The 115343-nt window shown below is 70.4% G+C and carries 93 protein-coding genes and 5 tRNA genes; 51 read left to right on the plus strand and 47 right to left on the minus strand.

The genetic code is table 11. From position 1 onward, the window contains the following. The first annotated feature begins 79 nt into the window (after positions 1-79). Both OG587_RS04700 and OG587_RS04705 read left to right on the plus strand, forming a co-directional pair. Positions 80-400 carry a PadR family transcriptional regulator gene (locus tag OG587_RS04700; protein ID WP_329087201.1) on the plus strand — a complete coding sequence of 107 codons (321 nt, stop codon included), beginning with the start codon at positions 80-82 and terminating at the stop codon, positions 398-400. Continuing rightward, entirely contained in the window at positions 397-1317 is a 921-nt protein-coding gene (locus tag OG587_RS04705; protein ID WP_329087203.1) for a hypothetical protein, read from the plus strand. The genes OG587_RS04700 and OG587_RS04705 overlap by 4 nt, the downstream gene beginning before the upstream one ends. Positions 1318-1477: 160 nt before the next feature. Here the strand turns inward: OG587_RS04705 and OG587_RS04710 are convergent, their stop codons facing one another. Then, positions 1478-3127: a PAS domain-containing sensor histidine kinase gene (locus tag OG587_RS04710; RefSeq protein WP_329087205.1), complete on the minus strand. Its 1650-nt coding sequence runs from the start codon at positions 3125-3127 to the stop codon at positions 1478-1480. A gap of 503 nt (positions 3128-3630) precedes the next feature. Next, the gene (locus OG587_RS04715; RefSeq protein ID WP_329087207.1) at positions 3631-4986 is read right to left on the minus strand and encodes a ricin-type beta-trefoil lectin domain protein; all 1356 of its coding nucleotides are present in this window, start codon (positions 4984-4986) and stop codon (positions 3631-3633) included. 866 nt (positions 4987-5852) lie between these two features. Between OG587_RS04715 and OG587_RS04720 the strand changes: the two genes are divergently transcribed. From OG587_RS04720 to OG587_RS04730, 3 genes are all read left to right on the plus strand, one after another. Beyond that, positions 5853-6554 carry an HAD family hydrolase gene (locus OG587_RS04720; RefSeq protein WP_329087209.1) on the plus strand — a complete coding sequence of 234 codons (702 nt, stop codon included), beginning with the start codon at positions 5853-5855 and terminating at the stop codon, positions 6552-6554. Positions 6555-6911: 357 nt separating this feature from the next. Next, complete coding sequence (locus OG587_RS04725) at positions 6912-7136, plus strand: type II toxin-antitoxin system VapB family antitoxin (protein ID WP_329087211.1); 225 nt, start codon at positions 6912-6914, stop codon at positions 7134-7136. Then, positions 7133-7534, plus strand: a complete 402-nt coding sequence (locus OG587_RS04730) for a PIN domain nuclease (RefSeq protein WP_329087213.1) — start codon at positions 7133-7135, stop codon at positions 7532-7534. The genes OG587_RS04725 and OG587_RS04730 overlap by 4 nt, the downstream gene beginning before the upstream one ends. A 332-nt stretch (positions 7535-7866) precedes the next feature. Here the strand turns inward: OG587_RS04730 and OG587_RS04735 are convergent, their stop codons facing one another. The 8 genes from OG587_RS04735 to OG587_RS04770 form a co-directional block, all read right to left on the minus strand. Continuing rightward, the gene (locus OG587_RS04735; protein ID WP_329087216.1) at positions 7867-8211 is read right to left on the minus strand and encodes a hypothetical protein; all 345 of its coding nucleotides are present in this window, start codon (positions 8209-8211) and stop codon (positions 7867-7869) included. 101 nt (positions 8212-8312) lie between these two features. Then, positions 8313-8375, minus strand: a tRNA-Phe gene (locus OG587_RS04740). A gap of 141 nt (positions 8376-8516) precedes the next feature. After that, entirely contained in the window at positions 8517-8981 is a 465-nt protein-coding gene (locus tag OG587_RS04745; protein WP_329087218.1) for a hypothetical protein, read from the minus strand. A gap of 9 nt (positions 8982-8990) precedes the next feature. Then, positions 8991-9533, minus strand: coding sequence for a signal peptidase I (lepB, locus tag OG587_RS04750; protein ID WP_329087220.1), 543 nt, complete (start codon positions 9531-9533; stop codon positions 8991-8993). 257 nt (positions 9534-9790) lie between these two features. Next, positions 9791-9864 (minus strand) — tRNA-Phe (locus tag OG587_RS04755). 28 nt (positions 9865-9892) lie between these two features. Next, positions 9893-9967, minus strand: a tRNA-Asp gene (locus OG587_RS04760). Between the two features lie 103 nt (positions 9968-10070). After that, a tRNA-Glu gene (locus tag OG587_RS04765) sits at positions 10071-10143 on the minus strand. A 92-nt stretch (positions 10144-10235) separates the two neighbouring features. Continuing rightward, positions 10236-11738: a metallophosphoesterase family protein gene (locus tag OG587_RS04770; protein ID WP_329087222.1), complete on the minus strand. Its 1503-nt coding sequence runs from the start codon at positions 11736-11738 to the stop codon at positions 10236-10238. Between the two features lie 34 nt (positions 11739-11772). On the opposite strand from OG587_RS04770, the gene OG587_RS04775 reads away from it, so the two are divergent. Then, positions 11773-12123, plus strand: coding sequence for a metallopeptidase family protein (locus tag OG587_RS04775; protein WP_329093733.1), 351 nt, complete (start codon positions 11773-11775; stop codon positions 12121-12123). 168 nt (positions 12124-12291) lie between these two features. Next, entirely contained in the window at positions 12292-13587 is a 1296-nt protein-coding gene (locus OG587_RS04780) for an MFS transporter (protein ID WP_329087224.1), read from the plus strand. A gap of 1 nt (position 13588) precedes the next feature. Here OG587_RS04780 and OG587_RS04785 read toward each other — a convergent pair whose 3' ends face one another. Beyond that, positions 13589-14026, minus strand: coding sequence for a PspC domain-containing protein (locus OG587_RS04785; RefSeq protein ID WP_329087226.1), 438 nt, complete (start codon positions 14024-14026; stop codon positions 13589-13591). 153 nt (positions 14027-14179) lie between these two features. Here OG587_RS04785 and OG587_RS04790 point away from each other — a divergent pair, with 153 nt between their 5' ends. After that, positions 14180-15337: an acyl-CoA dehydrogenase family protein gene (locus tag OG587_RS04790; RefSeq protein WP_329087228.1), complete on the plus strand. Its 1158-nt coding sequence runs from the start codon at positions 14180-14182 to the stop codon at positions 15335-15337. Between the two features lie 89 nt (positions 15338-15426). Here the strand turns inward: OG587_RS04790 and OG587_RS04795 are convergent, their stop codons facing one another. Continuing rightward, positions 15427-16050, minus strand: coding sequence for a 3'-5' exonuclease (locus tag OG587_RS04795; protein WP_329087230.1), 624 nt, complete (start codon positions 16048-16050; stop codon positions 15427-15429). Between the two features lie 116 nt (positions 16051-16166). Between OG587_RS04795 and OG587_RS04800 the strand changes: the two genes are divergently transcribed. Beyond that, positions 16167-16242: transfer RNA gene (locus tag OG587_RS04800), tRNA-Lys, on the plus strand. A 244-nt stretch (positions 16243-16486) separates the two neighbouring features. On the opposite strand, the gene OG587_RS04805 is transcribed toward OG587_RS04800, so the two are convergent. Further along, complete coding sequence (locus OG587_RS04805) at positions 16487-16750, minus strand: hypothetical protein (RefSeq protein WP_329087232.1); 264 nt, start codon at positions 16748-16750, stop codon at positions 16487-16489. Positions 16751-16907: 157 nt separating this feature from the next. On the opposite strand from OG587_RS04805, the gene OG587_RS04810 reads away from it, so the two are divergent. After that, a complete protein-coding gene (locus tag OG587_RS04810; protein WP_329087233.1) occupies positions 16908-18419 on the plus strand; it encodes a S1 family peptidase in 1512 nt (503 codons plus the stop codon). A gap of 180 nt (positions 18420-18599) precedes the next feature. On the opposite strand, the gene OG587_RS04815 is transcribed toward OG587_RS04810, so the two are convergent. Further along, a complete protein-coding gene (locus tag OG587_RS04815; RefSeq protein WP_329087235.1) occupies positions 18600-18806 on the minus strand; it encodes a hypothetical protein in 207 nt (68 codons plus the stop codon). Positions 18807-19783: 977 nt separating this feature from the next. Between OG587_RS04815 and OG587_RS04820 the strand changes: the two genes are divergently transcribed. Next, entirely contained in the window at positions 19784-20323 is a 540-nt protein-coding gene (locus OG587_RS04820; protein WP_329087236.1) for a dihydrofolate reductase family protein, read from the plus strand. Between the two features lie 180 nt (positions 20324-20503). Here OG587_RS04820 and OG587_RS04825 read toward each other — a convergent pair whose 3' ends face one another. Then, positions 20504-23596 (minus strand): AfsR/SARP family transcriptional regulator, encoded by a 3093-nt coding sequence (locus tag OG587_RS04825; protein WP_329087238.1) that lies wholly within the window; start codon positions 23594-23596, stop codon positions 20504-20506. 249 nt (positions 23597-23845) lie between these two features. Then, the gene (locus tag OG587_RS04830; RefSeq protein ID WP_329087240.1) at positions 23846-24100 is read right to left on the minus strand and encodes a hypothetical protein; all 255 of its coding nucleotides are present in this window, start codon (positions 24098-24100) and stop codon (positions 23846-23848) included. 332 nt (positions 24101-24432) lie between these two features. On the opposite strand from OG587_RS04830, the gene OG587_RS04835 reads away from it, so the two are divergent. The 11 genes from OG587_RS04835 (at position 24433) to OG587_RS04885 (ending at position 43110) form a co-directional block, all read left to right on the plus strand. Continuing rightward, positions 24433-24771 carry a hydroxyisourate hydrolase gene (locus OG587_RS04835; RefSeq protein WP_329087242.1) on the plus strand — a complete coding sequence of 113 codons (339 nt, stop codon included), beginning with the start codon at positions 24433-24435 and terminating at the stop codon, positions 24769-24771. Positions 24772-24987: 216 nt separating this feature from the next. Next, positions 24988-26769 carry a 2-isopropylmalate synthase gene (locus tag OG587_RS04840; RefSeq protein ID WP_329087244.1) on the plus strand — a complete coding sequence of 594 codons (1782 nt, stop codon included), beginning with the start codon at positions 24988-24990 and terminating at the stop codon, positions 26767-26769. Positions 26770-26801: 32 nt separating this feature from the next. Next, positions 26802-29552, plus strand: a complete 2751-nt coding sequence (locus tag OG587_RS04845; protein WP_329087246.1) for a helix-turn-helix transcriptional regulator — start codon at positions 26802-26804, stop codon at positions 29550-29552. 456 nt (positions 29553-30008) lie between these two features. Beyond that, positions 30009-30992, plus strand: a complete 984-nt coding sequence (locus OG587_RS04850; protein ID WP_329087249.1) for a DUF1702 family protein — start codon at positions 30009-30011, stop codon at positions 30990-30992. Between the two features lie 174 nt (positions 30993-31166). Then, positions 31167-32123 (plus strand): DUF1702 family protein, encoded by a 957-nt coding sequence (locus OG587_RS04855; RefSeq protein WP_329087251.1) that lies wholly within the window; start codon positions 31167-31169, stop codon positions 32121-32123. Next, positions 32120-34078 (plus strand): CRTAC1 family protein, encoded by a 1959-nt coding sequence (locus OG587_RS04860; protein WP_329087253.1) that lies wholly within the window; start codon positions 32120-32122, stop codon positions 34076-34078. The genes OG587_RS04855 and OG587_RS04860 overlap by 4 nt, the downstream gene beginning before the upstream one ends. 46 nt (positions 34079-34124) lie before the next feature. Further along, positions 34125-35054: an enediyne biosynthesis protein gene (locus OG587_RS04865; protein WP_329087255.1), complete on the plus strand. Its 930-nt coding sequence runs from the start codon at positions 34125-34127 to the stop codon at positions 35052-35054. Then, a complete protein-coding gene (locus tag OG587_RS04870; protein WP_329087257.1) occupies positions 35051-40726 on the plus strand; it encodes a type I polyketide synthase in 5676 nt (1891 codons plus the stop codon). Before OG587_RS04865 ends, OG587_RS04870 begins: the two co-directional genes overlap by 4 nt. 3 nt (positions 40727-40729) lie before the next feature. After that, positions 40730-41158 carry an acyl-CoA thioesterase gene (locus OG587_RS04875; protein WP_329087258.1) on the plus strand — a complete coding sequence of 143 codons (429 nt, stop codon included), beginning with the start codon at positions 40730-40732 and terminating at the stop codon, positions 41156-41158. Between the two features lie 21 nt (positions 41159-41179). After that, positions 41180-41719: a flavin reductase family protein gene (locus OG587_RS04880; protein WP_329087259.1), complete on the plus strand. Its 540-nt coding sequence runs from the start codon at positions 41180-41182 to the stop codon at positions 41717-41719. Further along, the gene (locus OG587_RS04885) at positions 41716-43110 is read left to right on the plus strand and encodes a cytochrome P450 (protein ID WP_329087261.1); all 1395 of its coding nucleotides are present in this window, start codon (positions 41716-41718) and stop codon (positions 43108-43110) included. The genes OG587_RS04880 and OG587_RS04885 overlap by 4 nt, the downstream gene beginning before the upstream one ends. Positions 43111-43276: 166 nt before the next feature. On the opposite strand, the gene OG587_RS04890 is transcribed toward OG587_RS04885, so the two are convergent. Continuing rightward, positions 43277-44089, minus strand: a complete 813-nt coding sequence (locus tag OG587_RS04890; RefSeq protein WP_329087263.1) for an AraC family transcriptional regulator — start codon at positions 44087-44089, stop codon at positions 43277-43279. Between the two features lie 279 nt (positions 44090-44368). On the opposite strand from OG587_RS04890, the gene OG587_RS47040 reads away from it, so the two are divergent. The 8 genes from OG587_RS47040 (at position 44369) to OG587_RS04930 (ending at position 51856) form a co-directional block, all read left to right on the plus strand. Further along, a complete protein-coding gene (locus tag OG587_RS47040; protein ID WP_443075466.1) occupies positions 44369-45247 on the plus strand; it encodes a pentapeptide repeat-containing protein in 879 nt (292 codons plus the stop codon). Between the two features lie 128 nt (positions 45248-45375). Next, a complete protein-coding gene (locus tag OG587_RS04900) occupies positions 45376-45939 on the plus strand; it encodes a SigE family RNA polymerase sigma factor (protein WP_329093735.1) in 564 nt (187 codons plus the stop codon). Beyond that, positions 45915-46466 carry a DUF5987 family protein gene (locus OG587_RS04905; protein WP_329087267.1) on the plus strand — a complete coding sequence of 184 codons (552 nt, stop codon included), beginning with the start codon at positions 45915-45917 and terminating at the stop codon, positions 46464-46466. The genes OG587_RS04900 and OG587_RS04905 overlap by 25 nt, the downstream gene beginning before the upstream one ends. Next, positions 46463-48115, plus strand: coding sequence for a GMC family oxidoreductase (locus OG587_RS04910; RefSeq protein WP_329087268.1), 1653 nt, complete (start codon positions 46463-46465; stop codon positions 48113-48115). The genes OG587_RS04905 and OG587_RS04910 overlap by 4 nt, the downstream gene beginning before the upstream one ends. Positions 48116-48127: 12 nt before the next feature. Then, on the plus strand, positions 48128-49207 hold the full coding sequence (locus tag OG587_RS04915) for a carboxymuconolactone decarboxylase family protein (RefSeq protein WP_329087270.1): 1080 nt from the start codon (positions 48128-48130) through the stop codon (positions 49205-49207). Beyond that, entirely contained in the window at positions 49194-49997 is an 804-nt protein-coding gene (locus OG587_RS04920) for a TIGR03084 family metal-binding protein (protein ID WP_329087272.1), read from the plus strand. Before OG587_RS04915 ends, OG587_RS04920 begins: the two co-directional genes overlap by 14 nt. 372 nt (positions 49998-50369) lie before the next feature. Continuing rightward, positions 50370-51125: a 4'-phosphopantetheinyl transferase family protein gene (locus OG587_RS04925; protein ID WP_329087273.1), complete on the plus strand. Its 756-nt coding sequence runs from the start codon at positions 50370-50372 to the stop codon at positions 51123-51125. A gap of 5 nt (positions 51126-51130) precedes the next feature. Next, positions 51131-51856 carry an alpha/beta fold hydrolase gene (locus OG587_RS04930; RefSeq protein WP_329087275.1) on the plus strand — a complete coding sequence of 242 codons (726 nt, stop codon included), beginning with the start codon at positions 51131-51133 and terminating at the stop codon, positions 51854-51856. On the opposite strand, the gene OG587_RS04935 is transcribed toward OG587_RS04930, so the two are convergent. Further along, positions 51784-52284 (minus strand): hypothetical protein, encoded by a 501-nt coding sequence (locus OG587_RS04935; protein WP_329087277.1) that lies wholly within the window; start codon positions 52282-52284, stop codon positions 51784-51786. The genes OG587_RS04930 and OG587_RS04935 overlap by 73 nt on opposite strands. After that, positions 52284-52838, minus strand: a complete 555-nt coding sequence (locus tag OG587_RS04940) for a hypothetical protein (protein WP_329087279.1) — start codon at positions 52836-52838, stop codon at positions 52284-52286. The genes OG587_RS04935 and OG587_RS04940 overlap by 1 nt, the downstream gene beginning before the upstream one ends. A 730-nt stretch (positions 52839-53568) precedes the next feature. Between OG587_RS04940 and OG587_RS04945 the strand changes: the two genes are divergently transcribed. Further along, positions 53569-54810 carry a class I SAM-dependent methyltransferase gene (locus tag OG587_RS04945; RefSeq protein ID WP_329087281.1) on the plus strand — a complete coding sequence of 414 codons (1242 nt, stop codon included), beginning with the start codon at positions 53569-53571 and terminating at the stop codon, positions 54808-54810. A 97-nt stretch (positions 54811-54907) separates the two neighbouring features. Beyond that, complete coding sequence (locus OG587_RS04950) at positions 54908-55897, plus strand: Gfo/Idh/MocA family protein (RefSeq protein WP_329087283.1); 990 nt, start codon at positions 54908-54910, stop codon at positions 55895-55897. A gap of 159 nt (positions 55898-56056) precedes the next feature. On the opposite strand, the gene OG587_RS04955 is transcribed toward OG587_RS04950, so the two are convergent. From OG587_RS04955 to OG587_RS04965, 3 genes are all read right to left on the minus strand, one after another. Continuing rightward, entirely contained in the window at positions 56057-57253 is a 1197-nt protein-coding gene (locus OG587_RS04955; RefSeq protein WP_329087285.1) for a DegT/DnrJ/EryC1/StrS aminotransferase family protein, read from the minus strand. 124 nt (positions 57254-57377) lie between these two features. Then, positions 57378-57947, minus strand: a complete 570-nt coding sequence (locus tag OG587_RS04960) for an NUDIX hydrolase (protein ID WP_329087287.1) — start codon at positions 57945-57947, stop codon at positions 57378-57380. 107 nt (positions 57948-58054) lie between these two features. Next, positions 58055-59404, minus strand: coding sequence for a nucleotide sugar dehydrogenase (locus OG587_RS04965; protein ID WP_329087289.1), 1350 nt, complete (start codon positions 59402-59404; stop codon positions 58055-58057). 188 nt (positions 59405-59592) lie between these two features. On the opposite strand from OG587_RS04965, the gene OG587_RS04970 reads away from it, so the two are divergent. The 3 genes from OG587_RS04970 to OG587_RS04980 all read left to right on the plus strand — a co-directional run bounded on the left by OG587_RS04970 (position 59593) and on the right by OG587_RS04980 (position 64171). Beyond that, positions 59593-60999 carry an NDP-hexose 2,3-dehydratase family protein gene (locus OG587_RS04970; protein WP_329087291.1) on the plus strand — a complete coding sequence of 469 codons (1407 nt, stop codon included), beginning with the start codon at positions 59593-59595 and terminating at the stop codon, positions 60997-60999. A 194-nt stretch (positions 61000-61193) separates the two neighbouring features. Further along, a complete protein-coding gene (locus tag OG587_RS04975; protein WP_329087293.1) occupies positions 61194-62549 on the plus strand; it encodes a nucleotide disphospho-sugar-binding domain-containing protein in 1356 nt (451 codons plus the stop codon). A gap of 188 nt (positions 62550-62737) precedes the next feature. Then, the gene (locus OG587_RS04980) at positions 62738-64171 is read left to right on the plus strand and encodes an extracellular solute-binding protein (protein ID WP_329087295.1); all 1434 of its coding nucleotides are present in this window, start codon (positions 62738-62740) and stop codon (positions 64169-64171) included. Positions 64172-64303: 132 nt separating this feature from the next. On the opposite strand, the gene OG587_RS04985 is transcribed toward OG587_RS04980, so the two are convergent. The 4 genes from OG587_RS04985 to OG587_RS05000 all read right to left on the minus strand — a co-directional run bounded on the left by OG587_RS04985 (position 64304) and on the right by OG587_RS05000 (position 69618). Further along, positions 64304-65545 (minus strand): cytochrome P450 family protein, encoded by a 1242-nt coding sequence (locus tag OG587_RS04985; RefSeq protein WP_329087297.1) that lies wholly within the window; start codon positions 65543-65545, stop codon positions 64304-64306. A gap of 15 nt (positions 65546-65560) precedes the next feature. Then, positions 65561-66919 (minus strand): condensation domain-containing protein, encoded by a 1359-nt coding sequence (locus OG587_RS04990; RefSeq protein ID WP_329087299.1) that lies wholly within the window; start codon positions 66917-66919, stop codon positions 65561-65563. Positions 66920-66982: 63 nt separating this feature from the next. Continuing rightward, positions 66983-68380 (minus strand): FAD-dependent oxidoreductase, encoded by a 1398-nt coding sequence (locus tag OG587_RS04995; RefSeq protein WP_329087301.1) that lies wholly within the window; start codon positions 68378-68380, stop codon positions 66983-66985. A gap of 23 nt (positions 68381-68403) precedes the next feature. Then, positions 68404-69618, minus strand: coding sequence for an acyl-CoA dehydrogenase family protein (locus tag OG587_RS05000; RefSeq protein WP_329087303.1), 1215 nt, complete (start codon positions 69616-69618; stop codon positions 68404-68406). A 448-nt stretch (positions 69619-70066) separates the two neighbouring features. Here OG587_RS05000 and OG587_RS05005 point away from each other — a divergent pair, with 448 nt between their 5' ends. After that, positions 70067-72268 carry a molybdopterin-dependent oxidoreductase gene (locus OG587_RS05005; RefSeq protein ID WP_329087305.1) on the plus strand — a complete coding sequence of 734 codons (2202 nt, stop codon included), beginning with the start codon at positions 70067-70069 and terminating at the stop codon, positions 72266-72268. A 289-nt stretch (positions 72269-72557) separates the two neighbouring features. On the opposite strand, the gene OG587_RS05010 is transcribed toward OG587_RS05005, so the two are convergent. Further along, on the minus strand, positions 72558-73394 hold the full coding sequence (locus OG587_RS05010) for an SAM-dependent methyltransferase (protein ID WP_329087307.1): 837 nt from the start codon (positions 73392-73394) through the stop codon (positions 72558-72560). 555 nt (positions 73395-73949) lie between these two features. Between OG587_RS05010 and OG587_RS05015 the strand changes: the two genes are divergently transcribed. Then, positions 73950-75575 carry an MFS transporter gene (locus OG587_RS05015; protein ID WP_329087310.1) on the plus strand — a complete coding sequence of 542 codons (1626 nt, stop codon included), beginning with the start codon at positions 73950-73952 and terminating at the stop codon, positions 75573-75575. 1189 nt (positions 75576-76764) lie between these two features. Here OG587_RS05015 and OG587_RS05020 read toward each other — a convergent pair. The 10 genes from OG587_RS05020 to OG587_RS05065 form a co-directional block, all read right to left on the minus strand. Continuing rightward, entirely contained in the window at positions 76765-77220 is a 456-nt protein-coding gene (locus OG587_RS05020; protein ID WP_329087312.1) for an SRPBCC family protein, read from the minus strand. Between the two features lie 267 nt (positions 77221-77487). Continuing rightward, positions 77488-78240 (minus strand): DUF2306 domain-containing protein, encoded by a 753-nt coding sequence (locus tag OG587_RS05025; RefSeq protein WP_329087313.1) that lies wholly within the window; start codon positions 78238-78240, stop codon positions 77488-77490. A 256-nt stretch (positions 78241-78496) separates the two neighbouring features. Then, positions 78497-79240 carry a class I SAM-dependent DNA methyltransferase gene (locus OG587_RS05030; RefSeq protein ID WP_329087315.1) on the minus strand — a complete coding sequence of 248 codons (744 nt, stop codon included), beginning with the start codon at positions 79238-79240 and terminating at the stop codon, positions 78497-78499. 201 nt (positions 79241-79441) lie between these two features. Continuing rightward, positions 79442-80758 carry a nucleotide disphospho-sugar-binding domain-containing protein gene (locus OG587_RS05035; RefSeq protein ID WP_329087317.1) on the minus strand — a complete coding sequence of 439 codons (1317 nt, stop codon included), beginning with the start codon at positions 80756-80758 and terminating at the stop codon, positions 79442-79444. 84 nt (positions 80759-80842) lie between these two features. Continuing rightward, complete coding sequence (gene rfbA, locus OG587_RS05040) at positions 80843-81715, minus strand: glucose-1-phosphate thymidylyltransferase RfbA (protein ID WP_329093738.1); 873 nt, start codon at positions 81713-81715, stop codon at positions 80843-80845. A gap of 241 nt (positions 81716-81956) precedes the next feature. Continuing rightward, on the minus strand, positions 81957-82793 hold the full coding sequence (locus OG587_RS05045) for a phytanoyl-CoA dioxygenase family protein (protein ID WP_329087319.1): 837 nt from the start codon (positions 82791-82793) through the stop codon (positions 81957-81959). Positions 82794-82822: 29 nt separating this feature from the next. Next, the gene (locus OG587_RS05050; protein ID WP_329087321.1) at positions 82823-83095 is read right to left on the minus strand and encodes a phosphopantetheine-binding protein; all 273 of its coding nucleotides are present in this window, start codon (positions 83093-83095) and stop codon (positions 82823-82825) included. A 181-nt stretch (positions 83096-83276) separates the two neighbouring features. Further along, positions 83277-84860: a tyrosine 2,3-aminomutase gene (gene cmdF / locus OG587_RS05055; protein ID WP_329087323.1), complete on the minus strand. Its 1584-nt coding sequence runs from the start codon at positions 84858-84860 to the stop codon at positions 83277-83279. Then, positions 84841-86502: an AMP-binding protein gene (locus OG587_RS05060; RefSeq protein WP_329087326.1), complete on the minus strand. Its 1662-nt coding sequence runs from the start codon at positions 86500-86502 to the stop codon at positions 84841-84843. The genes cmdF and OG587_RS05060 overlap by 20 nt, the downstream gene beginning before the upstream one ends. A 281-nt stretch (positions 86503-86783) precedes the next feature. Next, the gene (locus OG587_RS05065) at positions 86784-88343 is read right to left on the minus strand and encodes a class I SAM-dependent methyltransferase (RefSeq protein WP_329087327.1); all 1560 of its coding nucleotides are present in this window, start codon (positions 88341-88343) and stop codon (positions 86784-86786) included. A 136-nt stretch (positions 88344-88479) separates the two neighbouring features. Here OG587_RS05065 and OG587_RS05070 point away from each other — a divergent pair, with 136 nt between their 5' ends. Beyond that, a complete protein-coding gene (locus OG587_RS05070) occupies positions 88480-89304 on the plus strand; it encodes a class I SAM-dependent methyltransferase (protein ID WP_329087329.1) in 825 nt (274 codons plus the stop codon). A 209-nt stretch (positions 89305-89513) separates the two neighbouring features. Here the strand turns inward: OG587_RS05070 and OG587_RS05075 are convergent, their stop codons facing one another. After that, on the minus strand, positions 89514-90899 hold the full coding sequence (locus OG587_RS05075) for an FAD-binding oxidoreductase (protein WP_329087331.1): 1386 nt from the start codon (positions 90897-90899) through the stop codon (positions 89514-89516). Between the two features lie 751 nt (positions 90900-91650). Here OG587_RS05075 and OG587_RS05080 point away from each other — a divergent pair. Further along, a complete protein-coding gene (locus tag OG587_RS05080) occupies positions 91651-92514 on the plus strand; it encodes an S-methyl-5'-thioadenosine phosphorylase (protein WP_329087333.1) in 864 nt (287 codons plus the stop codon). 32 nt (positions 92515-92546) lie between these two features. Here the strand turns inward: OG587_RS05080 and OG587_RS05085 are convergent, their stop codons facing one another. From OG587_RS05085 to OG587_RS05095, 3 genes are all read right to left on the minus strand, one after another. Further along, positions 92547-94115, minus strand: coding sequence for a 4-hydroxyphenylacetate 3-hydroxylase family protein (locus OG587_RS05085; protein WP_329087335.1), 1569 nt, complete (start codon positions 94113-94115; stop codon positions 92547-92549). Between the two features lie 101 nt (positions 94116-94216). Next, positions 94217-94627, minus strand: coding sequence for an SgcJ/EcaC family oxidoreductase (locus tag OG587_RS05090; protein ID WP_329087337.1), 411 nt, complete (start codon positions 94625-94627; stop codon positions 94217-94219). A 197-nt stretch (positions 94628-94824) separates the two neighbouring features. Further along, positions 94825-95580, minus strand: a complete 756-nt coding sequence (locus OG587_RS05095) for an SDR family NAD(P)-dependent oxidoreductase (RefSeq protein WP_329087339.1) — start codon at positions 95578-95580, stop codon at positions 94825-94827. A 348-nt stretch (positions 95581-95928) separates the two neighbouring features. On the opposite strand from OG587_RS05095, the gene OG587_RS05100 reads away from it, so the two are divergent. The 5 genes from OG587_RS05100 to OG587_RS05120 all read left to right on the plus strand — a co-directional run bounded on the left by OG587_RS05100 (position 95929) and on the right by OG587_RS05120 (position 102098). Beyond that, positions 95929-97305 carry an FAD-binding oxidoreductase gene (locus OG587_RS05100; RefSeq protein WP_329093740.1) on the plus strand — a complete coding sequence of 459 codons (1377 nt, stop codon included), beginning with the start codon at positions 95929-95931 and terminating at the stop codon, positions 97303-97305. A 155-nt stretch (positions 97306-97460) separates the two neighbouring features. Continuing rightward, positions 97461-98597 (plus strand): acyl-CoA dehydrogenase family protein, encoded by a 1137-nt coding sequence (locus OG587_RS05105; protein ID WP_329087341.1) that lies wholly within the window; start codon positions 97461-97463, stop codon positions 98595-98597. A 381-nt stretch (positions 98598-98978) separates the two neighbouring features. After that, positions 98979-99515, plus strand: a complete 537-nt coding sequence (locus OG587_RS05110) for an NUDIX hydrolase family protein (RefSeq protein ID WP_329087343.1) — start codon at positions 98979-98981, stop codon at positions 99513-99515. A gap of 427 nt (positions 99516-99942) precedes the next feature. Beyond that, positions 99943-101667, plus strand: coding sequence for an MFS transporter (locus tag OG587_RS05115; RefSeq protein WP_329087344.1), 1725 nt, complete (start codon positions 99943-99945; stop codon positions 101665-101667). After that, positions 101664-102098, plus strand: a complete 435-nt coding sequence (locus tag OG587_RS05120; protein ID WP_329087346.1) for a MarR family winged helix-turn-helix transcriptional regulator — start codon at positions 101664-101666, stop codon at positions 102096-102098. Before OG587_RS05115 ends, OG587_RS05120 begins: the two co-directional genes overlap by 4 nt. A 48-nt stretch (positions 102099-102146) precedes the next feature. Here OG587_RS05120 and OG587_RS05125 read toward each other — a convergent pair whose 3' ends face one another. From OG587_RS05125 to OG587_RS05135, 3 genes are all read right to left on the minus strand, one after another. Beyond that, complete coding sequence (locus OG587_RS05125) at positions 102147-102536, minus strand: hypothetical protein (RefSeq protein ID WP_329087348.1); 390 nt, start codon at positions 102534-102536, stop codon at positions 102147-102149. Positions 102537-103127: 591 nt separating this feature from the next. Next, positions 103128-103658 carry a nuclear transport factor 2 family protein gene (locus tag OG587_RS05130; RefSeq protein WP_329087351.1) on the minus strand — a complete coding sequence of 177 codons (531 nt, stop codon included), beginning with the start codon at positions 103656-103658 and terminating at the stop codon, positions 103128-103130. 18 nt (positions 103659-103676) lie between these two features. Continuing rightward, positions 103677-104603 (minus strand): SDR family NAD(P)-dependent oxidoreductase, encoded by a 927-nt coding sequence (locus tag OG587_RS05135; RefSeq protein ID WP_329087353.1) that lies wholly within the window; start codon positions 104601-104603, stop codon positions 103677-103679. 249 nt (positions 104604-104852) lie between these two features. On the opposite strand from OG587_RS05135, the gene OG587_RS05140 reads away from it, so the two are divergent. The 3 genes from OG587_RS05140 to OG587_RS05150 all read left to right on the plus strand — a co-directional run bounded on the left by OG587_RS05140 (position 104853) and on the right by OG587_RS05150 (position 107844). Next, on the plus strand, positions 104853-105761 hold the full coding sequence (locus OG587_RS05140) for a LysR family transcriptional regulator (protein WP_329087355.1): 909 nt from the start codon (positions 104853-104855) through the stop codon (positions 105759-105761). Between the two features lie 221 nt (positions 105762-105982). Then, the gene (locus tag OG587_RS05145; RefSeq protein WP_329087357.1) at positions 105983-106732 is read left to right on the plus strand and encodes a sugar phosphate isomerase/epimerase family protein; all 750 of its coding nucleotides are present in this window, start codon (positions 105983-105985) and stop codon (positions 106730-106732) included. Between the two features lie 5 nt (positions 106733-106737). Beyond that, on the plus strand, positions 106738-107844 hold the full coding sequence (locus OG587_RS05150) for a Gfo/Idh/MocA family protein (protein WP_329087359.1): 1107 nt from the start codon (positions 106738-106740) through the stop codon (positions 107842-107844). Between the two features lie 188 nt (positions 107845-108032). On the opposite strand, the gene OG587_RS05155 is transcribed toward OG587_RS05150, so the two are convergent. The 3 genes from OG587_RS05155 to OG587_RS05165 form a co-directional block, all read right to left on the minus strand. After that, positions 108033-109088: a Gfo/Idh/MocA family protein gene (locus tag OG587_RS05155; RefSeq protein ID WP_329087360.1), complete on the minus strand. Its 1056-nt coding sequence runs from the start codon at positions 109086-109088 to the stop codon at positions 108033-108035. A gap of 61 nt (positions 109089-109149) precedes the next feature. Further along, positions 109150-110364 carry a Gfo/Idh/MocA family protein gene (locus tag OG587_RS05160; RefSeq protein WP_329087362.1) on the minus strand — a complete coding sequence of 405 codons (1215 nt, stop codon included), beginning with the start codon at positions 110362-110364 and terminating at the stop codon, positions 109150-109152. A 12-nt stretch (positions 110365-110376) separates the two neighbouring features. Next, positions 110377-111600 carry a zinc-binding dehydrogenase gene (locus OG587_RS05165; RefSeq protein WP_329087365.1) on the minus strand — a complete coding sequence of 408 codons (1224 nt, stop codon included), beginning with the start codon at positions 111598-111600 and terminating at the stop codon, positions 110377-110379. A gap of 200 nt (positions 111601-111800) precedes the next feature. On the opposite strand from OG587_RS05165, the gene OG587_RS05170 reads away from it, so the two are divergent. The 4 genes from OG587_RS05170 (at position 111801) to OG587_RS05185 (ending at position 115262) form a co-directional block, all read left to right on the plus strand. Continuing rightward, positions 111801-112754 carry a sugar phosphate isomerase/epimerase family protein gene (locus OG587_RS05170; RefSeq protein ID WP_329087367.1) on the plus strand — a complete coding sequence of 318 codons (954 nt, stop codon included), beginning with the start codon at positions 111801-111803 and terminating at the stop codon, positions 112752-112754. Positions 112755-112872: 118 nt separating this feature from the next. After that, on the plus strand, positions 112873-113601 hold the full coding sequence (locus OG587_RS05175; protein ID WP_329087369.1) for an orotidine 5'-phosphate decarboxylase / HUMPS family protein: 729 nt from the start codon (positions 112873-112875) through the stop codon (positions 113599-113601). Beyond that, complete coding sequence (locus OG587_RS05180) at positions 113598-114224, plus strand: VOC family protein (RefSeq protein ID WP_329087371.1); 627 nt, start codon at positions 113598-113600, stop codon at positions 114222-114224. Before OG587_RS05175 ends, OG587_RS05180 begins: the two co-directional genes overlap by 4 nt. Positions 114225-114254: 30 nt before the next feature. Then, complete coding sequence (locus tag OG587_RS05185) at positions 114255-115262, plus strand: sugar phosphate isomerase/epimerase family protein (protein WP_329087373.1); 1008 nt, start codon at positions 114255-114257, stop codon at positions 115260-115262. The last annotated feature ends 81 nt before the right edge of the window (positions 115263-115343 follow it).

A 115343-nucleotide genomic window follows, 5' to 3' on the forward strand; every position in this document is an offset into this window, starting at 1 on the left:
TCCGGCGCCTTCGCGATGTCAACGGCTGTCGAACGTAGCGAGCTACCCATACTTCGACGGCCGATATATAGTGCCGCTCATGGTCAAGATGACAGAGGCGACCTACTTCATCCTCGTCGCGTTGCTACAAGAGCCGCTGCACGGCTACGGGATCATCAAACGTGCGCATGAGCAGTCCTCCGGTGAGGTGCGGTTGCCCGTCGGCACGCTGTACAGCGCCCTTGACCGACTTTCGGAAACGGGATGGGTGAAGGTGGAACGCGAAGAGATCGTCAACGGGCGCCCACGACGCTACTATCGGATCACCGATGAGGGCGTGACCGCAGTCCGCGCGGAGGCGGTACGACTCCAGCGGGCCGCCTTCCTCGTCACCAGGCAGATCCCGGTGATGGGCGCATGAACCACTCCGCTTCTCTCGAACAACGCTACCGCCGTCTCCTGCGCGCCTATCCCAAGGCCTACCGTGAACAGCACGGTGAAGAACTGATCAGCACGCTGATGGAGGCGGCCGATCCGCAGGCGCGCCGACCGGCGCCTCGGGAGATGCTCTCCCTCCTCGTCGGCGGTTTCGCCGTTCGCGTACGCAGCGCCAGGCCGGTAGGTGTGCCCTGGTGGGCGGATGGGCTGCATCTGGGCGTGGTCGCTGTGATGACGATCACCTTCGCCACGAAGATTCCTGTCCTGTTCCACCTCATCTACCCAGCGTGGATTGCACTGGCGATCATGCTGACGCTGGCGATCGTTCGTGGCTGGACACGCGTGGCGCTGCTCCTGGCCTTGGTCGCCGCGATGCAGGTCAGCCGACCCATGATCCTTGGATCCAGCGCGAACTGGATCCCGTTCTTCGGGCCGGCTTACGGCGACATCTCGCCGGTCGTACCCTATTGGCTGGTCGTGGCGGGCTTGGCCGTGCTCGCCGTGCGGCCGGGAACGACGATGCGTGCGAGGTCCGAGGGGGACACCGGCGTTCGGTGGTGGGGCCGTACGATGCCCGCGCGATCATCGTTGTGGCTGCTCGTGCCCGTGTTCTGCTGGCCCCTGCGGTTAGTTGAGTACAGCTTCCATGATCTTTCCAACTGGGCGCTGTTTCAGGCGAGCCTGGAGATACCGATCCTGGTGGTCGTGCTCTGCGCCACAGTGGCGGCCAGGGACGGCCGGTGGGCGCTCGCTGCCGCCGTCTACCTTGTCCCCGGCCTGGTCTACTTCGGAGAGAACCTGGCCGACCACGGCAGGCGCGGATTCGCCTACTGGGGGCTGCTCACCATGCTCGTCGCAGCGTCGCTGGTGGCGGCTCGCCGTACCCGGGCGAGAGCCTAGCGGTGTGAACTGAGCAAGTTCAACGCCCAAGGGGTCCGGCTGTTCATCACCCGGACCCGTACCGAATGCCAGTGCTGCAAACATGGCTGGGACGCCTCCCGGGAGACCCCCGTCTGCTGCGCGCTCAAGGACGGCGAGTGCTGCGACGGTTCCGCGAAGGCTACGGACGCCTGTCCGTCAGCGGAAGCCGGAGGACGAACCGGGCACCACACAGCGAGTTTTCGATCGTGAGGGTCCCGCTGTGGGCGCGGACGATGTCGCGCGAGATGGCCAGGCCGAGCCCGCTGCCTCCCGGCTCCCTCCGCCGGCCCTCGTCCAGGCGGACGAAGCGCTCGAAGACGTGCTCTCGGTCCTGCGGCGCGATTCCAGCACCGTCGTCGCACACGGTGACGACAACCGAGCCCTCCACTCGTCCCACGGTGACCTCGACCCTTTTGTCCGCGTGCCGCCGGGCGTTGACCAGGAGGTTGTCGATGACCCGGATCAGCTGGATCCGGTTGCCCAGAACGTTCACATCCCGGCCCGCGTCGACGTGGACCGGCACGCCCCCCACCATGGCCGCCACCTCCTTCACCACCAGCGCGCCGACGTCGATCGGTTCGTACGCGACCGGCCCTCCGGCACGGAGCCGAGCCGACACCAACAGATCGTTGACGATCGTCTCCAGCCGATCGGTGACCGCCAGCGCCTTCCTGATGGTCTCGTGCGGGTCGATGTCGGCGGGGTAGAGCACCGCCTCCTCAAGCCGGATGCGGAGACCGGCAAGCGGCGTTCTGAGCTCGTGAGAGGTGGAGGAGGCGAACCGACGTTGCTCCTCGAACATGTCCGCGTTGTCCACAGCGAGCCCGGCCCGGCTGGCAATGTCGTCGATAAGGGATAGATCGGCTGAGTCGTATACCAGGGAGGTCTCGTAACGGGCCAGGGTGAGCGCCCCCAGCACCCGGCGCGGCGTACGCAGCGGCGCGACGATGACCGAATGGGCACCCAACTCCTCGTACGGCCGCCGCTGTACGCTGCCCTCCTCCTGGTCAATTCGCTCAGCCAGATCCTCAGGGCCGAACAGCACCGCGGGGCCGCCGCGCAGCACCCGCGCCATCGGCGCCTGGGAGGTCTCCGGAAACGCCGGAAGCGGTCCCTCCCACTGCTTGCACTCGACACCGTCCCGGCCCTGCTTGACCACGACCGCCACCCTGTCCACCCCGTCGCCGCTGGGGCCGAGCAGGTCGATCATCGCCCAGTCGGCCAGCCGGGGCACCACCAGACGAGACAGCCGCCGCAGCGCCTCATCCACCTTCAGGGTGGAGGCCAGCACGATACTGGTCTCGGCCATCAGCGACAACCGGTCGGTCAGCTTCTCCAGTACCGCGAGGGCGGCCGCCTGCTCGTGCTCCACGGCCTTGTGCCGCGACAGGTCGTAGAACAGGACCACCGAGCCCATGTGCTTCCCCCCGCCCAATGGAAGCGGGGCCGCCATCACACCCACCGGGACCAGGCCTCCGGATCCGCGAGTGAACCACGCCTCCTCGCTGCGGACGTACACCCCCTCGGAAAACGCGGCCAGAATCTGGCAGTCCTCGCGGGGGATCGAGCTACCGTCGGCGTTTCGGTGCAGCAGGTCGTGAGGGTCGACCCCGATCAACTGCCGTGCGGGACGATCGAGCAGCCTCTCGGCATACGGATTGACCAGGAGGATCTTCCCCATGTGGTCGACCACGTACAGACCCACGCGCAGACCCTGGAACAAGGCTTTGACGAGTTCCTCGCTGAACCCATACCCCGCCCAGTACTCCAGGCCGTCACTGGCTGTCACGGCGGTCCCCCCTTACCTACCACCTGTCCGACCCGCCCGAACGTCGAACAGTCACTTAAGGGTATGTATCTCGAAAGAGACTGCTGTGTGCGTGGGGGAGATCCTTCGTAGATCGTTTTCGACCTACGAGGCGCATCCCCAATACATCGAGCCGTACGGCGCACGTGGTTCGTTTCTGCTCGGCCAGGGCGGCGCAGTCGACGAGGGGCGGAGGACGGGTTCGCAGAGGTGTACAGCGCCGCGGCAGGCGATGATCGGGGTGATCCCAGCGCTCGGATCTGCTTACGGTACGTGTCGTGGTCGTAGGCGCGGTCGGCGTAGATCGTGTCGGAACGTTGCCGGCTCCGCCGGCAAGACATCGACCTGGAGACGGGAACGCCGGAGGTGATCCAGCCCCTCCAACGGGTCGGAGGCCGCGCCCAGTCTGCAGGGGGAAGCTCATAAGCGCGTCGGGTCCAGGCAAAGTCGCCTGGACCCGACGTCTGCCATCGGCTAGTAGGTGGTCATGCCCTGGTCCATCTCTGGGTGGCCTGGCCGTTGCACGTGGCGACGGTCACGGTGGAGCTGTTGCCGGTGCCGGTGACGTTGAGGCAGAGGTTGTTGGCGCCGCTGGTCACGGTGCCGTTGGAGTTGAAGGTCCACTGCTGGTTGCTGTTGGTGTGGCAGTCCCACAGTTGCACGCGGGTGCCGGAGCCGGCGTTCGTGGGGGCGTCCAGGCACTTGCTGAGGAGCTGGAGTCTGCCGGAGCCGTAGCTGAAGAGCTGGTTGGCGTTGGTGTGGCAGTCGTAGATCTGCAACTGGGTGCCGTTGGCGTTGGCGCTGTTGGGGGAGTCGACACAGCGCCCGGCGCCCTCGTTACGCAGGCGGAAGCTGGTCGTGGGGGTCGGGGTGACCGTCGGGGTGACGGTTGGGGTGGGCGTCGGGGTGGGCGTGGAGGTGCTCTGGAACTGGGAGATGAACTTCCACACCTCTCCCTTGGTCCAGGTTTGGGCGCCGTTCTCGGTGTAGGTCCCGTCCACCGGGGCGGGCGTGTGACCGTTGTCGTACGCGGCCCAGACGACGGGGTATCCGGCCTGGCACCCCGAGTAGGCGGTGACGACGTGCGTCCGGCTGCCCGAGGCCGGTTCAGGCGGGTTCTGGGTGGTACAGCCGTTGTTGCGGACGAACCTGTCCCGCAGCGTCCGTCCTTGCGAGATGTTGAGGACGCTGTCGGTGATGCCGTGCAGTCCCATGTAGGCGATGGGCTGGGTGCCGCCGCTGCATCCGCTGAGCTGCGCGCCGGCGAACACCGCGACCGCACGGAAGACCGTCGCGCGGCTGCACGCGAGGGAGAAGCTCATGCCGCCGCCGTAGCTGAACCCCATGGCGAAACGCAGTGAGGGGTCGACGCAGAGATCCGCTTCTACCCGCCGCATGATGTCGTCGAAGAGGGTGACGTCCTCGCCGTTGGAGTTGGCCCAGCCGTTGTTGAGGCCCTGCGGCGAGATGAAGATCGCGGTGTTGTTCGACAGCTGCCGCTGTCCGTAGTAGGACCAGGAGGCCCCGCTGCTTCCACCGGAGTCGACGTCGTTCATGGTGCCGTTCAGCCAGTGGATGCCGAAGATCAGACGATAGGGGTTGTTGTTGTAGTTCGCGGGAATTCGCAGAATGAAGCTGCGATTCTTTCCGCTGGACTGAATGGTGTGTGTTCCGCTGCTCAGCGTCGGGTTCTTTCCACATCCTGCGGTTCCCGCGAGCGCGGCGACGGTGGACGCCGAGGCTCCTGTGCTGCTGCCGCTGCTCATCGCCACGTACCCCGTCACCAGGACGACAGCCGCCGCGAGCGCCACGGTCCTGAGGATGGACCTATGCTTCAACATTTGCGATTCCCTCTGGCTGCAGGGACCGGGCCGACGATAAAGACATGTTCTGCGTTCCTCTCCATCAGTGGCATCGAATGCCCGGAGCTGCGAAACCGGAATCGAGATGTGAGCGCTAACATTTATCAGGAACTATCGATATGCCGCTTGCGCGCTGCACGGGGTGTAATGCAAGGGAGCAAATACGACCTGATTGCGGATGTCAAGCAACTTGCTTCGCAGCCCCGGACGCCGGGCCCGCGGGGCGTGCCCCTGCGCGTGCTGGCCAGGGGAAGGTCCGTGCCCACTCCCGGCGCACAGGATGAAACTTTCGTGGTGAATAGGTCGATCGCGCCAGGCGGAGGGCGGTGGCTCCCAACTATGATCATGGGATGCCGCCGTCACGTGCGTTACGCCCCGCCCAGAAGTTTCGGCATAATTCCGATACTTTCGGCCAGAATCGACCAACCCCGGGTCACGCGGGTCGGGGACTGCCGGGCCTGGAGCTGATCCGAAAATCGGTGATTTAAACGACGACTCATTTGGTGAGTCGGCGGCAGCAAATTAGCGCAGCCCGAGCGCGCATCATGTTGCATGCGAATCTACGTGTCAAATCTTGCACGCGGCAGTGAAGAGGCCTCGATCCAGCGATCGACGCTGCTGTCACCTCGATCGTGATCATCGCGTGGCTTGCTCTCTCCAGAAAACAGCCGCGGTAACGACCAGCTGAAGCGTGACGTGCATGGCAGGCATCTGGCTTCGTGTTGATACCTTCCACCATCAGGAAGAAAACCCGGTTCGTACGGCGCCGTACCAGGACGGCTGCGACGTCATGGCCAGGAGGTTCCCGCTTGCCCGCCACGCGAGTACGTCCCCATGTCGCGCGAGTGTTGGAACGCACCCGCGCCATGGTGTTCGTTTTCGACAGCGTCATCTGCGACCTGTTCGCCGGTGTGGACACGTCGGCGGTCACCGACGACATCCGAGCGCGCCTCCCACCCCCAAGTCCTTCGACGCTGTCAGCCGGTGCCGCCTTCCTCATGGCCACCAACCCGCTGCGGATGGTGGCCTACACCCACGAGGTCAGCGCCGCCCACGGCGACGAGGCGGAGGACATCCTGCGCGCGGCCGAGACGTCCGCGGCCATGACGGCCGTTCCCGCACCCGGGGTCCGCCAAGTTCTGCTGGCCTGCCAGGCCAGCGGCAGAAACGTTGCCGTGGTGGGCAGCCACTACTCCGCCACCATCGAGTCCTACCTGGACCGGCACGAACTGCGGCAGTTGGCAGGACCGATCATCGGGTATCGGCACCACCGTCCTTCGGGCAGACCGATGGGAACCGCCCTCGTACGCCGGGCGAGAAAGGCACTGGCCATGAACCCCGCCGAATGCACCGTGGTCGGCGCCTCCGCCCAAACGATGATGATCGCGGCGGACATCGGCACCCAGGCGATCGGCGTTGCCGGCCTGCGCGAAAGCCGCAAACACCTGGCCGGCATCAACGGCTCGGTCGTCGTCCCATCCCTGCCCCACTTGGCCGACGCCCTCGCCATGGTCCCCATCGGTGGAGGCATCACATCCCCCATGTAGCGTGACCGCCTCCAACGTCACCGTGAGAAGCGGCCTACCCGTATGAGATCACCTGTACGGGACCACCGAACGAACGCCTCAACACGACGGGAGCACTTCATTACGAGTGGGGGGCAGATGCCTCGTCAGCAATGTCCCGACCCGATCAGACGGTAGATACGGGCTGGTGAAGTGTGATCGCGTAAGGCGGTGTTGCTGTACACCACCTCCGTGGACGCAACCCCCCGGCAACCGACGGCCCCCGACCTCATGGCAAGAACCTGATCCTCCTTTTCGCGCATTCAGGTTGCGAACAGCGTCTCCAGATCAACATCGTTGATATACTAATCTCAGTTCGTATATACAGGTGGGGGCATCATGACCAAGACCCTGATCGATCTCGATGACGAGGCCCTAGCCGAGGCCGCGAAGTTGCTCGGCACCTCGTCCAAGAAAGACACGGTCAACGCCGCTCTGCGAGAGATCATCGATCGACGCAAGCGGGCAGCGGCCGTGGCTCGCATGCGCGAGATGGTGGCTGAAGGTGAGATCGACTTCTCAGCCATCGACAAGGGTGACAGCGCACACCAGGCCGTGGCGTGACAGAGCTCTATCTCATAGATACCAGCGCCCTGGTCCGCTTCTACCGCGGCCAGGTCGGGACAGAATGGGACCAGACGGTCTCTGCCGGGCTCGTAGGTATCTGCGAGCCGGTCAGGCAGGAGTATCTCCGAGCTGTCGGCGGCCGACCAGCCTTCTACGAAGCCAGCAATCTGCTCCAGGAGACCTTCCCGTACTATGCCATCCCCGAATCGGCCTGGGACGAGACGAGCGGGTTGCAGCGCGATCTCGCCGACAAGGGGTGGCACCAGAGCGCCTCTCCGATCGATCTCCTCATGGCGGTGACGGCTCGTCATCACAAGCTCACCGTGCTGCATGCCGACGCCGACTTCGACACCATCTCCCGCCTGACCGGACAACCGGCGCGCTGGATCAGCTGACGCGCCGACAGAAGATCTCAGGGGTTCTTGAGCACGTCTTGTCCGGCCAGGCCGGTCGGCTTAGGAAGAAAACCGGGTCAGATCCTCGAAATGCCAGCCCCTGTTAATTAACTTAAAGCAATGACATGAACACTTAGAGCCATAATTGGCAGTGGGGGGTGGGCAATAGTGTCGATGCGCCCTGGGGATCGAACCGGCGCCACTGCTTCACTCAAGCACCCATTGGCAGTTGCCGAGGCGGTCGGAACGGGGCAGGCCTACTCGCCAGCGATGGCCATCGTCACGATCGTCCCGTCTCGCCCTACTTCATAAAAAAAGGACTCGTTCGCCCCCTATCTCATTGAAATCTGATGGAGAGGGCGCAGGTCCACCCGTTCACGGCCGAGCGGCGAGGGCCGCCAGTCGATGATCTCGCCCATCCAGAACTCCGCGAGCGGATTCCCGGCCGCATCAAGCATCCGGAGCGCACCCGACCCCAGCGGATTCCTCAGGCGGTGGCGCTTGGACCCGCCGAGGTAGTCACGCATCCGCGGGGAGGGAAGGCACCCCAGAATTTCGACGGTCCCAAGTTCGTCGTCCTCCGGCACCTCGACGAAGACGCCTTCGGCATCAAGACAGGAGCCACAGATTTGCTCATCTGCGTCAATCAGCAGGAATTTCGGCTGGACATCATCCACGTGTCTCACGCTCGCCGGTAATCGGATGACGTTGCTGTCACCGTAGATCAAAAAAGCCCCGAACGATAATCACTCGGGGTGTTTGTGCTGCTCAGTTGTTGTGGTCAGGGGCGGGGTCGAACCGCCGACCTTCCGCTTTTCAGGCGGAGCGGTCACCCTGCTCCTCTCGTCGAACACGAGGTCAGAAGGCTGTTGACGGTTGCCGACGTGTGCTCGCGGTGGCCGATGTTGTCGTCACCGTTGTCGTCAGTCCCACCTTCCGTAGCCGGTGGTGGAGGCTCGAAGCGTTCAAAGACTCCGCGGTGTCAACACCACCAGCTCAGGCCAGCTGCGGAAGTGCTCACGAGTACTTCGTAGTCATCGCCGTACTCCTCCCCCGCCGCATCCACAAACTGCACCGAGAGTTCGACCTTCCTTCCTTCGACGGACTTGGTGAAGCAGTACACCCCTTCACCGTCATCCTCCGGAGGGAGCGTCCACCCATTTTTGAGCGCGATGTCTCGGTAGAAGGGCAGCACGTCGGCTCGCGGGCCCGAGGGGCGGTAGGTCTGCCGGACGGTCGTGATCCGATCGTCCTCCTCGCAAGAGCTGTCGCGTCCCTGCTGCGGTATCGCGCTTGCCGGATGGACATCGAGGATGCCGAGAGAGTCGACGAGCCGGTCATCGCCGGCATCGCACCCATAGTTCAGCACGAAGAAAGCGACGGGAACGAACAGAGCACCGCCCCACACAGCGGCGGCCACGAGCACCGCGATCGTCGAACGCTTCATGAGCGGGTTCTACTTCGCGGTGCTGACGTCGATGACTCCGATGACGTTGGACACAGGGACGGTGCCGTCACCCCCCGTGCGATGGTGGTTACGCGAGTCAAGAGAGACATCGCGATTGTCGCCTTGGACCCAGATACGCCCCTCCGGGACGACTATCGGCTCGAAGGTGAGATGCGAAGCCCGCTCGTTGGTCACATATGGTTCATCCACCGGCTTGCCGTCAATGACCATCCGATGCCGCGGGTCGCAGCAACTGACCGTGTTCCCTGGAACGCCGATGATTCGCTTGATCATGTAGCCTCCACTTCCGCCCCACGACTTCGGGGGCAGAAAGGCGATGACGTCACCCGTCTTGGGTACGTACGTCCCGTCGGTCACCGTGCCGGTTACCACGTCGCCCTTCTTGAGCGTAGGCATCATCGCCTCGCTCGATTCGCGGTAGGACTCTCTTCCGATCGCCTTGGAAATCAATGGCTCAGGTATGACCGAGCACGCGGAAACCCCCGCGACCACAAACGAGATGATCAGTACATATAACCCACGAAACACCATCGCAGCATTATCCGGGCTGGACATCACTCCGATGACTCGCGTCTCATTACGATCTTGTAGCGGGATGTCTGAGCTTGTTCCGCTTCGGCGAACGCCCTTGGTGTGGTGGTCAGGCGGCCTGGGCGGCCTTGTAGATGTCGGGGCTAACGTAGCCGAAGCCAACCTCGACCTGGAACGTCGGAACCCGTCGTCGTCAAACACAACAAAAAGCGCCCCGGCCTTGATTGGCTCGGGGCGTTTGTGCTGCTCAGTTGCTGTGGTCAGGGGCGGGGTCGAACCGCCGACCTTCCGCTTTTCAGGCGGACGCTCGTACCAACTGAGCTACCTGACCTCGGTGGTGGATCGAACACCTACCAGAGCGGTCCTGACGGGACTTGAACCCGCGACCTCCACCTTGACAGGGTGGCGAGCACTCCAAACTGCTCTACAGGACCTTGCTTCCGGGGCTTTTGTCCCGGTCGTTCTTGCCTCGCTTAGCCTACCAGTTTTCCGGAGGTCTTCGACCTGCCGTTTCCCTGGCGAGTCTTCACTCGGCCGTGCCCCCAACGGGATTCGAACCCGTGTCGCCGCCTTGAAAGGGCGGTGTCCTAGGCCACTAGACGATGGGGGCTCAAGACTCTCGTCTCGTTCCGTTGCCGTCTTCCGCTGGAGACCTCTGAAGCATAGGGGACTTTTGCCCCCGATGCCAAAGCGGTTTGCGGCTTACGGCGTCGGTGTGACGGTGACAGACGCCGTTGGAGACGGGTCGATCGTCGGCACAGGAGAAATTGTACGGCCAGGGTCGGTCTCCACGTGACGCTGGATCTGAACCGACTGCTCGCCGAGCCCTCCCAGGGTGATGTCGTCCCAGGCCCGCAGGCGGTGCGTGTCGGCGTCGAAGTACAGAACGGAGGCGGCGACGGGGGTGGGCTCGTCGTGTTCCAGGGCCCGGAGACCGGCTCCGCCGGTGGATCCCTGGACCAGGAGGCGGGTGCCTGAGGGCAGCAGCTCGGTGGATCGCTCGTGGGAGTGACCGGTGAGGACCATCGGGACCGCGCCGGAGAATCCCTTGGCGATCGTCGGGTCGTGGACGGCGACCAGGTCGACCTGCTTGGGCAGCCTCGCCAGCTCGGCGGCGCGCGAGCGGCCGAGGGCGTCGAGCGATTCGAGGTTGGAGTCGACGGAGACGGACTTGTCCGGGGTGAACCGGGGGTCGCCCATGCCGTAGATGCGCAGCCCCGCGACGGTCTTGGCCTGGCCGTCGAGGACGACGGCGTTCTTCTGCCTGGCCACGGCCCGCTGGGTGGTCATGGAGTCGTGGTTGCCCCTGACGAAGACGTACGGGACGCCGAAGGTGCCGATCTCCTCGGTGAACCTGTCCTCGGGGCCCGTGCCGTGGTCGGTCAGGTCGCCGGTGTCGATGATCGCGTCGATCTTGAACTGGGTGGTGACCGAGCGGATGAGGTTCCAGGCGATGGGGCTGAGGTGGATGTCGGAGACGTGCAGCACCCGGATCGAGGTGGGGTCGGCGTCGTAGACCGGCAGGGCGGAGACGACGTCGTAGAGCTGGGAGACGTTGTTGACGAGCTTGGCGAGCTGGATTCGGTAGGACTCGAACCTGGTCACGATCGACTCGGCGTCGCCGACGAGGGACGGCGCGCCGGCCAGCAGGCCGGTGTACTTGGGTTCCACCACGGAGTCGGGCCGGAAGGTCAGGGCGATGGCGGCTCCCGTACCGGCGATCGCGACGGCGACGCCCAGCAGGCCCGCCAGGGCCGGTCCCGGCCGGCGGAAGACGATCAGGGACGTGACCAGGGCGCCCGCCAGGCCGCAGAGCACGGCGCGCAGGACCAGCGTCCTGACGCCGACCCCCAGCTCCTCCTCGAGGAGGGCGGGGAGCCGGTCGGCGGAGAACCGCGGGTCGTCCAGGAATCCGCGGGCCCGGTCGGGGTTGATGTTCTCCAGGGTCACCCTGAGGCTGACAGGGGCGTCGTGGGTGTCGAACAGAAGTGTGCCGAAAGGGTGAGCGTCGACGACGGTCTCCCCGGCCCACGAGGGCTCCGCCGACATGCCGAGCTCCACCGGGCCGACGTTGGATCGTACGGCCCCGCCGAGCATGATGCCGAGCCACGCACCGGCCAGGGCGACCGCGGCGACGGTCGCGCCGCGGGCGATGCGCCCGGTGACGAGACGACGGGCACCCTGGGTCCAATCAGCGAATTTCATGCGCCTCCACCTCTACCCGGGGTCACGGGGCAGAATGACGGGTGTGATCGAGATCTCGCGGGAGAAGTTCGAGGAACTCGTGGCCGAGGCTCTGGACACCATTCCCCCCGAGCTGACGAAAGTCATGGACAACGTGGTGCTCGTCGTCGTCGACGACCCACCCGAACCGGATCTTCTAGGTCTCTACACGGGTATTCCGCTCACCGAGCGGGGCGAGTGGTACGCAGGAGTGCTACCCGACCGGATCGAGATCTACCGCAAGCCGATCTGCTCGATGTGTGAGACCGAGGAGCAGGTCATCGAAGAGGTGCAGATAACTGTCATCCATGAGATCGCCCACCATTTCGGTATCGATGATGACCGGTTGCACGAGCTGGGCTGGTAAGTAACCCCGCGCAGCACGTCAAAGGCCTTCTTTCCGGAATGTCGCGGCTTATCATTACAGTTTGCATGCGCTTGATTGCTTTCGGTTGCGCGTCGGCCCTGCAGCAGGCACCGTAGGTTACACAGTGAACACCCACAGTCAGTGTGCCTGCGAGCTCAGCGGAGTCCTATGGCGGCGACAAAGTCCGGCCGACTACCCGGGCGGCACCGCCGTCCGGCGGAACGCCAAGCGACCTACGGCGAGGTCATCGCCATCGGGGAGTTCCGCGCGCTCTGGCTCGGCCAGGGGCTTTCCCTCCTCGGCGACCAGCTCTCACGAGTGGCGCTGTCCGTCCTGGTCTTCGAGCGGACGGACTCGCCCCTGGCGACGGCCTCGGTCTATGCCCTGACCTACCTGCCGCCGATCATCGGCGGACCGCTCCTCGCGGGACTCGCCGACCGCTACGCCCGCCGGCGCATCATGATCGCCTGTGACCTGCTCCGGGCCGCTTTGGTCGCGCTCATGGCGGTTCCCGGCGTCTCGTTCGCCATGCTGTGCGTGCTGGTCTTCTGCGTGGTGCTGCTCAGCGCGCCGTTCTCCGCGGCGCGGGCGGCCCTGCTGCCGGATCTGCTCAAGGGCGACCGCTATGTGGCGGGCTCGGCCCTGCAGAACATGACCAACCAGGGCGCGCAGATGCTCGGCTTCGCCCTCGGCGGTTTCCTGATCATGGGAATGGGGCCGTACCGCGCGCTGGCGCTGGACTCGGCGACCTTCCTGGCCTCCGCGCTCATCATCGTCTCGGGGGTACGGCGGCGTCCCGCCCCCGTCCCCGCCGACGAGGACCGGCCATCGATGTGGACGATGACCCGCACCGGCGCCAGGCTGGTCTTCGGCGACCCCCGGCTGCGTACGCTGGTGCTCTTCGCCTGGCTCTGTGGCTTCTACGTGCTGCCCGAGGGGATCGCGACCCCCTACGCCGCCGAGCTGACCGGGGATCCCCAGCGGCTCTCGCTGGTCACCGGCCTGCTGATGGGCGCCATGCCCACCGGTACGGTCGTCGGCGCGTTCCTGTACAGCCGCTATGTCAGCCCATCGAACCGGTTGCGGTCGATGGGCTGGATGGCGATGCTGACCTGCGCGCCGCTGATCCTGTGCGCCGCGCAGCCACCGCTTCCTGTGGTGCTGCTGTTGTGGTTCGTCTCAGGCCTGGGCGGGGCCTACCAGCTCGCGGCCAACGCCGCGTTCGTGCAGTGCGTCCCCGCCGAGCAGCGGGGACAGGCCTTCGGCCTGGTCCAGTCGGGCCTGCTGGCCTCCCAGGGCGTCGGCATCCTGGTCGGCGGGGCCGCGGCCGACCATCTCGGCCCCGAACTGGTGGTGGCGATGGCCGGCGCGACCGGGCTCGTCGTGGCGGCCGCGCTGGCCGCGCTGTGGAGGAGTTCCCGCAGGGAGATCATCGAGAGGGTTCGCGCGGAGGCGACCTCCTGACTCACGCCTGGGGGCGGGTGTCGTCGTCCTGTCGCGGCACCGTGCCGTACGGGGCCTGGGGGGCGACGGGCGGGAAGGGGGTCTGGTGGGTGGGGTACTCCGGGGCCGGCCCGTGCGGCGCGCGGTGCTGGTTGGTGGCCTTGGCCCAGCCCTGCTCGGCCTTGGCCCTGGCGTCCACCCAGATCGGGTTGTCCTTGTTCTTGTCGATCACGTCCTGCAGGACCGACCTGTCCTTGCTCTCGTCGGGCAGGAGCACCCAGCCGATCGCGTAGACCGCCACCCCGAGGCCACCGAAGAAGGTGGCGACGGCGAGGGCCGCGCGGATGATGTTGGGGTCCACCCCGATGTAGCGTCCGAGGCCGGAGGCCACACCCGCGATGATGCGCCCGTCCCTGGTCCGCTGGAGCTTCTTGACGCCGGTGAAGTCGTTTGCGTTCATGTCCTCAGACTGCCCGAGGGCGGGCCTTCCTCACATCGGGATTCCCCCTGGCGCGACCCTGACCTGTACCCCTCCCACGGCCGTACGCGACCCTGACCTCCGTCCCACCCGCACCGGTAATACCCTGACAGGGCCGAAGAGAGAGGGAATCTCATGGACGATCTTCTGCGCGTCGACGACACGCTCGGAGCGGAGCAGCGCCTCATCCGCGACACCGTACGGGGATTCGTCGCGGACCGGATCCTCCCCCACATCGGCGACTGGTTCGAGGAGGCCGCCTTCCCCGCCCGCGAGCTCGCCCCGGCCCTCGGCTCGCTCGGCGTGCTGGGCATGCATCTGGAGGGGTACGGCTGCGCGGGCCTCGACGCCGTCTCGTACGGCGTGGCCTGCCGCGAGCTGGAGGCGGGGGACTCCGGGCTGCGGTCGTTCGTGTCCGTGCAGGGCTCGCTCGCGATGTTCCCGATCTGGAAGTACGGCTCCGCGGAGCAGAAGGACGAGTGGCTCCCCCGGATGGCCGCGGGCGAGGCGATCGGCTGCTTCGGCCTGACCGAGCCCGACCAGGGCTCCGATCCCTCGGGCATGCGCACCCACGCCAAGCAGGACCTCTCGGGCGACTGGATCCTCAACGGCTCCAAGATGTGGATCACCAACGGCTCCGTCGCCGACGTCGCCGTGGTCTGGGCGCAGACCGAGGACGGCGTCCGCGGCTTCGTGGTGCCCACGGACACCCCGGGCTTCAGCGCCCCGGAGATCCACCGGAAGATGTCCCTGCGGGCCTCGGTGACCTCGTCGCTGTACTTCGACGACGTCCGCCTGCCCGCGTCCGCCGTGCTGCCGGAGGTGCGTGGCCTGAAGGGCCCGCTGTCGTGCCTGTCCGAGGCTCGTTTCGGCATCGTGTGGGGCGTGGTGGGCGCCGCCCGCGCCTGCCTGGAGTCGGCCGTCGACTACTCCACCTCCCGCGTCCAGTTCGGCAGGCCGATCGGCGGTTTCCAGCTGACCCAGGAGAAACTCGCCTGGATGTACGTCGGCGTGGGGCAGTCACAGCTCACCGCCCTCCACCTGGGCCGCCTCAAGGACGCGGGAACCCTCACCCCGCACCAGGTCAGCTTCGGCAAGCTCGCCAACGTCCGCGCCGCCCTGGACATCGCCCGCCAGGCGCGCTCCATCCTGGGGGGCAACGGCATCACGCTGGAGTATCCGGTGATCCGGCACATGAACAACCTGGAGAGCGTCCTGACCTACGAGGGGACCGAGGAGATCCACACGCTCGTGCTCGGCGAGGCCCTGACCGGTATCCCCGCCTACCGCTGACCCGCTCCGAGGCTCATCGCCGGCGGGGGTGCCGCCGGTTCCGCTCATATCGGCGGCCGGAGTCTGGAAAAACTGACCCGCTCCGGGGCTCATCGCCGGCGGGGGTGCCGCTGGGGCAGCCCGCAGGGACGCCACTCGGGGGCCTGGGCCGCCCGGCCGAGCTCCTCCTCCCAGGAGACGCCCGTACGGAGGTAGGAGCGGAACAGCTCGGCACTGGCGCGGGCGTCGGCCAGCGCGGCGTGGGCCCCGAGGAGCGGGATGCCGGCGCGCTCGCAGCACGCGGCGAGCGTCCATCTGCCGTCGGGGATGAAGGTGGGCGCCAGCCGCTGCGTGCACAGGGTCTCGGTCACCCACTCGCTGCCGGGAAGGCTCCGCAGGAAGCGCAGGTCGAAGGAGGCGTTGTGCGCCACCAGGACCCGGCCGGCGACCCGCCGCCAGATCTCGTCCAGGAGTTCCTCGATCACCGGCGCGCTCTGGACCATCGCGTTGGTGATCCCGTGGACGTGGACGGCCCCGGTGCCGCGCCGGGGGTTGACCAGCGAATGCCACTCGTCCACGGTCTCGCCCCGGGCGTCCAGCGAGACGAGCGCGATCTCGCAGATCCGGTCTCCCCTCGACGGCGAGAAACCTGTGGTCTCCACGTCGACCACGACATACCCTGGGCGCGTGGAGACATGGGAGGTAAGGGCGGGCTCAAGCCCCGAGCTCGTCATGCCTGCCACTCTAGGAGCCGCTCCCGCCCCCCACCGGGTGTTCCGCAAACAGATGACCATGAATGGGCCTGGCGACGGACGTTAGTGGACACTATCCTCGGTACGCTGTCACCTGCGGGGCGTTAGCTCAATGGTTAGAGCTGCGGACTTTTAATCCGTAGGTTCTGGGTTCGAGTCCCAGGCGCCCTACCACTCCCGACCAGGAACTTAGGCCCTGACCTGGGCTTTTGTCCTTGTCGGTCTTTCCCGGCATATGCAGCTGGCTGCAGCCCACTGCCGGTGGTCCCGGAACATACGCGGAATGGGACCACCGGCGTTTGCCCAGGTCAGCACGAGCGTTCCGGAAGCTCGCGGAACGATTCCGGGGGCAGCGGAGCCCACACGACGAAGGAACCCAAGGATGCCCGGGGTCCTTCGTGTCCTGCCGTCAGGGATGTCACGTCGTGAGTCGCTTGTTGGCCACCTCGTGCCGGCCGTCGATGCACCTGGCGTAGACCTTGAGAAGCACGTCCGCCCCGTGCCCCGCCCGCTCCGCCATTTCCGGCGGGTGGACTCCGGCGTTGAGCCAGAGGGAGACCGCCGCGTGCCGCAGGTCGTACGGCCGACGCGCCGGCGGTGAAACGACCTGATCCGGGGTGAAGGCGTAAGTGGAGTCGGCCCGGTTTGGTGAACACCCGTTGTTGTTCGTAGGGTGCGCCAACAGATCGGTGGGAAATCAGCGCCTGCGTGGCGCGCGGCTTCTGCAGCCTTGAACGGTGTCGGCTGATTTAAGTTGGTGTTGCCCGCATCACATGATCAACCAGTGATATGGGGCGTTCTCCCCTCATGCTTTGAAAGCCGAGGTCGAGGAGGGACCCATGTCTCGCAGACACGCCGTTACCACGGGATACGTCCTAGCAATCATCGCACTCACCCTGGCCGTGGTCCCAGCCGGCGCCGAACGCCAGACGGTGAGCCCCACCGCCGCAGTGACCACCTTGGCCGCGCTGAAACCGCCGCCGGGCATGCTGGCGGCACTCCAGCGCGACCTGGGTCTCACTGCGGCGCAAGCCCAGACCCGCCTGCTCAACGAGGCCCGCATGACACCGGTCGTGCCGCGACTTCAGAGAGCGCTCGGTGCCCGTTTCGGCGGCGCCTGGTTCAGGGGAACCACCGCGCAGAACCTGGTGGTGGCCACCACCAGCACCGCTGACATTCCCCAGATCCTCGCCGCGGGCGCCAAGGCCGAGGTCGTCACCTGGCCACTGGCCCACCTCGCCTCGATCAAGAAGAAGCTCGACCAGGCTCTGCCCATGCGGCCGATAGTGGCCAGCGTGCGCTACGTCGATGCGAAGACCAACAGGGTCGTCGTCCTCGCCCCGAAACCCGAGGCGGCCGAGACCCTCGTCGAGGGTGCTGGGGTGGATAAGGCCGTGGTGGTCGTGCTGCCGTCCAACGAGCAGCCCCGGCCCCTGTATGACCTGGTGGGCGGGCAGACCTACTACGTCGGTGACACCACCCGCTGCTCGATCGGCTTCCCCGTGTTCAAAGGTACCCAGAACGGTTTCATCACCGCCGGCCACTGCGGCAAGCCGGGCCAGACCACCACCGGCTTCAACCGGATCGCCCAAGGCGTCTTCCAGGCATCTGCCTTCCCGACCAGCGACTACGCCTGGGTCGCCGTCAACGCCAACTGGACGTCGAAGCCGGCGGTGGACAACGGCGAGGGCGGCACCGTGCCCGTCGTCAGTGCCAAAGTGGCCGTCGAGGGCGCCTCGGTCTGCCGGTCCGGTTCCACCACCGACTGGCACTGCGGCCTCATCCAGCAGCGCGATGCCAGCATCACCTATCCCCAGGGCAACGTCTTCGGGCTGACCCGCACCAACGCCTGCGCCGAATCCGGCGATTCGGGCGGCGCCTTCATCTCCGTCGACCAGGCCCAGGGGATCGCCTCCGGCGGCTCGGGCGACTGCAGCTTGGGCGGCACCACCTACTTCCAGCCGATCGGTCCGGTCCTCACCGCTTACGGCTTGTCCCTGCAAACCACCGCGGGCAATCCCCCCGCTGTGAGCACGGGTACCTGCACCGGCTACCAGAGGGAGTCCACCGGCATCCTGGCCAGCGGTCAGACCGCCGCCCAGACGCCCGCCCTGGGCTATCAGTCGATCGCCAGAGGCACCCATTCCGGCTGTCTGGAGACCAATCCGGGCGCCGACTTCGATCTATACCTGCAAAAGCGGACCGGCTCGACCTGGCGCAACGTCGCCGCCGCTGAGGGCGTGAATCCCCTTGAGCAACTCGCCTACACCGGCCCGGCCGGCCTCTACCGCTACCAGGTGGTCTCCTCCAGCGGCTTCGGCCCCTACACCTTGGGGTTCAACGCACCGTAACTCAGCTCAGCCCCCGCCTCCGTCACCGCGGGTACGGAGGCGGGGCAATTTGTCGATCTGAGATTCCCCCGTGGCTCGCCCGTTCCGCCACCTCCGGCGCGTGGACTCCGGCGTTGAGCCACGGTGAGACCGCCGCGTGCCGCAGGTCGTACGGCCCGCGGCACGCGGCGGTGAGCGATCTCATGTCTGACGACGGGCGTAGTGGAGGCAGAAGCGCAGGGTGTATGCGGCGCACAGGGCGTAGCAGACCATGGCCGCGGCACGAACGTCGAGAGCGGCGGCGACGATCGCCAGTACGAAGAAGGACACCGCCGTGATCGCGTAGGCCTGCCAGAAGCTCGTGGGACCGGGTCGCCGACCGCGACCGGGGGAAGGTAGTAGCGACATCCCTCCATAATGCGTGATCAACCCGACTCCCGCGATCATGAGGCCCTGGACTTTTGATCCGTAGGTTCGGGGCCCAGGCGCCCTATCCCAATGCCCCGGGCAGATTTCCCATTTTCCATGATCGGGAAGGCCGTCCGGTCACGGTTGCGACCGGGCCGTCGTCGGCGGCCGTCCCACCGCGCCCGCTCCGTCCGGCCCGCCGCGCCGGGGCCGCGCCGGGGCCGCACCGCCGCCCGCAGGTCGCTCCGCCACCGGCCCAGCCGTTTTTCACGGCCCCTTCGAGGTGCCTCGCGGGTGACGTCGGCCGCTCCGCTCCGCGGTCGAGGAATCGGGCGCCGAGCGCGTGGTCCGCGGCGTCCATCGCCGTGCCGCGAAATCTCTTTCCCGGCGCGGGAGCCCTTCTCGTCCTCACCGAAGCGGGGCTCACCTATGGCGTCGAGTGCGTCCCGGACAGCCTGGAGACCAGGTTCTGCCCGGCCGCGTCCGCCGCTCGATAAGACGCGTGCACGTGATAACTGCATGGAATAGTATGACTGTCCCCGAGTGTCCATGTTTTTCATTTCCTGACCGTTTCTGGATCGCCTTGGGGACTCCGCGAGTGCCGGGCAGTCAGCCGGGCGGGTCAAGTCGCGTGTCGGGGCTCTCCGAGAACACCGGCGAACCGGCGGAAAGCGGAGCGGGCCGCCGGGGGATCCGGCCTCACGACTTCGGGATTCGCGCCGGATAACCGCCTGTCAGTGCCGCGACCTGCGCGAATGAATCGCCGGCACCCGTGGTGCCCAATCGTCCGCCCGCCGTTCGACCGCGCCTTGACGCCCGCGCCACGAAGCGGGTTCGGGACGCTCGGCACATTCTCCGCCCGGATAGGGGAAGAGGGTGTCAAAAGCCGCGTGAAGTGTCCAGGAAATTTATTACCCTGAGCACGGGACGAGTGGACACTCGCCGCAATGGACCCACCGAAATGAAGGGCAGGATGAATGCGAAAGATCATCGAGTCGACGTTCGTGACGCTGGATGGAGTTATCGGGTCGCCGGAGAAGTGGGGCTCACCGTACTGGGACAAGGAGCACGCGGCGTACGGTGAGTCCCTCTTCGCCTCTTCCGACGCCCTCCTGCTGGGTCGCGTGACCTACGAGGCGTTCGCGCAGGTCTGGCCGAAGATGGAGGAGGCCGGGGACGAGGACGCCGGCCGGATGAACGCCCTTCCCAAGTACGTCGCCTCCACCACCCTGAAGGAGGCCACCTGGAACGCCACGATCATCGAGGGTGACGTCGCCCAGGGGATCACGAAGCTGAAGGAGCAGCCCGGTCAGAACATCCTGAAGTACGGGACCGGCGAGCTCGACCGGCTGCTTCTTGAGCACAAGCTTGTGGACGAGTACCACTTCTGGATGTTCCCCGTCCTCGCCGGAAGCGGCCAGCGGATCTTCGACGGGATCGACACGACCCACCTGGGGCTGGTGAAGTCCACCACCTTCGCCTCGGGCATCATCGTGCTCGTCTACGAACCGAAGTAGCGTTCGCGCACGGCGCCGCTGACCGCACCCGCGCCGCGACGAGGCCGGTCGTCCGTCACGGCGGTGCCCGATCAGGCCCCTTCGCCTCCACCCGCGTGTCGCCCGGCCACGGGCGGCACGTACCGGTCGGTCCCCCCGCGTGGTCCGGGGGCGCCGAGCCGGAGCGGGTGGCCCGCCCCGTCATCCGGCACCTCGGGAGAGCGGGGCACGGGCGTGTCCGCCGATCGACTCCAGGTGCTTGCGCAGCGACCGCCCCGCCCAGTCGTCCACCTCGTCGGCGAGCTCGTGCACGCGCGCCAGCGCCCGGTCCGCCGCCGAGTCGTCGCCGAGTGCCTGCAGGACCTCGCTCAGCATGATGAGCGTCTGCGCCTCGGAGAGCGGGACGCGCACCTGCCGGAACAGCGTGACGGCCTTGCGCAGGCGGCCGACGGCGTCGCCGAACTGCTCCGTCACGATGGCCAGCTCGCCCAGTCCCGACAGGGCGTGGGCCTCGGCGAGCCGGTGCTGCGAGCTCTCGGCCGTGGTGAGCGCACGCCGCAGCAGGGACTCGGCCTCGGCCGACTTGCCGCGCCGCAGCTGGGCGATGCCCAGGCCGTGCAGGGCGAACGACTCGCCGATGCCGTCGCCCATCTCCTCGACGAGGGTCAGCGCCTCCTCGAAGGCGCCCGCGGCGAGGGCGAACTCCTCCGCCTGCAGGTGCACGCGTCCCATCCGGTGCAGGACCTGGGAGATCACCCGCCTGCTGCCGCCGCTCTTGCCTCGGACCAGCGCCTCGGCCAGCATGATCTTGGCGTCGTCGATGTCGCCGCACTCGGCGCGGACCGCGGCGAGGTTGTCCAGCGTGTGCGCGGCCGAGATCTGGTCGCCTATCTCGACGAAGATGGCCAGCGCCTGCCTCAGGTGGCCGGCGGCGGCTTCGAGCTGGCCGTTCATGCGTTCGAGGAAGGCCAGGTTGCGCCGGGAGCGGGCGACCTGGAGCACGTCGCCGGTCTTCTCGAAGAGGGGAAGGGCGGCCATGTAGTCGCGTCGCGCGTCGTCGAAGCGCTGCTCGGTCTGGGCCAGCGCGCCCCGCACGCACAGCATCTCGGCCTGGCCGCGCTCGTCGCCGCCGTTGCGTGCGGCCTCCAGCGCTATCTCGTTGGTCTCGCGCCAGTCGTCCAGGTACACGCGGAGCTCGAAGAACGCCTCCGCGTTCATCGCCATGCGCCAGCACAGCTCCGCGAACCCCGCCTGCGCCGCCTGGCGGATGCCGGCCAGCAGGACGGGGCGTTCCCGTTCGAACCAGGCGATCGGCTCGGCGACCAGCCGTTCGACCAGTTCGGCCGGGAGCGGCGACTTGATCTCGGACAGCAGGTGGGGTCCGCCGGGCGGGCCGTACTCGCGGTTGCGCGCCGCCTGGGTCAGGCAGTGCAGCGAGCGCAGCACGCGGGCGAGTGCGGCGGTGCGCTCGGCGGGCGGTTCCTCCTCGGCCAGGCGCTCACGGGCGTACACGCGGATGAGGTCGTGGAAGCGGTACTGCACGCCGACGTTCCTGCCGGTGCCCACGACCTCGACGAGCTGGGCGTCGGCCAGGTCGTCGAGGAGGTCCTGCGCGTCGGCGAGCGGCTGGTCCAGCAGGGCGGTGCCGGTCCAGGCGGAGAAGATGTGCGAGTGGAGTATCGCCAGGCGGCGGAACAGGCAGCGGGCCTGCTCGCTGATGCCCTCGTACGTGAGCGCGAGGCTGGCCCTGATGCCCATGCCTCCGTGTTTGAGCTCGTCGAGCCTGCGGGCCTCGTCGGCGAGCCGGTCCACCAGCTGTTCCACGGTCCAGTGGGGGCGCGCGGCCAGGCGCGCTCCCGCGATGCGCAGGGCCAGCGGGAGGTAGCAGCACAGCTCGGCGAGCGCGGCGGCGGACTCCGGCTCGGACCGTACGCGTTCGGCGCCGGCGATGCGGGAGAGCATCTCGATCGACTGGGCGGAGTCGAAGAGATCGACGTCGACGGTGGTCGCGCCGGCCAGGCCGCCCAGGCGCCCTCGGCTGGTGGCGATGACGGCGGAGGTCGGGTTGCCCGGCAGGAGCGGCAGCACCTGGCTCTCGGAGGCCGCGTCGTCGAGGACGATCAGCACCCTGCGGTCGGCCAGCAGCATGCGGTACATCTCCGCCCGCTCGGCCAGGGTCTCCGGCAGCGCCGTTCCCGATACGCCGAAGGCCCGCAGGAAACGGTCGAGCACCTGCATGGGGTTCACCGGGCGGGAGACGCCGCCGTGCAGGTCGGCGTAGAGCTGCCCGTCGGGGAAGTGGGAGGCGATGCTGTGCGCGGCGTGGACGGCGACGGTGGTCTTGCCGATGCCCGCCCGGCCGGCGACGGTGACGATGGGTACGGCGAAGCGGCCCGCTCCGTCCAGCGGTACGGTCAGCCGCCGCCTGATGACGTCGATCTGCTCCTGGCGGCCGATGAAGTCGGCGATGTCGGCGGGGAGCATGCCCGGCACCGACGGCGCGCGGGCGCGTGACTCGACCGGCACCTCCGCGGGCGGCGGGTGCGGGTCGAGGAGTTCCTCGGAGGTGAGGATCGCGGCTTCGAGCTGCTGCAGCCGCTCGTTGGGCTCGATCCCCAGCTCTTCGACGATGAGCTGCCGCGCGTCGCGGTACGCCTGGAGCGCCTCCGCCTGCCGGCCCGAGCGGTACAGCGCCAGCATGAGCTGCCCGATGAGCCCTTCGCGCAGCGGGTGTTCCCGTACCAGCCTGACCAGCTCGCCGACCAGCTCGTGGTGGCGGCCGAGGTCGAGTTCGAGCTGGACGCAGTCCTCGTTCGCGGTGATCCGCTGCTCGGCGGCCCAGCTCGCGAGGGACCGCACGAGCCTGCTCTCGATGCCCTCGAGGGCGGGGCCGCGCCACAGGGCGAGGGCGTCGCGGTAGTGCTGGATGGCCTCCTGGTAGCAGCGGCCGTTCCTGGCCTTGCGCGCCCGGCTCACCAGGCTCTCGAAGCGGCGCGCGTCGATCGCGTCGGCCGGGACGCGCAACACGTAGCCCTGCCGGGTCGTGACGATCATCTCGGGGTGGCCGTGCGCGCTGAACAGACGTCGCAGCGCGGAGATGCATATCTGTACCTGTGCCCGGGACGTGGCGGGCGGGTCGTCGTCGTAGATCGCCTCCACGAGGCGGTCCAGCGTGACCGAGTGATTGGCATTCAGGATCAGGACGGCGAGGACGATCTGCTGCCGCGATCCGCCGAGATCGAGTTGTCGTCCACTCGCGGTGACCTCAAGTGCGCCCAGTACACGAAACTCCACAAGCATCTCCTCGCAGAAATCATTGCCCGTGGTCAAGAATCTCTCTTCTGATAGGCAGCTCTGATAGGCAGCGTTCGGGGCGTGAATGCCATGGTGAAGGCCGGGATTTGCGCTGACCCCCTGCGGCGTTCTGTCTAGTTTGATGACGTTCTGTCGCGGTTCATATGGAGACTACATCGCCAGTGGATCACTGACCAGATTCCGATCGGCCGGGTGTCGTGAGACGTGTGAGCCGTCAGTTCACAGCAGTCAGCTCCAGGGAAAGTCCGCGAGGTGCGCGGGGGGCGCGAGGGACACGTGAGACCCCCAGGGGAAGTCGCCCTGATATCCCCAGGGGAAGTCGTGGACGGCGAGCGGGGCCGGCTGCCGCGCACTCTGCGCGACGGTGGTCGCGTGGGCGGCGGAAGGCAGGGTGGCGGCGACGCACACGCCCAGGACCGCGCTGAGTGCAATGGTGATGGAGATACGGATGTGAGCCGTCTTACGGATGAGGCTGGCGTTCATTCGATCTACCTCCGTGTGGGCGTCGGCGGCTTTGTTTTGCCCGCTCGCCAAGGATGCTCACACGGTGCGCAATTGACCTAGTATCGCGATTCTTTTCGTCCACCATCAGCGCACGTCAAACACCGCGCACCCGGACCTCGCCAACGGCCGGAAAGGCCGGGAATAGCGGCTGTCGGGCCCCTATCAGGCGGCGGTAGCAGGCCGATAGCGGGCCGAAGGCCCATAGATAGAAAAGAGCGGGAGGCTGACGTACAAGCCCGGGTGACACGAGCGAGGGGCATGGTCACCCGGGTGGCCACGCCCCTGCAGACGATCGTGTCAGGTGAGGTGAGATGGGTATCGCGGTACAGGCACAGGACACCGTTTACGGCCGGGGGGCTGCCAGCCTCCACGTACGCCTCGAACACACCGACGACGGACGATGGACGCTCGACGCCGAGGCGCAGACCGACCATGACGGAGCGGTGAACCAGTGGTGCGACCGCAAGCTCGACCGCGGGATGTACCGGATCGTATTCGGCACCGACCCCTATTTCGTCGGCCTCGGGCTGAGAGCCGCCTATCCCGAAATAGTTGTCACGTTCCGCGTACTCGACGAGACCGCCGTGGGCAACATCCTCGTGCTCCTCTCGCCGCACTCGTTCTCCGCCTATTTCGGTTCGCTCAGTTAGAGGCTCCGCGCGCCTGTTCCGGCTCGCTCGACCGGGGGTCCCGCGCGCCGAGCTCGGCCCGCTCGACCAGAGGGCCGGCGTGCCTGGCTCGGCCCGCTCGACCAGGGGTTCGGCGTGCCAGGTTCGGCCCGCTCGACCAGGGGTCCCGCGCGCCGAGCTCGGCTCGCCCAACCAGAGGTCCCGCGCGCAGACAAGTGCAGACAAGTGAGGTCCGCCATGAAGATCAGCCGCTATCCGGCCTTTCCTCTGGTGCCGCTCGACGACCGCCGATGGCCGGGTGCCACTGTCGGCGCGCCACCGCGCTGGTTGTCCACGGACCTGCGCGACGGCAACCAGTCCATGCCCAGGCCGATGGATCTCGATCGCAAGCTGGTGTTCTTCGACCTGCTGGTCGCCATGGGCTACAAGGAGATCGAGATCGGCTTCCCGGCCGCCAGCCGGGACGACCACGACTTCGTCCGGCTCCTCATCGAACGGGAGCGCATCCCCGACGACGTGTGCGTCTCGGTGCTGACACAGGCCCGCGACGAGCTGATCGAGCGGACGGTGGCGAGCCTGCGCGGCGCGCCCCGGGCCCTGCTGCACCTCTACAGCGCGACCTCGCCCGTCATGCGCCGGCTGGTGTTCGGGATGGACCGCGACGAGTGCAGGAACCTGGCCGTCCGCGGCGCCCGCCTGGTCGTCGAGCACGCCGGCAGGCTGCTGGACGGCTGTGACCTGCGCTTCCAGTACTCCCCCGAGCACTTCCAGGACACCGAGCCCGACTTCTCCCTGGAGCTCTGCGAGGCCGTCATGGACGTCTGGCAGCCGGGGCCCGACCGGCCGATCATCCTGAACCTCCCCACCACGGTCGAGCGCTCGACGCCCAACGTCTTCGCCGACCAGATCGAGTGGATGCACCGCAACCTGTCCCGCCGGCAGCACCTGTGCCTGTCGGTGCACCCGCACAACGACCGCGGCACCGGGGTGGCGGCGGCGGAGCTGGCGGTGCTGGCGGGCGCCGAGCGGATCGAGGGCTGCCTGTTCGGCAACGGGGAGCGGGCGGGCAACGTCTGCCTGGTCACGCTGGGACTGAACCTGGCCGCCCAGGGCATCGACCCCGGCATCGACTTCACCGACCTCGACCGGGTCCGCCGCGTCGTCGAGGAGTGCACCGGGCTGCCGGTCCCGCCACGGCATCCCTACGGGGGCGACCTGGTCTTCACCGCGTTCTCCGGGGGCCACCAGGACGCGATCAAGAAGGCGTTCGACGCCATGGACCGGGAGGCGGCCCGCACCGGGACCGACCACGCGCTGCTGCCGTGGGAGGTGCCGTACCTGCCGGTGGACCCGCACGACATCGGGCGGACCTACGAGGCGGTGGTGCGGGTCACCAGCCAGTCGGGCAAGGCGGGCCCGGCCTACCTGCTGAGCAGCCGGTACGGGTTCGACCTGCCCAGGGGGCTGCAGATCGAGTTCGCCCAGGCCGTCCAGGCGCTGACCGAGGGCGGCCGGGGGGAGATCGCGCCGGAGCGGATCAGGGAGGTGTTCGAGGAGGAGTACCTCCGCCGCGCCGCGCCGCCCTTCGACGTGCCGGGCGCGGTGGTCACGCTCCACATCGACGGCCACGCTCACGACGACGGGCCGGGCTGGACGCGGGCGGTCGCCGCGCTGCGGGCGGCCTTCCACCGCGGTGACGTCCGGATCCGGGTGGTGCACCACGTCGACGAGGCGGCGCGGGCGCCCGGCGGCCGGGTGGCCGTCTACGCGGAGTGCGAGCTGAACGGCGGCGACGGCGACGGCGACGGCGACGGCGACGGCACAGTCTGGGGAGTCGGGGTGGAGGACGACGTCGCCGGCGCCGCGCTGGCGGCCGTCGGCTCGGCCGTGGCCAGGGCCGCCGCGCGTGGGTCCGCCGCCGCGCTCCCCGCGGGAGGCGGGACGCCGCCCGGCCACGGGCGGGAGCCGGAGACCGACAGCGCGACGATAGGTGGCGAATACCGCCCCGGCCTAGCGTGAGTGCCACACGGTCACCGATCAGGAGAACGACCATGGCCCTCATCGAACGGCAGAAGGAGACCTCCTGTCTCGAGTCGCTCGTCGCCAACGCCATCCTCGGCCGGGGAAGGGTCGCGCTGGTCGGCGGACCGGTCGGGACGGGGAAGAGCGCGCTGCTGCGCACCCTTTCCGAGCAGGCCGTCGAGCTGGGCGCGCTGTCGGTGACCGCCACCGGGTCGCGGGCGGAGCGGCATCTGCAACTCGGCGTGCTGCGCCAGCTCATCCAGGACGCCCCGCTGGCGCAGGAGGAGCGCGACACGCTGGAGGAGGGCGTGCGGGCCGCGACGGCCGTGCGCGCCGGTGCCGAGCCGATCGACGCGCAGGTCGTGCACTCGCTGGTCACGGTGCTGCTGCGGCTGTCCGAGCGCTATCCGCTGGTGATCGTGGTCGATGACGTGCACCACGCCGACCGGACCTCGCTGCTGTGCCTGTCCTACCTGGCGCGGCGGGTCCGCAACGCCCGCGTCGTGGCCGTGTTCGCGCACGACGACCGGTACGACACCGACGACCACTTCGAGACGGACCTGCTCCGCCTGCCGCACTGCCGCCGCCTGCGGCTCGCGCCGCTGTCGCGCAAGGGCGTGGCGGCGCTGGTGGCCGCGCAGGTGGGGCTCGGGGCGGCCGAGCGTTTCGCCGAGGACTGGTACGCGATCAGCGGCGGCAACCCGCTGCTCGCCGGTGAGCTGGCCGCGGACTACCGGCAGTTCCTGCGCAACGCGGAGGAGCCTCCCCGCGAGGTCGTCATCGGCGACCGGTTCGTGCGGGCGGTCCAGGAGAGCCTCCGGCGCGGCTACCCGCGGACGATGCGGGTGGCGCACGGCCTGGCCGTCCTCGGCGGGCCCGACGGGCTTGAGGAGATGCTGGAGCTCCCGGCCGTGGACGTCAGCAGGGAGCTGATCACGATCGGCGCGGCGGGGCTGCTGACCGCGGGCGGGTACCGGCACGAGGCCGTGCGGTCGGCCGTCCTGGCCGGGATGGACCTGCCGGAGCGCAGGGAGCTGTACCGCCGCGCGGCCGAGCTGGCCTACGCCAGGGGCATGTCGCCCCGGGTGGTGGCCGACTGGCTCCTGCAGGCCACCAAGGTGGAGGCGCCCTGGGTGGTGCCCACGCTGGAGGAGGCCGCGCGGACCGCGCTGCGCAGGGGCGAGGTCGAGTCGGCGGTGGCCTATCTCAAGATGGCCTGGCGCGAGTGCGCGGACGAGCGGCGCCGTACGAAGATCATGACGATGCTCGTGCGGGCGGAGTGGCGGATCAACCCCGCCGCCTCCACCGGGCACCTGGACCAGCTCACCGAGGCCATGCGGCGGGGCAGCCTGGGCGGCACCGACGCGGTCGTGCTGGCACGGGCGCTGCTGTGGCACGGCCGCTTCGGGGACGCCCGCGACGTGCTGGAGCGGCTCAACCGGGAGGCCTCCGACCACGAGACGATCGCCGAGCTGGTCGTGGCCCAGCTCTGGCTCCGCGTCACCCACCCGCCGCTGATGGCCCACGCCGGGAACCGGCCCAGGGAGCACATCCTGGCCTCCATGGTGTCGGTCGCGGTCAGCAGGCGGCTGGAGGCCACGCTCGCGCTGGCGGAGGTGCTCACGCGGGGGCCGCGCGAGCCCAGCCTCGACGCCGTCGAGCGCATCCTGGAGAACGCCAGGCTCGACGAGATGTCCCTGGACGTGGTGGAGAACTCCCTGCTGGCCCTCACGTACGCGGGGCGGTGCGAGCGGGCGGCCCCGCTGTGCGACGTGTTCAGCGCCGAGGCGTCGACCCGGCGGGCGCCCAGCCGGCTGGCCCGGCTGGCGGCCATCCGCGCGGAGATCGCGATCCGGCAGGGCGACATGCCCGCCGCCGAGCAGCACGCCCGCGTCGCCCTCGACACGATCCCGATGAGCAGCTGGGGCGTGGCCATCGGCGGCCCGCTGGCCAGCCTGATCATCGCGCTGACCGCGATGGGACGGCACGAGGCCGTGCGCGAGCCGCTGGACCGGCCGGTGGACGAGGCGATGTTCCAGACCCGGTACGGCCTGCACTACCTCTACGCGCGAGGCCGCCACCACATGGCCGAGGAGTCGTTCGCACTGGCGATGCACGACTTCCTGCGCTGCGGCGAGCTGATGGCCGCCTGGGGTCTGGACAACCCGGCGCTGATCCCGTGGCAGGCCGACGCCGGGGAGGCGTGCCTGCGGATGGGCCGGATCAAGGAGGCCAGGCAGCTCATCGTGGCCCATCTGGACGCCTGCGGCCCGGACGCGTACCGGGGGCGGGGTATCGGCATGCGGCTGAAGGCCGCCATCTCCGACCCGGCGCGCCGCCCGGCGCTGCTGCGCCAGGCCACCGAGTTCCTGCAGCTCGCCGGGGACAAGTACGAGCTGGCCAGGGCGCTGTTCGACCTCGTCGAGGCCTACGACGCGGTGGGCGAGTACCGGCGGGCCAGGACGGTCGCGGGCCGGGCGCAGGCGGCGGCCTGGGAGTGCAGGGCCGAGCCCATGGCCGGCGTGCTGAGCCGGGCCACGAACGCCGAGGCCATGCCCGTGCCGCTGTCCGGCGAGCTGCTCGGCGTGCTGAGCGGCGCCGAGCGCCGGGTGGCGGCGCTGGCGGCGGCGGGCTACGCCAACCGCGAGATCGCGGCCAAGCTCTACATCACGATCAGCACGGTCGAGCAGCACCTGACCCGCACGTACCGGAAGCTGAACATCAGCCGGCGCGCCGACCTGCCGCTGGTGCTGGAGTTCGACGACCAGGCGGAGTCGTGATCGGGCATGCACGGAGTTGCGCGGGCCCACGAGCGCGGGCGAGGGTCGGAGCATGGAACTCGTCGTGGTCCGGGGGCGCGCGACCGCGGAGGAGCCGGAGGCGATCGCCGCGGCGATCGTCCGGCGGGTGACCCGGCCGGAGAGGCGCGCGCCGTCGGCCTGGTCTGATCCGTCCGGTCACGTCCACGGGCCGCTCCCGCACGATCACGACGACCGGCGGCCGGGATCGCCCGGTCATCACACCGGTCGGCGGGCGGAATCGCCCGATCACGTCCACGGGCCGCTCCCGCACGATCACGACGACCGGCGGCCGGGATCGCCCGGTCATCACACCGGTCGGCGGGCGGAATCGCCCGATCACGTCCGCGAGCCGCTCCCGCACGATCGCGACGACCGGCGGCCGGGCGGCCGGGCGGTCCGGTCCTCGTCATCAGCCTGGTCTTGAGCGGAGTTCGGATGTCCACAGCTCTCGGTTCCCTTCGCCGGCTCGTGCTGGCACCGTCCCTGGCCGACGTGACGTTCGCCGGGCGCGGTTTCCCGACGGCCCCGTCCGCGCTGACCGAACGACTGGAGGCGATCCCGCAGGCCGTGGTGTGCGGCTTCGAGTGGGGGATCGACGCCCGCGACCAGTGGGAGGTCGAGCGCAGGCTGGCCCTGGTGGACACCGAGCTGCGGGGCTTCGCCTACGAGGGCGCGACGATGGCCTTCACCGTGCTCGACGCCATGGCCGGCGGGCGCGGGCGCCGCACCCGCGAGCTGCTCATGGGGCCCGGCCAGCCACACATCTTCCTGGCCTACATCGGCATCGGCTTCGCCATGGCCCGCCTGCCCAGGCCGCTGTGGAAGAAGGTGCTGCCCGACCTGGGCGGCACGCCCTACCACCCCACGATGAGCTGGCTCGCGGTGGACGGGTACGGCTTCGACCTGGCCTACTTCCACACCCCGCGCTGGGTCGGCGAGCAGCGCGTGCCCGCGGCCTACCCGTGGCAGGGGGACGCGGGCTACTTCCCTCGGGCGGTCGACCAGGGCGTCGGGCGGGCGCTGTGGTTCATCCACGGCGGCCGGGTGGCCGACGTGTCGGCGGCGGTGCGGGCGTTCGCCGCGCACCGGCAGGCGGACCTGTGGAGCGGCGTCGGGCTGGCCGCGACGTTCGCCGGGGGCGGTGAGGGCGGCGCGGCCGCCGCGCTGCGCGAGGAGGCCGGGGAGCACCGCGCCGAGCTGGCCCAGGGCTCGGTCTTCGCCACGAAGGCGCGGCACTACTCGGGGTTCGTCCCGGCGCACTCCGAGGCCGCGGGGACGGCGCTCACCGGGTTGTCCGTGGCGGGCGCGGTGGCGCTCGCCGACGGCACCGCGGTCGAGCCCGGCGTTTCCGGGCCGGTTCCCGCGTATGAGATCTGGCGGGGGCGGGTGCGCGCCCATTTCGCCGTAGAGGTGAATTAGTCCCACCACCCACCACACCCCCAAAGGCACCTGTATTTCGCTTTGCCCTGCCCAAAAAGGGCCTCCCAGCTGAGCAAAGCCGAAGTTGTTGAGTAACCGCGTGACATGCGTGAATAAGACAAGAATTGTTGGCTATCAGCGGCGGAGGCTGATTTGTCTAGCGCGTTGCGGTTATTGAGGCGCAGAATTCTCGTGCCGGACATAGGGGAGACGAAACTCAAGAAGCGCGGCTTCCGGGAGAAGGACGCGGCGTCCGCCCAGCTGCTGGAGACGGTCGGCGAGTACTTCCTCACCGGTTACGCCCACGCCCTGGAGTCGCGTACTCCGGCCGAGGCCGAGAAGCGGCTGGAGGAGGTCCCCGCGAGGTTCCGCGGCTTCGCCTACGAGGGCGCGGGCATGGGCTTCGCCGTCCTGGACGGCATGACCTTCAGCGGCCTGCGCCGGGTGAAGGCCTTCCTGCGGGGACGCGGCGGCCGCCACAACTACATGGTCTACGTGGGAGTCGGCTGGGCGATGGCCCGGCTGCCCCGCTTCCTGTGGCCGAAGAGCGAGTCGCTCGACCCGCTGCTGCTGTGGCTGGTCCACGACGGGTACGGCTTCCACCAGGCGTACTTCCACACCGAGCGGTACGTGCATCAGCAGGCCCGCGAGACCCGCTTCTCCTGGCCCGCGGGCCAGGACGCCTACGCCGCCCGCGCCGTCGACCAGGGCGTCGGCCGGGCCCTGTGGTTCGTCGGCGGCACCGACGTGGATCAGGTCGTCCAGCTGGTCGAGCGGTTCCCCGAGGCGCGCCGCGCCGACCTCTACGGCGGCGTCGGCCTGGCCGCCACCTACGCGGGCGGCGCCGACGAGTCCGAGCTGCGGGAGCTGTGCGACCGCGCCGGCGCCCACCGTCCCCAGCTCGCCCAGGGCAGCGCCTTCGGGGCCGAGGCCAGGATCCGCGCCGGCCTGCTCTTCCCGCACACCGAGTCGGCCGCCCAGGTGCTCTGCGACACCACGGCGGAGCGCGCGGCCGAGATCAGCCGCGAGACCCGTCCCACCGGGACGGAACCCGGCCCGTCGCCCGCCTACGAGGTGTGGCGGCGCCGGATCGCCGACGCGTTCGTCTTCCATGGAGGTGTTGCCTCGTGACCACGGTAGCCGCATGGCTGCGCAGGCAGACGGCTGGAGTCGTCGCCCTCGTGCTGGTGATCACCATGTTCGTGGTGAGCCGCCCGACGTTCGCCTCCGAGGCGAACAGGACGGAGCTGGCCCGCTCGTACGGCTTCACGCCGATGAGCATCGCGCTGCCGGGCGGGAGCCCGCAGCAGACCGTACGCAAGGTGAACCGGGCCTTCAAGCACATCGACGCGTGGATCTCCTCGGTGGGCGCCGCGATCGCGATGAACGACCTGGACGGCAACGGCAGGGACGACGACCTGGTCGTCGTCGACCCCCGCACCGACCAGGTGATCGTCACCCCGGTGCCGGGCGGGCCGGCGCGGTACGAGCCGTTCGCGCTGACCTACGGCGCGCTGCCGGTGCGGGAGGCCATGGCGCCCATGGGGGCGGTCCCCGGCGACTACGACGACGACGGCCGCGTCGACCTGCTCGTCTACTGGTGGGGCCGCACGCCCACCCTGCACCTGCAGCGCCCGGCCGCGGCCCGGCTGGACGCCGCGGCGTTCGAGGCGAGCGAGCTCGTGCCCAACCCGGGCGGCTCCTCCTACTCGGGAGAGCGGTGGAACAGCAACGCGGCGACCGTCGCCGACTTCGACGGTGACGGCAGGCAGGACATCTTCGTCGGCAACTACTTCCCCGACGGCAGCCCGATCCTCGACCACCGCGTCGACGGCGGCGTGGAGATGAACGACTCGCTGTCGAAGGCGGTCAACGGCGGCCGGAACTACTTCTTCCGCGGGACCGGCGGGGGCGCGTTCACCAGGATCGACAACGTGCTGCCCGGCGAGATCTCCACGGGCTGGGAGCTCGGCGCGACCTCGGTGGACCTCGACGGGGACGCGCTGCCGGAGCTGCTGCTGAACAACGACTTCGGGGCCGACCACCTGCTCTACAACACCTCGTCGCCCGGGAAGATCGAATTCTCGCGCGTCGGCGGGGTCCGCGGCGCCGACGTCCCGAAGTCCAAGACGCTCGGCGACGACTCCTTCAAGGGCATGGGGTCGGACGCGGGCGACTTCAACCACGACGGCATCTACGACTTCTTCGTCAGCAACATCACCACGCCCTACGGCATCCAGGAGAGCAACTTCCACTTCCTGTCCACCGCCAGGGACCGCGCCGAGCTGCGGGCCAAGCTGCGCGACGGCGAGGCGCCCTGGAAGGACATGAGCGCCGAGCTGCGCACCGCCTGGTCCGGGTGGGGCTGGGACCCCAAGATCGAGGACTTCGACAACAACGGCGAGCTGGAGATCGTCCAGGCGATCGGGTTCATCAAGGGCGACGTCAACCGCTGGCCGACGCTGCAGGAGCTGGCGGCCTCCAACGACGGCGTGACCAGCAACCCCAAGTCCTGGCCCAACGTCACCGAGGGCGGCGACATCGCGGGCAGCCAGCCGCTCGCCTTCTTCTCCAAGGGGCCCGACGGGCGCTACGCCAACCTTTCGGAGCAGCTCGGCCTGGACGCGCCCATACCCACGCGCGGCATCGCGACCGGTGACGCCAACGGCGACGGCCTGATCGACTTCGCGGTGGCCCGCCAGTTCGACGCGCCGATCTTCTACCTGAACACCAGCACGTCGCCCGGCTCCTTCCTGGGGCTGCGGCTCGTCCACGACACACCCGCCGCCACCTCGACCACAGCCGCCACCGGACCGCTGCCCGCCGCCGGGTCGCCGGTGATCGGCGCGCAGGTGACGGTGACCACCCCCGCCGGGCGTAGCTACATCGGCCGGGTGGACGGCGGCAGCGGCCACTCGGGCAAGCGCGCGCACGCCGTCCACATCGGCCTCGGCCAGAACGTGACCGGTCCCCTGCGGGTGCAGGTGAGCTGGCGCGACCGGACCGGACAGCAGCGGCGGCAGGATCTCCAGCTCACCCCCGGCTGGCACACGCTCCAGCTCGGCTCCCAAGCGAAGGAGAAGTGACGACATGGCTCCCAAAGCACCTAATCCGCCACGTCACGATCCAAAGGTGATCACGGCGCTGCGCAGGTTCGCCATCTCGATCACCGTGTTCAACCTCCTCGGCTACACCCTGTTCGGGTTCGAGCAGCCGTGGTCCTGGCCGTTCGTGGCGCTGGCCACCGGTTACACCACGGAGATCGTCCTGGAGCTGATCGGGGCCCGCGCGGAGGGCCGCGCGCCCCGGTTCCTGGGGAACGGCCCGCGCGGGATGATCGAGTTCCTCTTCCCCGCCCACATCACCTCCCTCGCCCTGAACATGCTGATCTACGTCAACGACCAGGTCCTGGTCATGATGTTCGGCGTCGTCGTGTCCGTGGGTGCCAAATGGGTGCTCAGGGCGCCCGTACGCGGCCGGCTGCGGCACTTCATGAACCCGTCCAACTTCGGGATCACGGTGATCCTGCTGCTGTTCCCCTGGGCCAGCATCGCGCCGCCGTACCACTTCACCGAGCATGTCACCAACCCGATCGACTGGATCATCCCGGCCGTCATCATCCTCGGCGGCAGCATGATCAACGGCATGCTGACCGGCCGGATGTGGCTCATCGCCGGCTGGGTGGGGGTCTTCGCCCTGCAGGCGGTGTTCCGCGGGATCTTCATCGACGACATCTCGATCCTCGGCGGCCTGGCCATGATGACCGGGGTGGCGTTCGTCCTGTTCACCAACTACATGATCACCGACCCGGGCACGACCCCTTCCAAACCGCTGTCGCAGGTCGCCTTCGGCGGCGGCGTGGCCCTGACGTACGGCCTGCTCATGGGGATGAACATCCCCTACGGCATCTTCTTCGCCACCGCGATCGTCTGCCTGATCCGCGGCGGCTTCCTCTGGTCGCTGCACCTCGTGGCCAAAGCGCGCGAGATCGACGCCGCCAAGGTCAGCGCCGCGGCCGACGAGGCGCTCAAGTCCGCCCAGCAAGAGGTCGCGAAGGCATGACGAAGATAGCGATTGTCGGTATGGCCTGCCGGTACCCGGAGGCCACCTCACCTCGCGAGCTGTGGGAGAACGCCGTCGCGGGCCGCCGGGCCTTCCGCCGCCTGCCCGACGAGCGCATGCGGCTGGAGGACTACTGGGACCCCGACCCGGCCGCTCCCGACCGCTTCTACACACGGACCGCCGCGGTCATCGAGGGCTACGTCTTCGACCGGCTGGCCCACAGGATCCCGGGCAGCACCTACCGGTCCACCGACCTGACCCACTGGCTCGCCCTGGACATCGCCGGGCTCGCCCTGACCGACGCCGGGTTCCCCGACGGGGACGGGCTGCCGCGGGAGCGCACCGGCGTCATCGTGGGCAACACCCTCACCGGCGAGTTCACCCGGGCGAACGCGTTGCGGCTGCGCTGGCCGTACGTGCGGCGCACGCTCGCGGCGGCGCTCGGGGAGGAAGGCTGGGACGACGACCGGCTGTCGGAGTTCCTGGCCGGCTACGAGGACTCCTACAAGAGCGCCTTCCCCCCGGTGGACGAGGACACCCTCGCCGGCGGGCTGGCCAACACGATCGCCGGGCGCATCTGCAACCACTTCGACCTCAACGGCGGCGGCTACATCGTGGACGGGGCCTGCTCCTCGTCGCTGCTGTCGGTGGTGACGGCCGGCAAGGCGCTCACCGACCACGACCTGGACGTGGCGATCGCCGGCGGGGTGGACCTGTCCATCGACCCGTTCGAGGTGATCGGCTTCGCCAAGACCGGGGCGCTGGCCAAGAGCGACTTCCGGCTGTACGACCGGCACTCCAACGGCTTCTGGCCCGGCGAGGGCTGCGGCATCGTGGTGCTGATGCGCGAGTCCGACGCGCTGGCCGCCGGTCGCCGGATCTACGCCACCATCCCCGGGTGGGGCGTCTCCTCCGACGGCAGGGGCAGCATCACCCGGCCGGAGGTCGGCGGCTACCTGCTCGCCCTGCGCCGCGCCTACGAGCGGGCCGGGTTCGGCATCGACACCGTGGCGCTCTTCGAGGGCCACGGCACGGGCACGGCGCTCGGCGACGCGACCGAGCTGACCGCCCTGTCGCGGGCCAGGGCGGAGGCCGACCCCGCCGCGCCGCCCGCCGCCGTCACCTCGGTCAAGGGCATGATCGGCCATACCAAGGCGGCGGCCGGCGTGGCCGGCCTCATCAAGGCGGCCATGGCCGTGCACGAGCAGGTGCTGCCGCCCACGATCGGCTGCGTCGAGCCGCACCAGGTGCTCACGGAGGAGCCCGCGGCGCTGCGGGCGCTGCGGGTGGCCGAGCCGTGGCCCGAGGGGGCCGAGCTGCGGGCGGGCGTGACCGCCATGGGCTTCGGCGGCATCAACACCCACGTCGTGGTCGAGGGCGCCGGGCCGCGGCGGCGGATGTCCAGCCGGACCAGGCTGCTCGCGGCGTCGTACCAGGACGCCGAGCTGCTGCTGATCGACGGCGCCTCGTGGGGCGAGGTGCGGGAGCTGGTGGCCGAGCTGGCCGGCTTCGTGCCGAGGCTCTCGTACGGGCAGCTCGCCGACCTGGCCGCCACGCTGCGCGGGCGGCTGCGCGGGCTGCCGTACCGCGCGGCGGCCGTCGTGTCCTCGCCGGACGACGCCGAGCTCCGGCTCACGCGCCTGCTCACGGCGCTGGAGTCGGAGGAGGGCCGGCTCCCCGGCCACGACGGCAGGCTGTTCCTGGGGCACGCCGCCGCCCAGCCCAGGATCGGCTACCTCTTCCCCGGCCAGGGGTCGGGGCGCGGGACCGGCGGCGGCGCGCTGCGCCGGCGCCTCGCCGACGTCGCCGAGGTCTACGCCACGGCGAACCTGCCGGCCACCGGGGACATGGTGGCCACCTCGGTCGCCCAGCCGCGCATCGTCACCGGCTCCGTGGCGGGGCTGCGGGCGCTGTCGCTGCTCGGTGTCGAGGCGGACGTGGCGGTCGGGCACAGTTTGGGGGAGATCTCGGCCCTGCACTGGGCGGGCGCGCTGGACGAGGCCGCGCTCCTGCGCGTGGCCGCCAAGCGGGGCCTGTCCATGGAGGAGCACAGCGCCTCGGGCACCATGGCCGGAGTCCGCGCCGCGCCCGACGTCGTACTGGAGCTGATCGGCGACCTGCCCGTGGTGATCGCCGGGTACAACGCGCCGAACCAGACCGTCGTCGCCGGGCCCGTCGAGGCCGTCGAGGAACTCGGGCGCGCGGCCATCCTGGCCGGGCTGGGCTGGACCCGGCTGAACGTCTCGCACGCCTTCCACTCGCCGCTGGTGGCCCCCGCGGCCACCGCCCTCGCCGATTACCTGCGGGAGGAGCGGTTCGGCCCGGTCGGGCGGCGCGTGGTCTCCACCGTCACGGGGACGGCGCTCGCGCCCGACACCGACATCGCCGCGCTGCTGCACCGGCAGATCACCGCCCCCGTGCTGTTCACCCAGGCCATGGAGGCGGTCGCCAAGGACGTGAACCTGCTCGTCGAGGTGGGTCCCGGGCGGGTGCTCGGCAGGCTGGCGGCGGAGCTGACCGACGTGCCGGCCGTCTCGCTGGACACCGACGACGAGTCGCTGGCGAGCCTCCTGGGCGTGGCCGGCGCCGCCCACGTGGCGGGTGTGCCGATCGCGCACGAGGAGCTGTTCCACGGCCGGCTGGTCCGGCCGCTGGAGATCGGCGCGGAGTTCTCCTTCTTCGCCAGCCCGGCCGAGCAGGCCCCGCAGGTGCGGATCAAGGACAGGGCCGCGGTGGTCCCCGCCGACCGGCCCGCGTCCCCCGAGCGTCCCGCGTCCCCCGAGGGGCAGGCCGGGCAGCCGGGCGAGTCCACCGTCGAGCTGCTGCGCCGCCTGGCCGCGGAACGTGCCGAGCTGCCACTGGAGATGGTGACCGAGGACAGCAAGCCGCTGGACGAGCTGCACCTCAGCTCGGTCACCGTGATGCACATCATCGACCAGGCCATCCAGCGGCTCGGCGTGCTGGCCGGGCAGGCGCCGGCCAACGTGGCCACCGCGAACCTGCGCGAGCTGGGCGAGGCGCTGGACCGGCTCGCCGCCGAGCCGCGCGGCCAGGTGACGCGCGGCGTGGCGGGAGCCGCGCCCTGGGTGCGCGCGTTCGCCGTGGACCTGGACGAGTTGCCCCGGCCCAGGCGCGCGGACCAGGAGCGGGCCGGGCGGTGGGAGGTGTACGCGCCCGCCGGGTCCGGCCTCGCCGAACCGCTCCGCGAGGCACTCGAACGGGAACGGATCGGATCCGGTGTCCTGGTCTGCCTGCCCCCGGAATGCCCGGCGGACGACCTGGAGCAGGCGCTGCTCGGCGCCAAGGCCGCTTTGGCGCAGGGGCCGGGTACCCGGTTCGTGCTGGTCCAGCACGGGCGGGGCGCGGCCGGCCTGGCCAAGACGCTCCACCTGGAGTCCGGGCTGCGCACCACCGTCGCGCACGTGCCCGACGTCCCCGAGGCGGCCGGCTGGGTGGCGGCGGAGGCGGCGGCCACCGCCGACTTCGCCGAGGTCCACTACGACGCGGGCGGCGTGCGGCGGGTGCCCACGCTGCGGGTGCTGCCGGTGCGGCCCGCCCGGGAGGAGGAGCCGCTGTCCGGCTCCGACGTCCTGCTGGTCACCGGGGGCGGCAAGGGCATCACGGCCGAGTGCGCCATGGTGACGGCGGGCGCGGCCAAGCTGGCCGTCCTCGGCCGCTCCGACCCGGCCGACGACCCGGAGCTCGCCGCCAACCTGCGGCGGATGGCCGACGCGGGACTCACCGTCCACTACGCCAGGGCCGACGTCACCGACGCCGACCAGGTGCGGCGGGCGGTGTCCGAGGCCGAGCGGGCGCTGGGGCCGGTCACGGCGGTGCTGCACGGTGCCGGGCGCAACGAGCCCGAGGGCATCGCCGGGCTCGACATGGCCGCCTTCCGCCGTACGTTCGCACCGAAGATCGACGGCCTGCGGAACGTGCTGGCGGCCGTGGAACCGGGACGGCTGCGGCTGCTGGTGACATTCGGCAGCATCATCGGCCGGGCCGGACTGCACGGCGAGGCGCACTACGCCACCGCCAACGAGTGGCTGGCCGACCTGACCCGCGAGGTCGGCGAGCGGCACCCCGGCTGCCGGAGCGTCTGCGTGGAGTGGTCGGTCTGGTCCGAGGTCGGCATGGGCGAGCGGCTGTCGGTCGTGGACCGGCTGGCCGACCAGGGCATCGCGCCGATCCCCGCGGCCGAGGGGGTGGAGATCATGCGCCGCCTGGTGCGCGACCCCGACACCCCGGGCGTCGTGGTCGTCAGCGGGCGCACCGAGGGCATCCACACCGTACGCCGCGACCTGCCTGAGCTGCCGCTGCTCCGTTTCGTCGGCAGGCCGCTGATCCGCTACCACGGCGTGGAGCTGGTCAGCGAGGTCGAGGTGCACGCCGGGACCGACCTGTACCTGGCCGACCACCTGCTGGACGGCAACCTGCTCTTCCCCGCCGTGTTCGGCATGGAGGCGATGGCCCAGGTGGCCCGAGCCGTCACCGGCCGCGGCGAGACGCCGGTCATCGAACGGGCCGAGTTCGTGCGGCCGATCATCGTGCCGCCCGACGGGAGCACCGGGCTGCGGATCGCGGCGACCGTCACCGGCGACGACACGGTGGCGGTGGCCATCCGCAGCCAGGAGACCGGCTTCGACGTCGACCACTTCACGGCCGTGCTGAACCTGGCCGGCGAGCCCGTGCCCGGCGGTCCGCCCGAGCAGGGCGACGGCGACGTGCCACCGGTGGCGCTCGACCCGGCCACCCAGATGTACGGCGAGATGCTCTTCCAGGGCAGGCGCTTCCACCGGCTGCGCCGCTACCACCGGGCGGCCGCCCGCGACGTGGAGGCCGACCTCGGGGTGGTGGAGGAAGGCGACTGGTTCGCCGGCTTCCTGCCCGGGGAACTGCTGCTGGGCGACCCCGGCATGCGCGACGCGCTGATGCACGGCAACCAGGTGTGCGTACCGGACGCCACGCTGCTGCCGACCGGTGTCGAACGTGTCCACCCCGGCGGCCCCGCGCTGGCCGGCGCGGGCGAGGTGCGCTACCGCGCCACCGAACGCGGCAGGGACGGCGACGCCTACGTCTACGACATCGCGGTGCGCACCGCGGACGGCGAGGTCGTCGAACGCTGGGACGGGCTGCGCCTGCAGGCGGTACGCAAGATGGGCGGGCACGGGCCGTGGTGGCCGCCGCTGCTCGGCCCGTACCTGGAGCGGACGCTGGAGGACCTGACGGGCGCCCGGGTCGCGGTCGTCGTCGAGCCGGGGGACGGCCGGGAGGAGACGGCCCTGCGCCGCCTGGGTACGGAACACGCGGCCCGGCACATGAGCGCCGGGGTGGCGGGGCTGACGCTCTGCGTCGCCGCCGACGGCACCGTGGGCTGCTCGATCGTGCCGGTCTCGGCCCGGCCGCCCGGACCGCAGGACGCGCTCACCGAGGCGATCGCCGCGCGGGCCGAGGAGAACCCGTCCACCTCCACCGCCAGGATCCAGGCGGCCGTCGCCTGCGCCCGGCGTGCCGGGGTCGTCGCGGAGGAGCCGCCGACGCTCCTGCGGGCCGCGACGGACGGCTGGGTGGTCCTGTCCGCGGCCGGGCTGCCGGTGGCCACCCTGGCCACCACCGTGCGCGGCGTCCAGGGCCCCGTGGTCGTCGCGATCCTCACCGAAGGAAGGGCATAGCCCATGAGCAAGTACTACGAGTATCTCCACACGGTGGGCTTCGAGGAAACCTCGATCATGGGGAACATCTACTACGTCAACTACCTGCGCTGGCAGGGACGCTGCCGGGAGATGTTCCTCAAGGAGCGGGCCCGCGACGTGCTCACCGACCTGCAGGAGGGCCTCAAGCTGTTCACCCTCAAGGTGGACTGCGAGCTCTTCGCGGAGATCACGGCCTTCGACGAGCTGTCCATCAGGATGCGCCTGCTCGAACTGGCGCAGACGCAGCTGGAGTTCGGCTTCGACTACGTGCGGGTCAACCCCGACGGGACCGAGAACCTCATCGCCCGAGGCAGGCAACGGGTGGCCTGCATGCGCGGGCCGAACACCAAGACCGTGCCCGCGAGGGTTCCCGAGTCCCTGGTCAGGGCGCTCGAACCGTACGTGTCCTAGCCGCGGATCCAGGAGGCCAGCGTGCAAGTCCCCCCATCAACCCCGTCGCTGGGAGTCAACGACTCCAAGGCGCTGCGCCGCGCGTTCGGGACCTTCGCCACCGGCGTCACCGTGATCACGACGGGCGGCGCCGTTCCCCACGCGATGACGGCCAACTCCTTCACGTCGGTGTCCCTCGACCCGCCGCTGATCTTGGTCTGCGTCAGCAAGGGGGCGGTGATGCACCAGTGTCTCAGCGCGGCGGAGTCGTTCGGGGTGTCCGTGCTGGGCGCGCACCAGGAGGCCACGGCGCGTCACTTCGCCGACCGCTACCGCGCGATCGGCCCGGCCCAGTTCGCCGACGTCGAGGTGGTGCCGGGCGGCGTCACCGGCGTGCCGCTCGTCGCCGGCGCCGCGGCCTGCTTCGAGTGCGACGTCTGGCGGGTCTACGAGGGAGGCGATCACACGATATTCGTCGGCCAGGTCGTGTCGCTGAGCCGGCAGAACGACTGCGGCGCGCTGCTGTTCTACCGGGGCCGGTTCGCGAAGATCTCCTTCGAGCTGCGCGAGGTGCCGGCATGAGCGCGGTCGGCGACCGCCCCCGGCGGACCGTGCGGGGCGCCGTGCCGCCCGGCCCGCCCCCCTGGGCCGCCCCCGCCCTCTACCGACGGCTGGTGGCCGACCGGCTGACGCTGCTGTCCCGGGCCACCGCCCGGTACGGCGACGCCGTGCGGATGACCATCGGCCCCAAGACGATCTACCTGTTCAACCACCCCGACCACGCCAAGCACGTCCTGGCCGACCACAGCGGCGACTACCGCAAGGGCATCGGGCTGACCGAGGCACGGCGGGTGATCGGCGACGGGCTGCTGACCAGCCACGGCGAGGTGTGGCGGCAACAGCGCACGACCATCCAGCCGCTGTTCCAGAACAAGCGCCTGGCCCTGCTGGACTCGGTCATCGCCGAGGAGGCGGGGCGGCTGGTGGAGCGGCTGCGGGCCCATGCGGGCGGCGGCCCTGTGGACGTGTCCAAGGAGATGACCGGCCTGGCGCTCGGCGTGCTGGGCCGCACCCTGCTGGACGCGGACCTCGAAGAGCACTCCTCGCTCGGGCACGCCTTCGAGGGCGTCCAGGACCAGGCGATGTTCGAGATGGTCACGCTGGCCATGGTGCCGCTGTGGCTGCCGCTGCCGCTGCACCTGCGCTTCCGCCGCGCCCGCGGGGAACTGCACCGGATCGTCGACCGCCTCGTGGCGGGCCGCAGGCGCCATCCGACCGACGGCCACGACCTGCTGTCCCGCCTGATCGCCACCACCGGTCTCGCGGACGGCGCTCGCGCCGGCCTCGCGGCCGGCGGTGACGCTCTTGACCGGTTGCGCGGGGAGCTGATCACCGTGCTGCTGGCGGGGCACGAGACCACCGCCAGCACCCTGTCGTGGGCCTTCCACCTCCTCGACCGGCACCCGGAGGTGCGCGAGCGGGTGCGGGCGGAGGCCGTCTCGGTGCTGGGCGACCGGCCGCCGGTCTACCGGGACCTGCACCGGCTCACCTACACGACGATGGTGCTGGAGGAGGTCATGCGCCTCTACCCTCCGGTGTGGGCGCTGACGCGGGTGGCCGAGCGCGAGGACGAGGTGGGCGGTTACCGGGTGCCCGCCGGGGCGGACGTGCTGATCAGCCCGTACACCCTGCACCGGCACCCGGCCTACTGGCGGGAGCCGGACCGGTTCCGGCCGGAGCGGTTCGCCCCCGAGGCGTCGGCCGACCGGCCGCGGTACGCCTACATCCCGTTCGGGGCGGGCCCGCGCTTCTGCGTGGGCAACCACCTGGGGATGATGGAGGCGACGTTCGTGCTGGCCATGGTCACCCGCGACCTGCGGCTCACCGGCCTGCCGGGGCGCCGGGCGGTGCCGGAGCCCATGTTGTCGCTGCGGGTACGCGGCGGGTTGCCGATGACGGTGAGCCCGGCCTGACACCGTGCCGGCGCCGGTGAGCCGACCGGCGCCGCGCCGGTGAGCGGTGGGAACCACCGCTCACCGGCGCCGGGGCTCACCGCTCACCACTCGCCGACGCCGGGGCTCACCGCTCACCACTCACCGGCGCCGGGGCTCACCGCTCACCACTCGCCGGCGCTGGGGCTCACCGCTCATCGGCGCCGACGTCCGCGTTGGCGTTGGCGTTGGCGTTGGCGTTGGCGTTGGCACTCCAGGAGGACAGCGGGTCGCGGAGCGCGAGCAGCACCGGCGGGTCGAGGAGGCTCATCGGCTTGAGCCGGATGTCGGCGCGCTGCGAGCCCCCCTCGGGACCGATCGCGATCGGCCCCTGCCGGGCGATGCACAGCGCCGCGTCGCCGCCGGGCGGGTAGTGGATGGCGTCCTCGCGGGACTCGGCCACGGACTGCGCGATCAGGTACCAGTGCCCCTCGGGCACGTTCCTCATCACGTACGGGCCGGGCCGCCTGATCAGGGTGAAGCTGGCCGGGCGGCCTTCGAGTATGGGACGGGGGAAGATGCCGGCGAAGATCGGCCGATCCGGCAGCGGGGAGGTGACGGTGCCGTGCAGGGTCACCGTCGGCCACGCGGGCACCGGGTTCCCCCTGTTCGTGAGGTCCTGCGCGGTGATGCTCATGACCTGGCGGTATCTGCTGGGCGACAGGCCCACGCTCTGGGTGAAGCGCGAGCTGAACGTGCCGACGCTGGAGTAGCCGACCTGGTGACTGATGTGCGTGATGCTCAGCGAGGTGGACGCGAGCAGCCGCTTGGCCTCGCGTACCCGCACGGCCGACAGGAACCGGCCGGGCGACAGCCCGGTCACCCGCTGGAAGACGCGCGAGAAGTGGAACTTGCTGAACATCGCGGTGCGCGCCATGTCGTCGATGGTGAGTTGCTCGCCGTGGTTCTCGTGCATGCTCTCGATGACCCGCGTGACCGCTCGTTCGATGACGTCATACATTTGGCCTCCCGGAATCCGGAGGACCCGGTCGGGCAAACCCGAGTGATAATTACCTCTTCGAGTTTGCGACCTTTCCTCGGACACCCTGGGTAAAATGCCTTTCGTTGCCATCTGCTACACGCCTTCAGGGGCGTCCGGTGCTGCACGAAATGCCACGGAATTTGAAAATTTCCATATTTATCCGAGAGTGCGGAATTATCGGGCCCATTCCCGGTGCGGCGGTGGCGGGAGCCACCCTGGCGGCCCGCCCGGCCGGTGGTGCGAGCGCCGCTCGCGCGGGTGGCCGAGGACACCTCCTCGGACCGCACCCCGTCATGCGGGCTCGTCGCCGCGCGGCTCGGGATCGCCGGGAACGGTCCACGCCCCACGGATTTCCGGCGCCCGGACCAGGGTGGTGAAACGCTCCACGAGGGATGCCGGCCAGGATGGTTCCGACGGGAGGGACGCCGGCCCGAGGGGCGTCGACCTGGGCGGTTCCGCCTTGGAGGGTTCCGCCTTGAGCGGCGCCGACCCAAGGCGTACCGACCCGAGGCGTGCCAGCTTGAGGGGTGCCGGCTTGAGGGGTGCCGGCTTGAGGGGTGCCGGCTTGAGGGGTGCCGGCTTGAGGGGTGCCGGCGCCTGTTCGAACGTGCCGGACCGCCGGACGGCGTCGGCCGCCGTGCGGGAGCGCGGGCCCACCACCGCCCTGTCCTCGGCGAACCCGACATGGAGATCGCTGGTGGCCAGCAGAGCCCCAGTCATGCTCATGCCGCGACCGTATGCAGGCGGGAGCGTTCCGGACAGTCGCCAGGCGCGTTAACTGGGGTTCGGAGGTCCGGAATAGGGGGCGTGCCACGGCCCGGCGCGGAATCCCGGGAGAGGGCCGGCGCACGTCCCCGGCAGGTATCCGGCGGGTCCGGGCGTCGGCGAAGGCCCAGGCCGGACCCGGTCCCCGGAGCTTCCCGCCGGCGACGATCCCGGCCCCGGACGGCGGCCCGGAACCCCTCCCCGCCCTCGGCCGGTACGTTCACCCGGCCGCGGAAACCACGCACCGTCGACGCCCGGCCACCCGCCGGCGGGTGTCGCCCCTCCCGGCCATCCGATCCCAGCCGTCCCAATAAACTCCGGCGTCACAGCACCACCGAATTCTTGCCTTTCTTGACCAGGCCAGTCAAATAAGGGCGCACAGGCTGTCACTAGGGGTTGTTACAACGACCCCCGCCATTCAATTCTGTGCGTACCGGGGCATTCAACGCTGTGCGCACCGGGAAGGTGGAGAGAAATTACCGGAACCCCGGGGGTGGATTATATCTGACGCGCCTGAACAGGAATTCGCGCATTTCGCGCGAGAGGCCAGACCAATGCTGCGTCGTATCGCGTTCCGGCTTTCCGGGGATTGGTACGAGGCCGACGACCTCGTCCAGCGCGCCCTTCTGGCACTGCACCGGCACTGGGACGGTCTCGACCGGCGCGACCACATCGAGGCCTACGCGCGCCAGATCATGCGGCGCCTGCTCATCAGCGACCGCAGGGCGATGCGCTGGTCCCGCGAGGTGCTCATCGGGGCGCCGCCCGACCCCACCTCGGCGCTGGACCCGTGCGCGCTGGTGAACGAGCGCATGGTGCTGATGGACGCGCTGGCCACCCTCGGCCCGCGGCAGCGGGCCACGATCTTCCTCCGGTTCTGGGAGGACCGCAGCGTCGAGGACACCGCCCGCGTCATGGGCAACGAGTCGTCCACGGTGCGGAGCCAGACCGTACGGGCGCTGAGCATCCTGCGGTCCGCGCTCGAAACGCAGGAGACCCGCGAGGGGCCCTGCGAGGACACGGCAACTAGGGAAGACACATGCTGGACGAGACAAGCAGGGTGACCCTGGAGGCGTTCGCGGACACCATCGTGCCCGGGAACAGGCGCTCCCCCCAAGACCTGGCCGTGGCGGGCATGAGCCCGACCGGTGGCGCGGTCGCGGCCGGCGCCGTCGAACTGCTCGAATGGGACGCCACCGGCCTCACCGACGGCCTGGACGACTACGCCCGCTCGCTGAACGGTCACGCCCACGCCCACGCCGACCAGCACGGGCTGCTCGTCGGCGACGACGTGCCGGCGTTCGCCGGCCTGCCGTTCGAGGAGCGCACCGCCCTGGTCCGCGTGCTGACCGCGCCCGGCCACCCGGAGAAGTCGCTGTGGGTGCTGCTGGCGCTGTTCTGCTACATGGCCTACGACTCCGCCGCGCACCTGCACACCGCCGACGCCGTCGCCGCCGGCCACCCCGGCCTGACCGCGATGGGCCTGGCCCGCCCCGACGCCGACGGCCTGTGGCGCTTTCCCGCCTGGTCCTACGGCCGCCCGCTCGCCCGACCGCGCCCCGACACCACAGCCTCAGGGAGCCCCGCGTGAACAGCGTCGAACACACCGACGTCGTAGTGATCGGCAGCGGCTTCGGCGGCGCGATCCCCGCCTACCACCTGGCCGCCGGCGGCGCGCGGGTCGTCGTGCTCGAACGCGGCCCGCACCTCGCCGCCGACGAGTACGAGCACGACTTCAAGCTGGGCTCCTCCTACACGCGCATCTTCGACTTCGTGGTGGGCGACGGGATGAGCGTGCTGGGCGGCAACTGCGTGGGCGGCGGCAGCGTCGTCTACTTCGCCGCCATGCCGCGCGCGCCCCGCTTCGTCTTCGAGCGGCGCGGCAGCATCCACCGGCGCATGTGGCCGGCCTCGATCACCCGCGACACGCTCGAACCCTGGTACGACCGGGTGGCCGAGGCCATCCCCATCACCCGGCAGGGCTGGGAGGACGTGTCCTACGCCGGCGGCCTGTGGGCGGCGGCCTGCCACCACGCGGGCCGCACCGCCAACCCCGTGCCCGCCGCGGTGGACACCACCGCCTGCGTCAACTGCAACTGGATGATGGCCGGGTGCCGCTTCGACGCCAAGCAGTCGCTGCTGTTCAACTACCTGCCCGCGGCCGTCGCGCACGGCGCGGAGATCAGGCCGCTGCACGAGGTGCAGAGCATCACCGGGACCGGCGACGGCGGCTACCGCGTGCACTACAAGACCGTGCACGACGAGGACTACCGGCTGACGACGGGCGAGGGGTCGATCGACGCCAAGGTGGTCGTGCTCGCCGCCGGGAGCGCCGCCACACCGGTCATCCTGCAGCGCAGCGAGGCCGCGCTCGGGCCGATGCCGCACGCGGTGGGCCGCTACTTCTCCGGCAACGGCGAGCGGCTCAACACCGCGGTGCTCAACGAGGACCGGGTGCGCGAGGTGCTCGGCCTGGATCGGGGCGACGGCCTGGCCTACGCCGCCAACCAGATCGGCAAGGGCCCGACCGTGGCCAACTGGGACCGGCTCGACGGGTCCCTGCCCGAGTACACCCGCTACTCACTGGAGCAGCTCTACTTCCCGCCCGGCCTGGGCACCATCCTCGCGCTGGCCGGCGGGACCGATCCGACGTGGTTCGGCCTCGACAAGAAGGAGATGCTGCGGCACTGGCGGTCCTGGCTGATCATCTTCCAGATGATCGAGGACGACAACGAGGGCGTGTTCGGCCCGCCGCCCGCGCGCGGCAACGCCGACCGGATCTCGCAGCAGATGCTCGGCGTCGGCAGGCTCAGCTACAAGCCGACCGCCAACACGCTGGGCGCCTGGGCGCTGGCGGACGCCGAGTGCAAGGACATTCTCGAACGCGACGGGCTGGCCACCGTGACACCCTGGACGAACGACCTCGTCGGCGCGTACACGGTGCACCCGCTGGCCTCCTGCCGCATCGGCGACGACCCGCACACCTCGGCCCTCGACGACCTGCACGAGCTGCGCGGCCACCCGGGGATCTTCGTCACGGACGGCTCGGCCGTGCCGGGCGCGCTCACCGTCAACCCGGCCATGACCATCTCCGCGCTGGCCGAGCGGGCCGTACCCGGGATCGTGCGGGCCGCCCAGGAGCGGGGCGTCCGGGTCACCTACGGGGCACCCGCGCCGGACGGCTCCACCGCCGGCCGCCGGGCCACCGCTCCCCTCGTGCCCACCCTGCTGCGGGACTAGGGGGAACGCGCCATGAGCAGGATGCTCAGCCGGATCACCGCGCCCGGGGTGCTCTCCCAGGTCCGCCACGTCTCCCCGGTGCGGCCCGCCGCCGCGCACGGCCTGGTGGCCGAGGTGTACGCGCAGGCCGCGCGGGACTTCGGCATGCTCGCCCCGCCCGTGATCCTGCACTCGCCCGCGCCGTCCGCCCTCGCGGCGAGCTGGAGCATCCTGCGCGAGTCGCTGCTCGTGCCGGGGACCGCAGGCCGGGCCGCCAAGGAGCTGGTGGCGGCCGAGGTGTCGGCGGGCAACACGTGCCCGTACTGCGTGGACGTGCACGGCGCGACGCTGCGCGGCCTGGGCGCGGCGCGGGACCCGCGGCTCGCGCCATCGGCCGCCTGGGCGCGGGCGAGCGGGTCCGCCGCGACGGCGTGGGACGAGCCGCCGGCCGGGAGCGGCGTGTCCGGGATCACGGAGCTCGTCGCGGTTGTGGTGACCTTCCAGTATCTGAACCGCATGGTCAACGTGTTTCTCGGAGACTCGCCGTTGCCGCCGGAGCTGCCCCGGGGCGCGCGCGGGCCCGCGATGCGGCTGTTCGGCGTGCTCATGCGGCCGGCCGCGCGGCGGGCCGCCGTCCCCGGGGCCTCGCTCGGCCTGCTGCCCGTCGCGCCGCTGCCCGCCGACCTGTCCTGGGCGGCCGACGTTCCCCACCTGGCCGGGGCGTTCGCCAGGGCCGCCGCCGCGGTCGAGGAGTGCGGGCGGCGCTCGCTGCCGGACCGGGTCCGCGCGCTGGTCGCCGACCGGGTGGCCGCCTGGGAGGGCGAACCGCCGGGTCCCGGCCGCGGCTGGGCGGCGCGGGCCGTCGCCGGGCTGCCCGAGACGGACCGCCCGGCCGCCCGCCTCGCCCTGCTGGTGGCGCTGGCCTCCTACCAGGTGGACCGGGAGGCGGTCGCGGAGTTCCTTCGCACGACACCCGACGAGCGCGCGCTCATCGAGGTCACCGCGTGGGCGAGCCTGACGGCCGCCCGCCGGGTGGGCACGTGGTCCGCCCGAGCCGTCGCAGACCGAACCGATCTCCAAGTGAAAGAAGGACGCACACGTGACCGAGATTGAGGTTGTGCTCGACGACCTGGCCGCGGACGGCGACCAGCTGGACCGGATGGTGGCGGACCTGGACGCCGAGCGGTGGCGCCTGCCCACGCCCGCGACCGGCTGGACGATCGCCGACCAGATCGCCCACCTGATCTTCATCTTCCGCCTGGCCGCCACGTCCGCCACCGATCCCGAGGGGTTCCGGGCCATGACGGCGGGGGCGCAGCAGAACTTCGACGGCGCGGTGAACGCCGCGCTCAAGCCCTACGCGAACGACACCCCCGACGAACTGCTGGCCAAGTGGCGGGCCGAGCGCAAGGCGGCGATCGCCGGTCTGGCGGCCGTGCCCGCAGGCCAGACCGTGCCGTGGCTGGTCAATCCGCTGCCGCCGATCGTGCTGGCGTGCGCCGGGATCATGGAGCAGTTCGCACACGGGCAGGACATCGCCGACGCGCTGGGGGTGACGCCGAAGCGCACCGACCGGCTCAGGCACCTGGTCGTGTTCGCCGTCCTCACCCGTGACTTCGGCTACCTCTCGCGCGGGCTGACCCCGCCGGCGGTCGAGTTCCGCTTCGAGATCACCGGCCCCTCCGGCGAGCTGTGGGCCTACGGGCCCGAGGACTCCCCCCAGCAGGTCCGCGGGCAGGCGGAGGACTTCTGCCTCCTGGTGACCCGGCGGCGGCACCGCGCCGACGTGGCGGTGACGGCCGTCGGCGAGGAGGCGGACCGCTGGCTGGACATCGCCCAGGCGTACCGGGGACCGGCGGGGACCGGTCGGCGACCCGGACAGTTCGCCCGGATCGCGCGCTGAGTAGCGGAGCACGTACCGAGCACCGATCGCGCGTTGACAGCGGTCCTGCCCTCGCGTGGCACGCCGCCACCGGATGGCCCGCCCGGCGCGGCGGATCCCCGCGCCGGGCGCGTCATCGGGTCAAGCACTGCAGGAGGTGACACGGAACGGCCACCGATCATTAACTGGAGACAACCGGCAGAACCCGAGGAGGAAAAACCCCGCAGGCGCCTCCTGCGGGGTTTCCGCGTGTCCCGGTCCTGCCGACGACGCCGGCGACACCTACACCGACGCCGACGGCACCGGCGGCACCGGTGCGGGTGCCCGCCGCACCCGGCCCGCGCGGAATCCGGATTCGACACCGCCGGATTCGACACCGCCAAAGGAGAACCGATGATCGATGCCGTCCTGGCCGCCGGCGAGTGCCACGTGTGGTGGGCCGCCCCGTGGGACCGGCCGGTCGAGAGCCTGGTCCGGGTGCTCGGCGAGCGCGAGCTGGAAAGGGCGGCGCTGTTCCGCCGCGAGCCCGACCGCCGCCGCTTTCTCACCGGGTCCTGGCTGCTTCGCACCGTGGTCGCCGCCCGGCTCGGGATCGGTCCCGGGGACGTCGTGGTGGACAGGTCCTGTCCCGACTGCACCCGGTATCACGGCAAACCGCGGATCAGGGCGGACGGCCCGCCGCTCCACGTCTCGGTGTCGCACTCGGGCGACCGGGTCGCGGTGGCCCTGACCGCCGAGGGGCCGCTCGGCGTGGACGTGGAGGCCGTGCCGGCCTCGCCGGTGGACGGCCCGGCGTGGTCCGTCCTCACGGAGCACGAGCGGTCCGCGGTGGAGGCGCTGCCGCCGGAGGAGAGGTACGAGGCCTTCGCCAAGGTCTGGGTACGCAAGGAGGCGGCCCTCAAGGCGACCGGGCACGGGCTGCGCCTCCCGCCGGGCAGGGTGGAGGTCAGCGGTCCCGCGGACGATCCCGAGCTGCTCGGCTGGCCGCTCGACATCCCTCCCGGCCACGTGCGGCTCCGGTCCCTGGAGCCCGGCCGCGGCTACGTGGCCGCGCTGGCGGTGATCTCCACCGGTCCGGCGGTCAGGGTCGTGGAGTCCCGTGTGGCGGCCGTTCCCGCTGCCGCCCCGGCGCCGGTCGTGCGAGGGTAGTCGTCGTGAAGAGAGGGCTCCTTCTCCTCCCCGGCGCCTGGTCGGGCGCGTGGGTCTGGGAGCCGGTGGTGCGGCGCCTGCGCCGGCGCGGCTTCCCGGCTCGGGCCGTCACGCTGCGCGGGCTGTGCACCGACCGGGCCGACGTCTCCGGTGTCGGCCTGGAGACCCATGTGAACGACGTCCTGGCCCTCCTGCGGGCCGAGGACCTCCGCGAGATGGTCATCGTCGGGCACAGCTACTCCGGCCTGGTGGCCGGTCTCGTCGCCGATCGGGCGCGTGACCGCGTCGCGCACACGGTGTTCGTCGAGGCGTTCCTGCCCCACCACGGGCGCTCCATGCTGCACGCCTTCCCCGAGCGCCAGCGCGCGCTCGAACTCCGGCTCATCGACGCCAACGGGGGCCGCTGGCCCGCTCCCGACCACACGGTGGTGGGCGACGGGCAGGATCTCAGCCGGACCCAGGCGCGTCGGCTGGCCGAACGCCTCGTCGGCCACCCCGGCCGCACCGTCGCGGAGCCCGTCGTGCTGGACGGGCCGCTGGCGCGGCAGCGGGCCAGCTATGTCGTCTGTTCCAGGGACCACGTCAACGGCTGCGTCGCGGCCGACGTCGCGGCCATGAGGGCGGTTCCGACCTGGGACTTCCACACCCTGGACGCCGGTTACTGGCCCATGGTGTCGGTGCCGGGACCGCTCGCCGACCTCCTGGCGCGCATCGCCGGGCGGGACCGCTGACCGAGCGCCCGGCGCAGCGGCCCGCCGTACAGGAACCAGACGATCGCCAGCGCCGCCACGAGCAGCAGCGCGGTGAACACCCACTCGTTCGACCCTCCCGGGCCGTAGACGCGGCTGGCGGAGCCGACGTCCACGGCCGGTGCCGGTTCGCCCTCCCGGTGCGAGGCGCGGTCGCTGCCGTACATCTCGACCTCGGCCCGGCGGGTCATGCCGTCACCCGAGCGGAACTCTCCCGTCCAGACGCAGGACTCGTGTCCCGGGTGCTGCACGCAGAACAGCTCGCGCGGGACGAACACGCCGGGCGTCCCGTCGGCTCGCGCGGCACGGATGACCGTGCCCATGTTGGGAACGGCCAGGTAGACGAGAAGGCCGGCGAAGAGGGTCAGCACCACGGTGAAGGCGGGCGAGCGCCCCCCGCGCGCGGTCATCAGGCGGGGGACGGCGCGCAGGTGCAGCGCATGCGGACGCGCTCGTCCTGACGGGCCCGCCGGTGCAGGACCATCGCCACGACCATGGGCGCGAAAACGATGGCGTTGTAGAACAGGTGTAGCTCCACTCGCGGCACGAGAAGCTGGATGATGCTCGTCGGGACCGGCCTGCCGAGCAGGTTGGCGCCGGCGAGCGCCTGGATGAGCAGCAGCAGATGCTCCAGATGGTGCCAGATCTGGATACCCAGCGAGATGTTCCACCACACGCGGGACCTGCCGACGAACCCGGGCCTCAGCACGATCAGGCCGATCAGCATCAGCAGCGCGTAGCCGTAGTGCATCCACTCGGAGGTGACGAGCCAGGGGAAGGGCACGCCGAGGACCCCGCGCGCCTCCTTCAGCGGCCAGCCCAGTACGTAGATCTGGATCGCCTGGAAGATGTGCTCGGCCCAGTGCGCCACCACCAACGCGAGGTAGATGTTGAGTGCCGTCCTGTGGTGCCGGGTGTTGAGCGCCGTCAGCCAGCCGCGTGACGTCGTTGTTTGTGTGGTCATCGCGAACCTCCCGGGACCAGGGTCCTGTGACGGCTCGCGCGACGCATCTTCGATATTGCTGAGTTCGGCCGGAAATCACCCGATCGCCGGGGTGGCGCCACACCGAGGGGCCGCGTCGGGCGACGGCGATATCGGCGATCTTTTCGGGACGGTCCGCGGGGACGGAATGCGAGGCGAACGGCCGGTGGGGCTCGGGCGGCCTCCTAGTAGGGCAGTCGGCGACCCGAAGGAGTGCGCAGGTCAGGGGGCGTGTTCGTGCTCTTCGGTTTGGACTTGGAAATGCGAATTCGGCGCATGGGACGGCTCCGTTCGAATCTCGGCGGCCGGAATGCGCGCCGGTCCGCGTAACGTCAGACCATCCACCATTCGACCTGAAACTTCCATCTCTGATGATCTATCTGGCGAAAGTTCCTACGAGGATAGCTCCGAAGAGAATTGCGGGGTTCTTCCGTCGTGCGCGTTTCCGAAATGGAGACGGCCTCCGGCCGATCACCCCCGGGCGGCCGCGGGGGCAGGTGGGCAATTTGGAAGACGTTCGCGGCGGGGCCCGGCGGCACACTGGGTGGCGCGTGTGGATCCGCCTTCCGCAGGGTCCTGACGGCGCGTCACGCCGGCCGGGGAGGCGTCCACCGACGCGGGCGGTGGCCGGCGGGCGTGCGCCGCCGGATTCCCGGGGACGCGGGGCTCCGCACCCCACGCTCGACCCGAACGACAACCGAGGGGAAGGCGTATGAAGATCACCGAGTGCACCGAGTGCCGCATTTGCGGCAACCGCACCCTGCTGCCGGTACTCGACCTGGGCACCCAGGCGCTGACCGGCGTTTTCCCCGGCAGCCTCGACCAGATCGTGCCGACCGCCCCGCTGGAGCTCGTCAGGTGCTCCCCGGACGGCTGCGGGCTGGTGCAGCTGCGGCACACCGCCGACCTCTCCCTCATGTACGGCGACAACTACGGGTACCGCTCGGGCATCCGGCCGTACATGATCAATCATTTGCACGGCAAGGTCGCGAGGCTCACCGGCATGGTCGACCTCGGCAGCGGCGACCTGGTCCTCGACATCGGCAGCAACGACTCCACCCTGCTGCGGGGCTACCCGGCCGACGGTCCCACCCTGGTGGGCATCGACCCCACCGGCGAGAAGTGGCGCGGGTACTACCCCGGCCACATCGACCTGATCCCGGACTTCTTCTCGAAGGCGGTCTTCGCCGAGCGGTACGGCGACCGCAAGGCCAAGATCGTCACCTCGATCGCGATGTTCTACGACCTGCCCGATCCGGTCGGGTTCATGGCCGACGTGCGCGACATCCTCACCGACGACGGCGTGTGGATGGTCGAGATGAGCGACCTGGCCTCCATGCTCGGGTCGCTGGCCTACGACGCGGTGTGCCAGGAGCACCTCGAGTACTACGCGCTGGGCCAGATCGAGTGGATGGCCGAACGCGTCGGTCTCACCCTGACGTCCGCCGAGCACACCGACGCCAACGGCGGCAGCCTGTGCCTCACCCTGGTCAGGGACCCGGCCCGGCACAAGGTCGACGCCGCCTCGATCGACCGGATGCGCCGCCGGGAGGCCGACCTCGAACTGGACACCGTGGCCCCGTACGAGACCTTCGCCCGCCGCGTCCGCGAGCACCGCGACGAGCTGCGCGCGTTCCTCGACGACTCGCGGGCGGCCGGCAAGCTGACCCTGGGGTACGGGGCGTCGACCAAGGGCAACGTGGTTCTCCAGTACTGCGGGATCGACTCCGGGGACCTGCCGTGCATCGGCGAGGTCAGTCCGGGCAAGCACGGCTGCTTCACGCCGGGGACCGGCATCCCCATCGTCTCCGAGGAGGAGGCCAAGGCGCGCCGCCCCGACCAGCTGCTGGTGCTCCCGTGGGTGCACCGCGACGGGTTCGTCGAGCGGGAGCGGGAGTTCCTGGCGGGGGGCGGGAAGATGGTCTTCCCGCTGCCGTCCGTCTCCGCGGCCTGACCCGGCTCACCCCCCAGAGAACAGGAGCGGCGGTGCCCACGCACACCTTCCCCAGCAGCCCACCCGGCGGATTCGGCGGCCCCCCGGAGGCGGACCGGTGAGCGCCCTGCGGATCGGCGTGATCGGCTGCTCGTCGTTCGGCGCGCGCACCATGCTCCCCGCCATCCGGGACACCCCCGCCGCGCTCCTGACCGCCGTCGCCAGCCGGGACCGCGCCAGGGCGGCGGCCTTCGCCGGGAGGTTCGGCTGCGATCCCGTGGTGGGGTACGAGAACCTGCTGTCCCGTGACGACGTCGACGCCGTCTACATCGCGCTCCCCAACGCGCTGCACCACGAGACGGCGCTGGCGGCGCTGGAGTGCGGCAAGCACGTCCTGGGAGAGAAGCCCCTGACCACCACGGTCCGGGACACCGTCGAGCTGGCCCGGACCGCCGCCGCCCGCGGCCTGGTGCTGCGGGAGAACTTCGGCTTCCTGCACCACGGCCAGCACCGGCGCGTACGGTCCCTGGTGGACGAGGGCCGCATCGGCCCGCTACGGCACTTCACGAGCTCCTACTGCTTCCCGCCCCTGCCGGAGGACGACGTCAGGTACCGGTCCGAGCTGGGCGGCGGCGCCCTGCTCGACCTCGGCGTCTACCCGCTGCGGGCGACGCAGTTCTTCCTCGGCGACGACCTGACCGTGGTGGGCGCCGTGCTGCGGCGTGACCCGGTCTCCGGCGTGGACGTCTCGGGCAGCTTCGTCGCCTGCTCGCCGGACGGCGTGATCGCCACCGGCGACTTCGGCTTCGAGCACGGCTTCGGCTCCCGCTACCGGCTCTGGGGCGGCACCGGCCAGCTCACCGTCGAGCGGGCCTTCCTGCCGCCCCCCTGGTACGCGCCGACCCTGCGCATCGTGTCGCAGGACCGGGTCGAGGAGCTCACCCTACCCGCCGAGCACCAGTTCAGCGCGTCCGTGAGCGCCTTCGTCGCCGCGGTCGACACCGCCCGCGCCCACGGCCACGACCCGCACCACCGGGAATGGTCGGCGACGGTCGTCCGCACCGCCGAACTGGTCGCCCACATCGACGAGACCGCCCACCGGATCTAGCGGCCCGGCCCCCTGGGCATCCGGGAAGGGCCAGCCGGGCGTCCCACCGGCCCGGCCGGCCCTTCCCGGATGCCGGTGCGCGGCCTCACGGGTACCGGGGAGCGGCCCTTCCCGGGTGCCGGTGCGCAGCCCTTCCCGGGTGCGCCGCGCGGCCCCGGGTCAGGCCGCCCGGGTGTCGCCGAGCCGCGCGGCGGTGCGGTCGCGCACATCGGCGATGACCCGGTCGACGTCGGCGTCGGAGAGCGACTGGTGGATCGGCAGGAGCAACGTGTTCGCCGCGGCGGCCTCGGCCCGTGGCAGCACGGCGTCCGAGCCGTACGCCTCGACCTGGTGCAGCGGGGGGTATCTGAAGGTCGTGTAGATGCCGCGCTCGTAGAGGTCGCGCGCGACCTGGTCACGGATGCCGTTCTCGAACCGCAGCCAGTACATGAAGTACGAGGACGTGTGACCGGCGGGCAGCGGTGGCGGCACGCGCAGCCCGGCCACGCCGGCGAGGCCCGCGTCGTAGGCCCGCGCGACCTCGTGGCGGCGGGCGATGGACTCGCCGAGCCTGCTCAGCTGGACGATGCCGATGGCGGAGAGCACGTCGTTGGTGGTGGAACGGCCGGAGAACGACGAGACGTCGTAGTCCCACCAGCGGGTCTTCGAGCGCAGCGCCTGGTCGTAGCCGCTGTGGAAGGACGCCGAGCCGGACCGGCCGGGGGCGCGCTGCTCCAGGCCGAGGTAGGCGATCTTGGGTGCGCGGGCGGCGAGCTCCGGGTCGCGCACGTATAGCATGCCGCCGTCCACGGTGACCACGACCTTGGCGTGGTCGAAACTCCACAGGCCCATGTCACCGAAGGTGCCGCAGGCGCGCCCGTTCACCGTGGACGCGACGGCCAGGGCGGCGTCCTCGATCAGACGGATGCCGCGCTCGCGGCACAGCTCGGCGATCTCGGCGACCTCGCCGGGGTAGCCGCCGTAGTGCAGGATCACCACGGCCCTGGTGCGCTCGGTCAGCACCGCCTCGATGTCGGCCACGCTCGGGTTGAGCGTGGCCTCGTCGACGTCGCAGAAGACCGGCCGCGCGCCGCGCGCGGCGATCGCGTTGCCGACGGCCACGAAACTCACCGTCGGCAGTACGACCTCGTCGCCGGGACCGATCCCGAGTAGTTCGATCGCGATGAACGTGGCCGAGGAGCACGAGTTCGTCGCCGTGACGTGTTCGCGGCCGACACCGAGGTGCCGGGCGAAGGCCGCCTCGAACTCGCTGGTGCGGGCGCCGCGGCCGACCCAGTTGCTCTCGAACACCTCCCGCACCGCCGCGAGCTCTCGCTCGCCCAGTGACGGCTGCACGACGTTGATCACGTGGTCCATGGGAACTCCTTGGCGTTGGCTCAGCATCTCCGGGCGCGGCAGGACGCCGCCCCAACCGTCGCATCGGCGCGTGGGCCGCGCATCTCGCAGAATGCGGCCGTGGCCGACCGTGCGGTCCGGCCGGTTACTCCGTGGTCCGCTCGTGCATCAGCAGCAGGAGGTAGGCGGCGACGGTGGAGTCGTCGCGGACGTCGCCGGCCCGGATCATCCGCTCGAACTCCGCGCGCGGGACCCAGCGCTGGCGCATGTCCTGCTCCTCGTGCTCGCGCCGGGGAACGCCCGCGCTCAGGCCGGTGGCCAGGAACACGGTGAACGACTGCCCGCTGGCGCCGTGCCAGCCGTACAGCGTGCCGAGCGGAGTCCACGACGCCGCGCTCAGCCCGGTCTCCTCGGCCAGCTCGGCGCGGCCCAGCTCCTCCGCGGTGCCGGTGCGGCCCTGGGGGAAGCAGCCCTGCGGGAACTCCCAGTACCGGCCGCGGGTCGGATACCGGTACTGCTCGACCAGGTGGAACCCGTCGCGGTCGGCGGCGATCACCACGGCGTAGTCGGGCCGGTCGACCACCGAGTAGATGCCTCGGGTGCCGTCCGGGCGTTCCACGACGTCCTCGCGCAGCGACAGCCACGGGTTGCGGTACACCTCGCGGGAGGAGACCGTCCGGATGGTGCCGGGCACGGGCTCCTCGGGCTGGATCATCGCGATACCACCGTTCCTCTCGCCGACCGTCGTCGATGCCGCGGACCGCCTCGCGCGAGATCCCGGCCCGGCGGAGGAGACCGCACCGCACTGTGACACGGCGACCGCTACCTGCCAATCCCCCGGTAGGCGTAACCGTGCCGCCGGAACCGGTCGATGGTCTCGCGCGGGTAGTAGGCGCGGCCGTCGACGATGACGCACGAGGGCGCCACGACCTCCCGGAGCGCGACGAGGTCGATCTCGGCGAACCGGTCGTGCCGCGCCAGCACGGCGACGCAGTCGGCACCGGACAACGCCTCCCGCGCCGTCTCCACCGGCGCCAGCCCGAAGATCTTCTCGACCTCGCCGGGGTCGGCGAGCGGATCGTGCAGGACGACCTCGGCCCCGTCCCGCCGCAGCCTGGCCACGACCGGCAGGACCGGCGTCGCGCGAAGGTCGCCGGTGTTGTTCTTGAACCCCACGCCGAGCACCGCGACCCTCGCCTGCTCCGGCCGCCTGCCGAGCCTGGCCAGCTCCTCGACGATCAGGGCGGCGGTGTACGCCGGCATGGAGTCGTTGACCTCCCGCGCGACGGGAATCGTGTCCAGTTCGAGGTCGCGGTCGCGGGCCGCCCGCCACACCATCCACGGATCCTTGGTCAGGCACGACCCGCCGACGCCCACACTCGGCAGCAGGATGTTGACGCTCCCGGTGCCCTTGGGGATCGTGTTCGCCGCGTCGATCACCTCCAGCACGTCGACGTCCAGCACGGCGCACAGCTTGGCCAGGTCGTTGGCCATCGCGATGTTGTGGTCGATCCACCAGTTGCTCGCCAGCTTCACCACCTCGGCGCTCTCCAGCGACGTGCAGTCGATGATCTCGGCACCGATCGTCCGGCGCCAGAACGCGGCGGCGGCGGCCGCGCTGTCGGGGCACCAGCCGCCGACGACGATCGGGAACGCCCTCAGCTCGCGCAGCGCCTGCCCCTCCGACAGCCTCTCGGGGCAGAAGGCCAGCCCGAAGTCCTCGCCCACCGTCAGCCCGCCGCTCTCCAGCAGCGGGGCGACGACCTTCCTGGCCACGCCCGGCGGCACCGTGCTCTTGAGGATGACGAGCTGGCCTTCGCGCAGGCGTTTGCCCAGTTCCGTGCACGCGGTCCGCAGGTACACGTCCACGAGCTCGGTGTCCCTGACCGGCGTACCCACGGCGATGATCACCACGTCCGCGTCGGAGACCGGGTCGTAGTCGGTGGTGACCCGCAGCCGGCCCGAGTCCAGGCCGCCGTACAGCAGCTCGGGCAGTCCCGGCTCGGCGAGCCGGTGACGGCGTCGCTCCATCCGGGTGACCAGCTCCGGATCGACGTCGATTCCCACGACGTTCACGCCCTCGCCGGCGAGGACCGCCGCCACGGTCGATCCCACATAACCCATTCCAATGACCGCGGCGGAGGCATTTCCCTGATCAGGCAAGAATTTCATGGGTCACCCACTTTCAGGATGTGACAGGGCGGCGCATGAACAGCGTGCCAATCGACGCGTTCTAACCGCATCTCCTGTTATGCCATTACCATCCGGGCGTTTTTGTGCCGCACGTCCGAAGGTGCGTCGCCCATCCGGTCGTAGCACGATGCACGCAGTCATCCGAACCTCAAAAGGGGAGCCCCGCGGTGCCTGCGCGATTGAATCAGCTGGACATGATCATGCCCGTCGACCTCGCCTCCCGTATCGCCGCCTCGGCGCGGATGACCTCGTCGCCGATGAGTCCCGAGATCGACGACTGGCTCCGGGAAAAGAGGCGGCAGCCGTTCGAGAGCGCCGACATAACTCTGGAGGAACTGACCCGGTCACCGGGATGGCGCTTCGCCCCCGACACCGGGAACCTGCACCACCAGAGTGGCCGGTTCTTCACCGTGGAAGGGCTCCACGTCACCAGCGAACGCGGTCACCCCGCCGAGTGGTGGCAGCCCATCCTGGTCCAGCGGGACATCGCCATCCTCGGCATCATCGCCAAGGAGTTCAACGGCGTCCTGCACTTCCTGCTGCAGGCCAAGATGGAGCCCGGCAACATCGACATGGTGCAGCTGTCGCCCACGGTCCAGGCCACCTCCAGCAACTACACCCAGGTGCACCGCGGCAGGGCCGCCCGCTACGTGGAGTACTTCACCCAGCCCGGCCGGGGCAGGGTCCTGGTCGACACCCTGCAGTCGGAACAGGGCGCCTGGTTCCACCACAAACGCAACCGCAACATCGTCATCGAGGTCACCGGCGACGTGCCCGTCCACCACGACTTCTGCTGGCTGACGCTGGGACAGATCCACCGGCTGCTCCACCGGCCCAACGTCCTCAACATGGACACCAGGACGGTCGTGGGATGCCTGCCCGGCACCGTCTCGGAGCCCGTCGGCGTCCACACCATGACGGAGATCCTCAGCTGGTTCACCGGCCACAAGAGCCACCAGCACCTGTCCGCCCGGCTGGTCCCGCTGAACCGCCTGGTGGGGTGGCGCCGCGACGACGAGAGGATCGCCCGCGACGACGGCGGGGCCTTCAGCATCGTCGGCGTCAGCGTCCGCGCGCAAACCCGCGAGGTCACCAGCTGGAAACAGCCGCTGCTCGCGCCGCACGGACCGACCCTGGCCGGACTGGTCGTCCGGCGGGTGAACGGGCGGCTGCACGCCCTGGTCCGCGCCGAGGCCCTGCCCGGCTACCGCGACACCATCGAGCTCGGCCCCACCGTGCGGTTCATGATGACCGACCATCCCACCACCCCGGCGGACCGCCGCCCGGAGTTCCTCGACCACATGCTGTCGGCGCCGCGCCACAGCGTCCGCTACGACGTCGTGCAGTCCGAGGAGGGCGGGCGCTTCCGCCACGCCAGGACGCGCTATCTCATCGTCGAGGCCACCGACGACTTTCCGCTGTCGGCGCCTCCGGACTTCGCCTGGATCTCCGTCGAACAACTCCACGCGCTACAACGGCACAGCTACTATCTCGGTATCGAGGCCAGAACCCTGCTCCTCTGCCTGAACAGCATTTCCGGCCCGGACACTGATTTCGGGTTTCCCGCCCGCTGAATGACGCGGAACGTCAATCAAAGCCGCGATCGACGACCTCCTCGGCTTTTCCCGATCGCAGGATCCCGGGTGCCGCCCCGCCAAATTCGCACCCTTGGAGATGCACCTGTGTGACGGGCGGATGACGATGGTCGCGGGGCCGATTCCCCGCCCGATGCCATTTTCGGGAAAAACGCCGTCAAAGGAGATCGTTAATGCGTGTCCTGATTACCGGCTTCCCGCAACCGACGCATGTCTATCCGCTCGTGCCGTACGCCCAGGCACTGCAGAACGCGGGCCACGAGGTGTGCGTCGCGTGCCCCGGCGGTGTCGAGGACCTGATCACCTCGGCCGGGCTGACCGCCGTGACCACCGGCAGGGCCGAAGAGGTGGACGTGGACACCTGGGCGGCGATGGAGGCCCCCGACCTGGACGAGATGGATCGCCTCGCGGACGAGCTGGGCTTCCACAACGCCGCGGACCGCGACCACTGGGAGGTCTTCTACCAGTTCTTCGTCTTCGCGGCGCGGTTCTACATCCCGCGCACGCCCCGGAAGGACATCGAGGAGCTCGTCGACTTCGCCCGCGCCTGGAAGCCGGACCTGGTGCTCTGGGAGTCCTGGTTCCCGGCGGGCGCGGTGGCGGCGCGGGCCTGCGGCGCGGCACACGCCCGCGTGGTGATAGGGCCGGACTACGGGATGTGGAGTGCCGAGAGGTTCGCCGAGCGGCAGCGCCGGACGGGCGCGGCGTCGCTGGAGAACCCCTACCCGTCGACGGTGGCGCGGCTGGCCAACCACTACGGCTTCGACGTCGACGACGAGTTGCTGAACGGCCAGCGGACGATCGACCCGCTCACGCCGGAGCTGCGGCTGACCACCGGCCCCTCGGACATCCCCGTCCGCTGGATCCCCTACAACGGCGGCACGGCCAAGCCCTCGTGGCTCTACGGCCGGCCCGACCGGCCGCGGCTGGCGTTCACCGTGGGGGTCTCGACCCGCGCGTTCGACCAGGGCGAGTGGCGTACCCCCAAGATCTTCGAGGCCGTGTCCGGCCTGGACGTGGAGGTCGTCGCCACCCTGAACAGCGATCAGCTCGTCGGGATCGACCGGATCCCCGACAACGTCCGCACGGTCGACTACCTGCCGCTGTCCCAGCTGCTCCCCACGTGTTCCGCGGTGATCAGTCACGGCTCCAGCGGCAGCCTCTGGGCGTCGATAGCGGCGAACGTGCCGCAGCTCATCACCGACACCGACGACCGCCATCGCCTGGACCTCGACAACGCGGAGAACAAGACCACGGTGGCCCGCGCCCAGGCCGACAACGCGGAGGAGAAGGTCACGGAGCGGGCCCCCGACTCGTGGATCTCCTCGAAGTTCGTCGTCGACCGCGGAGCCGGACTGCGCCTGGACCACCAGACCCAGTCGGTCGAGGAGATGCGGGCGCAGATCGCCGAGGTGCTGGACGGGCCCTCCTACCGCGAGGGCGCGGCCGCCCTGCACCGTGAGTGGCTGTCCAAGCCGAGCCCCGCCGACATCGTCCCCGACCTGGAGAAGCTGGCCGCGGAACGCTGACGGCCACCGCGGGCCGGCGGGAACGTGATCGCGGCCACCGCGGGCCGGCGGAACGTGATCGCGGCCACCGCGGGCCGGCGGAAATGTGATCGCGGCCATCCGGGCGGCCGGAGATCCGGTGCGCGGAGAACGCGCCCCGTGGCCCGCCCCCGCCGTCGCACTGTCAAAACGACTGGAGGAGCAAGCGCATGAAGAAAGAGGTCGTCGTCGACGTCTGGGTGCCCGATCTCACCTTCCCCGGGTGGATGGATCGGTGGCACCAGCAGGCGGCGGAGTTCGAGGCGGCGCATCCGGGATGCACGGTGAGGGTCCAGGGGAAGGATTTCTGGACGTTCCCGCTGGAGGTCTCCAAGGCCGCGGCGGAGGGACGCGCGCCCGCGCTCGCGGAGTACTACTTCTACATGGGGCAGGTGGCCAGGGACGAACGGGCCCGTGACGGTTCCCCGCTGTTCACCTCGGTGGAGAAGGCGATCGGCGGCCGGTCGGAGATCCTCGGCGAGCCCGTCGTGATCGACGACGTGCTCCCGGTCTTCCGGGAGTACTACAGCCTCGACGGCGACCTCACGTCCATGCCGTCGGTGGGCACGACGAGCCTCCTGTACGCGAACACCGACCTGCTCCGGGCCGCGGGCGTCACCGAGCTCCCGACGACCTGGGACGAGGTGGACTCGGTGTGCGAGGCGATCGCCGGCCTGCCGGGCGGCCCCGATCACGCGATCACCTGGTCGAACCACGGCACGTTCTTCCAGCAGGCGGTGGCCGTGCAGGGCGGGCACCTCGTCGGAGGCGAGAACGGCCGGGCCGGCCGGGCCGAGCGCAGCAATCTGGCGTCCGGCGAGATGCTGGCCTGGGCCGAATGGTGGCGGCGCCTCCACGGCAGGGGCCACTACCTCTACACGGACTCCATCCCGGACTGGGCGGGAACCCTCCGGGCGTTCACCGAGCAGCGGGTCGCGCTGCGGATCTCGTCCTCCAACGACGTGAACTACATGGTCCGGGGGGCCAGGGCCAACGGGTTCGGCATTGAGGTGGGCATCTTCCCCTACAACGACCGGGTCCCCTACGCGGGCAACGCCGTCGCCGGCACCTCCATCTGGCTGGCGAACGGCCTCGACGAGGCCACCCGGGACGCCGCGCTGGCGTTCCTGATGTTCCTGCACAGCCCGCGGATGGCCGCCGAGCGGCACAAGGCCAACAGCTTCGTCCCGATCACCCACGCGTCGCTGGAGCTGCTGGAACGCGAGGGCTGGTTCGACCTGCACCCCTACCACCGGGTGGCCGTCAACCACGTCAGCCGGTACCCGGGCCGCGTGCCGGCCGAACAGCGGCGGGCGAACGGCGTGCCGCCGTCGGTGGGCGCCCTGTTCGGGGACTTCGCGGGAAACCAGGACGTCATGACGCGTGCCATGGGGGACGTGCTCGCGCTGGGGGCGGATCCGCGCACCCGGTTCGCGGAGGCCGACGCCGAGGCCCAGCGGCTGCTCGACGGCTACAACGCCTACGCCCTCCGGGGCGGTCCGCGTCCGCACACCAGCCACTTCGTGGAGTACTTCGCGGCGGCCATGGCCGGGCGCGACTACACGGCGGCGGACCTTGAGAACGTCGTGAAGCTGAACCGCTGAACCGCTGAACCCGTCCCGGAAGGCCAGGCCCGCTCCACGAACGTACGAGCGCGGCGACACAAAAAGAGGCGACACAAAAAGAAGGGGCCCGCCGTGCCTGGCACGGCGGGCCCCTTCTCGCGGGTCGGGCGGTCAGGCCGCGGCCGCCACCGGGGCGGTCAGGCGGACCGGCAGGCTCCGGTGCCCGTTCATGATGAACGTCGGCATCGGCTCCAGCTCCTCCGGCTCCACGGTCAGCGTCATCTCGGGGAAGCGGTCGAACAGCATCGACAGGCTGACCTGGCCGATCAGCCGCGCGACGCCGGCGCCGAGGCAGAAGTGCGGGCCGTACCCGAACGAGATGTTCTCCTTGTCGGCGCGGGTGACGTCGAACCGCTCGGGGTCGCCGTGGAGCGCGGGATCGCGTCCCAGGGCGTGGTAGTTGATCAGAACCGGATCCCCCTGGCGGATGGTGACGCCGTCCAGCTCGACGTCCTCGGCCGCGAAGCGGAGGGGCAGGCTGGCCAGCGGCGCCTGCACCCTCAGCGTCTCCTCGATGACGTCGTCCCAGGACGCCTCGCCGCCGACGACCATCGCCCGCTGCTCCGGGTGGGCCAGCAGCGCGGTGATGGCGTTGTCCAGGAAGTTGATCGTCGTCTCCGATCCCGCCCCGAGAATCGCGAAGACGGTGTCGGTGAGCTCCGACTCGCTCAGCCGCGAGCCGTCCTCGTCGTCGCTCGCCGTGATCAGGTAGCTCGTGATGTCCTCGCCGGGGTTCCGCCGCTTCGACGCGACGAACTCCTCCATCGCGCCCCGCCAGCCGGCGAGGATCGCCTGCGCCTGCGCGGGGCTGACCGTGGTGTCCGCCATCATGTCGATGACCTCGATGACCCCCGGGAGCGCCTCCTCCGGCAGGCCGATCAGGTGCGCCACCAGCCGGGCGGGCAGCGGCTTGGCGAACCTGCTCTTCAGGTCCACCACCTCGCCGGGCGCGGCGGTGGCGATGTCCTCGATGAGGTCCTTCGTGATCTCCACTACGCGCGGCCGCATGGCCTCGACGCGGCGGGGCGTGAAGGCCTTGCCGACGAGCCTGCGCAGACGCATGTGGTCCTTGCCGTGCACGGTGGAGATGTTGTCCATCGCCACCCAGCTGATCAGCTCCCAGTCGGGTGGTATCTCCCCGTTCCTGAAGGCGGGCCAGTGGGCTCGGGCGCTCTTGGTGATCCGGGGATCGGTCAGCAGCGCCCGGGAGACCTGGTAGCCGTTCACCCACCAGGCGCTGACACCGCCGGGCAGCTCGACCATCGTCGCGGGTCCGCGCTCACGGACGCGGGCCTCCTGGTCGTGGACCTCCCGCCCCGTCACGTCGAGTACGAACGGGCAGCGTTCATTCACGGATGTCTCCTCTGGTCAGATCTTCTTCAGGGACGAATCCGGATCGTCGACCAGCTCGCGCAGCAGCCGGCAGTATTTCTGCGCGATCTCGACGACCGTGCTCTCGTCGAACAGGTTGTTGTTGAACCCCAGGTTCCCGATGATCTCGCCGGAGGGGTCGACGCCCAGCGTCCACAGCGCGCCGTCGGGGATGTCGGTGCTGACCTCCTGGGACAGCACCCGCCTCCGCAGGTCGGAGTACTCCAGGTCGCCGATGCGCTCCCGCTCCATCACGAACGGGAACTGGTGGACCTGGAAGGCGAACACCGCCCGGTCGTCGCCGACGAAGGTCTCGGTGATGTCCGGCGCCTCCGCCACGATCTGGGCGAACGGGATGTCGTTGGAGTACGCCTCGACGCAGGTCTTCCGGGTCCGCGCGAGCACGTCACGGAAGTTCTCGCAGCCCTCCAGGTCGGTCCTGAGGGGGACGTAGTTGAAGAACGACCCCACGGTCTCGTGGAACCGCGCCTTGCCGCGGCCCAGGGTCAGGGTCGGGACCACGATGTCGGTGCTGCCGAACATCTCCCTCAGCAGGACCTTGTAGACCGCGAGCATGAAGATGAACGGCGAGCTCCGCATCGACCTGGCGATCGCCAGGGCCCGCGTCGTCAGGTCCTTGTCGATCAGGAAGCGGTGGGCGGAGGTCCCCTTCGGGAGGCCCTCGGAGCGGAGGTGGTCGGTGCTCATCGGGAAGATCCGCGCCCCGCGCAGCTTCTCCCGCCAGTACAGGCGGGACTTGGCCGTCGCCTCCGTGTCGGAGTTCGCCCGCTCCCAGACCGCGTACTCCCGGTACTGCACGGTCTCCGGCAGCTCCCGCGGCCCGTGCCCGCTCCGCTCGGCGTAGAACGCCGCCAGGTCGCGGATCATCAGCTGTGTCGACCACTCGTCGACCGCCGAGTGGTGGGCGATGAGCGCGAGGACCGCGTCCTGCGGATCGAACCGCGCGAGCACCGCCCGGATGAGGGGCGGCTCGGAGACCCCGTACGCCCCGGACTCCATCTCGATGAGGAGTTCCTCCGCGCGCCGCTCGCGCTCGGCGGGCTCGGTGGGCGGCAGATCGCGTATCTCGAGGTGCGGCGATCCCGGCGGGAGGACCTTCTGGTAGCGGGTCTCGCCGTCGCGGACGACCGACGTGCGCAGCGACTCGTGCCGCTCGACCAGGTCGTCCAGCGCCCCCCGCAACTTCTCGGGGTCGACGGCGCCGTGGACCCGCCAGCCGCAGACGATGATGTACTCGGGGCCGAACGGACCCTCCTCGTCGCCCCTGTCGAACATGCAGAGGAATTCCTGGTTGAACGAGAGCGTGACGCGCTCGGTCGTGGTCTCGGTGCTCACTTGCCTGACCTTCCTTCGGATGTGGCGAACCGGCGCGGCTCCGGGCGGGGGCTCATCGGGTCCTCACCGGACCGCGACCTTGCCCCGCTTCGCCGGTCCGGACGTGGCTGCGCGGCCGTTGGCGCCCTTGAACCGCGGGAGCGCGTTCCACAGCACCCGGAGGATCATGCGGGGCCGCTGCAGGGACTCCGGCCGCTCCACGAGACCGGCCGTCCGCATGTACGCGGCGGTCACCTTGCCGTCCCGGGTGGCCGCGATCTGCACCAGCTTCAGGAACGCCTGGGCGACCCGTACCTGCGGGGTCCGCTCGCCCGCCACCCCGGGGAAGCTGAGGTCGACGATGTTCGTCATCTCCCAGGGCGCGTCGATGACGTCCCGGGCGAGGTCCTGGAAGAACTGGCGCGGCTGCGGGGCGGAGCCGGTGTGCAGGTGGTCGCGCATCGTCAGGGCGCCCAGCGCGGCGACCGTCATCCCCTGGGCGTAGACCGGGTTGAAGCAGCAGACGGCGTCGCCGGTGACGAGGAGGCCGTCGGGGAAGCGCGGCATCTCCTGGTAGTGGCGCCGCAACGTGGTCGGGAACTGGAACGCCACCGGCTCGTCGAGCGGCTCGGCGTGCTGCAGGGCGTCATGGATGTCCGGGACCGCCAGCGACTCGATCCACCGGTAGAAGCCCTCCTGGTCGGTGGGCGGGTGGTCACCGAGCAGGCCGTACGTGGTCAGCTCGACGCGCCCACCGTCCGTCTTGGTGAAGATCGCCCCTCTCGGCAGGGCGGGCGACGCGACCGGGTTGATCGACAGGTCGCCGTGGTACGGGTCCTTGGTCAGCCGGTAGTGCTGGGTGACGTAGCAGAGGCCGATCTTCTTGCGCTCCTCCCTGACCCGCGGGTAGCCGAGGTCCTCCAGCCAGATCGGGGTCCGCGATCCCCTGCCGGTGGCGTCGACCACCAGATCGGCCGTTATGACCTCGGACTCGTCACGGCCGTGCGGCTGCACGCGCACGCCGTTGACGCGGCCGCGGTCGGGCGTCGTCTCCAGGCCGAGGATGTCGTGGCGCTCGGCGAAGGAGACGTTGGGGATGGCGCTCGTCCGCTCGCGGATGTGCTTCTCCAGCATCGGGCGGCTCGCCGCCACGCAGACCAGCCCGGCGTGCCGCTGCCTGAGCCGTTTGCCGTTGAAGTACCACCGCACGTCGCCGGCGAGGTCTCCGGTCGGCACGCCGTCCGCGAAGATCTCCTCCGTGATGCCGGGGTACAGCTCCTCCATGGCCTGCTGGCCGCGGGCGAGCAGGCCGTTGATGTGGCGGGCCTGCGGGCAGCCCCGCCGCATGCCGTCCACGCCGAGCAGCTCGTCGCGGTCGACGACCAGCACCTCGTCGTACGCGTCGGAGAGCACCCGCGCCGCGAACAGTCCCGCCAGGCTTCCGCCCAGCACAACCGCGCGGGTCCCAGTCGTGTCACCCATTTTCGGCTACCTCCACAGTTTCGTTATTCGAGGCCGAACCGCGCCCTGGCGTACTCGCGTTTCGCGATGGTGGTGAGGAAGACCGCGACGCCCGCGTGGCTGTGCAGCATCGACAGGTCGCGCCACACGCGCTCGATGCGCTCGCCACGGCGTACGGAGCTCGATCCGGCCGTGGGGAACAGGTGTCCCTCGACCGCCCTCCAGCAGAGCCCGACGACCTCGCGGCAGATCAGGGCGATCCGCATCTCGCGCTCCGTGGTGAACGCCTCCGGCCCCTGCGCGCACGCGTCCCGCCACTGGTCGACGGCGTTCCAGAACGCCGCCTCGGCGGTCGCGATCAGCGCCGTCGCCTCGCCGTACCACCGCTGGAAGTCGGGGTCCTCCGCCCGGCGGACGATCGGCGGGAAGCCGGTCGTCCGGGTGCGCATCAGCTCCTCGTACGCGTCCAGCGCCCCCTGGGCCATCCCCAGGGCGAGCACGGCGTCCTCCAGGACCATGAAGCTGAGCGGTCCCCCGCCGTACTCGGGGTTGCCGTGCAGTTCCAGACCGGGTGTGCCGTCGGTGACGGTGAGTTGGCTGAGGTGCTTGCCGAGGGTGAGGTGGTCGGGCACGAAGCCGGACACGGCGATGCTGTGCGACCCGCTGCCCTTGAGGCCGAGCTGCGCCCCCCAGTCGTCCAGGCGCTCCCACTCGCTGCGGGGGGCCACGAACAGCATGGGCTCGCCTTCGACGAGGGTGTGGCCCATGAAATGACCGGCGTAGGGGGCGCCGGAGCAGTAGCCCCAGGTCCCGTTGAGCGCCCACCCCCCGTCCACGCGCTCCGCGGTGCCCGACGGCATGACCGTGGCCGGGCAGATGAAGTCCCCCTGGGACAGCAGCTCGTCCTGGGCCCGCCTCCCGAACAGGGTGGCCACGGCGTGCGCGTGCGCGTGCCCCAGGCAGTACATCCAGCCCGTCGACGGGCACCCGCGCGTCAGCGCCAGCGTGACCCGCATGAAGGTCTCGATGCCGAACTCGTAACCGCCGTAACGGCGCGGAACCAGAATTCGATAAAAGCCGGACTTCATGAACCGGTCGTGAATGTCCGCGGCGTAGAACGTGCGTTCCTCGGTTTCCGCCTGGCGTTCCACCAGTTCCCGGGCGATGGACTCGGCCCTTTTGACGACATCGGCAGGTCGCAGATCCGGCTCGGGCGGATCGGGAAAACCCTGGGCTCGGGCATCCGTGGCAAGAGTCATCGTTGGCCCCCTCAACCCTGATTGGTGATGATGGGTAGCCTCACAGGGAAGGCCGTCGGCCGACATCTCCGGAGTTGCGATATCCGTCGCGGCACGCGAGAAACCGGGCAATATGCGATAAGGCTTCCGAAGGCAATCGGGGGATACTCCGCTCCGCGAAACCAGGATGGGCGGATGACCGTTCTGGCGTCGCCTTTCGCGCCGTCCTGGCGTTGCCCTTCGCGCCGTCCGGGCCGCGGAATACCTCCGGGTCATGCCCCTCTACCTGCGAGAACGCGAAGCCGGGCGGGCTGCAGACCGTTGTCCCGACACCACCCGGCGCTTTTCGCGCTTATCGTGCCGCGCCCGATTGCGCATGAACGCGGAAGTCGCGAGGACACTCCACATTTAGGCTCGACGCGAATCCGAACGGTGGTAAAGAAACGGGGCGAGGATGACCGACACGGCTATGCGGAAAACGAGGAGCGCGGAACCCACGAGAACCGCGTACCGGACGTGCCCCATTTGTGATGCCGTCTGCGGCCTGCGCCTCACCCTTGACGGCGCCGGGAAGGTCGCGTCCGTGCGGGGCGACGCCGAGGACCCCTTCGGCAAGGGATACATCTGCCCCAAGGGGGCGAGCCTGGGACACCTGGACGAGGACCCGGACCGGCTCAGGGCCCCGATGGTGCGCAGGGACGGCGACTGGCACGAGGTCACCTGGGAGGAGGCGTTCGCGACGGTCGACCGGGGGTTCACCCGGGTCGTCGAGTCCCACGGCCGCCAGGCGACGGCGGCCTACTTCGGCAACCCGACCTTCCACACCATGGCCGGCATCCTCTTCCGCGGCCCGCTCGCGCAGGCCCTCGACACCCCGAACGTCTTCAGCGCCAGCTCCATCGACCAGCTGCCCAAGCACGTGGCCTGCGGCCTGATGCTCGGCGACGCCATGTCAATCGCCGTTCCCGACCTCGACCGCACGGACTACCTGCTCGTCCTCGGCGCCAACCCGGTGGAGTCGCACGGTTCGCTCTGCGCGGCCCCCGACTTCCCCGGACGGCTCCGGGCGCTGCGCGAGCGCGGCGGCAGGCTGGTCGTGGTCGACCCGCGCCGCACCCGCACCGCCGACCTCGCCGACGAGCACCTGTTCGTCAGGCCGGGCACGGACGCCCACCTGCTGTTCGGCATCGTGCACGCGCTCTTCGCCGAGGGCCTCGTCACCGTCGACCTCGACGTGGAGGGCCTGGACGAGCTGCACCGGCTCGCCGTGGACTTCCCGCCGCACGTCGTCGCCCCGGTGTGCGGCGTCGCCGGCGACGTGATCGTACGGCTGGCGCGCGAGCTGGCCGCGGCGCCCTCGGCCGCCGTCTACACCCGGGTGGGAACCTGCACCACCGAGTTCGGGACCGTGATCCAGTGGCTGGTCGACGCGATCAACATCCTGACCGGCAATTTCGACCGGCCCGGCGGGGTCATGTTCACCAGGCCCGCCACGGCCGAGCCGTGGCGGACGGGTGAGCCCTTCGCCATGGGGCGGTGGCGCAGCCGGGTACGGGGGCTGCCCGAGGCGCTCGGCGAGCTCCCCCTCGCCGTCCTGGCCGAGGAGATCGAAACCCCGGGAGACGGGCAGGTCAGGGCCCTCGTGACGGTGGCCGGCAACCCGGTGCTGTCGGCGCCCAACGGGGCCCGGCTGGACCGTGCGCTGCGGGACCTGGAGTTCATGGTCTGCGTGGACCCCTATCTCAACGAGACCACCCGGCACGCGGACGTCATCCTCCCGCCGCCCCGCATGCTGCAGATGCCGCACTACGACTTCCTGCTGCTCACGGTGACCGTGCGCAACTACGCGAGGTTCTCCCCCGCGATCCTGCCGCTCGAACCGGGACGCCCCTCGGAGGGGGAGATCATGGCGAGGCTGGTCCAGATCGCGTCGGGGCAGGGGCCGGACGCCGATCCGGAGGCACTGAGCGAGGCGATGCTCGGCGGGATGCTCACCGCCGCCGTCACGACCCCCGGATCCCCGTACGAGGGCCAGGACGCGACGGCGTTGCGGGCCGCGCTCGACGGCGAGTGCCCCGAGGAGCGGATCCTGGACGCCATGCTCAGGCTGGCCCCGTACGGCCTGTCCCTGGCCGAGTTGCGGGCACGGCCGCACGGGATCGATCTGGGCGCGCTCAAGCCCCGGCTGGACGAGCTCCTGTGCACCGAGTCCGGCCGCGTGCGGCTCGCCCCCCGGGCACTGGCCGACGAGGTCGTACGGCTGCGCGAACGGCTCGGCGAACCGGCCGCCGACATGGTGCTGATCGGCAGGCGCCAGCTCCGCTCCAACAACAGCTGGCTGCACAACGTCCGCACGCTGACCGGCGGCAGCAACCGGTGCACGCTCCACGTCAACCCCGCCGACGTGGCCAGGCTCGGTCTCGGCGACCGGGCGCTCGTCCGGTCGGCGGCCGGGGAGGTCGTGGCCGAGGTCGAGCCCACCGAGTCCATCATGCCGGGCGTGGTCAGCCTTCCCCACGGATGGGGACACGCAGGGACGACCCAGGGGGTCGCCGCGGGACATCCGGGGGTCAACGCCAACGCCCTGACCGATGACGCGGTCGTGGATCCGGCGTCGGGCAACGCGGTGTTCAACGGGGTGCCGGTGGTGGTCGGACCGGCCGCGGCATAGGCCGTCGAACCGGGTGGGAGCAGAGAAACACCGTCCATCCTTCGCGGATGGACGGTGTTGTCGTCGCGTCTCGTGCGCCGTCGCGTCTCATGCGTCGTCGCGTCTCATGCGCCGTGCGTCGTCGCGCCGTGCGTCGTCGTGCGCTGTCGCGGGAGTCGTGCGCTGTCGCGGGAGTCGTGCGCTGTCGCGTGCGTCGGTGCGCGCCGTCGCGGGACTCAGTCCCCGGAGCCGTCCCGCTAGGCGGCGAGCCGGAAGCCCGTCGCCGTCTGCGGCTTCTCCGGCGGCACGCCTACGCGGACACGGGCTTACGGGCGACGGCGACGAGGTATCCCAGTTCCCGCACATAGGCCACCGGGCTGTTGAAGACCTTCAGGACCGGGATGACCTCCTCGCCGTACCGCGCCACCAGCTCGTCGAACCGCCTGTCCACGGTCGCGATCACCCGGCGGGCGGTCTGCTGCGTGTGCTCGCTGACATCCAGGAGCTCAATGAGCTCAAGGCCCGACTCCCGCACCAGCGCGCGGTACTCGTCCGCGTCGAGCACCGGGCCGGCGTGCATGGCCTCCATGTGCCGGCGCACCAGCTCGTCGTCGGCCTCGCTCATCGGCCCGGTCCGCAGGTGGTCCGTGACGATCAGCCGGCCTCCCGGGCGCAGCACGCGGAGGGCCTCGCGGAGGAGCCGCGCCCGGTCCATGTGCATGATCGCCTCGAAGACCCAGACGACGTCGAACGCGTCACGGGGATAGGGCAGGTCGATCGCGTCGGCGTACTCGAACCTCACGCGGTCCGCCAGGCCCTTCTCGACGGCCTTGCGGTTCGCCTCGTCGAGCTGCTCCTGGTTGTTCGAGACGCCGACGATCCTCACGTCCGCCACCTCGGCGACGCGGAAGGCCGGCGTGCCGATGCCGCAGCCGATGTCCAGCATCGTGGTGGCGTGCTCGAAGTTCGTCTTCTCGATGAGCAGCCGCGTGAGGCGGTCGGTCGCCTCGGGGATCGTGCTCTGGTCCTCCTCGGAGGGCCAGTACCCATGGTGGAAATCCTCGCCCCAGATATCGAGGAGGACCTGGTTGGTCAGTTCGTAGAACCTGTTGGTTTCCTCGGACGTCGGTGCCGCTTGACCACTCATGTCTCGTTCCTCCGTGTGTCCGGTGGTGATGCGCGTCCTCCGCCACGGTGCCGACGCCGCCCGCGCCCCGGCCCGTACGTCCCGCGTGGACCTCGTCGGGGAGCACGCGCGTCATCCGCGTGGGGATCGGGTGAATCCGTCACCGCGCCCGGGGTGCGTCGCGACCTCGGCCGGGGGCGCGTGTCGCCCGCGCGGGGAGTGCCTCAGGGGCGCGCCTCACCCGCCGATCGCGCCCCCTACCGACGGTCGCACCCACCGCCGGCGTGCGCATCTTCGCTCGTGCGAAGGCATGCCGCCCGCTCCGTCGGTGCCCACTTGTTCGCGGAAAGGGCGCGGCGACGAGAATTTCGCGTTCCGGGTAACAAAGAAGGCCGAATCAGGCTGCGATTTATTCCATGTCGTAAAGCGAGTAAACACCGCATCGGGCCGATCCGGCTGCGCAATCGAGAAGAAGGAGCGCCGAACGTCCTGCTGGTAGGAAGGGTTTACGCGGTGTCGGCCCATTCATTGTGTCGCGCTCGTGACCTGCATATCCCAAGTCGGAAAGGAGTTTCCATGGACGCGGGTACCGAAGCTGGTTCGGGGGTCCGAGCCGGACGACGGGAGTGGCTGGGGCTCACGGTACTGGCCCTGCCCACCTTCTTGCTGTCGATCGACCTCACCGTGCTCTACCTGGCCCTGCCACAGCTGACCGCGGAGCTCGCGCCGTCCAGCACCCAGCAGCTGTGGATCCTGGACATCTACGGGTTCCTCATCGCGGGCTTCCTGATCACGATGGGCAACCTGGGCGACCGCATCGGCCGCCGGCGCCTGCTCCTGATCGGCGCCGCGGCGTTCGGTGTCGCGTCGATGTTCGCGGCCTACTCCACCTCACCGGAGATGCTCATCGCCGCACGGGCGGTGATGGGGGTGGCCGGCGCCACGCTGATGCCGTCGACCCTCGCGCTGATCAGCAACATGTTCAAGGATCCCAAGCAGATGGGCACGGCCATCGGGATCTGGATGAGCTGCTTCATGGCCGGTGCCGCGGTCGGACCGCTCTTCGGAGGGGCACTGCTCACCTCCTTCTGGTGGGGTTCGGTGTTCCTGGTGAACGTGCCGATCATGCTGCTGCTGGTCGTCGTCGCGCCACGGCTGCTGCCGGAGTACCGCAACCCGGAGGCCGGTCGCCCGGACCTGGCCAGCGTCGCCCTGTCCCTCGTCGCCATCCTGGCGTCCATCTACGCGATCAAGGAGCTGCCGAAGGTCGGCCTGGAGCCGGTGCCGACGTTGCTCCTCGTCGTCGGCCTGGCCGTCGGCGTGGCCTTCGTGCTCCGCCAGCGCCGGCTCGCCGATCCGCTGCTGGACATGCGCCTCTTCGGCACCCGGGCCTTCAGCGTGTCGCTGTGCAGCATGCTGCTCGGCTTCATGGCGGTGTCCGCGATCGGGCTGTTCGTGGTGCAGTACCTGCAGACCATCGAGGGGCTGACCCCGCTGATGACCGGCCTGTGGGTGTTGCCCAACGCGGTGGCGATGATCGGCGGCACGATGCTGGCCCCCGTCGTCGCACGGCGGATCCGCCCGGCCTACCTCATCGCGGGCGGGCTGGTGATCTCGCTGGTCGGCCTCGTGCTGATGGCCAGGGTCACCGGCGGCGTCCCCCCGATGATCGCCGCCCACGCCCTGGTCGGGTTCGGGATGAGCCCGCTCATGGCGGTCGGCTACAACCTGGTCATCAGCTCGGCCCCGATGGAGAGGGCGGGGTCGGCGGCCTCCATGGCGGAGACCACCGGAGAGGTCGCGGGCGCGCTCGGCATCGCGGTGCTGGGGACGGTGGGCACCGCCGCCTACAGTGCCCAGATAGCCGGCTTCATTCCCCCGGGACTCCCCGCGGCCGCCGCGGAGACCGCCAGGGAAACCCTCGTCGGCGCGGTCACCGTCGCCGAACAGCTGCCCCAGTTCGCGGCCGCGCTCCTGAACCCGGCCCGTACGGCGTTCATCGAGGGCATGCACGTCACCGCGATCGTCAGCGCGGTCCTGATGGCGGTCGTCATCGTCTTCGTCCTGACCATGCTCCGGCACATCGGCCCGACCGACGCCGGGGAGGCCCCCGAGGCAGGGCAGGCCCCCGAGGCGGAGCAGGCCGGCGACGCTCCCGCCGAGGCGGGGAAGGAGGCGAGCGCGCCCGCGCCGAGCCAGTGAGCCCATCGCGCGATCGGACGACCGGCCCCGTGCCCGGTGAGGGAATCCCCTCACCGGGCACGGGGCTCATCCGTCGCGGCCGATCACCGTCGGCCGGTGTCGGAAGCCCGGAGGCGGTGGCGGTCCCCCCGGTGGACCCGCGCCGTCGGTTCGAGCGGCCGTCCCTCCTGGCCGAGGGTGAGCCGCTCGGCGACCAGCACCGGAGTCCCGATCTCGCTCGTGAACCTTGGGCTGCCGCGCCTCCACCGAGTGGCCCCCGCCCCGGGGAACCGCGCCGGATCGGCGCTTCAAAGGGTCGACACTTCGCAGGGTTGGCGCTGCGCGAGGTCGCGATTTCACAGAGGCAGCGCTTCGCAGGTCGACACTTCGCAGGGGCGCGGCTTCGCAAGGTCGGCACCTCGCAGGATCGCGTGGAGCGACGGGGCGGTGAGGCCAAGCGCGGGACAGAGCTCCGACGGCACCCGGTCGTGCTCCGGTACGACGACGAGGCCGTCGAGGAAACGCGGTCGCCGCATCTCGAACAGCGCGGCGACCGGACCGACGCGCAGCCGTGTCCCGTGACACCTCGTATCGCTCGGCCGGACCCCGCTCCGACGGCAGCCGGCCCCCGCCCTGGCACCGCGGGCCGAGATGTCGTCCCGGAGCTGTGCGACGACCTGAACGCCGAACCGGGGTGGCACGATGTTCCTTGGTGTTCCTTGGCGTCAACGGCGGTACCAAAACCGCCTTCTGCCTGGTCGACCGGGACGTGAGTACAGCGGGGCGGGCGCGGACCGCCGGCAACCACTACTTCTCGGAGGTCACGGAAGGCATCGGCATCGTCGAGCGAACCCTCGGACAGCGCGTCGACCTGGCCTGCGCGGACGCAGGCATCCCCCTTCCGGGCATCGCGAACGCCGACATCACGGACGCGGGCATCACGGACGCGGGCATCGCGGCGGCCGGGCTGGGCGACGGATGCGCCGCCGTTCCACGTCCGGCCTGTCACCCGGCGCCGGACCGGGCAGCGGGCCAGGCACCAGGCCGGACACCGGACCGGGCGGCGGACCGGGCGGCGGGCGGCGGGCGGCGGGCGGCGGGCGGCAAAACCAAAACGGCGCCGTCTCGGTGGAGACGACGCCGCACGTTCGGCGAGCGCCGAGCGGGCACGGGCAGGACCGCCTCGCCCGCTCGACAGCCGGAGCCTTCGCTAGGCCTTCGCGAGGTACTCCTCAAGCGCGTCGAACCAGCCGTTCCATCCGGCCTTGACCTCCTCGACCTGGTCTTCGGGGAGGTACGACTTCTGGATGAACGTCATCTCGGTTCTGTCGCCCACGGCGGTGAACTCGACGCTGAGCGACTCCTCGCTCGCGTCCGCCGCCTGCTTCGCCTCGAAGTCCGAGTCGTTGGAGAGGGAGAACACCAGCCGCTCGTACTTCTCCACCTCGAAGTAGTACCCGTGGAACGGCATCTCGTCGCCCTCGTACTCGATGGGGGCACTCCACCGTCCGCCCGGGCGGACGTCCATCTTCACCTCCATGGAATCGGGGGTGCCCCACCACTGGCGGTAGCGCTCGGGCTCGGTCCAGGCCTCGTACACCTTCTCGCGGGGAGCGTCGAACGTGCGGGTGACCCTGATCTCGGGGGGAGTCGATGACTCGGTCATCGCACCGTCCTTTCTGAATTTCTCATCGCCGAAGCCGGAATTTCGATTTCAGAACATGCCGGCACTGAGCCTGCATATCCATTCCAACCCTAGTGACCACGCCTGGAGCCCGCTTCTTCTCGTTTGCCCTTGTCGGGCTTTTGCGCGAAGCGTTCAGCGTGGTGACCGTGGAGTACTGGACGACCGTGCGGCAGGCGACGCCAGGGCCGAGCTCGCGCACCGGCGACCGGACGGTCTTTTTCGCGGCACCCGCTTTTCCCGCGATCCCTATCCGCGGCGCCCCATCCCGGCCATTTCCCCGGGGGGCAGCTTGAGCGGCTGCCCGGAGGTCTTCTCGATCCACCACTGGACGATGAACAGGTTGATTATCCAGCCGCCCCAGCTGACCCCCTCCAGGATGTAGTTGAAGTCGATCTGCGCGACCCAGGGGGACCACCAGATCCAGCCCATCCCGATGAAGAACCCCCAGACGGGCGTACCCCACAGGATCGCGAAGCTGTAGATCATCCAGCGCCGGTGCTCGGCGTACCGGCGTTGACGCAGCTTGACCCACCCGATCAGCGCCGTGGCCGTCCACAGGATGGCCGCCACGGCGCCGCCGACCTTGCCAGCCGGGATGGACACGGGAAGCATGAGGAGGACGAAGATCGAGGTCGGTATCGCCCCGACGAACACGTAGAGCCTGCCGGACCACCGGTGAAAGGCCGGGTAGCGCCTTCGAAGCCACGGCCAGAGCTGCAGGACGACCGTCACCAGCGACAACGTACCGGCCGCGACATGTCCCACGAGCAGCCAGTACTGCGTCACCGACTCCAGGGGGCGCTGCGCCTGGTTCGGGTCGAGAGCGGAGTACTTCGGGAGCTGGAAGATGAGAAACACAACGGCGAAGGCCACCGTTGGCACAAGCAGGTAATTGCTGAGCTGCCGTCTCGGCCGGTTGCCCGGCGCGGGAGTTTCCGCGCCGGGTTCCACCGGCTCACCGGCCCGGCGATCCGGAGCGCCGAGATCCGTCTCCGTCATGTCTGACCTCCTGCTCGAATGCACAGAACATTGTTGAATCCTCCCCCGGCGGGATTCAGTGCCACCCCAGCGTCTTATCCGAATCGCCTTCGCCGCATCTTTTGAAATGCGCGAATGAATTCCGTCCCGGTCACTCCCGCCACTCGTTTCCCAGGCGGCCTCCGCACGCGCCGCGGCGCCTGGCGGTGACCCGCCGGGTACGGCTGTGTCCGAGGGTGTCCGGAGGTGCCCGCCGAACGCGCGCCGGTGTCCCGTCTCAGGAGGGCTTGACGCCGATGAAGAGACCCGGGCCGCCCTGGCCGGTCTCGACGAACTCCACGGAGGCGACGCCCGCCTCGGCGACGGCCGTCTCGTACTCCTGCCGGGTGAACATCGTCAGCAGGTGGAGATCGGCGAAGTGCTGGATGCCGCTTTCGGAATCGGCCACCACGAAGTGCGCGTCCATCCGGAAGACCCGGCCCTCCAGCACCGTGTGGGAGACCCGGGCGATGGTCTGCCCGTTGATCGTGACGACGTCACTGGTGACGCGCCCGGCCTGCACCTTCTCCGGGAGGTACCAGGGCTCGATGACGATGACCCCGCCCGGGTTGAGATGCCGGCCGAAACAGCGCATCGCCGTGTTCAGCTGCTCGGCGTCGTCCAGATAGGCGATCGAGCTGAACAGGCAGGTGATCGCGTCGAACCGCCGGTCGAGGCGGAAGTCCTGCATGTCGCCCCGGTGCAGCGGCACCCCGGGCAGCCTCTTCCCGGCGACCCGGAGCATGTCCTCGGACAGGTCCATGCCCTCCACGTGCTCGAACGCCTCCGCGAAGTAGCCGAGGTTCCTCCCGGTGCCACAGGCCACGTCCAGCAGCGAGGACGCGGAGGCGTTGCGCTCCTTGACGTGCTTGGCCAGCATCCGGGAGCGTGATGCCTCCTCGGCCTCGTACGGCCTGTCGCGCCCCTCGTAGAAGGCGTCGTACACCTCGGCGTGAGAGTAGACCGGCGAGAGCCCGTCCATGATCAGAAACCCTCCGCTTCGGGGCGGAACCGCTGCTCTTCGGTCATGATTTCCTCCGTGTGGTCGCGGGTGAGAGTGGCGTCGGCCGTCGCCGGCCGCTCGGGGAACACCGTCCGGGGGTCCATCGCCCAGCTTGTTCTCGCGCCGACGGCGGCGCATCTCCCAACATGCGCATGAGCCGCCCGCCGCGGCGTTCCGGGGTCAACGACGCGAGGCGCGGTGTTCGGCGGTCAGCCTCTCCAGCGTCGGCACGAGATCGTTCGGGCTCGGCATCGCCCTCACCTCGGTGCGCAGCCGGGCGGCGTTCCTCGCGTACGACGGATCCTCCAGGACCCGCTTGAGGCTGTCGCGCAGCACGTCGGCGGTGAAGGTGCTGGCATTGCCCGCGTATATCCCGGCACCGCGGCCCTCCAGCCCGTCCGCGATGGTCACCGGAGCCCACCATTTCTCGGTCTTGAAATCGCCGGGCACGATGACCTGCGGGACGGCGTGTTCGAGCGCCGACGCGAAGCTCCCGGCGCCGCCCTCGTGGACGATCGCCGAGCACTTGGGCAGCAGTTCGGTGAACGGTACGAAGTCGACGGCACGGACGTTGTCCGGGAGCGTCACCGACCCGAGTTGGTCGGCGTTGAGGGTCGCGATCACCTCGACGTCGAGGTCGGCCACCGCCTCGAGAAGATCACGGGACGACGACCCGCCGGCGAGGGTGACGTCCCGGTGCGAGATGCCCTGCGAGATGCAGACGCGCCTGCGGGCGGGCTCCTCGTACACCCATCTCGGCGTCGTCGAGGGACCGTTGAACGGCACGTTGCGCATCGGCAGGTAGTGCACGCCATCCGGCTGCCAGATCCACGGCGGCGTGGCGGAGATGGTCCACTGCCCGAGCGCCGTCGTCTCGTCGAAGTCGTGGCCGTACCGCTCCAGGATCGGCTGCAGCCAGTCCCGCACCGGGTCACCCGCGGAGTCGAACCGGGCCCGGCAGGCCGCGCGCAGCTGCGCCATCCTGTCCACGGCGAGCGACAGCCGGGCGTGCGCCGCGCCGACGACCTGGGCCGCCACCGCGCCGGGGAAGGCGCTGATGTCCGTGATCACCAGGTCGGGGCGCCACACGCGGGCGAAGTCCACCAGTTCGTCGAACGTGGCGTCGGAGAAGAACGTCGAGCTTATGCCCGCGATGACGTCTTCCAGCTCGACGTGCGGATCGCCCCAGCCGTAGTCGCTCTGCGCCGACTTCCCGGTGCGCTGCCCCCTCGGGTCGCACGGCCCCGGCGACTCGTCGGCCGACGCCGGCCGCCCCATCTTCATCGGCCACTCGATCGGTACCTGCGCCATCCTCTCCTTTAGGGAGATCCTGTCGCCGACCGACACGCCGGACAACCCGATCTGCGCGATGTCGTCGGTGATGTCTGGCGATCCGGCGACACACACCTCGTGCCCGGCGCTGCGCAGCGCCCACGCCAGCGGCACCAGTCCGTACAGGTGTGCTCTGAAGGGGAGGGTCGCGAACAGGATCCGCATCGGAGTTCTCCGTTTCGATGGTCGGTGATGGCGGCCGTGCCGGGCGACGTGCCCGTCGCCGCGACGCGCACGGGACGGAACGGTTCAGTCCAGCGCATAAGCGATCTCGGTCAGGTGCCGCCCGTAGTTCGAGTGCCGCATGCCGGCGCCGAGCCGGTAGCAGGCCTCGGCGTCGATGAAGCCCATCCGCAGGGCGATCTCCTCGAGGCAGGCCACCCGCTCGCCCCGGTATTTCTCGATGAACCGCACGTACTGGCCGGCGGCCAGCAGGGAGTCGTGGGTGCCGCAGTCGAACCAGGTGTGGTCACGGCTCAGCCCGATCAGTTTCGCCCGGCCCCGTCGGAGGTATTCGAGGTTGACGTCGGTGATCTCCAGTTCGCCGCGGGGCGAGGGGGCGAGCCCCCGGGCGATCTCGACGACCTCGTTGTCGTAGAGGTACAGGCCGGTGATCGCGGTGTTGGAGCGCGGGCGCGGCGGCTTCTCCTCGATGGAGACCAGCCTGCCCGCGCGGTCGACCTCGCCGATGCCGTACCGGTCCGGGTCGGGCACGGGGTAGCCGAACAGGGTGCAGCCGTCGAGCGACTCCCCGGCCTCGCGCAGCAGCTCGGCGAACCCGGAGCCGTGGAAGACGTTGTCGCCGAGGATCAGCGCCGAGCTGTCGTCGCCGATGTGGTCGGCACCGATCAGGAACGCCTCGGCGATGCCGCGCGGTTCCTGCTGCACCGCGTAGGACAGGTTCAGGCCGAGTCTCGACCCGTCACCGAGCAAGCTCCGCATGACCGGCACGGTGGACGGCGTGGAGATGATCAGAATGTCCCGGACGCCGGCCAGCATCAGCACGGAGAGCGGGTAGTAGGCCATCGGCTTGTTGTAGACGGCGAGCAGTTGCTTGGACGTCACCGAGGTCAGCGGGAACAGTCGAGTACCGTTGCCGCCGGCGAGAACGATTCCCTTCATCATCCGGCCCGTTCCTTCGATTCGTGGGTCATCGGTGCGCGGCTCGCGACCGTTCGCGGGTCACCTGTGCGCGGCTCGCAGCCGTTCGCAAATCACCGGCGCGCGGTTCGTGACCGTTCGCGGATCACCGGCGCGCGGTTCGCAGCCGTTCGTGAGTCGCCGGCGCGGCTCGCGACCGTTCGCGGGCCACCTGTACGCGGGTCACCGGCGCACGACTCGCGACCGGGCGGCCACAAGCGCCTCACCGGGACTTCGTGGCGGCCTCCGCCTGCTCGAGGAGGACGTACGGATCCTCCATCTCGTACCAGCCGAGGCCCGGCGAGCAGCGGTCGTAGCCGAGCAGCCGCCGCACCTCCTCCGGATAGGCCAGCACCGCCTCCGTGGGCACGGCGAGATACTGGTTCTCCTCCTGGCGCAGGTTGCCCAGGTCCAGTGCGATGGTCAGGCCGGTGCGCGGGGTGTCGGCGGCGTTGTGGCCGCCGCCGTGGTAGACCCCGCCCAGCCAGATGAGGCCGGAGCCCGCGGGCATCTCCGTGGGCAGGGCCTCCTCCGCGCGCGGGGCACGCTCGTCGTCCCAGTGGTGGCTGCCGGGAATGACCATGGTCCCGCCGTTCGCCGCGGTGAACTCGCTCATGGCCAGCATCAGCTGGACCCGGCTGGTCGGGCCGGGATGGCGGCGCAGGTGCAGCGCGTCGTCGCGGTGGAGCGGCTGCCTGCCCTGGCCGGGATGGATCTGGATCAGCTGGGTGCCGCTGATCTGGATGCTCGGGACCATCTCCACCCTGGCCCTCCCTATCCACATGTGCGTCGGCTGCTGCATGATCCTGCGAGCCGCGCCCAGGTAGAGGGGATGCGTCACCACCGGCGTCAGCCGGGTGGTCCTGGCGAACAGCGAGGAGACGCGCCTGGTCCGCTTGCCGTTGTACCAGTCCCCGCTGAAGTCGTGGCCGTCCAGGGCGGGGCCGAGGTCGTCCCACAGCCGCGCGAGCGTCTCGTCGTTCACGAGCTCCTCGACGATCACGGCTCCGTCGCGCGTCAGGATGTCGACGACGTCGTCCAGGCCGGCGTCGGGCCTCACCCGGGTCAGGCCGGCCGTCCCCGCCCCGCTCAAAGCTGTGCCACGTTGGCTCGTGCCGCGACCGTACGGACGAACTCGGCCATGGTCGGGTCGTCCTCGAAGATGTCACCGACCTCGATCCACACGCCGAGTTCGTCCTCCACGCGTGCGACGATCCTGGCGGCGCCCACCGACTCGCCGCCCAGCTCGAAGAAGGGGGCGCCCTCCTGTCCCTCCGGCACGCCCAGCACCCCCGTCCAGATCTCCTCGATCTTCTTCTGGATCTCGGGGAAGCTCAGATGTTCCGGGAATCCGAGGCTCATGTCCGGTGTCCTCCTGTTTCCTTCCTGGGTGATCGGGGTCGAGCGAGAGCGCTCCGTTCACGCGGCTCGATCCCGTGAGGGCTCGTCAGCGCGGCTCGGGCCCCTTGCGGGGTCGCCGCCTGAGGATTCACGCGGTCCTCCTGAGAGGCCGTCGGCGCGACTCCATCCCCTGGGGGACTCGTCAGCGCAGCTCGATCCCCTTGAGGAACCGCCCGCGCGACAGCGCGTCCGAGATCGCCGCGATGTCGTCGGCCATGTACCGGTCGTGGTGCAGCGGCGGAACCAGCTCGCGCACCGTGTCGTAGGTGGTCCTGCCCGCCGGGCTGAGCCCGTCGTACCTGTCGGACAGGTCGACCGCCTGCGCGGCGGAGAGGAACTCCACCGCCAGGATGTCGTAGTTGTTCCGCAGCACGCGGCGGGCGTTGCGGGCCGCGATCAGGCCCATGCTGACCACGTCCTGGTTGTCGCCGTTGGACGGCACGCTCTGCGTGCTCGCCGGGCCGATGGTCCGGTTCTCGGCCACCAGCGCGGTCGCCGGGTACTGCGCGCCGGCGAAGCCGCTGTTGAGGCCGGGCTCGTCGGCGACGAGGAACTCCGCCAGGCCGCTGAGGTGCCGGTTGAGCAGGCGGTTGGTACGTCGCTCGGAGAAGACGCCGAGCTGGGTCAGCGCGATGGTCACCGAGTCCATGGCGAAGGCGACCGGCTGGCCGTGGAAGTTGGCGCCGTGGAAGACCTCCTTGCCCTCGAAGAAGAGCGGGTTGTCGTTGGCGGAGTTCAGCTCCGTCTCCAGCGTCTGCCGCGCGTTGTACAGCACGTCCCGGACCGCGCCCACGACCTGGGGGATGGCTCGCAGCGTGTAGGCCTTCTGCATGTAGACACCGGTGCGGGAGACCCCGCCGTTGGTCTTCTGGGCCTGTGCCTGCTTGCGCAGCTCGGCGTGCTCGACGGACAGGCCGCTGCCGGTGAGCAGCGCGCGCATGTTGGCGGCCGTGTCGATCTGCCCCCGGTGCGGTCGCGCGATGTCATGCCCCTCGGCCAGGAACGGGCTGGTCGAGCCGCGCATGGTCTCCACGACCAGCGCGGTCACCAGCTCCGCCTGCCGTACCTGGTCCAGGGCGCGGCCGACCACGAGGGAGCCCAGGCCGGTCATCCCGGAGGTTCCGTTGATCAGCGACAGGCCCTCCTTGAACCGGAGCTCCAGCGGCTCGATGCCCATCTCCCTGAGCACCCGGCCGGTCGGCACCGGCCGGCCGTCCCGCAGCACGTAGCCCTCGCCGATCACGGTGACGGCGATGTGCGCGAGCGTCGCCAGGTCACCGCTGGCGCCGAGCGAGCCGATCTCGGGGATGGCCGGTGTGATCCCCAGGTTGAGGTAGAGCGCCAGGCGTTCCAGCAGTTCGGGGCGGACCGCCGAGTAGCCCTTGGCCAGGGCGTTCAGCCGGGCGGCGAGGATCGCCCTGGCCTCGTCCACGCCGAACAGCGGGCCGACGCCGGCGGCGTGGCTGCGGACCAGGTTGGTCTGCAGCTCCACCTCCTTCGAGACGTCCACCATCATGTAGATCATCTCGCCGTAGCCCGTGGTCACGCCGTAGACGGGGATGCCCTGCCGCACCGTCTCCTCGAAGAGCGTCCTGCTGGCGGCGGCCTTGGCGAGCGCCGACGGCGCCACCACGCAGGGGGCCTCCTCGGCGACCCGCTGGACCCCGGCGATGTCCAAGGTCTCGCCGTCGAAGTCGACTGTCCGTTCAGTTTCGAGCAGGGTCACCGTTCTTTTCCAATCGTGAGCGGTCCACCTTGCCACCGGCGTTGCGCGGCAGCTCCTTGAAGATCTTGAAAACCAGCGGCGGCATGGCGTCGCCGAAGGTCCGGCGCACCGCGCCCCGCCAGGCGGCCCGCGCCGCCCCCGGATCGCGCGGCACGATGTAGGCCACCAGCCGGGTCACCAGCCCGTCGGCGTCGACCTCGGCGCGCACGGCGCACTCGGCCACCGAGCCCTGAGCCGCCAGGGTCTCCTCCAGGTCGGCCAGCTCCAGGCGGCTGCCGTTGAACTTGACCTGGGAGTCCCCGCGCCCGCGAAACTCCAGCACCCCGTCCTCCCGCCACCGGCCGCGGTCGCCGGTCCGATAGGTCGGAAGCGGCAGGCCGGCCAGCGGCCGGAAGGCGGAGCGCTCCTTCGCCGACGCCCCCACGTAGCCGGGCGTGACGTGCCGACCGAGGATGACGATCTCCCCGGTGACACCCGCCGGGCAGGGACCGTCGTCCCCGTCCACCACCAGCACCCGCCGTCCGGGGACGGGCCCGCCGACCGGCACCGCCCCCCGCACCGGTCCGTCCACCTCGAACCAGGTGGCCAGGATCGACTCGGTCGGGCCGTAGAGGTTGACCAGGCGTACGGCGGGCAGGAGCGCGCGCAGGTCGCCCGCGAGTTCCCCGGTCAGCGGCTCCCCCGCCAGCAGCAGGTGGCCGAGGTCGGGGAGTTCCCGCAGGACGTGGCGGCAGGTGCGGGCGAAGCTGGGGACCGTCTGGAAGTGGGTGATCCGCTCGGCCGCGAGCCAGTCGACGATCCGCTCCGGGTTGGTCCTGATCCGTTCCGGCACCGGGCAGAGGGTCGCCCCCGCCGTGAGGGCGGCGAAGATCTCCATGAGGTTCGCGTCGTATCCGGGCATCGCCCACTGCGCCACCCGGGACCCGGGGCCGATGCCGAACTCCCCGGCGAACCAGGTGACGAACTGGGAGAGGGTCCCGTGGGTGTGCGGGATGCCCTTGGGCCTACCGGTCGTGCCCGAGGTGTAGGCGACATAGGCACGGTCGGCCGGGTCGCGCCCGGCCGGCACCGCCGAAGCGTCGGTCACGTGGGCCGGGTCGCGCCCGGCCGACGCGGACGGAGCCCCGGCCGGACGAGCCTGGTCGCGCCCGATCGGCGCCGCCGAAGCCCCGGCCGGACGAGCCTGGTCCCGCCCGGCCGGTGCCGCCGAAGCCTTGGCCGGATGAGCCTGGTCGCGCCCGGCCGGTGCCGCGGGAGCCCCGGCCAGGCGGGCCGGGTCGACGACCTCGCCGCCCAGCTCGTCCCGGAACCACCGGGCCAGCGCGTCGTCGGCTCCCACCAGGGCGGCGGGCCCGAGCTCGCCGAGCATAGCCCTGCCCCGGTCACCCACGTCGCCCGCGCCCAGGCAGACCACGTACGCGCCGGCCCTCAGCGCCCCGAGCACCGCGACGACCTGTCCCGCCCCCCGCGGCATTCGCACCGCCACCGGCCTGCCCTCCACCGCGCGCAACGCGTGGGCGACCGCGGCCGACCGGGTGCCGAGCTCGCGGTACGAGAGGCGGGTGCCGCCCTCGTCCACCGCGACCGCCTCCGGCCGTTCCCTGGCGTGCGGTTCCACCAATTCTTGGACTGGCCTGCTCACGTGCGATCCTCTCCGGAAAGCGGGGTCGGCGACCGAATGTCTTTTCGCGTTTTCCCGAACCGCGATCGCGCTTATCGTCCGGCTCCGGCGCCCGGTGGCGCATCTCTGGAAATGCTGTGCCGAATTCCCGGAAAAGCGGCGCAACAAAAGAGACACCCTCCGGTCTTTTTCACGCGGCGAGGTCACAGCGGCGGAAGTCACGCCGGTGAAAGTCACAGCGGTGAAAGTCACGCCGGTGAAAGTCACGGCGGCGGAGTCACGAAGGTGCCGTCGCGCGCGGCTCAGCCTTCCCGTTCGGCCGTGACGAGGACGAAGGTGCCCGGCCCGGACATGTGCCGGACCCTCATGCCCGCCTCGGCCAGCCAGCCGCGGATCTCCTCGCGCTCGAAGAGCAGCATCCCCTCGGGGCGGCTGGGGAAGAAGTGGGAGGCCTGGAAGTGCCGGGCGACGGGGTCGGGGTCGAAGAGGTAGGTCATCATCGTGAGGATCCCGCCGGGACGCAGGACGCGGCCCACCTCCGCGATCGCCTTCGCGGCGTCGTCGGGGAAGGCCTGCAGGGCGTTCCAGCAGTTCACCGCGCCCATCGAGGCGTCCTCGAAGGGCAGCCGCAGCGCGCTTGCCCGGACCGCGGGCACCTCGGGCAGCCTGCCGCGCAACACGGTCAGCATCGGCAGCCCCATGTCCAGCGCGATCAGCCGGTCGGCGCCGACCACCCCGGCCACCACCGCGGTCCACCTGCCCGCGCCCGCGGCCAGGTCGAGCACCGGCCCCTCCGTACCGGACAGGTGCCTGGCGATGTGGTCGTCCTCGTCCTCCGGCGTCATCGCGTCGCCCCAGTTCGCGCCGGCGATCCGCAGGAAGGCCGGGCGGAGCACGGCCTCGTAGTACAGGCCCATGCTGGGCATCTCCGACAGCTTCTGGAGCAGATCCGCCGTCGCCTCGTCCGACGCGGCCTCCGCGCCGAAGGTGGTGTCCTTGACGCCCGCCGAGAGGTCGAGGATGCCCCGCGCGACGGGATAGGTCACGGAGCAGGCATCGCATCGGGCCTGGCCGGCCCGGAACGTCAGGCCGCCGTGACAGGCCGGGCAGAGCAGCAGGTCCGCGTGCCGGGTGAAGGCCTCCAGGTCCAGCTCGGGGGCGGCGGGCGGGTCGTAGGAGCCGGGTTCCGGCGGGAGCGGGGCCGGCATGCCGTGCCGGACGGCCCAGTACGCCTTGGCCCCCGAGTACCCGAGGATGGTCCGGGTGTCGTTCTCCCAGTTCGTGATGATCTGCCGGGTGGTGAGGCCCTTGATCCGCTCCCTGTCGTACCGGAGCTCCTCCTCGGTCAGCTTCCACACCGACGGCGACGGCCACACCCGGCCCAGGCCGGGATCCCTCGGATCCAGGTCCCGCAGGTTCCGGTCGAGCCTGCTCAGGTCGTCCTCGTCCAGGCCGAGCGGCTCGACGGCGGCCATGATCCGGTCACGGTCGTCGGGGAAGTGCGAGAGCAGGTAGAGCAGGGCGAGCGTGCGCGGCCGCCGCTCGCCGCCCTCGGCCAGCAGGTCCAGATAGAGGTCCAGGCCTCGCCGTACGGCGGAGGAAAGCGGGTCGCCGACGACGGGATACTCGGACTCGGCGAGCAGCCCCAGCAGGATGGCCAGATAGCCCTGCCTGTCCTCGTCGGCGTGCCCCATCGCCGCCACGAGCTCGGGCACCGCGGGCAGGGCCAGGTCGGTGGCGACGCCCTCGTGCCACAGCTCGCCCACCAGCCGCCGGTACCTCTCCTCGACCAGGCCGGGCGGCGCCGTGACGAACTCCACGACCAGCCCGGCGTCACTGGTGCGCGCGGTGGAAACGCTCATGTCATGGATTCCTCTCGGGAAACGTCCAGGTGCCTCATCCTCACATCCACGTTTTTCCGCGGCATCTTTCTGCGTGCGTATCAGTCAGCAAGCGGGGAGTTGCGGCGGCGCCGATTCCGGGAACTAATTCAGGACCGTGGAAAGTATTGGCGCGGCGAATATCGGCACGCATTACGACGAGCGTTCTCCGATCGCGGACGAACTGCGCGGCGGCCAGGTGCACATGTGGTACTGGTACGACGAGCAGGACGAGGCGACGCTGAAGGAGGCCGTCCACCGGATCACCCGGAAGGTCACCGACACGCTCGGGCTCCGCTCCGGCGAGCGGCTGCTGGACGCGGGCTGCGGCCCCGGCGAGACCGGGGTCTTCCTCGCCAGGCGGTACGGCGCGCGGGTCACCGGGATCACCCTCAGCGCCTACGAGATCGAGCGGGCCAACGAGCGGGCCGCGTCGAACGGCATGGAAGAGCTCGCGCGATTCCAGTACGGCGACTACATGGAGCTCCCGTTCCCCGACGGCTCCTTCGACGCCGTGCTGGCGCTGGAGTCGCTGCAGAACGCCCCCGATCCCGTCCGGGTCTTCGCCGAGTTCTTCCGGGTGCTCCGCCCCGGCGGCCGGATCGCCTTCTCCGACTTCAGCCTGGAGTCCGCGGCCGAACCGAGGCGGCTGGCCACCTTCATGTCCGCGCTGAAGCTGCCGCGACTGCCCACGCTGCGGGAGTGGCTGGAGTACGCCGGGGACGCCGGGTTCGAGGTCGAGGAGTACACCCAGTGCGGCCCGCGGGTGTTCGGGCGCAGGTCGAAGTACGTCAAGGCCGCGATGAGCCGGAGACAGGAGCTCCTGGCCAAGTTCGGCGAGGAGGCGCTCGGCGAGTTCGCCAGCAGGCACCTCGGCTTCTTCGCCCCCCGCCGGGACCAGGTCGGCTACGTGATCGTCGCCGCGCGCAAACCGCGCGGCTGAGCGGGCGTGTCCCCGGCCGTCCCCGACCGTCCCGTGCGTAAGCCTCCGCAGGTGAGCGGGCGCGTCCCCGGCCGTCCCGCGCGTAAGCCCCGCAGGTGAGCGGGCGCGTCCCTGGTCCTCCCGCGCGTGAGCCGTGCGGGGGAGTCACACGGGGAGCCATTCGCGTAAGCCACGCGGCTGAGCGGGCGTGTCCCCGGCCGTTCGGGATCTCAGCCGGCCGCGGGCGGGATGTTCTGGTTGAGGCGGAACAGGTTCTCCGGGTCGTACCTCGCCTTGATCCGCGCCAGCCGCTCGTAGGCGCCGCCGGGGTAGGCCGCCCTGATCCTCTCCTCGCCCTCGTTGAGCATGAAGTTCACGTAGACACCCGGGTCGTCCTGCCTGAGCGAGGCGGCGAAGGCGGCGACCCAGGCGGCGTGCTCACCGGCTTCCGCGGGGTCCGCGTGCACGGCGGTCAGGTTGACCATGACGCGGCTCCCGCGATGGGCGAACGCGGTGGCCGTGACGGGCACCCGCGCCATGGCCCCGCCCAGCACGCGCAGCTGTGTCACGGTCATCGCCGCGGTGGAGGACTTCGTGCGCTCCAGGATGTTCCCGGCCACTGCGAGGTCGACGCGGTCGACGAACATGTTGGCGGTCGCGGCCATGGAGCGCGTGCCGGAGCCCCCCGGCGGATACATGCCCGGGTACGGCACGGCCCGGACCAGGTCGGCGAGCGGCCCGGCGATCGCCCGGAACGGCGCGAGGGCCCGCTCACCGGCCTCCGCCGGACCCGCGTAGCACATCGTGGCCATGATGACGGGCCTGCCGTGGTGCTCCTCGGGGACGAACGGCACGGGCGGCGAGGGCATGACGTTCGCGACGGTCGACAGCTCCTCCGGCGCCGCCTCGGCCTCGGCGACGAAGGAGACGATCGCCTCGGGCGTCGCCGGCAGGACGAGCAGGCCGCCGTAGACGCCGTCCAGCTCGTGCAGGCGGAACCTGAGGCGGGTGGCGACGCCGAAGTTGCCGCCGCCGCCGCGGATGGCCCAGAACAGGTCGGGGTGACGGTCCTCGTCGACGTGCAGGATCGCGCCGTCGGCGGTGACGATCTCGGCGGCCAGCAGGTCGTCGACGGTGAGCCCGTGCTTGCGCACGAGATAGCCGATGCCTCCGCCGAGGGTGATGCCGCCGATGCCCACGGAGGCCGTGTCGCCGAACCCGGTGACCAGGCCGTGGGCCGCAGTCGCGGTGGCGTGCTCACCGGCCCTCATACCGGTCTCCACCCAGGCCGTCCGGCCCTCGACGTCGATCTCCAGGTTCTTCATGCCGGCCAGGTCCAGGCAGATGCCGCCGTTGGAGACGCCGTGGCCGACAGCGCTGTGCCCGCCGCTGCGGATCGAGAGCTCCAGCCCGGTCTCCCTGGCGAGCGTGACGACCCGCGCGACCTGCGTCGCGTCGCCGGGCCTGATGACGACCGCCGGCCGGTGATCGACGCCACCGGCGTGGACGGCGCGCGCCGCGTCGTACCCGGGGTCGCCGGGCAGGATGATCCGGCCATGAAGGCCGGGGTCGAGCCGGTCGATCGCGGCGGGCACGCGGTCGATGAACGTCGTCACGAGACTGACTCCTTTTCGGCGGGAGGCGTGGGAACGACTCGAATGACCCGATGCGGCGGGAGGCGTGGGCACGACTCGAACGACCCCATGCGGCGAAAGGCGTGAGCACGACTCGAACGACCCGGCACGGCCGGTGACCCCGCCGCCGCGGGCACGAACGTCCCCGTGAAGCTCGCGGATCGGGGCGGGACGGGCCCCGTCGTCCCCGCCGGCTGTGACAAGCGTGCCCGCGCGGGAGCGTCCCCGACATCTCCGGATGTGCTCTTCATTGAGCAACCTAAGAGATGCGATTTTTCTGGGCAGCTGAAAAATTGGCCTTTTCAGCAGTTCCCTCTATCGCGAGCCCGGTCGTGGCAGTTTGCGGCCGGGCTGACAAGTTTTTCCGGAAAGGATCGCGCCGTGCCCGAGGCGAGGGTCGTCACCGACGTCCTGTTCTCCGAGTACACGTCTCCCGGATTCCCGGACCCCACCGAGAACCGGGCCGTGGAACTCGGTGACCGCTGAGCGCACGCGGCGAACGGCGAGCCGGGGGGACGATGACGGGGCATCCGGCCGTTCTGGCACCAGCCGACCAGCGCGGCGAACGTGGTGATCCAGTGACGAGGCCGAACCTGCGACGCGGGCCGGGGACGGTGGCGGCCTCGGGCGTCGCCCTCCGTGACCACGGGGACGCCGGTACGGCCGGCCTTCCACAGGGAGAAGGCAACCCCATCCAGGCCACAGCCACTCTGACCACCACGAAGGATTGATCATGGCTGAACCCAGCGCGGAGATCGGGATCATCGGAGGCAGCGGGTTCTACTCGCTCATCGACGGCGCTCGGGAGGTCACGCTCTCCACACCGTACGGCGATCCGTCCGACCCGATCGTCCTTGCCGAGATCGCCGGCCGGAAAGTCGCCTTCATCCCGCGGCACGGCCGCGATCACCGCCATCCGCCGCACCGGATCAACTATCGGGCGAACCTGTGGGCGCTGCGTTCCATCGGGGTCCGGCAGGTCCTCGCACCCTGCGCCGTCGGGTCGCTCCGGCCCGAGCTGGGGCCCGGCATGGTGGTCGTGCCCGATCAGCTGGTGGACAGGACCAGCGGGCGCGCGCAGACCTACTTCGACGTCTCCGCCGTCCATGTTCCCTTCGCCGACCCCTACTGCCAGGTCGGGCGGGACGTCGTGCTCCGGGGAGCCGCCGAGGCGAGGGAGGACTGCGTCGACGGCGGAACCATGGTGGTGATCGAGGGGCCGCGCTTCTCCACCCGCGCCGAGTCCCAGTGGTACGCCGCGCAGGGCTGGGCGCTCATCAACATGACCGGGTATCCGGAGGCGGCGCTCGCACGCGAGCTGGCGATGTGTTACGTCCCCATCGCGCTCGTCACCGACCTGGACGCGGGTCTGGGCGTCGGGTCGGGCGTGCGGCAGGACGAGGTCTTCCAGATCTTCAACGCGAACCTCCCCCGCCTGCGCGCGCTCGTGCTGTCGGCGGTCTCCCTGCTTCCGGCCGAACGCACCTGCGAGTGCACGAGGGCCCTCGACGGCATCGACCTCCCCATCGAGATTCCCGGGTACGGCGCCCGGGTCTCCTCGACGCCGTCGAACGGGACCGATCCATCCTCGTCCTGAACACCCGTGCGGCCTGGGGGGTGGGACGAGGCTCAATCCCGGCCCGCCAGGTCCTGACCGCTGAACAGGCCGTTCCTGAGCTGCCGCAGCTCGTCGAAGGAGGCCAGGTCGGGCACCCGCCAGCCGTCCAGGTCGTACTCGGCCAGGCACTCGTCCACGAACCTCTTGTAGCCGTCGACCTGCCCGCCGGCCAGCTGCGCGGACAGCAGCTCGACCCGGGTGCTCTCGTGGTTGCCCGCGTAGTTGCGCTCGTACAGCTCGTGCCGTCCGCCGAACTCCGTGCCCACGCAGTCCCACAGCAGTTTCATCACCTTGATCCGCTCGACCGCGTCGACGCCGTTGGACCCGCGCAGGAACCTGTCCAGGTAGGGGCGGATCTCGGGGTTCTTGAAGTCCTCGGCGCTGGAGTTGACGTAGATCAGGCCGCTGGCGATGTCCTGTTCGATGATCTCCTTGACGCGGGGATAGCCGATCTGCATGAACCACCGGTAGGCCAGGCCGTACTCCGGGTTGGGCAGGACCGCGCCGTTGACCCACGGGACCGGGTTGCGCGCGGCGGCGTCGGAGAAGGCCCAGAACAGGTTGCGCCAGGCAAGCACCTCGCCCAGCCGGCTCTGCACCCCGCGGAAGTCCTTGGTCCCGGTGATCTCCACGGCCTTGGCGAGCAGGCCGGCGATGAACTCCAGCTTGACCGCCAGGCGAGTGCAGCCGTGGAAGGTGAAGCGCTCGGGGAAGCCGGAGCGGCCGGTGAACATCTGGACCTTGCCGATGTGCCCGTAGATGAAGACGTTCTCCCACGGGATGAACACCTTGTCCAGCACGAGGATGGTGTCGTTCTCGTCCAGCCGGGAGGAGAGCGGGTAGTCGAACGGGCTGCCCATCACCGTCGCCGCGGCGGTGTAGGAGGGGCGGCAGATCAGCTTCAGCCCCGGCGCGCCCATGGGGATGGTCGCCACCAGCGCGAACTTCTTGTCCTTGATCGGCAGGCCGTAGTGGGCGATGAAGTTGTAGTGGGTCAGCGCCGACCCCGTCGCCACGACCTTGGCCCCGCTCACCACCAGGCCCGCGTCGGTCTCCCGCTCCACATGGACGAAGACGTCGGCCACCTCGTCGGGAGGCCGGTTGCGGTCCACGGGCGGATGCACGATCGCGTGGTTCCAGAACAGGACCTTCTCCTGCGACTCCCGGTACCAGCGGCGCGCGTTGTCGCCGAAGGGCTCGTAGAAGTCGGCGTTGGCGCCCAGCGTGCCGAGGAAGGACGCCTTGTAGTCGGGGCTGCGGCCCATCCACCCGTAGCTCATCCTGGCCCAGGCGGCGATGGCCCGCTGGTGGGCGACCAGGTCCTCGGCCGAGCGGGGCGTGGTGAAGAAGGCGTGCGTGTACCCGTCGCCCCCGCTGTCGGTCGGCGCGATCAGCTCCTTGTTGCGGTCCGGGTCGTGCAACGCGTCGTACAGCCGCGCGGTCATCCGCACCGGGTTGTGGAAGGCCGGATGCGAGGTGACGTCCTTGACGCGCTCGCCGTACAGGTAGATCTCGCGATCGTCGCGCAGGCTCTCGATGTATTCGGCGCCGTTCATCGGACGCGTCTTGGGCCGGTCCATGCGCCCTCCTTCCGCACTGGGGATGTCCGGGCCCCGTCAGAGGCCGGACCTTCAAGGCGTGACGACGGCGACCCCGTGACCTCCCGTAGGGGCACCCGGGCTCAGGCGCCGATGGGGGTGTTCTGGTAGGCGGTCAGCAGCCACTGGCCGTCCTGCTTGGTCAGCACCCAGGTGGCGCGGATGGCGCGCTCCGGCGCGACCTCGGTCTCTCCCGGGACCAGCACGCCGCCCTTGGTGACCAGGACGGCCGCGTCGGGGGTGATGAAGCGCGCCGAGATGGGCTGGCCGGCCACGCGGGTGCCCCGGTACGGCCCCTCGAAGGCGGAGGCCATGAAGGCGCGGATCTGGTCGCGGCCGGCCGCGAACACGCCGCCCGACAGGACCATGGTGGCGTCCGCGGCGAAGACCGCGGCGAAGGCGTCGGGGTCGTTGTCCGCCCAGGCGCTGATGACGCGCTGGGGGACCTCGCGGACGGCCGCCTCGTCGTCGACGGTGGTGGTGGACGGTGACATGTTTCCTCCAGGTGGGATGGCTGTCGAGCCCTGCGGCCGGAGCCCTGCGGGTGCCGATCAGCCGACGATTGAGGAGCGGGACCCGGCGGGTGGCCGACCGGCTGACGATTGAGAAGCGGGGTACGGCGGGTGGCCGACCGGCCGGCGCTTGAGGAGCGGGGTACGGGACGTCGTGGCCGGGGCCTCGGCCCGCGCCGTCAGGCGGGGATGGAGTTGACGAGGCCGCCGTCGACGATGAACTCCTGGCCGGTGATGTACGACGCGCGCTTGGACAGCAGGAAGACCACGGTCTCCGCGATCTCCGCCGGGTCACCGATCCGGCCGAGCGCGACCTGGCTGCGGAAGAACTCGCGCACCTGGTCGTTGCCCGTCGTCACCGTGTCGAGCATCGACGTCTGGACGTGGCCGGGCGTGATGGCGTTGACGCGGATGCCGCGTCCGGCCAGGTCGGGAGCGAGGGTCTGGGCGAGACTCAGCACGGCCGCCTTGCTGGCGGCGTACAGCGAGCCCATGGCCGCGCCCCGGTGCGCCAGCCACGATCCGTTCAGCACCACAGACCCGCCGTCCCCCATGAGCGGCAGCGCCTTCTGGACGGTGAAGAACGTGCCCTTGAGGTTGGCTCCCACCACCGTCTCGTAGTCGTCCTCCGTGACGTCGGCGACCCGGCCCGCGTGTGGCACCCCCGCGTTGGCGAACACGCCGGTCAGGCGGCCGTAGCGGCGGCCGATCTCGTCCGCCAGCCCGTCCAGGTCGGCGACCCGGGAGACGTCCGCCCGCACGGTCAGCACCCGGTCGCCGCCGTCCAGCTCCCGCGCCGCCGCCCCCAGCCGGGCGATGTCGCGCCCGGCCAGCACCACCTTGCCGCCGCCCTCCACGAGGCGCCGGGCCGTCGCCAATCCGATGCCGCTCCCGCCACCGGTGATTAAAACGGTCATGCCCGCGAATTCGCTCATGCGGCAAGCTTCGGTCGCGCCGGACCGCGACGCATCTCTGGAAATGCTGAGCGATTCTCGCGGTGCGCACGGCGGGAGAGCGGTGCGCACGGCGGGAGAGGAGCGGGCCGCCGCACGGTGTGGAGATCAACGGCGGAAGAGGAGCGGGCCGCCGCACGGTGTGGAGGTCAACGGCGGAATCTCGCAGACGGCACCGTCGAAGATGTCCGGCGGGCGGCCCCGGCCGAGGATCGGGGGTGATCTCTGCATCCGGACCGGGGTGCCGCCGATCCGGCCGCCACTCCCGGAAGCCCGTCGAGGAGTCCGCCCGCGACTCCCGCAAACCCGCTGAGGAGTCCGCCCGTGACGATGTCCATCGACCGCACCACCGCCCTGGTACGCGCGCTGCGCCGGGAGTTCGACGGGCGGGTCATCGCGCCGGACGACAGCGGATACGACGAGGCGCGTGCGGTGGTGTACGGCGGGACGGCCGACCGCCGGCCGGTGGCCGTCCTCCGGCCGGCGAACGCGGCGCAGGTCGCGCGGGTCATCGCCGTCGCGCGGGAGACCGGCCTCCCCCTCGCGGTACGCGGCGGCGGGCACAGCAACGCCGGGCACGGCGTCTGCGACGGCCTGGTCCTGGACCTGAGCGCGATGAAGGGCATCGACATCGACGTCGAAGGCCGTACCGCGTGGGCCGAGACGGGCCTGACCTGTGGCGAGTACACCGCGGCCGTGGGCGCCCACGGCCTGGTCACCGGGTTCGGCGACACGGCCTCCGTGGGCATCGGCGGCATCACCCTCGGCGGAGGCATCGGCTATCTCGTGCGCAAGCACGGGCTCACCGTCGACGACCTGCTGGCCGCCGAGATCGTCACCGCCGACGGCGCGATCCTGCACGTCGACGAGGACCGTCACCCCGACCTGTTCTGGGCCATCCGCGGCGGCGGCGGCAACTTCGGCGTCGCCACCCGCCTCAGGTTCCGCCTGCACGAGCTGGACGGCGTCTACGGCGGCATGCTCGTCCTGCCGGCCACCGCGGAGACCGTCCTCGGCTTCGTGACCGAGGCCGAGGACGCCCCCGAGGAACTGTCGGCGATCGCGAACGTCATGCCCTCGCCGCCCGTGCCGTTCGTCCCCGAGGAGCACCACGGCAGGCCCGTCATCATGGCGATGATGTGTTACGCGGGTCCGGCGGAGGAGGGTTCGCGGGTCATGGACCGCTTCCGTGCGCTCGCCCCGCCCCTCGCCGACCTGCTGGGGGAGATGCCGTACGCCGGGATGTGCCCCCCGGAGGACGACCTCCACCCGATCTCCGACTTCACCAACATGTTCATCGACCGGGTCGACCACGACACCGCGGCCACGATCATCCACTACCTGAACACCTCGACCGCGACCCTGCCCGCGGCCCAGCTCCGCGTGCTCGGCGGCGCGATGGCGCGGGTCCCCGCCGACGCCACGGCCTTCTGGCACCGCCAGAGCAGGATCATGGTCAATCTGGCGGCCATCTACGAGGACCCCGCCGAGTCCCCGCTCCACCGGGCGTGGGTGGCGGAGTTCGCCGCCGCCATCCGGCAGGGTGACCAGGGGGCGTACGTGAACTTCCTCGCCGACGAGGGCGACGAGCGGGTCCGGGTGGCCTACCCGGGCGGCGTCTACGAACGGCTGGCGGCAATCAAGGCCGTCCACGACCCGGGCAACGTCTTCCGAGTCAACCAGAACATCCCGCCCGCGACGTCCTGACTAAGCAATCACAAAGGTGCGGCGGGCACGACGTGGATGTGATTCTCGTGTCGAGATGAGCGCCTGCGTGAACCGTGGTGTCTCGTCGACCGGCGACGAGGAGGAAAATGGTGCTGACGACCGAAATTCCGACGCGGGAAGAACTTGTTCGTCGTGTGTCCGACCTGGCGCCCGTCATTCGCGGGAACGCCGCATGGTCGGAGCAGAACAAGCGTCTCCACGACGAGACGATCGACGCGCTCGCGGACGCGGGGATCTTCAAACTGCGCGTGCCGACCCGTTTTGGCGGCTACGAGGCCGACACCCGCACGATCGTCGACGTGGCCGCCGAGCTGGGCCGGGCCGACGGCTCCACCGCCTGGATCGCGTCGGTCTACTGGATCCCGACGTGGATGGTCGGGCTGTTCCCCGACCACGTCCAGGACGAGGTGTTCTCGACCCCGGACGTACGCGTGTGCGGCACGCTCAGCCCCTCCGCCATGGCCGCCCCCGCCGACGGCGGCGTGATCGTCAACGGCAAGTGGGGGTTCATCAGCGGCGCCTGGCACAGCCAGTGGCAGGAGATCGTGGCCATCCAGGTGGACCCCGAGGGCACGCCCATGCCGATCCTCGCGCTGGTCCCCATGGCCGACCTGCGGATCGTGGACGACTGGGACACCTCGGGACTGAGGGGCACCGGCAGCGTCAGCACGGTGGCACAGGACGTGTTCGTCCCCGCCGACCGCGTGATGCCGCTGGGCGCGATACTCGGCGGCCAGTCGGCCTCGCAGGCCAACGCCGGCGCCTCGATCTACCGCGCCCCGCTGCTGCCGGTCGCCTCCGCCTCGTCCGTCGGCTCGGTCCTGGGCATGGCCAGGGCCGCCATGGAGACGTTCCTGGAGCGGCTGCCCAACCGGAAGATCACGTACACGGGGTACGAGAGCCAGGCCGCGGCACCGCGTACCCACCTCCAGGTCGCCGAGGCGGCCATGAAGATCGACGAGGCCGAGTTCCACGCCCACCGCCTGGCCGAACTCGTGGACGGCAAGGCCGGGCGGGGCGAGCCGTGGAGCGTCGCGGAGCGGGTTAAGGCGCGGGCCGAGATGGGCGGCGTGGTCCAGCGCGGCAAGGCGGCCGTGGACATCCTGGCCCAGGCCAGCGGCGGCTCCTCGATCTACAGCGACGTGTCGATCCAGCGGATCGCCCGCGACGTCGCCGCCGTCAACCTGCACGCCCTCATGCACCCCGACACCAACGCCGAGCTGTACGGCCGGATCCTGTGCGGGCTCGAACCCGACACGTTCTACATCTAGCGCGGCCATGATCGGCGGGCTCCCCGCGGCGGACGCGCCGCGCGGAGCCCTTCGGTCTTCCCACCGGTCCCTTGAGGCCTTCGAGCGGCGGGGGCGCCCCCGCCGGTAGGTCACCCTGGACCATCGGGCCCGCCGCCCCGCTTTCCGTGGGTCCCGTGGGTCCCGTGGATCCCGTGGATCCCGTGAAGTCCATGAGACCTGTGACTCCTGCGAGGTCCATGAGCCCCGTGAGTCCTGTCTCATGAGTCCCATGAGTTTCATGAGACCTGTGAGTCCCGTGAAGTCCATGGGGCCTGTGAAGCCCATGAGTTTCGTGAGTTCCACGAGCCGGTTGCCCGGAGAGAACGCGTTTCCGAGCCGACCGCGAAGTACGATCGGTCAATGACCGAAATGACCGAAACCACGCCCGGCTGGCTCGCTCCCGAAGAACTGGAGTCGGCCCGCGCGCGGATGCCGATCCTCTACGTCGACGCCGTACCGGTACGGGTCGACGAGACGGGAGTGGTCACGCGTGTCGGCCTGCTACTGCGCATCGGATCGGACGGAGCGGTCAGCCGCGCCCTCGTCTCCGGCCGCGTGCTTCACCACGAGCGTGTCCGGGACGCGCTCATGCGCCACCTGGAGAAGGACCTCGGCTCGACGGCGCTGCCCCGCGTCCCCGCCTCTCCGCAGCCGTTCACCATCGCCGAGTACTTCCCGACCCAGGGCATCACGCCCTACCACGACCCCCGGCAGCACGCGGTGTCCCTCGCCTACGTCGTCCCGGTCGCCGGTGACTGCCGCCCCCGGCAGGACGCCCTCGACCTCGTCTGGTTCACCCCCGAGGAGGCCTCGTCACCCCTGGTGCAGCAGGAGATGCTCGGCGGGCAGGGTGTCCTGCTGAAGCAGGCCCTCGCACACGTCGGCTGCCTTTCCTGATCTCCGGGGCGGCGCGGTACGGCTGCGGCGGCATCCCGCGGCCGGTTCCCGCAGCCGGCACTCAGGCCGGCTCCCAGACTGATTCCCACGATCGGTTCCCAAGCCGGCTCCCGCGGTCACTTCCCGAGCCGGTTCCCGCAGCCGGCACTCAGGCCGGTTCCGGACTGGTTCCCGCGGTCACTTCCCAGACCGGTTCCCGCGATCGGTTCCCAACCCGGTTCCCAAGGTTCCCGCGGCCCGTTCCCAACCCGGTTCCCAGGGTTCTCGCGGCCCGTTCCCAGGCCGGTTCCCACGGTCGAGGAAACGGCCGCAGCGTCGACGCGTACCACCCCTGACCTGGGGTGCGACGTCTGGAACGGGAACCTCGGCACGTATACTTAGCATGCGTCAACTAACTTTCCGCCAGATTCGCCGATCTGGAGGGTTCATGCGCAGCCCCGTCACCATCGTCCCGGCCTGGCCACCCTCCCGCCCGCGCGGGCGCCTTCCCTATAAGTGGTCGGTGCTGTCCAACACGACGCTGGGCATGCTCATGGCCACGGTGAACGCCTCCATCCTGATCATCTCGCTGCCGGCCATCTTCACCAGCATCCGTCTCGACCCGCTGGCACCGGCGAACGTGAGCTACCTGCTGTGGATGCTCATGGGATACATGCTGGTGACGGCGGTGCTGGTGGTCACGCTGGGACGGCTGGGAGACATGTACGGCCGGGTGCGCGTCTACAGTGCCGGTTTCGCCGTGTTCACCGCGGCCTCGGTGGCACTCGCGCTGGTCCCGGCGGGCGGCCGGGCGGGCGCGCTGTGGCTGATCGGCTGGCGGCTGGTGCAGGGGGTCGGCGGCGCCATGCTGATGGCGAACTCCGCGGCGATCATCACGGACGCGTTCCCGGCCCGCCAGCGCGGCACGGCGCTGGGCGTCAACCAGGTCGCCGGGCTCGCCGGCACCTTCATCGGGCTGATGGCGGGCGGGCTGCTGTCCGCGTGGCACTGGCAGTCGATCTTCTGGGTCAGCGCGGCCATCGGCCTGGTGGGCACCTGGTGGGCGTACCGGAACCTGCACGAGACGGCGGCGCGCCGCCACGACCTGCGGATCGACTGGTGGGGCAACCTGACCTTCGCCCTCGGCCTGACCGCGTCACTGGCCGCGATCACGTACGGCATCCAGCCCTACGGCGGCCACACCGAGGGCTGGACCAACCCGCTGGTCATCGCGGGGCTGGTCGGCGGCCTCGCCCTGATGGCCGTGTTCTGCGCGGTGGAGACGCGGGTGGCGCAGCCGATGTTCCATCTCGGGCTCTTCCGGATCCAGGCGTTCTGGGCCGGGAACGCGGCCGCGCTGCTCAACGCGACGGCCCGTGGCGGGCTGCAGTTCATACTGATCATCTGGCTCCAGGGCATATGGCTGCCCCTGCACGGTTACGACTTCGCGGAGACCCCGCTGTGGGCGGGCATCTACCTGGGCCCGCTCACCCTCGGCTTCCTCGTCGCCGGGCCGGTCTCCGGCTACCTGTCCGACCGGTACGGGGCGAAGCTCCTGGCCACCGGCGGCCTTCTCCTCATGGCCGTGACCTTCCTGGGCATGCTGGCGCTGCCGGTCGTCTTCGGCTATCCGGCCTTCGCGCTCCTGCTGCTGTTCAACGGCATCGGCTCCGGGCTGTTCTCCGCGCCGAACACCACGGCGGTGATGAACTCGGTGCCCGCCGACCAGCGCGGCGTGGCCTCCGGCATCAGGGCCACCTTCCAGAACGCCGGCATGGTGCTGTCCATCGGCGTGTTCTTCTCGCTCCTGGTCACCGGGCTGTCCCAGTCGCTGCCCGGCGCGCTGCACGCGGGCCTGACCGCCCAGAGCGTGCCGGCGCACGCGGTGAGCGCGGTCTCCGCCATCCCCCCGGTCGGGATGATGTTCGCCGCGTTCCTCGGCGGCAACCCGCTCTCCTCGCTGCTGAACGCGGCCGGCGTGCTGCACGAGCTGCCCGTCTCGACCGTGACGACGCTGACCAGCAGGACCTTCCTGCCGACGCTGCTGTCCGGGCCGTTCCACCAGGGTCTGGTCGTGGTCTTCGTCCTCGCCGCCGTCCTGGCGGCCGTCGGGGCCGTGGTCTCGCTGTTCCGCGGTGATCTTTACATCCACGAGGAATGGGAGAAACGATGAGCGCAACGGTGTCCGGCGACGCGCAACTCGCGAGCCGGCTGAGCCTCGCCGTCGGCCGGCTGCACCGGCGCGTCCGGATCGCCACCAACGACGTACCTCCCCTGCAGCTGTCCACCCTGGTCTCGATCGAGAACCACGGCCCGCTGCGCCTGGGCGAGCTGGCCCAGCGCGAGGCCGTCACCGCGCCGACCATGAGCCGCGTCCTCCTGGCGCTCGGCCACCGGGGCCTGATCGTCCGTACGATCGACGCCGAGGACGCGCGCTCCGTCCGGGTGGCGCTGTCGCCCGAGGGGGTCCGCGTGCTCGCCGAGGTGCGTTCGCGGCGCGCGGCGCTGCTCGACGCGCGGCTCGCCCGGCTCAGCCCCGAGCAGCGCGCGGCGCTCGCCGCCGCGCTGCCCGTCCTGGAGGCCATGGTCGCCGAGGAGTGCTGAGCCGGCCCCTGGACGGGACGACCCACGGGCCGGCGAACGGCCCGGCGATCACGGCCGCTCGTCCAGCCGGTCCGTGACGATCAGCTCCACGACCCTGTGGGGCTGCTCCCGCCCGACGGCGTGGAGGTTGGGGCCGCCTCGGCGGACGGACACCAGGTAGCAGCCGGATCGGGGACCTATCGTCACCGTGGCGGCGCGCCGGCCCTGGGCGATCACGGCCAGCTCGGGCGGATGCCGGTCGGCCCGCGAGCGGAAGGCGGGGCCCCCGGTCCGGGCAGGGGCGCCCGGCTGAGTAGGGGCACCCGGTTGGGCGGCGAAGACCCCCAGGCTGATCGGGTGGTGGCGGTGGGCGCGGATTCCCCGCTCGATCAGAAGCCGCTGCACGACCGCCAGCGCCCGGTCGTGGCGTTCCGCCGTCGCCTCGTCGACCATCCCCACGGATTTGTTCCGTACCGCACGCCGTGTCACCCATCCTCCAAGGTCGGAATCACCGGATCCGGATGGTGAGGGTCACGGTTCTCACCATCACGACGACCATATGAGAATTGCCACCGTCAGTGCTCACGGTTTTCCGGGAAAACATCCCCGGATAAGACTTGAAGGCCATTCGACTTTCCAGGTCGCGCAACTGTTCGGGGACGGCCGGTAACAGGTGCCCGGCTGCCTGACGACCTCTCCGGCCGTAGGGTGTGCGCGATCAGGCTGCGAGAAACATTCGCCTTCGCCGTCGGGCCGATTTAGGCTGGCCCTCCGTGTTTACGCGTCCCGGCAATTCGACGAACTGTGGATTCGCCCTCGTCGTCCGGATCGAGGTCCCATTCCTACCCGGTCGTCCCGGCACTTCCGCGATAACGGCCCACTGGCTCCGCCGGGATGAGCGTTCTCGCCGTGGGACTGCTTTCCCCTCGCGAAATCATCCGCCGGTCTTTCCTTTCCCGACAGAACGATCATCGGGTTTTCCCGGGGCCTGCGGATTGATCCTTCAAACGTGGACGGCGAGGCACCGGGCCGTGCCTGCGGCGTCACGCGTCAGCCGACATAGCGGCCGACGCAGTCGGTGAAACGGTTCTCCGAAACGGCGCAGTCGTAGGTGAAGTGCTCCCTTCCCCCGCCGCCCGTGGCGAAGTCGTACTCCGCGACCACCCGGCCCGGCCCGCCGGGGACGACGGCGAGCAGGGTGTACCGGCCACCGGCCTCGATCACCTCGGGAATCAGGAAACGGTCCATGATCTCGGTACGACCGGCGTAGATCCGGCCCACGCTGTCGAAGCGGGCCCCCTCCGCGAAGGTCGCCCCCACCTCGTCGGCGTCCCCCCGGTTGATCGCGTCGACGAAACGGCCGACCAGCTCGCGATGGCCCGGGGCCGGTGCCGCCGACGCGCCCGCGCTCCTCGCCACCGGCGGCTCCGCGCCCGCCGACGGCGCCGTCACGGTCGGCGTCGCGACCACAGACGGCGCCGTCGCGGTCGGCGGTGCCTCGGCCGTACAGGCGGCCGAGAGCAGGGCCGCCCACGCGATCACGCACAGCGCCCGGAACGGCGCGGCATCACGCGATGACATATCGCCTTCTCCGATCGTTCAGCCGGTGAGGTAGCCACCGGAGGTGTCGATGTCGGTACCGATGACGGCGGTCGCGTCGTCGGACGCGAGCCACATCACCACGCGCGCTATCTCCTGCGGCTCCACGATCCGCTTGATGGGGTAGTCCTGCGCGATCTGCTCGTACGTCACCCCGAAAGCCCTCGCCGCCCGTTCGAGCATCGGGGTGTCGACGGCACCGGGCGCGAGCGCGTTGACGCGGATGTTCCTGTCCGCGTACTCAAGCGCGGCGACCTTGGTCAGCGAGGCGACCGCGTGCTTGCTGGCGTTGTAGGGGGAGATCGTCGCGAAGCCGACCTCGGAGGAGATGGACGCGGTGTTGACGATGACCCCGGCCCCCTGCCGGAGCATGTGCGGGATCTCGTACTTCATCGCGAGGAAGACCCCGGCGGCGTTGACGCGCCAGACCTTCTCGACGTCGCCCAGCGTCTGCTCGTGGAGGGGTGCGGCCCTCGGGCTCTCAATCCCGGCGTTGTTGAAGGCGATGTCGAGCCTCCCGTACCGCCGGACGCATCCGGCGACGAAAGCCTGCACGTCGGACTCCCTCGACACGTCGGCCCGCATGTAGGTGGCCTCGCCGCCGAACTCCCGGATCGCCCGCTCGTGACGGTGCCCGAGCTCCTCGCGCCGCCCGCAGAAGAACACCTTCGCGCCTTCTCTCGCCATCTCGTACGCCGTGGCCTGGCCGATGCCCGATGTCGCCCCGGTGATGAGCACGACCTTCCCGGCGAACCGACCTCGGGAATCGGCCCTGCCCGGCGAGGGGCCGGGCGGGTTCCGGGTGCCGGCCGTCGCGGGCCCGGCACCCAGCGCTCCCCCGCCCAGGGCCCCGGCGGCCAGCGCCATCGCGCCGGTGGTGCCGGTGGTGAGAACCCTGCGCCTCGAAGGCCGCTGCTCTTCGGTCATGGAATCCTCCTCAGGACTCGGGAAAGGTCACTTGCGTGGGGCCGACCGGGAGCGGTGCCAAGAGGCATGAAGCACGCTCCCGCGGGTGACGGCGGGACAACGCCCATGGTCATCCGCGTGCCGCGCGACCGTCCAAGACCTCCCGTCATAACGATCGGCTATGGCGCCGGGCCCGAGGTTCCCCGCTCCCGCGAATCCAGCCGGCGCCGCCCGCCCACCCCGGCGGGCGCCGCGTTATAACCAGTGGTTGTGGACGTCCATCTGCGTGATCTCCGGTACTTCGTCGCCGTGGCCGAGGAGCTTCATTTCACCCGGGCGGCCGAGCGGCTGTTCGTCTCCCAGCCCGCGCTGTCCAAACAGATCCGCGTCCTGGAGCGGCAGCTCGGTTTCCCGCTGTTCGAGCGGACGCCGGGCGGTGCGAGGCTCACCCCGCAGGGCTCCGCGCTGCTGCCGACGGCGAGGGAGATGCTGCAACTCTGGGGTACGGGACTCGACGCGGCCCGCCAGGCGGCGCCGTCGGGCACCCTGGTGATCGGCATGCAGACGTCCGTGGGCAGGAACCTGCAGCGCGAGACGCTGCGCCGCTTCCGCGAGAGGATGCCCGGCTGGACGGTCTCCCTGCGCCTGGTCAGCTGGGACGATCCGAGCGGTGGCCTGGCCGACGGCAGCTCCGATGTCGCCTTCGTCTGGCTGCCCACGCCCGAGGGGCTCGCGGTCCGCGTCCTCGTCAGGGAGCGCAGGTTCGCCGCCCTGCCGGAAGGCCATCCCCTGGCCTGCCGGGCCGAGATCGACATCGACGACCTGCGCGACGAGCCGTTCATCTCGCTGCCCGCCGCGTCCGGTCCGCTGCGCGACTTCTGGCTGGGCCTGGACGTCCGCGACGGGGCCGTCGTGGGCGCCGAGGCCGCGTCCGCCGACGAGGTCCTGGAGGCGGTCACGAGCGGGCTCGGCGTGGTGCTGCTCGCCGAGGGCAACGCGGCCCTCTACTCCCGCCCGGGTGTCGTCTGCCGCCCCGTCACCGGCCTGCCGCCCGCGGAACTGGCCATCGCCTGGCGCTCCACCGACCACCGCCCCGCGGTCACGGCCTTCCTCGCCTCACTCCCCGCACTCCCCGTCTCCGACACGGACGCGACCGTCACGGACGTGGATCCCGGCTGACGCGGACCGCCGGGCCGGTTCCCGGTTCCGGGTGACGTGCCGGAGCACCCTGCGGCGAACTGTTCGGGAGACGTCCGGAATGCGCGCGTAACACTCTTGACATGATGTGTAGTTCACATATATTCGTTACTTTAGTAACAGATATGGCGCGTGTAGTCCCCCGATGATCGGTATCGAGCATGACGGGTGGACGGCGCGCCTCAACCGGCGAAGGGTTCACCGTGCCTCTCCGATCGCTGTCCCTCCAGCTCTACAGCGTCCGGCATGCCATCGACGAGGACCTGCCGGGCACGCTCGCCAGGGTCGCCGCGATCGGCTACCGGCAGATCGAGTCCTCGTACAAGCTGTACTCCCGCGGTCCGGAGTTCCTCGACGCGGTCACCGCCAACGGCTTTGTCTCCCCCACGATGACCTCGTCGCTGATCGACGTCGATCTGGAGGCGGTGTTCACGGCGGCGAACAGGCTGGGCGCGAACACGGTGGTGGACACGTTCATCCCGGAGGAGTTCTGGACCAGCGACGACGATGTCACCCGCATCGCCGACCATTTGAACGCCGCGGCGGTGAAGGCTGCGGACTACGGCCTGCGGGTCGGGTACCACAACCACTGGTGGGAGCTTGAGCGACGGTTCGCCGGCCGCACCGCGCTGGAGACCCTGGCCGACCGGCTCCGGCCGGAAGTGGTGCTGGAGGTCGACGCCTACTGGGTCGCGGTGGGAGGCGAGGACGTGCTGGGCCTGCTGGGCCGCGTGAGCGACCGCGTGCGCTTCCTGCACCTGAAGGACGGCCCCGTCAACCGGGAGAACACCCAGCAGTTGCCGGCCGGCCAGGGCAAGCTGCCCTGGCCCGAGATCCTCGACGCGGTGCCGCACCTGGAGGCCGGGGCGGTCGAGTTCGACGACTACACCGGGGACGTCTTCGAGGCGATCGCCGCGAGCTTCGCCTATCTGAACCCGAAGGTCGAGGGGTGAGCGGCGTGAGCGGTTCCGGCCCGATGGGGGTCGGCGTCATCGGCGCCGGGAAGATCAGCGAGCAGTACCTGGAGAACCTCACCCGCTTCCCGGACCTGGACGTCCGCATCGTCACGGACCTCTATCCGGACCGGGCCGCCGAGCAGGCAGCGGCGTACGGGGTGCCGGAGTCGGGCACCCCGGAACAGGCGCTGGAGCATCCCGATGTGGAGATCATCGTCAACCTGACGATCCCGGCCGCGCACGCCGAGGTGTCCATGGCGGCGCTCGGCGCGGGTAAGCACGTGTGGACCGAGAAGCCGTTCACCCTGGATCGTGCCACCGGCCTGCGGCTGCTGGAGAAGGCGGAGGGCGCGGGTCTTCGTATCGGCGGGGCGCCCGACACCTTCCTCGGTGCCGGCCTGCAGACGGCGAGGCGGATGATCGAGCGGGGTGACATCGGCGTGCCGCTCACCGGGCTCACCCTGTTCGAGGTGCCAGGCCCGGTGGACGACCACCGCAACCTGGAGGTGCTGCTCTCTCGCGGCGCGGGTCCGCTGTGGGACATGGGACCGTACTACCTGACCGCGCTGGCCCAGTTCTTCGGCTCGTTCCGCTCGGTGGTGGCGACCGGACGTGTCGCGCGGCCCACACGCGTCCTGCGCGTCGGTCCCAAGGCCGGGCAGGAGATCACCGTGCAGGTCCCGACGCACGTCGGCGTCATCGCCGAGTTCGAGGCCGGGCAGGCCGCGACGACCGTGCTGAGCTGGGACTCCCCGCATCGCCGCGTGGGTCACGTGGAGATCGTGGGTTCCGAGGCGACGCTGTCCGTCCCGGACCCGAACCACTTCGACGGGGACCTCCGCATCCGGCGCGCCGGTGACGACGACTGGACGACCGTGCCGGCCGTGGGCCCGGTGGGAGGCCGTGGCCTCGGCACACTGGACATCGCCCGCGCCGTACGGGCCGGGGTGCCGCACCGGGCCTCCGGGCAGCTGGCCTACCACGTGCTGGACACGATGGCCGCGGTCTCGGAGTCGATCGAGCGCGGGGAGGTCGTGCCCGTGCGGAGTTCGGCCCCGGCCACGAAACCGGTCACCGAGGACTGGGATCCCTACGCCCGGACCCTCTGAAAGAACCCCCTGCGCGGCGTCACGGCGTTCAGGACCTCGACACACGGGCTCTCGGAAAGGCCGTAGAACACCGCGAAACAACACGGACGGCGCCCGCCAGGTGCGGGCGCCGTCCGTGTTCGCCGTCCTTTTTGTGCTGGAGCTCCGCTTGTGCTGGAGCTCCGCTTGTGCTGGAGCTCCGCGCCGGATCAGCCCTGCTGGGCCTGAAGTGTCTCGATGATGCGGATCGCCGTGAGCGCGTCCCCGGGGTCCACCGGGAGAGGCCCCCGACCGGCCAGCGCCTCGGCCAGCATCGCGTAGAACCGCCGGTAGCCGCCGCGTTCGGTCGGTACCGGCCTGTCGTCCTCGTCGCGCCCGAGCCGCCCGTAGGACTCGGCCCGCTCCACGCCGAAGCCCTCGTCCAGGGGGGACATCCCGGCCGCGAGCTGCGACTCCTGCGGGTCCAGGCCCCACTTGGTGTACGCGGACGCCGAGCCGAGCACCCGGAAGCGGAATCCACGCCGCGCGACCAGGCTGCTCATCCCCAGGTGTGACCGGACGCCCGAGGTGTGGGTGAGGGCGATGAAGCTGTCGTCGTCGTTGACGGCGTTCGCCCCGCGACGGTCCAGCTCGCCGTACACCTCCTCGACCGGCCCGAACAGCCGCACGGCCTGGTCGATGAGGTGGGAGCCCAGGTCGTAGGCGATGCCGCCGCCGTCGCGGCCGGTGGTACCGCTCTTCCAGGCCGGCCGGGGCCGGGGGTTGAGCCATTCGAACCGGGACTCGAAGCGCCGTACCTCTCCGAGCGCGCCCTCCTCGACGAGCCGCCGGACGGTCAGGAAGTCGCCGTCCCACCGCCGGTTCTGGAACACGGTCAGGGGCGCCCCCCTGCTGTCCGCGAGCGCGATGAGCCGCTCCGCGTCGACGGACCTGACGGCGAGCGGCTTGTCGACCACGGTCGCCAGGCCCAGCTCCAACGTCCGCTCCGCGAGTTCCACGTGGCTCGGGGTCGGCGAGGCGATCACCACGAGGTCGTACTCGCCCGCCGCGAACAGGTGCTCGACGCTGGGGAGAATACGGACACCGGGGTAGCGTTCGGTCGCGGCCCGCGCCCTCTCCCGATCACCGGTGACGATGCCGCGCAGAGCGTACGCGGGGTCGGCGCTGATCAGCGGCGCGTGGAAGACGCTGCCCGCCAGGCCGTATCCGACGATCGCGGTACGGATCGGCGCGGGGGTCGCCGGATCGGCGCTTCCGGATGTCATCGAATCGGCCCTTCCGAGTGCTTTCTCCATACAGGTGCCTTGGAGGCCGTTCCTACCGGTGTCATGGGATCGGCACGTCCGATCGCCCGCCGACGAGCCGGCCCACCTCGCCGCCCACCGGGGTGCCGGTCCTGGCGGCGAAGCTCGCCACGATCCGCTGGCAGTCGAGGATGTCGGCCCTCCCGGCGTCCAGCCCCGACCGGGGCTCGATTCCCTCGCGGACCATCGCGTGGAACGCCTCCAGCTGGGTCTCGAACGCCTCGGTCACGCTGCGGCGCAGCACCCTGCGCTCCGCGTCGCCGTCGAGGGAGGTGACGACCAGTTCCGTCGGCGCGTGCAGGAGGTACGGGGAGGGGAAGGTCAGTTCCACCGTGCCCCGGCCGTGCACCACCCGTACCGTCTCCCGGTAGGCCGGGAAGTCGGGCAGGTAGTGCCAGGAGAGGCCGAACCGGCCGCCACCGGCGAGGGTGCCCGTGGCGGAGATCGACGGGGGATGCTCGCCGAAGGACTTCCTGTCGCGCCCCACGTCCCGCCGGGCGTACCGGGAACTCTGCCGCCAGATGTCGGCGAAGTCCACGGTGGCGGGCGGCGAGCCGAAGCTCCTCATGATCGACAGGTCGTGCGCGAGGCTGCTGACCAGCGCGCCGCGGTAGGTGCGCCACAGCGCCTCGTCGGCGTCGCCCACCGCGGTACGCCACAGCGCGAGGTCCTCGGCGTCGGCCTCGGCCTGTACGTGCGGCGGTGGCGGTGCGGTCGGCCCGACCAGCCGGGTGAAGGCCAGCTGGGAGGCCCCGGTGGGATGCAGCACGCTCGCCTCGATGCTGCGGATGTCGTCGACGTCCTCCAGCAGGCTCGCCGCCTCGATGACCGCGGGGTCGTACTGCTTCATGTAGCCGAGCAGGATCGCCGGGTGCCCGAGGTCGGGTTCGGCGGCGATCAGGTCGTCCACCTCGGCCGTGGTGTAGGCGAGCGGCTTCTCACAGAACACCGGCAGCCGCCGGGCGAAGACGGCGCGGACCGCCGAGGTGTGCGATCCCCGGGAGAGGATCATCACGGCGTCGAGACCGCCCGCGTCGAGCAGGTCGTCGAGGTGGGAGAACCGCCGGGCTCTGGGGATGCCGTACCGCCGGCCCATGGCGTCGGTGACCTCGGGGGAGAGGTCACAGATGCCGGCGACGGTGTACAGCTCCGGCCGCTTCGCCAGAAGCGGCAGGTGGACCGCCTGGGCGACCGCACCGAGCCCGAGGATCCCCAGACGGATGGGTGAGGGGGACACGCCGTTGACCTTTCAGTTCGTCGTTTCGCCGGTCTGGAACCCACCGGTCCGGGATCCACCGATCCGGGACACGCTGCCCGGGGATCCACCGCTCAGGGATTCGCCGCTGAGGGATCCCCGGTCCAGAGACCCGCTGTCCAGAGACCCGCCGCTGTGGGATTCGCCGCCCAGGGACCCGCTGTCCTCGAACCCGAAGGGCATCCGCAGCGCGGACTTGACGTTGTCTCCCCGCTGCATCGCGGAGAACGCCTCCTCCCACTGCTCGATGGCGTAGACCCCGCCCAGGATCAGCTCCGGACGGAACTTGCCCTGGCTGAACAGGCGCAGCACGTTCTCCCAGGTGCTCCAGGTGTGCGAGTAGCACCCGTAGAGCGTCACGGCCTTCTTGACCAGCGGGTCCAGGGTGAAGCCGAGGGGCTGCGGCCCCCAGCCCACCTTCGCGATCGCCCCCGCGGGGCGGACGAGCTCCATGCTCTGCTTCAGTGCGGCGCTCACCCCGGTCGCGTCGACCACGAGGTCCGCGCCGAGCCCGTCGTGCAGCCGCGAGATCACCTCGGCCGGGTCCTGCCGGGAGATGTCGACGACGTGGTCGGCGCCGAGCCGCCTGGCCTTCTCCAGCCGATGGGTGTCGATCTCGGTGCCGAGCACGACCGTCGTGGCGGCACCGCGGAGGATCGCCATCTGGAGGGCGAGGATCCCGATCGTCCCGGCTCCCTGGACGACCACCAGGTCACCGGGGCTCACCGGCGCGCGCTCCACCACCGCGTTGTACGCGACCGCGTAGGGCTCGGTCATCGACGCGGTCTCGAAGCTGACGTTGTCCGGAATCCTGTGCAGCACGCGGGGCTCGGCCACCACGTACTCGGCCATCGCGCCGTCGCGCTTGAGGCCGTAGCCCTCGCGCCACGGGCACAGGTTGTAGCGTCCGCTGCGGCACAGGCCGCACACGCCGCAGATCGACGCGGCGGTCTCGCACACCACGCGGTCCCCGATGGACCAGCCGGTCACGCCGTCACCGACGGCGGCGATGACACCGGCGGACTCGTGCCCGAGGGTGATCGGCAACACGCCCTTGGAACTCTTGCTCTGCGTGTTGTGCCACATGTGGATGTCGGATCCGCACACGCCGACCGTGTGCACCCGGACGAGGACCGTTCCCGGCCCGGCCACCGGCTCGGGAACGTCACGCACCTCCAGCGCGCCGTCGGTGTCCGCGTACTTGACCAACGCTTTCAACAGCGTTCCTCCAGCTCGTAGTTTCCTCGACCGAGCGGGGGCTTCCGGAGCACTCGGGATGAGCTCCCAGGGTGCGGCGGGTGCAAGAAATGCTCGCTCCACACCAACAGTAGTTCAGAATCCGCTCAAAGTCTGTATGCTATCTCCCACACTTTGGTGCTAACGTATCGATTCACCTGCTGAGTCGGTGAGGAGCGGACGTGAGGATCGCAGCGTTCCCAAAGGGCTACCTCGAACAGATGGTGGTCCGGCGCACCAAGTCCGTCTTCGAGTGGATCGACGAGGCCCGCACGCTCGGTGTCGAGGGACTCGAACTCCACACCGGCTTCTTCTGGTCCACCGCCGAGGACGAGATCCGGCGGATCGGCGACGCTCTCGCGGACGCCGGATTCCAGATGCCGATGATGTGCGCCTCACCCGACTTCACCCACCCCGACCCCGACGTGCGCGCGCGGGAGATCGACCGTCAGGCCGAGTTCGTCCGCATCACCGCCGTGCTCGGCGGCCCGGGGGCCACCTGCCGCGTGCTCAGCGGGCAGGCCTACCCGCAGGTTCCCGTCGAGCAGGGCGTCCGGTGGGCGGCCGAGGCGATCGAGTCCCTCCTCCCGCTCGCCGCCGAGCTGGGCGTCACCCTCGCCATCGAGAACCACTACAAGGCCACCACCTGGACGTATCCGGAGCTGGCGCAGTCGCCCGACGTCTTCCTCTCGCTGGTCGACAGCATCACCGACCGCGTCAACTTCGGGGTGCAGTACGACCCCTCCAACGCGATCGTCGCGGGTGTCGACTCGGCCGAGTTCCTGCGACGCGTGGTCGACCGGGTGGTCACCATGCAGGCGTCCGACCGCTACCTTCAGGCCGGTACGACCCTGGAGGACCTGCGCCAGGCGGACGGCACCATCGGATACTCGCCCGCCCTGAAGCACGGCGTCATCGGGCAGGGGCTCAACGACTACGACCGCATCTTCCCGATCCTGGTGGAAGCCGGTTACGACGGCTGGATCAGCATCGAGGACGGGGTCAACGGCCTCGACGAGCTGCGCGCCTCGGCCGACTTCCTGCGTATGGCGCGCGACCGCTGGTTCGGCGGCTCGACGGCGGTCCGGGTGCGCAGCCACGACGTCGCCAGGAGCGCGGCCGGGCACAGCGGCTGAACCACCGGCCGTACACCGCCCGTCCCCGCGCGTACGACGGCCGAACCGTCGGGCCCGCGCCCGACGAGGAACACCCGAACCAGAGACGGGGAACACCCCGAAGCAGGAGGAACACGACATGAGCCCATCGATCCGAGGTCTGCGGCGATCCGATCTGACTCATGGCATCGTGCAGGTCTCGCTCGATCTGAAGACCCTCGACGACGCGCTGCGGATGGCCGCGATCGCGGTCGAGGCCGGTGCCGACTGGCTGGAGATCGGCACCCCGCTGGTGATGGCGGAGGGCCTCCGCGCCGTGCGCACCCTGCGCGCGGAGTATCCGGACCATCCGCTGGTGGCCGACCTGAAGGTCATGGACGGCGGCTACGGCGAGACCCGCATGTTCGCCGAGGCCGGCGCGGACGCCGTGGTCGTGATGGGCCGCGCCCACGACGCGACGGTACAGCGCGTCTGCGAGGCGGGCGAGGAGTTCGGCATCCTGGTGATGGGCGACGACATGGGAGCCGACGACCGGGTGGCCGAGGCGAAGCGGCTGGAGGACCTCGGGGTCGGCATGGTCATCCACCACATCGGCCACGACCACCGCAACATGCACCGGGAACTGAGGCTGTCCCCGCTCACGGACCTGCCCGGCATCGTCGCCGCGACGACCGTCCCGGTGCAGGCGGTCGGGGGGCTGTCCATCGAGCAGGCGGTCGGCTGCCCGGCCATCGGCGCGGGCGTCGTCGTCTTCGGCGCCCCCCTCGCCATCGACGACGAGACGTCGTTCACCATCCCGGAACGCGACCTGCCCCGGATCCTGGGGGACGCGATCGCCCGCGTGCACGCCACCCCGGTCGGGGCATGACCGACCGGGACGAACGCCAGGCCGGTCAGGGCATGACCGACCCGGACAAGCAACAAACCGGTCAGGGCATGACCGACCCGGACAAGCAACAAACCGGTCAGGGCATGACCGACCCGGACAAGCAACAAACCGGTCAGGGCATGACCGACCCGGACAAGCAACAGTCCGATGAGCGCGTGACCGCACGCCCGGCCCCCGGCCGGGCCTCTGGGACGAGCGGCCGGGACACCGGGACGAGCGGCCGGCACACCGGACACCCCGTCGCCTTCCTGCGCCTGCACCACGCCACCTTCACCATGCCGGTCGGCGAGGAGGGCCGTGCCCGCGCCTTCTACGGCGGCGTGCTCGGCATGACTGAGGTGCCGAAGCCGACGACCATGCGGCCGGTCGGCTGCTGGTTCGGCACCGGCGGCGTGGAGATCCACGGGTTGCCCGACGAGGACTTCCGGCCGAACCGGCTCGGCCACCCGGCGATCCTGGTCGACGACCTGGACGCGCTCGCCGCCCGGCTGGCCGGGCACGGCGTCGTCGTCGAGACCGACGACCGCTTCCCCGGACATCGCCGTTTCCACACCTACGACTGCTTCGGCAACCAGCTCGAATTCCTGCAGGCCGATCCCTGAGCGGAGCCGGCCCCAGGTGAAGGAGATCCCATGTCAACCCGCCCCGTAACGCTGTTCACCGCGCAGTGGGCAGACCTGCCCTTCGAGGAGGTGGCCCGGCTGGCCTCCGAGTGGGGGTTCGACGGCCTGGAGATCGCCTGCAAGTCACAGCACCTGGACGTGGACCGGGCGCTTGAGGACGAGGGCTATCTCGACTCCCGGCGGGAGATCCTGGACCGCTACGGGCTCGGCGTCTGGGCCCTGTCGAACCACGCCCAGGGCCAGGTCGTCTGCGACGACCCGCTCGACTTCCGCCACCAGTCGATCGTCGGCTCGCGCACCTGGGGAGACGGCGACCCGGACGGGGTCCGGGCCCGCGCCTCCGAGCAGGTCAAGAAGACCGCCATCCTGGCACGCAAGCTCGGCGCCTCGGTGGTCACCGGATTCACCGGGTCGAAGATCTGGCGGTACGTCGCGATGTACCCGCCGGTGTCCCAGGAGGTGATCGACGACGGCTACGCCGACTTCGCCGCCCGCTGGAACCCGATCATGGATGTCTTCGACGGGGAAGGGGTGCGGTTCGCCCTGGAGGTCCACCCGAGCGAGATCGCCTACGACTACTGGACGACGGCGCGGACCCTGGAGGCCATCGACCGCCGGGGCGCCTTCGGGATCAACTGGGATCCGAGCCACATGATGTGGCAGGACATCAACCCCGCCAACTTCATCGTCGACTTCGCCGACCGGATCTACCACGTCGACTGCAAGGACACCCGGATCCGCGCGAAGGACGGCCGGGTGGGCCGGCTCGGTTCCCACCTCCCCTGGGGAGACCCCCGGCGCGGCTGGGACTTCGTCTCCGCCGGCCACGGCGACGTCCCCTTCGAGGACGCCTTCCGCGCCCTGGAGTCGATCGGGTACGCCGGGCCGATATCCATCGAGTGGGAGGACGCGGGGATGAGCCGGATGCACGGAGCGCCGCGGGCGCTCGCGCTCGTGCGGTCGCTGCTCTGGGAGCAGCCCCACGCCCGCTTCGACACGGCCTTCACCCAGACCTGACGCGGCTGGGATCCCAGCCGGACCTGAGGCGCCGGGGGATCCCGCTCAGACCACGCCGGGATCCCGGCCAGACCCGACGCG

The sequence above is a fragment of the Streptosporangium sp. NBC_01469 genome, from assembly GCF_036227305.1.
In the GTDB taxonomy this organism is placed as follows: Bacteria; Actinomycetota; Actinomycetes; order Streptosporangiales; family Streptosporangiaceae; genus Streptosporangium.

Coding starts and splice junctions, on each gene's coding strand:
- OG587_RS05015 (WP_329087310.1), top strand. CDS start 73,950: ATGGACGCGGGTACCGAAGCTGGTTCGGGGGTCCGAGCCGGACGACGG.
- OG587_RS04905 (WP_329087267.1), top strand. CDS start 45,915: ATGCTGGACGAGACAAGCAGGGTGACCCTGGAGGCGTTCGCGGACACC.
- OG587_RS05005 (WP_329087305.1), top strand. CDS start 70,067: ATGCGGAAAACGAGGAGCGCGGAACCCACGAGAACCGCGTACCGGACG.
- OG587_RS04850 (WP_329087249.1), top strand. CDS start 30,009: ATGTCCACAGCTCTCGGTTCCCTTCGCCGGCTCGTGCTGGCACCGTCC.
- OG587_RS04820 (WP_329087236.1), top strand. CDS start 19,784: ATGCGAAAGATCATCGAGTCGACGTTCGTGACGCTGGATGGAGTTATC.
- OG587_RS04965 (WP_329087289.1), bottom strand. CDS start 59,404: ATGAAATTCTTGCCTGATCAGGGAAATGCCTCCGCCGCGGTCATTGGA.
- OG587_RS05010 (WP_329087307.1), bottom strand. CDS start 73,394: ATGAGTGGTCAAGCGGCACCGACGTCCGAGGAAACCAACAGGTTCTAC.
- OG587_RS05080 (WP_329087333.1), top strand. CDS start 91,651: ATGGCTGAACCCAGCGCGGAGATCGGGATCATCGGAGGCAGCGGGTTC.
- lepB (WP_329087220.1), bottom strand. CDS start 9,533: ATGGTGTTTCGTGGGTTATATGTACTGATCATCTCGTTTGTGGTCGCG.
- OG587_RS05085 (WP_329087335.1), bottom strand. CDS start 94,115: ATGGACCGGCCCAAGACGCGTCCGATGAACGGCGCCGAATACATCGAG.
- OG587_RS04935 (WP_329087277.1), bottom strand. CDS start 52,284: ATGACCGCGCGCGGGGGGCGCTCGCCCGCCTTCACCGTGGTGCTGACC.
- OG587_RS04955 (WP_329087285.1), bottom strand. CDS start 57,253: ATGGACCACGTGATCAACGTCGTGCAGCCGTCACTGGGCGAGCGAGAG.
- OG587_RS05180 (WP_329087371.1), top strand. CDS start 113,598: ATGACCGACCGGGACGAACGCCAGGCCGGTCAGGGCATGACCGACCCG.
- OG587_RS05035 (WP_329087317.1), bottom strand. CDS start 80,758: ATGCGGATCCTGTTCGCGACCCTCCCCTTCAGAGCACACCTGTACGGA.
- OG587_RS04960 (WP_329087287.1), bottom strand. CDS start 57,947: ATGATCCAGCCCGAGGAGCCCGTGCCCGGCACCATCCGGACGGTCTCC.
- OG587_RS05065 (WP_329087327.1), bottom strand. CDS start 88,343: ATGAGCGTTTCCACCGCGCGCACCAGTGACGCCGGGCTGGTCGTGGAG.
- OG587_RS05185 (WP_329087373.1), top strand. CDS start 114,255: ATGTCAACCCGCCCCGTAACGCTGTTCACCGCGCAGTGGGCAGACCTG.
- OG587_RS05030 (WP_329087315.1), bottom strand. CDS start 79,240: ATGGACGGGCTCTCGCCGGTCTACTCTCACGCCGAGGTGTACGACGCC.
- OG587_RS04830 (WP_329087240.1), bottom strand. CDS start 24,100: ATGAACGCCAGCCTCATCCGTAAGACGGCTCACATCCGTATCTCCATC.
- OG587_RS04885 (WP_329087261.1), top strand. CDS start 41,716: ATGAGCGCGGTCGGCGACCGCCCCCGGCGGACCGTGCGGGGCGCCGTG.
- OG587_RS05175 (WP_329087369.1), top strand. CDS start 112,873: ATGAGCCCATCGATCCGAGGTCTGCGGCGATCCGATCTGACTCATGGC.
- OG587_RS04975 (WP_329087293.1), top strand. CDS start 61,194: ATGCGTGTCCTGATTACCGGCTTCCCGCAACCGACGCATGTCTATCCG.
- OG587_RS04995 (WP_329087301.1), bottom strand. CDS start 68,380: ATGGGTGACACGACTGGGACCCGCGCGGTTGTGCTGGGCGGAAGCCTG.
- OG587_RS04775 (WP_329093733.1), top strand. CDS start 11,773: ATGACGGGTGTGATCGAGATCTCGCGGGAGAAGTTCGAGGAACTCGTG.
- OG587_RS04845 (WP_329087246.1), top strand. CDS start 26,802: ATGGCCCTCATCGAACGGCAGAAGGAGACCTCCTGTCTCGAGTCGCTC.
- OG587_RS05120 (WP_329087346.1), top strand. CDS start 101,664: ATGAGCGCAACGGTGTCCGGCGACGCGCAACTCGCGAGCCGGCTGAGC.
- OG587_RS04795 (WP_329087230.1), bottom strand. CDS start 16,050: ATGACGAGCTCGGGGCTTGAGCCCGCCCTTACCTCCCATGTCTCCACG.
- OG587_RS05155 (WP_329087360.1), bottom strand. CDS start 109,088: ATGACATCCGGAAGCGCCGATCCGGCGACCCCCGCGCCGATCCGTACC.
- OG587_RS04940 (WP_329087279.1), bottom strand. CDS start 52,838: ATGACCACACAAACAACGACGTCACGCGGCTGGCTGACGGCGCTCAAC.
- OG587_RS05025 (WP_329087313.1), bottom strand. CDS start 78,240: ATGACGGAGACGGATCTCGGCGCTCCGGATCGCCGGGCCGGTGAGCCG.
- OG587_RS04715 (WP_329087207.1), bottom strand. CDS start 4,986: ATGTTGAAGCATAGGTCCATCCTCAGGACCGTGGCGCTCGCGGCGGCT.
- OG587_RS05100 (WP_329093740.1), top strand. CDS start 95,929: ATGTCCATCGACCGCACCACCGCCCTGGTACGCGCGCTGCGCCGGGAG.
- OG587_RS04790 (WP_329087228.1), top strand. CDS start 14,180: ATGGACGATCTTCTGCGCGTCGACGACACGCTCGGAGCGGAGCAGCGC.
- OG587_RS05115 (WP_329087344.1), top strand. CDS start 99,943: ATGCGCAGCCCCGTCACCATCGTCCCGGCCTGGCCACCCTCCCGCCCG.
- OG587_RS04945 (WP_329087281.1), top strand. CDS start 53,569: ATGAAGATCACCGAGTGCACCGAGTGCCGCATTTGCGGCAACCGCACC.
- OG587_RS04840 (WP_329087244.1), top strand. CDS start 24,988: ATGAAGATCAGCCGCTATCCGGCCTTTCCTCTGGTGCCGCTCGACGAC.
- OG587_RS04925 (WP_329087273.1), top strand. CDS start 50,370: ATGATCGATGCCGTCCTGGCCGCCGGCGAGTGCCACGTGTGGTGGGCC.
- OG587_RS04780 (WP_329087224.1), top strand. CDS start 12,292: ATGGCGGCGACAAAGTCCGGCCGACTACCCGGGCGGCACCGCCGTCCG.
- OG587_RS04835 (WP_329087242.1), top strand. CDS start 24,433: ATGGGTATCGCGGTACAGGCACAGGACACCGTTTACGGCCGGGGGGCT.
- OG587_RS04745 (WP_329087218.1), bottom strand. CDS start 8,981: ATGAAGCGTTCGACGATCGCGGTGCTCGTGGCCGCCGCTGTGTGGGGC.
- OG587_RS04700 (WP_329087201.1), top strand. CDS start 80: ATGGTCAAGATGACAGAGGCGACCTACTTCATCCTCGTCGCGTTGCTA.
- OG587_RS05020 (WP_329087312.1), bottom strand. CDS start 77,220: ATGACCGAGTCATCGACTCCCCCCGAGATCAGGGTCACCCGCACGTTC.
- OG587_RS05050 (WP_329087321.1), bottom strand. CDS start 83,095: ATGAGCCTCGGATTCCCGGAACATCTGAGCTTCCCCGAGATCCAGAAG.
- rfbA (WP_329093738.1), bottom strand. CDS start 81,715: ATGAAGGGAATCGTTCTCGCCGGCGGCAACGGTACTCGACTGTTCCCG.
- OG587_RS05090 (WP_329087337.1), bottom strand. CDS start 94,627: ATGTCACCGTCCACCACCACCGTCGACGACGAGGCGGCCGTCCGCGAG.
- OG587_RS04785 (WP_329087226.1), bottom strand. CDS start 14,026: ATGAACGCAAACGACTTCACCGGCGTCAAGAAGCTCCAGCGGACCAGG.
- OG587_RS04915 (WP_329087270.1), top strand. CDS start 48,128: ATGAGCAGGATGCTCAGCCGGATCACCGCGCCCGGGGTGCTCTCCCAG.
- OG587_RS04705 (WP_329087203.1), top strand. CDS start 397: ATGAACCACTCCGCTTCTCTCGAACAACGCTACCGCCGTCTCCTGCGC.
- OG587_RS04980 (WP_329087295.1), top strand. CDS start 62,738: ATGAAGAAAGAGGTCGTCGTCGACGTCTGGGTGCCCGATCTCACCTTC.
- OG587_RS04810 (WP_329087233.1), top strand. CDS start 16,908: ATGTCTCGCAGACACGCCGTTACCACGGGATACGTCCTAGCAATCATC.
- OG587_RS04815 (WP_329087235.1), bottom strand. CDS start 18,806: ATGTCGCTACTACCTTCCCCCGGTCGCGGTCGGCGACCCGGTCCCACG.
- OG587_RS04890 (WP_329087263.1), bottom strand. CDS start 44,089: ATGTATGACGTCATCGAACGAGCGGTCACGCGGGTCATCGAGAGCATG.
- OG587_RS05135 (WP_329087353.1), bottom strand. CDS start 104,603: ATGACCGAAGAGCAGCGGCCTTCGAGGCGCAGGGTTCTCACCACCGGC.
- OG587_RS05130 (WP_329087351.1), bottom strand. CDS start 103,658: ATGTCATCGCGTGATGCCGCGCCGTTCCGGGCGCTGTGCGTGATCGCG.
- OG587_RS04725 (WP_329087211.1), top strand. CDS start 6,912: ATGACCAAGACCCTGATCGATCTCGATGACGAGGCCCTAGCCGAGGCC.
- OG587_RS04870 (WP_329087257.1), top strand. CDS start 35,051: ATGACGAAGATAGCGATTGTCGGTATGGCCTGCCGGTACCCGGAGGCC.
- OG587_RS05095 (WP_329087339.1), bottom strand. CDS start 95,580: ATGAGCGAATTCGCGGGCATGACCGTTTTAATCACCGGTGGCGGGAGC.
- OG587_RS04875 (WP_329087258.1), top strand. CDS start 40,730: ATGAGCAAGTACTACGAGTATCTCCACACGGTGGGCTTCGAGGAAACC.
- OG587_RS05110 (WP_329087343.1), top strand. CDS start 98,979: ATGACCGAAATGACCGAAACCACGCCCGGCTGGCTCGCTCCCGAAGAA.
- OG587_RS04770 (WP_329087222.1), bottom strand. CDS start 11,738: ATGAAATTCGCTGATTGGACCCAGGGTGCCCGTCGTCTCGTCACCGGG.
- OG587_RS05000 (WP_329087303.1), bottom strand. CDS start 69,618: ATGACTCTTGCCACGGATGCCCGAGCCCAGGGTTTTCCCGATCCGCCC.